This is a genomic window from Thioalbus denitrificans, from assembly GCF_003337735.1.
Lineage (GTDB): Bacteria > Pseudomonadota > Gammaproteobacteria > DSM-26407 > DSM-26407 > Thioalbus > Thioalbus denitrificans.
Genome location: NZ_QPJY01000001.1, coordinates 829332 through 940534 on the forward strand (window position 1 = coordinate 829332; position 111203 = coordinate 940534).

General features: G+C 68.7%; 103 protein-coding genes, 1 tRNA gene and 2 riboswitches (2 of these 106 cut by a window edge). Of the genes, 61 read left to right on the plus strand and 43 right to left on the minus strand.

Translation table 11 applies throughout. The features are described 5' to 3' along the window. Window positions 1-599, plus strand: the 3' portion of a protein-coding gene (gene cobD, locus DFQ59_RS03930) for a threonine-phosphate decarboxylase CobD (RefSeq protein ID WP_114278324.1). Its footprint begins 379 nt before the window's first position; 599 of the gene's 978 nt are visible here — the last part of the coding sequence; its start codon lies beyond the left edge, outside the window; its stop codon occupies window positions 597-599. 226 nt (window positions 600-825) lie between these two features. Here cobD and DFQ59_RS03935 read toward each other — a convergent pair whose 3' ends face one another. Continuing rightward, a complete protein-coding gene (locus tag DFQ59_RS03935) occupies window positions 826-2310 on the minus strand; it encodes a cobyric acid synthase (protein ID WP_114278325.1) in 1485 nt (494 codons plus the stop codon). Window positions 2311-2312: 2 nt separating this feature from the next. Between DFQ59_RS03935 and DFQ59_RS03940 the strand changes: the two genes are divergently transcribed. Beyond that, the gene (locus DFQ59_RS03940) at window positions 2313-3203 is read left to right on the plus strand and encodes a cobalamin-binding protein (RefSeq protein WP_114278326.1); all 891 of its coding nucleotides are present in this window, start codon (window positions 2313-2315) and stop codon (window positions 3201-3203) included. 152 nt (window positions 3204-3355) lie between these two features. Here DFQ59_RS03940 and DFQ59_RS19745 read toward each other — a convergent pair whose 3' ends face one another. Both DFQ59_RS19745 and btuB read right to left on the minus strand, forming a co-directional pair. Continuing rightward, the gene (locus DFQ59_RS19745; protein WP_170142023.1) at window positions 3356-4177 is read right to left on the minus strand and encodes an energy transducer TonB; all 822 of its coding nucleotides are present in this window, start codon (window positions 4175-4177) and stop codon (window positions 3356-3358) included. Then, window positions 4177-6003 (minus strand): TonB-dependent vitamin B12 receptor, encoded by a 1827-nt coding sequence (btuB, locus tag DFQ59_RS03950; protein WP_114278328.1) that lies wholly within the window; start codon window positions 6001-6003, stop codon window positions 4177-4179. The genes DFQ59_RS19745 and btuB overlap by 1 nt, the downstream gene beginning before the upstream one ends. A 109-nt stretch (window positions 6004-6112) precedes the next feature. Then, window positions 6113-6337: riboswitch (cobalamin riboswitch) on the minus strand. 415 nt (window positions 6338-6752) lie between these two features. Between btuB and DFQ59_RS03955 the strand changes: the two genes are divergently transcribed. The 8 genes from DFQ59_RS03955 to DFQ59_RS03985 all read left to right on the plus strand — a co-directional run bounded on the left by DFQ59_RS03955 (window position 6753) and on the right by DFQ59_RS03985 (window position 13830). After that, window positions 6753-7094 (plus strand): rhodanese-like domain-containing protein, encoded by a 342-nt coding sequence (locus DFQ59_RS03955; protein ID WP_114278329.1) that lies wholly within the window; start codon window positions 6753-6755, stop codon window positions 7092-7094. 98 nt (window positions 7095-7192) lie between these two features. Continuing rightward, window positions 7193-7816 carry a DsbA family oxidoreductase gene (locus DFQ59_RS03960; RefSeq protein ID WP_114278330.1) on the plus strand — a complete coding sequence of 208 codons (624 nt, stop codon included), beginning with the start codon at window positions 7193-7195 and terminating at the stop codon, window positions 7814-7816. Between the two features lie 448 nt (window positions 7817-8264). After that, window positions 8265-8390, plus strand: coding sequence for a hypothetical protein (locus DFQ59_RS20450; RefSeq protein WP_281268230.1), 126 nt, complete (start codon window positions 8265-8267; stop codon window positions 8388-8390). A gap of 390 nt (window positions 8391-8780) precedes the next feature. Beyond that, on the plus strand, window positions 8781-10151 hold the full coding sequence (locus DFQ59_RS03965) for a TolC family protein (RefSeq protein ID WP_114278331.1): 1371 nt from the start codon (window positions 8781-8783) through the stop codon (window positions 10149-10151). Beyond that, window positions 10148-11347 (plus strand): efflux RND transporter periplasmic adaptor subunit, encoded by a 1200-nt coding sequence (locus tag DFQ59_RS03970; protein WP_170142024.1) that lies wholly within the window; start codon window positions 10148-10150, stop codon window positions 11345-11347. Before DFQ59_RS03965 ends, DFQ59_RS03970 begins: the two co-directional genes overlap by 4 nt. Window positions 11348-11388: 41 nt before the next feature. After that, entirely contained in the window at window positions 11389-12084 is a 696-nt protein-coding gene (locus tag DFQ59_RS03975; RefSeq protein WP_342768415.1) for an ABC transporter ATP-binding protein, read from the plus strand. Further along, entirely contained in the window at window positions 12081-13313 is a 1233-nt protein-coding gene (locus DFQ59_RS03980; protein ID WP_114278334.1) for an ABC transporter permease, read from the plus strand. Before DFQ59_RS03975 ends, DFQ59_RS03980 begins: the two co-directional genes overlap by 4 nt. Next, window positions 13306-13830, plus strand: coding sequence for a hypothetical protein (locus DFQ59_RS03985; RefSeq protein ID WP_147275162.1), 525 nt, complete (start codon window positions 13306-13308; stop codon window positions 13828-13830). Before DFQ59_RS03980 ends, DFQ59_RS03985 begins: the two co-directional genes overlap by 8 nt. A 392-nt stretch (window positions 13831-14222) precedes the next feature. Here the strand turns inward: DFQ59_RS03985 and DFQ59_RS03990 are convergent, their stop codons facing one another. Then, window positions 14223-14777: a hypothetical protein gene (locus tag DFQ59_RS03990; RefSeq protein ID WP_114278336.1), complete on the minus strand. Its 555-nt coding sequence runs from the start codon at window positions 14775-14777 to the stop codon at window positions 14223-14225. A 182-nt stretch (window positions 14778-14959) separates the two neighbouring features. On the opposite strand from DFQ59_RS03990, the gene DFQ59_RS03995 reads away from it, so the two are divergent. The 3 genes from DFQ59_RS03995 (at window position 14960) to DFQ59_RS04005 (ending at window position 18896) form a co-directional block, all read left to right on the plus strand. Continuing rightward, a complete protein-coding gene (locus tag DFQ59_RS03995) occupies window positions 14960-15199 on the plus strand; it encodes a glutaredoxin family protein (RefSeq protein ID WP_114278337.1) in 240 nt (79 codons plus the stop codon). 118 nt (window positions 15200-15317) lie between these two features. Continuing rightward, window positions 15318-16754 carry a sensor histidine kinase gene (locus DFQ59_RS04000; RefSeq protein ID WP_114278338.1) on the plus strand — a complete coding sequence of 479 codons (1437 nt, stop codon included), beginning with the start codon at window positions 15318-15320 and terminating at the stop codon, window positions 16752-16754. Between the two features lie 18 nt (window positions 16755-16772). Beyond that, window positions 16773-18896 carry a putative bifunctional diguanylate cyclase/phosphodiesterase gene (locus tag DFQ59_RS04005; protein ID WP_114278339.1) on the plus strand — a complete coding sequence of 708 codons (2124 nt, stop codon included), beginning with the start codon at window positions 16773-16775 and terminating at the stop codon, window positions 18894-18896. A 40-nt stretch (window positions 18897-18936) separates the two neighbouring features. Here the strand turns inward: DFQ59_RS04005 and argF are convergent, their stop codons facing one another. From argF to sodB, 3 genes are all read right to left on the minus strand, one after another. Then, on the minus strand, window positions 18937-19842 hold the full coding sequence (gene argF / locus DFQ59_RS04010) for an ornithine carbamoyltransferase (RefSeq protein ID WP_114278340.1): 906 nt from the start codon (window positions 19840-19842) through the stop codon (window positions 18937-18939). A gap of 30 nt (window positions 19843-19872) precedes the next feature. Beyond that, the gene (locus tag DFQ59_RS04015) at window positions 19873-21048 is read right to left on the minus strand and encodes an acetylornithine transaminase (RefSeq protein WP_245937173.1); all 1176 of its coding nucleotides are present in this window, start codon (window positions 21046-21048) and stop codon (window positions 19873-19875) included. Window positions 21049-21255: 207 nt separating this feature from the next. After that, the gene (gene sodB, locus DFQ59_RS04020; RefSeq protein WP_114278342.1) at window positions 21256-21837 is read right to left on the minus strand and encodes a superoxide dismutase [Fe]; all 582 of its coding nucleotides are present in this window, start codon (window positions 21835-21837) and stop codon (window positions 21256-21258) included. Between the two features lie 302 nt (window positions 21838-22139). On the opposite strand from sodB, the gene DFQ59_RS04025 reads away from it, so the two are divergent. The 16 genes from DFQ59_RS04025 to DFQ59_RS04100 all read left to right on the plus strand — a co-directional run bounded on the left by DFQ59_RS04025 (window position 22140) and on the right by DFQ59_RS04100 (window position 34999). Continuing rightward, the gene (locus DFQ59_RS04025; protein WP_114278343.1) at window positions 22140-23918 is read left to right on the plus strand and encodes an N-acetylglutaminylglutamine amidotransferase; all 1779 of its coding nucleotides are present in this window, start codon (window positions 22140-22142) and stop codon (window positions 23916-23918) included. Between the two features lie 228 nt (window positions 23919-24146). Continuing rightward, window positions 24147-24485, plus strand: a complete 339-nt coding sequence (gene grxD, locus DFQ59_RS04030) for a Grx4 family monothiol glutaredoxin (RefSeq protein ID WP_114278344.1) — start codon at window positions 24147-24149, stop codon at window positions 24483-24485. Between the two features lie 585 nt (window positions 24486-25070). After that, complete coding sequence (locus DFQ59_RS04035; RefSeq protein ID WP_170142025.1) at window positions 25071-25877, plus strand: phosphate/phosphite/phosphonate ABC transporter substrate-binding protein; 807 nt, start codon at window positions 25071-25073, stop codon at window positions 25875-25877. Next, window positions 25867-27339 carry a sensor histidine kinase gene (locus tag DFQ59_RS04040; protein WP_114278346.1) on the plus strand — a complete coding sequence of 491 codons (1473 nt, stop codon included), beginning with the start codon at window positions 25867-25869 and terminating at the stop codon, window positions 27337-27339. The genes DFQ59_RS04035 and DFQ59_RS04040 overlap by 11 nt, the downstream gene beginning before the upstream one ends. Further along, the gene (locus tag DFQ59_RS04045; protein ID WP_245937174.1) at window positions 27339-28691 is read left to right on the plus strand and encodes a sigma-54-dependent transcriptional regulator; all 1353 of its coding nucleotides are present in this window, start codon (window positions 27339-27341) and stop codon (window positions 28689-28691) included. Before DFQ59_RS04040 ends, DFQ59_RS04045 begins: the two co-directional genes overlap by 1 nt. 292 nt (window positions 28692-28983) lie before the next feature. Then, complete coding sequence (locus tag DFQ59_RS04050) at window positions 28984-29475, plus strand: YeeE/YedE thiosulfate transporter family protein (protein ID WP_114278348.1); 492 nt, start codon at window positions 28984-28986, stop codon at window positions 29473-29475. A gap of 2 nt (window positions 29476-29477) precedes the next feature. Next, window positions 29478-30128 carry a YeeE/YedE thiosulfate transporter family protein gene (locus DFQ59_RS04055; RefSeq protein ID WP_114278349.1) on the plus strand — a complete coding sequence of 217 codons (651 nt, stop codon included), beginning with the start codon at window positions 29478-29480 and terminating at the stop codon, window positions 30126-30128. A gap of 37 nt (window positions 30129-30165) precedes the next feature. After that, entirely contained in the window at window positions 30166-30477 is a 312-nt protein-coding gene (locus DFQ59_RS04060; RefSeq protein ID WP_114278350.1) for a sulfurtransferase TusA family protein, read from the plus strand. Between the two features lie 206 nt (window positions 30478-30683). After that, complete coding sequence (locus tag DFQ59_RS04065; RefSeq protein ID WP_147275163.1) at window positions 30684-30899, plus strand: hypothetical protein; 216 nt, start codon at window positions 30684-30686, stop codon at window positions 30897-30899. A gap of 102 nt (window positions 30900-31001) precedes the next feature. Continuing rightward, window positions 31002-31280 carry a hypothetical protein gene (locus tag DFQ59_RS04070; protein ID WP_114278352.1) on the plus strand — a complete coding sequence of 93 codons (279 nt, stop codon included), beginning with the start codon at window positions 31002-31004 and terminating at the stop codon, window positions 31278-31280. After that, entirely contained in the window at window positions 31280-32233 is a 954-nt protein-coding gene (locus DFQ59_RS04075) for a rhodanese-like domain-containing protein (protein WP_147275164.1), read from the plus strand. Before DFQ59_RS04070 ends, DFQ59_RS04075 begins: the two co-directional genes overlap by 1 nt. Then, window positions 32233-32523 carry a hypothetical protein gene (locus DFQ59_RS04080; RefSeq protein ID WP_114278354.1) on the plus strand — a complete coding sequence of 97 codons (291 nt, stop codon included), beginning with the start codon at window positions 32233-32235 and terminating at the stop codon, window positions 32521-32523. The genes DFQ59_RS04075 and DFQ59_RS04080 overlap by 1 nt, the downstream gene beginning before the upstream one ends. A gap of 133 nt (window positions 32524-32656) precedes the next feature. After that, complete coding sequence (locus DFQ59_RS04085; RefSeq protein ID WP_114278355.1) at window positions 32657-32932, plus strand: hypothetical protein; 276 nt, start codon at window positions 32657-32659, stop codon at window positions 32930-32932. A 212-nt stretch (window positions 32933-33144) separates the two neighbouring features. Beyond that, window positions 33145-33330 (plus strand): hypothetical protein, encoded by a 186-nt coding sequence (locus DFQ59_RS04090; protein WP_114278356.1) that lies wholly within the window; start codon window positions 33145-33147, stop codon window positions 33328-33330. 54 nt (window positions 33331-33384) lie between these two features. Continuing rightward, the gene (locus DFQ59_RS04095; RefSeq protein WP_114278357.1) at window positions 33385-34323 is read left to right on the plus strand and encodes a sulfurtransferase; all 939 of its coding nucleotides are present in this window, start codon (window positions 33385-33387) and stop codon (window positions 34321-34323) included. Window positions 34324-34351: 28 nt separating this feature from the next. After that, window positions 34352-34999 carry a c-type cytochrome gene (locus DFQ59_RS04100; protein WP_170142026.1) on the plus strand — a complete coding sequence of 216 codons (648 nt, stop codon included), beginning with the start codon at window positions 34352-34354 and terminating at the stop codon, window positions 34997-34999. Here DFQ59_RS04100 and DFQ59_RS04105 read toward each other — a convergent pair. Beyond that, window positions 34941-35432: an Rrf2 family transcriptional regulator gene (locus DFQ59_RS04105; RefSeq protein ID WP_114278359.1), complete on the minus strand. Its 492-nt coding sequence runs from the start codon at window positions 35430-35432 to the stop codon at window positions 34941-34943. The two genes, DFQ59_RS04100 and DFQ59_RS04105, sit on opposite strands and share 59 nt — an antisense overlap. A 100-nt stretch (window positions 35433-35532) precedes the next feature. Here DFQ59_RS04105 and DFQ59_RS04110 point away from each other — a divergent pair, with 100 nt between their 5' ends. Genes DFQ59_RS04110 through DFQ59_RS04120 form a run of 3 tightly spaced genes read left to right on the plus strand, consistent with a single transcriptional unit; the run spans window position 35533 to window position 37252 of the window. Beyond that, window positions 35533-35850, plus strand: a complete 318-nt coding sequence (locus DFQ59_RS04110) for a metal-sulfur cluster assembly factor (RefSeq protein ID WP_114278360.1) — start codon at window positions 35533-35535, stop codon at window positions 35848-35850. Window positions 35851-35877: 27 nt separating this feature from the next. Next, window positions 35878-36120, plus strand: a complete 243-nt coding sequence (locus DFQ59_RS04115) for a DUF2249 domain-containing protein (protein ID WP_114278361.1) — start codon at window positions 35878-35880, stop codon at window positions 36118-36120. Window positions 36121-36127: 7 nt separating this feature from the next. Continuing rightward, window positions 36128-37252 (plus strand): hypothetical protein, encoded by a 1125-nt coding sequence (locus DFQ59_RS04120; RefSeq protein ID WP_211314770.1) that lies wholly within the window; start codon window positions 36128-36130, stop codon window positions 37250-37252. A gap of 48 nt (window positions 37253-37300) precedes the next feature. On the opposite strand, the gene DFQ59_RS04125 is transcribed toward DFQ59_RS04120, so the two are convergent. The 5 genes from DFQ59_RS04125 to ubiG all read right to left on the minus strand — a co-directional run bounded on the left by DFQ59_RS04125 (window position 37301) and on the right by ubiG (window position 41734). Continuing rightward, complete coding sequence (locus DFQ59_RS04125) at window positions 37301-38074, minus strand: DUF2189 domain-containing protein (protein WP_114278362.1); 774 nt, start codon at window positions 38072-38074, stop codon at window positions 37301-37303. A 143-nt stretch (window positions 38075-38217) separates the two neighbouring features. Then, window positions 38218-38832: a hypothetical protein gene (locus tag DFQ59_RS04130; RefSeq protein ID WP_114278363.1), complete on the minus strand. Its 615-nt coding sequence runs from the start codon at window positions 38830-38832 to the stop codon at window positions 38218-38220. 172 nt (window positions 38833-39004) lie between these two features. Continuing rightward, window positions 39005-40309, minus strand: a complete 1305-nt coding sequence (locus DFQ59_RS04135) for a DNA recombination protein RmuC (protein ID WP_245937175.1) — start codon at window positions 40307-40309, stop codon at window positions 39005-39007. Further along, a complete protein-coding gene (locus DFQ59_RS04140) occupies window positions 40293-41003 on the minus strand; it encodes an HAD family hydrolase (RefSeq protein WP_114278365.1) in 711 nt (236 codons plus the stop codon). The genes DFQ59_RS04135 and DFQ59_RS04140 overlap by 17 nt, the downstream gene beginning before the upstream one ends. Continuing rightward, window positions 41000-41734: a bifunctional 2-polyprenyl-6-hydroxyphenol methylase/3-demethylubiquinol 3-O-methyltransferase UbiG gene (ubiG, locus tag DFQ59_RS04145; protein WP_114278366.1), complete on the minus strand. Its 735-nt coding sequence runs from the start codon at window positions 41732-41734 to the stop codon at window positions 41000-41002. The genes DFQ59_RS04140 and ubiG overlap by 4 nt, the downstream gene beginning before the upstream one ends. A 166-nt stretch (window positions 41735-41900) precedes the next feature. Here ubiG and DFQ59_RS04150 point away from each other — a divergent pair, with 166 nt between their 5' ends. Further along, complete coding sequence (locus DFQ59_RS04150; RefSeq protein WP_147275165.1) at window positions 41901-43742, plus strand: lytic transglycosylase domain-containing protein; 1842 nt, start codon at window positions 41901-41903, stop codon at window positions 43740-43742. A 155-nt stretch (window positions 43743-43897) separates the two neighbouring features. On the opposite strand, the gene DFQ59_RS04155 is transcribed toward DFQ59_RS04150, so the two are convergent. From DFQ59_RS04155 to DFQ59_RS04165, 3 genes are all read right to left on the minus strand, one after another. Continuing rightward, entirely contained in the window at window positions 43898-45226 is a 1329-nt protein-coding gene (locus tag DFQ59_RS04155; protein WP_114278368.1) for a TRZ/ATZ family hydrolase, read from the minus strand. 175 nt (window positions 45227-45401) lie between these two features. After that, window positions 45402-46091 (minus strand): potassium channel family protein, encoded by a 690-nt coding sequence (locus tag DFQ59_RS04160; protein ID WP_114278369.1) that lies wholly within the window; start codon window positions 46089-46091, stop codon window positions 45402-45404. Between the two features lie 49 nt (window positions 46092-46140). Continuing rightward, the gene (locus tag DFQ59_RS04165) at window positions 46141-47601 is read right to left on the minus strand and encodes a TrkH family potassium uptake protein (RefSeq protein WP_114278370.1); all 1461 of its coding nucleotides are present in this window, start codon (window positions 47599-47601) and stop codon (window positions 46141-46143) included. Window positions 47602-47831: 230 nt separating this feature from the next. Between DFQ59_RS04165 and DFQ59_RS04170 the strand changes: the two genes are divergently transcribed. The 6 genes from DFQ59_RS04170 (at window position 47832) to minE (ending at window position 52428) form a co-directional block, all read left to right on the plus strand. After that, complete coding sequence (locus DFQ59_RS04170) at window positions 47832-48746, plus strand: AEC family transporter (RefSeq protein ID WP_114278371.1); 915 nt, start codon at window positions 47832-47834, stop codon at window positions 48744-48746. A 324-nt stretch (window positions 48747-49070) separates the two neighbouring features. After that, window positions 49071-50129, plus strand: a complete 1059-nt coding sequence (hisC, locus tag DFQ59_RS04175; RefSeq protein ID WP_114278372.1) for a histidinol-phosphate transaminase — start codon at window positions 49071-49073, stop codon at window positions 50127-50129. A gap of 62 nt (window positions 50130-50191) precedes the next feature. Then, a complete protein-coding gene (locus DFQ59_RS04180) occupies window positions 50192-50527 on the plus strand; it encodes an enoyl-CoA hydratase/isomerase family protein (protein ID WP_114278373.1) in 336 nt (111 codons plus the stop codon). Between the two features lie 82 nt (window positions 50528-50609). Continuing rightward, a complete protein-coding gene (gene minC / locus DFQ59_RS04185) occupies window positions 50610-51314 on the plus strand; it encodes a septum site-determining protein MinC (RefSeq protein WP_114278374.1) in 705 nt (234 codons plus the stop codon). Window positions 51315-51356: 42 nt separating this feature from the next. After that, window positions 51357-52166 carry a septum site-determining protein MinD gene (minD, locus tag DFQ59_RS04190; protein ID WP_114278375.1) on the plus strand — a complete coding sequence of 270 codons (810 nt, stop codon included), beginning with the start codon at window positions 51357-51359 and terminating at the stop codon, window positions 52164-52166. A gap of 4 nt (window positions 52167-52170) precedes the next feature. After that, window positions 52171-52428, plus strand: coding sequence for a cell division topological specificity factor MinE (minE, locus tag DFQ59_RS04195; RefSeq protein ID WP_114278376.1), 258 nt, complete (start codon window positions 52171-52173; stop codon window positions 52426-52428). A 72-nt stretch (window positions 52429-52500) separates the two neighbouring features. Here minE and DFQ59_RS04200 read toward each other — a convergent pair whose 3' ends face one another. The 3 genes from DFQ59_RS04200 to DFQ59_RS04210 form a co-directional block, all read right to left on the minus strand. Further along, complete coding sequence (locus DFQ59_RS04200; RefSeq protein ID WP_114278377.1) at window positions 52501-52941, minus strand: phosphate-starvation-inducible protein PsiE; 441 nt, start codon at window positions 52939-52941, stop codon at window positions 52501-52503. A 689-nt stretch (window positions 52942-53630) separates the two neighbouring features. Next, window positions 53631-54482 (minus strand): metal ABC transporter substrate-binding protein, encoded by an 852-nt coding sequence (locus tag DFQ59_RS04205; protein ID WP_114278378.1) that lies wholly within the window; start codon window positions 54480-54482, stop codon window positions 53631-53633. Between the two features lie 269 nt (window positions 54483-54751). Beyond that, window positions 54752-56935: a YgiQ family radical SAM protein gene (locus DFQ59_RS04210; protein WP_114278379.1), complete on the minus strand. Its 2184-nt coding sequence runs from the start codon at window positions 56933-56935 to the stop codon at window positions 54752-54754. A 175-nt stretch (window positions 56936-57110) separates the two neighbouring features. Between DFQ59_RS04210 and DFQ59_RS04215 the strand changes: the two genes are divergently transcribed. Further along, window positions 57111-57878: a TerC family protein gene (locus tag DFQ59_RS04215; protein ID WP_114278380.1), complete on the plus strand. Its 768-nt coding sequence runs from the start codon at window positions 57111-57113 to the stop codon at window positions 57876-57878. 270 nt (window positions 57879-58148) lie between these two features. Then, complete coding sequence (locus DFQ59_RS04220) at window positions 58149-58535, plus strand: gamma-glutamylcyclotransferase family protein (RefSeq protein ID WP_170142027.1); 387 nt, start codon at window positions 58149-58151, stop codon at window positions 58533-58535. A 36-nt stretch (window positions 58536-58571) separates the two neighbouring features. Here the strand turns inward: DFQ59_RS04220 and DFQ59_RS04225 are convergent, their stop codons facing one another. Both DFQ59_RS04225 and DFQ59_RS04230 read right to left on the minus strand, forming a co-directional pair. After that, on the minus strand, window positions 58572-59039 hold the full coding sequence (locus DFQ59_RS04225) for an Rsd/AlgQ family anti-sigma factor (protein WP_114278382.1): 468 nt from the start codon (window positions 59037-59039) through the stop codon (window positions 58572-58574). A gap of 74 nt (window positions 59040-59113) precedes the next feature. Next, window positions 59114-59980: a peptidoglycan DD-metalloendopeptidase family protein gene (locus tag DFQ59_RS04230; RefSeq protein WP_114278383.1), complete on the minus strand. Its 867-nt coding sequence runs from the start codon at window positions 59978-59980 to the stop codon at window positions 59114-59116. 580 nt (window positions 59981-60560) lie between these two features. On the opposite strand from DFQ59_RS04230, the gene DFQ59_RS04240 reads away from it, so the two are divergent. Continuing rightward, the gene (locus DFQ59_RS04240; protein ID WP_245937176.1) at window positions 60561-62096 is read left to right on the plus strand and encodes a dynamin family protein; all 1536 of its coding nucleotides are present in this window, start codon (window positions 60561-60563) and stop codon (window positions 62094-62096) included. A gap of 1 nt (window position 62097) precedes the next feature. Here DFQ59_RS04240 and DFQ59_RS04245 read toward each other — a convergent pair whose 3' ends face one another. Beyond that, window positions 62098-63468 carry a GTP-binding protein gene (locus DFQ59_RS04245; RefSeq protein WP_245937177.1) on the minus strand — a complete coding sequence of 457 codons (1371 nt, stop codon included), beginning with the start codon at window positions 63466-63468 and terminating at the stop codon, window positions 62098-62100. Continuing rightward, window positions 63392-64885 (minus strand): GTPase, encoded by a 1494-nt coding sequence (locus DFQ59_RS20180; protein WP_114278387.1) that lies wholly within the window; start codon window positions 64883-64885, stop codon window positions 63392-63394. Before DFQ59_RS20180 ends, DFQ59_RS04245 begins: the two co-directional genes overlap by 77 nt. 439 nt (window positions 64886-65324) lie before the next feature. Here DFQ59_RS20180 and DFQ59_RS04260 point away from each other — a divergent pair, with 439 nt between their 5' ends. Continuing rightward, window positions 65325-65561, plus strand: coding sequence for a hypothetical protein (locus tag DFQ59_RS04260; protein ID WP_114278389.1), 237 nt, complete (start codon window positions 65325-65327; stop codon window positions 65559-65561). A gap of 109 nt (window positions 65562-65670) precedes the next feature. Here the strand turns inward: DFQ59_RS04260 and DFQ59_RS04265 are convergent, their stop codons facing one another. Then, a complete protein-coding gene (locus DFQ59_RS04265) occupies window positions 65671-66459 on the minus strand; it encodes an enoyl-ACP reductase FabI (RefSeq protein WP_114278390.1) in 789 nt (262 codons plus the stop codon). A 591-nt stretch (window positions 66460-67050) separates the two neighbouring features. Between DFQ59_RS04265 and DFQ59_RS04270 the strand changes: the two genes are divergently transcribed. From DFQ59_RS04270 to DFQ59_RS04280, 3 genes are all read left to right on the plus strand, one after another. Beyond that, window positions 67051-68655: a ShlB/FhaC/HecB family protein gene (locus DFQ59_RS04270; RefSeq protein ID WP_147275166.1), complete on the plus strand. Its 1605-nt coding sequence runs from the start codon at window positions 67051-67053 to the stop codon at window positions 68653-68655. A 100-nt stretch (window positions 68656-68755) separates the two neighbouring features. Continuing rightward, window positions 68756-69844, plus strand: coding sequence for a hypothetical protein (locus DFQ59_RS20025; RefSeq protein WP_211314771.1), 1089 nt, complete (start codon window positions 68756-68758; stop codon window positions 69842-69844). Window positions 69845-69973: 129 nt separating this feature from the next. Beyond that, window positions 69974-70975: an OmpA family protein gene (locus DFQ59_RS04280; protein WP_245937191.1), complete on the plus strand. Its 1002-nt coding sequence runs from the start codon at window positions 69974-69976 to the stop codon at window positions 70973-70975. A gap of 359 nt (window positions 70976-71334) precedes the next feature. On the opposite strand, the gene acs is transcribed toward DFQ59_RS04280, so the two are convergent. After that, window positions 71335-73272 (minus strand): acetate--CoA ligase, encoded by a 1938-nt coding sequence (gene acs, locus DFQ59_RS04285; RefSeq protein WP_114278393.1) that lies wholly within the window; start codon window positions 73270-73272, stop codon window positions 71335-71337. 587 nt (window positions 73273-73859) lie between these two features. On the opposite strand from acs, the gene DFQ59_RS04290 reads away from it, so the two are divergent. After that, window positions 73860-76787 carry a DUF2339 domain-containing protein gene (locus tag DFQ59_RS04290; RefSeq protein WP_114278394.1) on the plus strand — a complete coding sequence of 976 codons (2928 nt, stop codon included), beginning with the start codon at window positions 73860-73862 and terminating at the stop codon, window positions 76785-76787. A gap of 182 nt (window positions 76788-76969) precedes the next feature. Here DFQ59_RS04290 and pgi read toward each other — a convergent pair whose 3' ends face one another. From pgi to gnd, 3 genes are all read right to left on the minus strand, one after another. Further along, a complete protein-coding gene (gene pgi / locus DFQ59_RS04295; RefSeq protein ID WP_114278395.1) occupies window positions 76970-78616 on the minus strand; it encodes a glucose-6-phosphate isomerase in 1647 nt (548 codons plus the stop codon). 122 nt (window positions 78617-78738) lie between these two features. Then, window positions 78739-80217, minus strand: coding sequence for a glucose-6-phosphate dehydrogenase (zwf, locus tag DFQ59_RS04300; RefSeq protein ID WP_114278396.1), 1479 nt, complete (start codon window positions 80215-80217; stop codon window positions 78739-78741). 213 nt (window positions 80218-80430) lie between these two features. After that, window positions 80431-81417, minus strand: a complete 987-nt coding sequence (gene gnd / locus DFQ59_RS04305; RefSeq protein ID WP_281268231.1) for a phosphogluconate dehydrogenase (NAD(+)-dependent, decarboxylating) — start codon at window positions 81415-81417, stop codon at window positions 80431-80433. Window positions 81418-81724: 307 nt separating this feature from the next. Between gnd and glgA the strand changes: the two genes are divergently transcribed. After that, entirely contained in the window at window positions 81725-83179 is a 1455-nt protein-coding gene (glgA, locus tag DFQ59_RS04310; protein ID WP_114278398.1) for a glycogen synthase GlgA, read from the plus strand. A 336-nt stretch (window positions 83180-83515) separates the two neighbouring features. Here the strand turns inward: glgA and panD are convergent, their stop codons facing one another. The 6 genes from panD to pcnB form a co-directional block, all read right to left on the minus strand. Then, on the minus strand, window positions 83516-83896 hold the full coding sequence (gene panD / locus DFQ59_RS04315; protein ID WP_114278399.1) for an aspartate 1-decarboxylase: 381 nt from the start codon (window positions 83894-83896) through the stop codon (window positions 83516-83518). A gap of 112 nt (window positions 83897-84008) precedes the next feature. After that, entirely contained in the window at window positions 84009-84866 is an 858-nt protein-coding gene (gene panC, locus DFQ59_RS04320) for a pantoate--beta-alanine ligase (protein ID WP_114278400.1), read from the minus strand. Between the two features lie 44 nt (window positions 84867-84910). Further along, window positions 84911-85705: a 3-methyl-2-oxobutanoate hydroxymethyltransferase gene (gene panB, locus DFQ59_RS04325; RefSeq protein ID WP_114278401.1), complete on the minus strand. Its 795-nt coding sequence runs from the start codon at window positions 85703-85705 to the stop codon at window positions 84911-84913. Further along, window positions 85702-86343: a deoxynucleoside kinase gene (locus DFQ59_RS04330; protein WP_425450993.1), complete on the minus strand. Its 642-nt coding sequence runs from the start codon at window positions 86341-86343 to the stop codon at window positions 85702-85704. Before DFQ59_RS04330 ends, panB begins: the two co-directional genes overlap by 4 nt. A gap of 2 nt (window positions 86344-86345) precedes the next feature. Further along, on the minus strand, window positions 86346-86864 hold the full coding sequence (gene folK, locus DFQ59_RS04335; RefSeq protein ID WP_114278403.1) for a 2-amino-4-hydroxy-6-hydroxymethyldihydropteridine diphosphokinase: 519 nt from the start codon (window positions 86862-86864) through the stop codon (window positions 86346-86348). After that, on the minus strand, window positions 86861-88261 hold the full coding sequence (gene pcnB, locus DFQ59_RS04340) for a polynucleotide adenylyltransferase PcnB (protein WP_114278404.1): 1401 nt from the start codon (window positions 88259-88261) through the stop codon (window positions 86861-86863). Before pcnB ends, folK begins: the two co-directional genes overlap by 4 nt. 83 nt (window positions 88262-88344) lie before the next feature. On the opposite strand from pcnB, the gene DFQ59_RS04345 reads away from it, so the two are divergent. Then, window positions 88345-88420: transfer RNA gene (locus DFQ59_RS04345), tRNA-Glu, on the plus strand. A 106-nt stretch (window positions 88421-88526) separates the two neighbouring features. Here the strand turns inward: DFQ59_RS04345 and DFQ59_RS04350 are convergent. Beyond that, window positions 88527-88877 carry a hypothetical protein gene (locus tag DFQ59_RS04350; RefSeq protein WP_114278405.1) on the minus strand — a complete coding sequence of 117 codons (351 nt, stop codon included), beginning with the start codon at window positions 88875-88877 and terminating at the stop codon, window positions 88527-88529. Between the two features lie 641 nt (window positions 88878-89518). Here DFQ59_RS04350 and DFQ59_RS04355 point away from each other — a divergent pair. The 5 genes from DFQ59_RS04355 to DFQ59_RS04375 all read left to right on the plus strand — a co-directional run bounded on the left by DFQ59_RS04355 (window position 89519) and on the right by DFQ59_RS04375 (window position 95796). Beyond that, window positions 89519-89782 carry a DUF4212 domain-containing protein gene (locus DFQ59_RS04355; RefSeq protein ID WP_114278406.1) on the plus strand — a complete coding sequence of 88 codons (264 nt, stop codon included), beginning with the start codon at window positions 89519-89521 and terminating at the stop codon, window positions 89780-89782. Between the two features lie 15 nt (window positions 89783-89797). Then, complete coding sequence (locus tag DFQ59_RS04360) at window positions 89798-91579, plus strand: sodium:solute symporter family protein (protein ID WP_114278407.1); 1782 nt, start codon at window positions 89798-89800, stop codon at window positions 91577-91579. A 242-nt stretch (window positions 91580-91821) separates the two neighbouring features. Next, window positions 91822-93693, plus strand: coding sequence for a putative nucleotidyltransferase substrate binding domain-containing protein (locus DFQ59_RS04365; RefSeq protein ID WP_114278408.1), 1872 nt, complete (start codon window positions 91822-91824; stop codon window positions 93691-93693). A gap of 22 nt (window positions 93694-93715) precedes the next feature. Then, window positions 93716-94420, plus strand: a complete 705-nt coding sequence (locus DFQ59_RS04370) for an exonuclease domain-containing protein (protein WP_114278409.1) — start codon at window positions 93716-93718, stop codon at window positions 94418-94420. A gap of 134 nt (window positions 94421-94554) precedes the next feature. After that, window positions 94555-95796, plus strand: a complete 1242-nt coding sequence (locus DFQ59_RS04375; protein ID WP_114278410.1) for an HD-GYP domain-containing protein — start codon at window positions 94555-94557, stop codon at window positions 95794-95796. 31 nt (window positions 95797-95827) lie between these two features. On the opposite strand, the gene gluQRS is transcribed toward DFQ59_RS04375, so the two are convergent. The 3 genes from gluQRS to dksA all read right to left on the minus strand — a co-directional run bounded on the left by gluQRS (window position 95828) and on the right by dksA (window position 97974). Then, on the minus strand, window positions 95828-96742 hold the full coding sequence (gluQRS, locus tag DFQ59_RS04380; RefSeq protein ID WP_114278411.1) for a tRNA glutamyl-Q(34) synthetase GluQRS: 915 nt from the start codon (window positions 96740-96742) through the stop codon (window positions 95828-95830). Further along, complete coding sequence (locus tag DFQ59_RS04385) at window positions 96735-97400, minus strand: nitroreductase (protein ID WP_114278412.1); 666 nt, start codon at window positions 97398-97400, stop codon at window positions 96735-96737. Before DFQ59_RS04385 ends, gluQRS begins: the two co-directional genes overlap by 8 nt. A 118-nt stretch (window positions 97401-97518) precedes the next feature. Beyond that, window positions 97519-97974: an RNA polymerase-binding protein DksA gene (gene dksA / locus DFQ59_RS04390; RefSeq protein ID WP_114278413.1), complete on the minus strand. Its 456-nt coding sequence runs from the start codon at window positions 97972-97974 to the stop codon at window positions 97519-97521. A 267-nt stretch (window positions 97975-98241) separates the two neighbouring features. Here dksA and DFQ59_RS04395 point away from each other — a divergent pair, with 267 nt between their 5' ends. Further along, window positions 98242-99516, plus strand: a complete 1275-nt coding sequence (locus tag DFQ59_RS04395; protein WP_114278414.1) for a bifunctional O-acetylhomoserine aminocarboxypropyltransferase/cysteine synthase — start codon at window positions 98242-98244, stop codon at window positions 99514-99516. 162 nt (window positions 99517-99678) lie between these two features. Beyond that, a riboswitch (FMN riboswitch) is annotated at window positions 99679-99833 on the plus strand. Window positions 99834-99935: 102 nt separating this feature from the next. Further along, on the plus strand, window positions 99936-100598 hold the full coding sequence (ribB, locus tag DFQ59_RS04400; protein WP_114278509.1) for a 3,4-dihydroxy-2-butanone-4-phosphate synthase: 663 nt from the start codon (window positions 99936-99938) through the stop codon (window positions 100596-100598). A 198-nt stretch (window positions 100599-100796) separates the two neighbouring features. Here the strand turns inward: ribB and DFQ59_RS04405 are convergent, their stop codons facing one another. Next, window positions 100797-102248, minus strand: coding sequence for a cryptochrome/photolyase family protein (locus DFQ59_RS04405; RefSeq protein ID WP_114278415.1), 1452 nt, complete (start codon window positions 102246-102248; stop codon window positions 100797-100799). Further along, window positions 102249-103175, minus strand: a complete 927-nt coding sequence (locus DFQ59_RS04410; RefSeq protein WP_170142028.1) for a MerR family transcriptional regulator — start codon at window positions 103173-103175, stop codon at window positions 102249-102251. A 438-nt stretch (window positions 103176-103613) separates the two neighbouring features. On the opposite strand from DFQ59_RS04410, the gene DFQ59_RS04415 reads away from it, so the two are divergent. Together DFQ59_RS04415 and DFQ59_RS04420 are read left to right on the plus strand one after the other, a co-directional pair. Next, window positions 103614-104120 carry a fasciclin domain-containing protein gene (locus tag DFQ59_RS04415; RefSeq protein ID WP_114278510.1) on the plus strand — a complete coding sequence of 169 codons (507 nt, stop codon included), beginning with the start codon at window positions 103614-103616 and terminating at the stop codon, window positions 104118-104120. A gap of 259 nt (window positions 104121-104379) precedes the next feature. Beyond that, window positions 104380-105264 (plus strand): DMT family transporter, encoded by an 885-nt coding sequence (locus DFQ59_RS04420; protein ID WP_114278417.1) that lies wholly within the window; start codon window positions 104380-104382, stop codon window positions 105262-105264. Window positions 105265-105277: 13 nt separating this feature from the next. Here DFQ59_RS04420 and mltF read toward each other — a convergent pair whose 3' ends face one another. The 3 genes from mltF to DFQ59_RS04435 all read right to left on the minus strand — a co-directional run bounded on the left by mltF (window position 105278) and on the right by DFQ59_RS04435 (window position 108053). Beyond that, entirely contained in the window at window positions 105278-106699 is a 1422-nt protein-coding gene (gene mltF, locus DFQ59_RS04425; protein ID WP_114278418.1) for a membrane-bound lytic murein transglycosylase MltF, read from the minus strand. A gap of 107 nt (window positions 106700-106806) precedes the next feature. After that, window positions 106807-107064 (minus strand): YcgL domain-containing protein, encoded by a 258-nt coding sequence (locus DFQ59_RS04430; protein ID WP_114278511.1) that lies wholly within the window; start codon window positions 107062-107064, stop codon window positions 106807-106809. 170 nt (window positions 107065-107234) lie between these two features. After that, on the minus strand, window positions 107235-108053 hold the full coding sequence (locus DFQ59_RS04435; protein ID WP_114278419.1) for an inositol monophosphatase family protein: 819 nt from the start codon (window positions 108051-108053) through the stop codon (window positions 107235-107237). 109 nt (window positions 108054-108162) lie between these two features. Here DFQ59_RS04435 and DFQ59_RS04440 point away from each other — a divergent pair, with 109 nt between their 5' ends. The 3 genes from DFQ59_RS04440 to DFQ59_RS04450 form a co-directional block, all read left to right on the plus strand. Next, window positions 108163-108756 carry a DNA-J related domain-containing protein gene (locus DFQ59_RS04440; protein WP_114278420.1) on the plus strand — a complete coding sequence of 198 codons (594 nt, stop codon included), beginning with the start codon at window positions 108163-108165 and terminating at the stop codon, window positions 108754-108756. A gap of 112 nt (window positions 108757-108868) precedes the next feature. Beyond that, window positions 108869-110764, plus strand: a complete 1896-nt coding sequence (locus DFQ59_RS04445; protein ID WP_114278421.1) for an ATP-binding cassette domain-containing protein — start codon at window positions 108869-108871, stop codon at window positions 110762-110764. Window positions 110765-111038: 274 nt separating this feature from the next. After that, window positions 111039-111203, plus strand: the 5' portion of a protein-coding gene (locus DFQ59_RS04450; protein WP_114278422.1) for a cytochrome-c peroxidase. 864 nt of this gene lie beyond the right edge of the window; only the first 165 of its 1029 coding nucleotides appear in the window; its start codon is at window positions 111039-111041; its stop codon lies off the right edge, out of view.

Consider the following 111203-nt stretch of genomic DNA (forward strand, 5'->3'; position numbering starts at 1 on the left):
CGGTCCTCTGCCGCCCCAACAACCCGGACGGGTTCCTGGCCGGGCGCGAGGCGCTGCTGGCGTGGGCCGGACGCCTGGCGCACCACGGCGGCTGGCTGGTGGTGGACGAGGCGTTCATGGATCTCCAGCCCGGGGAGAGCCTGATCCCGATGGGACCCCGGCCGGGGCTGGTGGTGCTGCGCTCGCCGGGCAAGTTCTTCGGCCTGGCCGGGGCGCGGCTCGGCTTCGTCCACGCCGAAGCGGAACTGCTGGCCCGGCTCGCCGAGAGCCTGGGGCCCTGGGCGGTGAGCGGCCCGGCCCGCTGGGCCGGGCGCCACGCGCTCGCCGATGCCGCCTGGCAGGAGCGGATGCGGGCCCGCCTGTCCGCCGCCGGTGCGCGGCTGGCGGCCCTGCTCGCGCGCCACGGCCTGGCGCCGGAGGGCGGCACGCCCCTGTTCCAGTGGCTGCGCCATCCCGAGGCCGCGGCCATCGCCGAGGCGCTCGCCCGCCGCGCCATCCTCGTGCGCCACTTCCCCGACCACCACGGCCTGCGCTTCGGCCTGCCCGGCGACGAACCCGGCTGGCAACGCCTCGAAGCGGCCCTGGGTGATGTAACCTGATGAATGGAAGAATATTTTATTATCCGCGGATTACGCAGATTACGCAGATTACGCAGATTACGCAGATTGAGCGAGTATTGCGTGGAGTCCTTTATGGATCTTGCGGCTTCTCCTTTCATGCAGGCCCCGAAAGGCTGGCTTGGGAGCCGCAAACAGAGCACCTGAATAAAAATCTGCGTAATCTGCGTAATCTGCGGACAAAACTTCTTTTCGTCTTTTATCCTGTCTAATCAGTTCTTCTGTACGGCATCCCGGTGAGGGCGAACAGGCGGTCGAGATCGAGGTGGGCCTCGGCGGTGTCGGCGAGGCGCTCGATGGCGGCTTCGCGCAGGGCGCGGTAGTCGGTCTCTTGCGGCGCATCGAGGCCGGCCCAGCGGAGCAGGGCGGCGCCGGCGGCGGGTTCCTCGAACAGGCCGTGGAGATAGGTGCCGAGGATCTGCCCGTCGGAGGAGAGGGCGCCGTCCGTGCCGCCGCCGTCGAGATGGACGGCCGGTCGCCCCAGCGCCTCCCCGCGGGTCACGCCCTGGTGGATCTCGTAGCCGCTCACCGGCGGGGCGCCCGGCAGGGCGAGCCGGCCGCGCACCCGGGCCAGGCGCTTTTCCGCCGCCAGGGTGGTCTGCAGGGCCAGCAGGCCTAGTCCCGGCTGGCTGCCGGGCTCGCCCTCCAGCCCCTGGGGGTCGTGCAGGACGGCGCCCAGCATCTGGAAGCCGCCGCAGATGCCGATGAGCCGGCCGCCGTAGCGCAGGTGGCGCTGCAGGGCGCGCTCCCAGCCCTGGGCCCGGAGCCAGCGGAGATCGGCCTGCACGCTCTTGGAGCCGGGGAGGACGACCAGGTCCGCCGGCGGCGGCGTCCGGCCCGGTCCCACCCATTCGAGCCGGACCCGGGGGTGCAGCCGCAGGGGATCGAGATCGGTGTGGTTGCTGATGCGCGGCAGCGCCGGCACCGCCACCCGCAGGGCGTCCGCCGCCGCATCCGTGGCGGCCGGACGGGCCAGGCTGTCCTCCGCCTCCAGGTGCAGCCCCTGCAGGTAGGGCAGGACGCCGAACACCGGTTTTCCGGTCTCCGCCTCCAGCCACCGGAGGCCCGGTTCCAGCAGGGCGGGATCGCCGCGGAAGCGGTTGATGACGAAACCGGCGATGCGCGCCCGTTCGCTCGCCGAGAGCAGCTGCAGGGTGCCGACGATCTGGGCGAAGACGCCGCCGCGGTCGATGTCCGCCACCAGCACCACCGGGCAGTCCACCGCCTCGGCGAAGCCCATGTTGGCGATGTCGCCCCGGCGCAGGTTGACCTCCGCCGGGCTGCCCGCGCCCTCTGCCACCAGCGCCTCGAACCCGGCGCCGAGACGGGCGTGGGATTCCAGCACCGCGCTGCGGGCAAGGCGCTTGTAGTCGTGGTAGGCGGCGGCCTCGAGGTTGGCATGAACCGCCCGGCCGTGGATGATCACCTGGCAGCCGCGCTCGGTGTTGGGTTTCAGCAGCACCGGGTTCATGTCCGTCAGCGGCGCCAGGCCCGCGGCCTGGGCCTGCACCGCCTGGGCCCGGCCGATTTCGCCGCCGTCGGCGGTCACCGCGCTGTTGAGCGCCATGTTCTGGGGTTTGAACGGACAGACCCGCACGCCGCGGCGGGCCAGCACCCGGCACAGCGCCGTCACCAGCAGGCTCTTGCCGGCGTCGGAACTGGTGCCCTGGACCATCAAGGTAGGAGTTTTCATCGATGTCTGAACTCTGGCGCCTGCTGGCGCTGCTGCTGATCCTGTGGTTGCAGTCGGCCGCCGCCGCGGCGGTGGCGGTGGTCGACGACAGCGGTGCGCGGGTGGCATTGCCGGAGCCGGCGCGGCGCATCGTCAGCCTTGCCCCCCATGCCACCGAACTCCTGCTCGCCGCCGGCGCCGGAGGGCGGGTGGTGGGCGTGGTGAGCCACAGCGACTACCCCGCCGCGGCCCGCGCCCTTCCGCAGGTGGGCGGCTACGAGCGCCTCGACCTGGAGGCGATTCTCGGCCTGGCGCCGGACCTCGTGGTGGCCTGGGAGAGCGGCAATCCCGGCGCGGAAGTGGAGCGGCTGCGCGCCCTCGGGATCCCCGTCTACGTGACCGAGCTGCGCCGGCTTGAGGACATTCCCGCCACGCTGGAGCGGATCGGCATCCTCGCCGGCACCCCCGGCGAGGCCGGCACCGCGGCCGCGGCGTTCCGTGACGGCGTGGAGGCGCTCCGCCGCCGCTATGCCGGCCGCTCGCCGGTGCGGGTGTTCTACCAGATCTGGGACAGCCCGCTGATGACCGTGGGTGGCGATCACCTCATCACCTCGGTCATCGCACTGTGCGGCGGCCGCAACATCTTCGCCGACCAGGCGGCGCTGGCGCCAGCGGTGGACGTGGAGTCGGTGCTGGTGCGCGATCCGGAGGCCATCGTGGCCAGCGGGATGGCCGCGGAGCGCCCGGAGTGGCTCGATGGCTGGCGGCGCTGGCCGGGGCTCGGCGCGGTGCGCGAAGAGGCGCTGTTCCTCATCCATCCCGATCTCATCCAGCGCCCCACGCCGCGCATCCTGGAGGGTGCCGAACAGCTGTGCGCGGACCTCGACCGGGTGCGTGCCCGCCGTGGCGAGTGATGCAATGAACTCTCAGCCGTAGGATGGGCAAGGCGCAGCGTGCCCATCTCCCATGCGGAACGGGTGATGGGCGCGTCGCTACGCTCCTTCGCCCATCCTGCGACTTGGCGTTCCTGGCGCCTTGGCGGTGAATCCCCTCGCGGCGGTGTGTCTCACCCCTCCGAGAGGCGGTAGATGACCGGGAGGGTGAGATCCAGGGGCGTGCCGGGACGCCGGCCATCCGCCAGCGCCACCGCCGCCACCCGCAGCAGGGCGTCGCGGGCGGCGCTGTCGAGCAGGCCGAAGCCGGAGCTGTTCGCCACCTTCACATTCCCGATGCGCCCGTCGGCGTCCACCCGGAATGCCAGCACCACCTCTCCCTCCCAGCCGCGGCGGCGCGCCAGCACCGGGTAGCGGAATTCGCCGGCCAGGCGCAGGCGGATGATCCGGCGCACCTCGGCGGCGAGACCGGGCGCCGGTCCGGGGCCGGCCGGGCCGGCGGCGGTGGGAAGGATCGGCGCCGGTGCCGTTGGGGCGCCGGGCGTGGCCTCTGCCGCCCGGGTCCCGGCCGGCGGGGGAGGCGCCTGCTGTCCGGCGGTGCGCGTCGATGCCGCTGACCGGGGGCGGGCGGGAGCCGTGGTGCTGCGGGCGGCTCCGGTTTCGGGGCGCGTTTCCGGTATCCGGGCGGTCCTTGGTTCCGGCATCCGTGGCGGCGTCTCCACACGGGAGGAGGGAGCGGGTCGGGGTGGTTCCGGAGTGGATATCCGTGGGGCCGGTTCCGGTTTCGCCACTACCGGCGTCGTGGCTGGTCGCGGCGCCGGACGGGTGAGCTCCACCCTGAGCACGGGGGTGGCGCTGCTTCCGGGAAGCGGTGCCGGCCCGGCGGGCAGCAGGGCGAGGACGGCGGCATGGAGCGCCAGGGACACGCCCACCGCCAGCGCCACGCCGGGGCGAGGCGCTGCGTCGAAGTGGGCGGATCCCATGGCGAAGGCCATCACTCGGTCCGGTAGGCCACGGAGAGGAACAACTCGCGCCCCGCCGTGTTGTAGTTGGCCGCGCTCTCGTAGCTCTGGTCGAACAGGTTCTTCACCTGGCCGCTGAGCCGCCAGTGCCGGGCCAGGGCGTAGTCCGCATGCAGGTCCACGCGCCCATAGCCGGCGATGCGCCGGGTGTTGGCCCGATCGTCCCAGCGGCCGGACTGGGCGATGAAGCTTCCCCCCAGGCGCCAGCGGGCCAGGTCGCGGTCCAGATCCAGGCGCAGGGTGCGCGGGGCGCGGCGCGGCAGTTCGTTGCCGGTGTCGGAATCCTCCGCGTCGAGGAGGGTCAACGCGGCCGCGGCATTCCAGTCTCCGAGGCGGGTGCGGGCGGTGGCTTCCAGGCCGTCGATGCGGGCGCGGCGCAGGTTGGACGGCTGCCAGATGTCGTTGAGCCAGTCCGTGTCGTCACAGTTCACCGCGCAGGCCCAGTCGATGAGGTTGTCCACCTCCGTGCGGTAGGCGCGCAGGCTCCAGGCGACGGCGCCGCTGCCGTGTGACAGGCCCAGTTCCCAGGTGGCCGACTCCTCCGGATCCAGGTCGGGGTTGCCGGAATAGGGGTAGTAGAGATCGTTGAAGGTGGGAGCGCGGAAGGCGGTGCCGTAGCCGGCGGTGGCGCGCAGCCCCCAGGGCAGGTCGAGACCGGCATCGAGGCTGCCGGTGGTGTGGCCGCCGAAGCCGTCGTAGCGGTCGTGGCGCAGGCCCAGCACGAAATCGTAACCCTCGCCCAGGTACTGGTACTCCACGAAGCCGGCGCGGTCGTCGCGGCGGTCCTCGGCGTAGTCGGTGCTGCCCTCCACGGCATCGCGCAGGAAGTCGAGCCCCAGGGTGAGCAGCGCACGCTCGGACAGTGTCAGGTCGTTCTGCCAGCCGAGCTGGGTGCGACGGGTCTCGTAACGGTCGCGGAAGGCGCCATCGAGATACTCCTTCGATTCGTCGCGGCTCTGGCCGGCGCTGAGCGACACCCGCCAGCGGTCCAGCGGGCTGAAGGCGAATTTCCCCCCGAGGCTCTGCTCAACGAAGTCGTTCTCGTTGGTCCAGCTGCCGTCGTAGTCGTTCTTTCCCCCGGCGCGCAGAAGGTGGGCCTCCACCTCGGCCCCGCCACTGAACCGGTGGCTGATGCGGGCGGAGAGGGAAGTGTTGCGATAGCCGTCGCGGTCCGGCTCCGCGCCTTTCAGGGCATCGAAACCCTCGGTCCGTTCGTGGGCGGCGGCAAGGCTCCAGCGGGTCCCGTCCGCTCCTCCCGAGATCCCGGCGCTGAGGTTGCGGGTGTCGTGACTGCCGGCCCCGGCCCGGGCCTCGGCCCGGAAGCCCTCGCTCCCGCGGCGGGTGAAGATCTGGACCACTCCGCCGATGGCGTCGGAGCCGTAGAGATGGGAGCGCGGACCGCGCACCACCTCGATGCGCTCGATCTGGTCCACCGGGATGAACTGCCAGGCCACCTGTCCGAGGGTGGCAGAACCCATGCGTACCCCGTCCACCAGCAGCAGTACATGGCCGGACTCGGTGCCGCGCAGGTAGAGGCTGGCGGTCTTGCCGGCGCCGCCAGCCACCGTGAAGTCGACTCCCGGCAGGCCGGAGAGCAGCTGCGGTAGATCCCGTGGCTGGCGCCGTTCGATCTCCTCGCGGGTGATGACGGTTACCGCGGCGAGGGTGTCGTCGGCGGTCTGGGCGGTGCGGGTGGCGGTGACGACCACGGCGTCCAGTGGTTGGGATTCGTTGGCGATCGCCGGCAGGCTCGCCAGCAGCAGGGCTCCGGCGAGGGGCCGGCTGAGGGGAAGAGGCATGATTCGCTCCAGTCAGTGCGCGCACCCGCGCAACTTGGTCGTTGCGGTGCGGCGGAGGAGCGACGGGATGGATGCTGCGGTCCCGCGACGGTCCGCCCCCCGCGGCACCAGCCAGGTTCACCTCCAGGCCGGTCTCCGGGCTGATGAGTGGCGGACTCCTGGAGTCCGCCCGGGCGGGCGCCTTCCCGTGCCGCGGCACAGTGGCATGATGCCCGCCCTCCACTCAAACACCGTTGCGGGGGCAGCGCTGGATTGACCGCCGGGGCGGGGTACCAGCTTCCCGTTTCATTCCTCGGACGAGCGTCCTCGGAACACCTGGTAGGAAGGGGTGAATTCTCGGCCCCGGCGGCGCCGGCGTCAAGCCGCACTTTCCGGTCACACGGGATTGTGTTCACCACGAAGGCACGAAGGACACGAAGAGAACAAGGACTAAAAGACTTGACCGCAGATTTCGCTGATTTACGTTGATTTTTCCGTCCATCACCGGATTGCACGCTGACAATCCTGGTTGCGGTGTTAACAATCGAAAGTGCCGTCGGCTGGAAACTGGCACTCATGGATTATTCGCGCAACCATCATCCGGGCACGAACAATCTGTGTTAATCAGCGAAATCTGCGGTTAACTGCCTTTTGTGTCGTCTTCGCGTCCTTCGTGCCTTCGTGGTGAATCCCATGTGGCGTACCCGGTTGTCATATTAGATAAATCTAATATACTATCCTGGCCTAAAGCCCAAGTGACGGAGTAGGACATGTTTGGACTGAACATCAAGGAGATCGACGCCCCCGAACTGGCGCAACGCCTCGAGAATGATCACGATCATGTCTGCGTGGTGGATGTGCGCGAGCCGGTCGAGGTCTCCGCCGGCACCATTCCCGGTGCCGTGCATATTCCCATGCGCTCCATTCCCTGGCATGCCGGGGAACTCGAGCGGGACAAGGACCTGGTCATCATCTGCCGCAGTGGCGCGCGCTCGGCGCAGGTGTGCGCTTTCCTGCAGCAGCAGGGTTTCGACAACGTCTACAATCTGCGCGGCGGCCTCATCGCCTGGGCCCGCGCCGGCCTCCCGGCAGCCCTGCCCAGGACGGCCTGACCCCTTCCCCGGGGCAGAGCCGTCACCGGGCCCCCACCGCGCCGCTTTCCCGCACTACACTAAACTCAACCTGGGCCGCCCCTGACGCGGGAGGAGCGATGGTTGAACGCCCGGAACTGAAGGTCACCGTCTTCTCCGACTACATCTGCCCCTTCTGCTATGTGGGACATGCGCGCCTGATGCGGCTCGGCGAGGAGTGGAACCTGCGGGTGAACTGGTGCTTCATCGAGTTGCACCCGGAGACGCCCGTCGCCGGACAGCCGGTGGCCGCCCTGGGCTATCCCGATGCCCAGTGGAACAGGATGCAAGAGAACCTCAAGCGGATGGCTGACGAGGACGGCCTGCCGTTCAGCGATCCCGGTTTCACCACCAACTCCCGGCGCGCCCTGTTGCTGGCCGAGGCGGCCAAGTCGCTGGGCCGGGAGCGCTTCTACCGCCTGCACGAGGCTCTCTACCACGCCTGCTTCGTTGCCGGCCGCAATATCGGCGACCCGGAAGTCCTGCGCGGGATCGCCGCGTCCGTCGGGGTGCCTGAGTCCCTGGTCGAGGCAGCCTGGCGCGAGCCCCGCTACCCGGAACACCTCAGCCACTACCGTGAACTGGCTGCCCGGGTCGCCCTCAGCGGTGTCCCCACCTACCTTTTCGGGCCACGCAGGATTACCGGCGCCGTGCCAGTGGCGCGGCTGCGCGAAGCCGCGCGCGCACTCGCCGATACCGCCTGATTCCCGCGCGGCGATTCACTTCCTGCCGCCATTGCGGTCCTTTGCCGGCGGTGCGGTTTGTGCGACGCAGTATCGGCTATTGATCGCCCCCTCCATGGATGTTGCTTGATCCAGATCAATCCTGAAATGAGAACTTCATCACAAAAACGTTGACCCTGCCGGGCCGGGATGATTAGTATCCGGGGCGTGGGGTTGTCGGCGTGCACCCCGATTCGACTCCACCAACTCAACGGAAAACTCAACGCAAGGAGGTGAACATGCTGGGTCTTGGTGATTTGCTCGGTGGTCTGCTTGATACGGTTCTGGGTCTGCTCGGCCCGGTCCTTGGGCTGGTTCAGGGTCTCCTGGGCAGCCTGCTTGGCGGTCTGCTCGGCTAAGTCCGGACAACCGCAGCTCAACTGCGCATCAGCGCAACATTAAAAACCATTGGATAGGGAGTGGCAAAATCATGATTAGCGCTAGCCTGAACCTCGAAGCAATCCTCGGTTCCGTCATCTCCACCGTGACCGGCCTGGTCGGACACGTGCTGGACCTCGTCGGCGGCCTGCTCGGCTCCGTGATGACCCTGGTGTAAGGGCTGCTTCGTGCCTTTGGCGCCGATCCTCCCTCCCCGGGGGATCGGCGCCATCTCGAAGGATGGCCGGGATCGACCTGGCACAGGGACGGGCATCTCAGTCATCCCCCTCCATCCCGAGTTTCCGCAGCAACGACCGAATTTCCTCACGGGTGCGGATGGCGACCCGCAGGTCGAGGGCAGGCCGGGTTCATCTCTCCGGAGTCGCCCTCGAGCATGGCGCCGGCGCGCTGCCGCACCTCGATGAACCTTACCGGTCCGCTTCAGGGCCCATGATGCCGAGGGTAGCCGCGCTTGTTGACGTTCCGGGAATTCTGCACCGCCGGTGATTCATCGAATGCCCTGTCCGTTGGAGGCACAAAGCGGTTCGCAGTCGCTTGCCTCCTGCTCGTGCCGTTTCTGCTGGCGACCGCCGCGGCCGCAGCCGGGGAGAAGCCCACGGCGCTGCGTCTCGAGCAGCTCATCGAGATGGCCCTGGCGGAAAACCCGCAGATGGGGGTGGCCCGGGGTGCGTTGAAGGCGGCGGATGCCCGCCTTGGACAGCAGCAGGCGGGTTACTACCCGAAGATCGCCGTCGAGGGCCGGATCGAGCAGGTCACCCTGAACGCCGCGACTCCGCGCGAATCCCGCTCCTACCTTGATTTCTCCTCCATCGACCCCAGCCTGGGCCGGGTCTACGTGGCGAATCCCGACGAGGACATGACCGGCTACACCCGCACCAGCGCGGCGGTCAGCGCCGAGTACATGCTGGTGGATTTCGGCCGCCGCAACGGGGGGGTGCGTTCCGCCGAGGAGCGTCTCGGCGCCGCCCGCGCCGCGCTGTCGGGCACCGAGAACGAAACGGTCCTGAACGTGGTCTCCGCCTACTTCAATATCCTCAAGGCGGAGGAACTGGTGGGGGTCGAACGGGAAAGCCGCTCGCGCAAGCGCGAGGCGGTGAAGCTTGCCCGCACCCTGCATGAAGCGGGGCGTGGCACGGTAGGGGACGTGGCCCGGGCCGAGGCCGATCTGGGCCAGGCGGAGGTGGAGCTGACCCGGGCCGAGAACGAGCTGCAGCTCTCGCGCCTGGCCCTGCGGCGGGCCGTGGGGGTGGCGCCCGGCGGGCCGCCGCTGGAGTTGTCGCGCAAGAGCCGCCTGGCCGATCCGGGGCGGCTGGTATCGGAGCTGGACGCCCTGGTGGAGCGGGCCATCGGCCGCCGGCCGGAGGTGGAGGCCCAGCAGCGCACCATCGCCGCCACCCAGGCCGCGGTGCAGAAGGAGCGGGCGGAGTACCGGCCCTCGGTCAACCTGTTCGCCAACTACAGCGTCCAGCGCTACGAGGACCAGGATGCCGCCGCCAATTACGGCCTCGGCGTACAGGTGCGCTGGTCGCTTTTCGACGGCGGGCTGCGCAGCAACCGCGTGGGCGAAACGCGGGCCCAGCTCATCCAGGAGCAGGAGCGTCTGCGCGACCTCCAGCTGGGCGTGGCCACCGACGTGCGCGATGCCCAGCAGCGCTACCGCGAGGCCAGTGAGCGTCTGCGCCTCACCGGCAAGGTGCTGACCGCCAGCGAACTCGATCTCAAGCTCGCCCGCAAGGGCTACAAGGAGGGCATCCGCACCTTCTACGACCTTTCCGTGGCGGAATCGAACTACCGCAATGCCATGGCCCAGCGGGTGGTCGCGCAGTACGACCTGCAGGGAGCCATCGCCCGCCTGTACTGGTCGCTCGGTTCCATGGACAGTCTCTACGGCGAGGATGCCGGGAGCGTGGCGCCGTGACGGCAGCCGGCTTCGGCAAGCAGCAGCTGCAACGGTTCGCGGTGTGGTTCCGCGGCCTCTCCTTCGCCGGCCGGGCGGGAACCAGTTTCGGGGTGCTGTTCGCCCTGCTGGTCATCATTTCCGGCCTTGACGGCGACAGGGGGCCGGGACCGGGCCTGGAGAGCGCGGCCGTGGAGCCGGGAAGCATCCATCTGGAAGTGCGCGCCACCGGACATCTGCGGGCCCGCGGACAGCTGCCCGTGTTCGCCCAGGTGAGCGGGATCATCCGCGAGGTGCCGGTTGGCTCCTCGGGCCGGGTCAAGAGCGGCGAGGTGCTGGCCGTGGTGGATGACCAGGACTACCGGCTGGCATTGCAGGAGGCCGAGTCCCAGCGGGTCGCCGCCCAGTCCGAGACGGCCGGGGTACGGGCGCGCCTGGTCCAAACCCAGCAGGAGCATGACCGGGCGGAGCGCCTCTATCGCGAGGATCTCATTCCCCGCCAGGAGCTGGAGAAGGCCGCCGCCGCCCGCCAGGAGCTGGAGGCGCAGCTGGAAATGGCCGAAGCCCGGGTGCAGCAGGCCATGCTGCGGGAGCAGCAGGCGCGGGAGAACCTGGAGCGCTGCATGGTGCGCAGTCCCATCGAGGGGGTGCTTCTCAGCGTCGGCGCGGAGCCCGGCGAGCCGGTGGCGGGCGTGGGCGGCAAGCCCCTGTTCCAGCTGGCGCCGAGCCTCGACGCGATCGAGATCCGCGTGGCGGTCACCGAGTCCGACATCGGCAAGGTGCAGATTGGGCAGCCGGTCCGGTTCAGCGTCGAGGCCTACGGCGGGGAGGAGTTCAGCGGCGAGGTATCGGCCATCCGCCGCGGCGGCGAGGATCGCGGCGGGGTGACCTATTACGAGGTGCTGGTGAGTACGGGCAATCCGGGGCACCGGCTCCTGCCGGGGATGACCGCCCAGGTCCGTGTCGATGCCGGGACCCGGGAAGTGGCGCGGCTGATTCCGCTGCGCGCCCTGCTCTACAACCCCGAGGCGGAGGTGCTGGAGCGCTGGCAGAGCGAGGTGGACCGTATCCGGCAGGCGGGTGACACCCTGGTCTGGGTGGATGGCGAGAGTGGTGTTCGCCCGGTCGGTGTGCAGCTGGGGGTTCAGGATCGCGAGCACGTGGAGGTGGTGGGCGAATGGTCGGATCCCGAAAGTCAGGTCGTGTATCGCCAATGAGCCGGGCCCGTGGCCCGGTTGCAGCGCTGGAGCTGTGTCAGGTGGCGAAGCGCTTCCGCGTGGGCGATCAGCTGATCGAACCGCTGCGCGGGGTGGATCTGGCCATTCATGACCGTGACTACGTCTCCATCATCGGACCCTCGGGCTCCGGAAAGTCGACCCTGCTGCATATCCTCGGCTGTCTCGATCAGCCCGATTCCGGGCAAGTGCTGATCGGGGGCGATGACGTGAGCCGGCTCGACGATGCCGCCCTGTCCGCCTTCCGCAGCCGCACCCTGGGGTTCGTGTTCCAGAAATTTCACCTGCTGGACCGGATGAGCGCCCTGCGCAACGTGGAACTGCCCCTGGACTACAACCCGGCACTGGACCGCGCCGCGCGCCGGGAGCGGGCCCTGGCCTGCCTGGCGCAGGTGGGGCTCGCCGATCGTGCCGAGCACCGCCCCCTGCAGCTCTCCGGCGGTCAGCAGCAGCGGGTGGCCATCGCCCGGGCGCTGGTGAACGAGCCCCGCATCCTCCTGCTCGACGAGCCGACCGGGAACCTGGACCCCGCCACCGGCGCCGAACTGATGGAGTTCATCGACCAGTTGCGCCGGGAGGCCGGGGTGGCCGTGGTGCTGGTGACCCACGACATGGAGATGGCGCGGCGGGCCGAGCGCGGCTTCCGGCTGGTGGAGGGGCGCCTGGAGCCGGTGGCGGAGACGGTCCATGCGCTGCCGGCGGGGAGGCTGGCGCTATGACCGCCGCACTCAACCGCTGGCTGCGGGGGCTGCTGGACCTGCTTCTGCTGCTGCAGGAGCACAAGGTCCGTTCCGGGCTCACCATCCTCGGCATCAGCGTCGGCATCTGGGCCCTGGTGACCCTGCTGGCCGTGGGTATGGGTGCCCGCGAGTACATCCAGGGACAGGTGGGCAAGCTGGGTACCGACCTGCTGATCGTGACCCCGGGCAACGCCAACGACGTCAGCAGCTATTTAAACCGGGGCGTGCTCGAGAGCCTGACGCTCGCCGACGTGCGGGCGCTCGAGACCCAGATTCCCGAGCTGGCGCTCGCGGCGCCGGTGGTGCAGGCGCGGGGTGAGCTGAGCTTCCGCGACCGGCGTGCGGCCGGTACCGTGGTGGGGGCGACACCCGCCTACTTCGCCGCCCGGGACGCGGTTCCGGCACTGGGCCGGGTGCTGACCCCCGCCGACGCCCAGGCCCAGGCGCCGGTGGCGGTGCTGGGGGAGGAGATGGCCCGCCGGCTGTTCTCCAACCGCAATCCGCTGGGCGAATCCATTCGCTTCAAGGGGTCGGTGCTGGAGGTGGTGGGGGTCCTGCGCGGAAAGGGCGACAGCAGTCTCGGGCAGGGCCGCGACAGCGAAGTGATCGTGCCGCTGTCCACCATGCAGCATCGCATCGCCGGTGTGCGGCACGTGCAGATGATCTTCCTCAAGCCGGTCAGTGAAGCGGTGAAGGAGCGGGTGCGGCTGCAGGCGGAACTGGTGCTGCTCACCCAGCACACCGCTCTGGCCCAGAACGGACTGCCCTACACGGTCACCGATCTCGGACAGCTCGCCGCCATCGCCGGCAACCTGGTGGGGGCGATGACCGCCCTGCTGGTGAGCATCGCCGGCGTCTCCCTGGTGGTGGGAGGCATCGGGGTGATGAACGTGATGCTCGCCTCTGTGAGCGAGCGCATCGGCGAGGTGGGCATCCGCCGCGCGGTGGGCGCAACCCAGCAGCACATCCGCTCCCAGTTCCTGCTCGAGGCCGGTGCACTGACCGTTCTCGGCGGCCTGGTGGGCATCGTTCTCGCCGCACTCACGGTGGCACTGCTCAGCGGCCTGCTGCCGTGGAATGCCGTCATCGACATCCCGGCCATCCTGGCCGTGCTGGTCGCATCGGGGGCCATCGGGGTCTTCTTCGGCTATTACCCGGCCCGCAAGGCGGCCAAGCTAACACCCATGGAGGCACTGCGCTATGAATGAGGCTGTCGTGGAGCCCGGTACCGCGACCGGGCGCGTTCTCGACACCCTGCGGGCCCTGGTGATGTCTCCCCGGTGCCTGTTCGGCGCCATCGACGGGAGCCAGGAGCGCTGGCGTGACTCCCTGCTGCTTGCCGGCGGGGCGATCATCTGCAACACGGTTCTCAAGTCGGCCATCAGCGGGGAGGTGGGGATGGCCTTGTGGATGGCCGTCTACCTGGTGGTGATGACCGGTTTCTATACCGGCGTGCTCCACGCCCTGGTGTACGGGCTGCTGGAGAAGGAGCCGGCGCTGCTGACGACCAGCACGGCCGTGAATTACGCCATGGTCACGGCCGCATTGCTGTCGGTGCCCTACCTGGGCCCGGTGATGCTGCTGGGCTTCTTCGCCCTCATCTATCTCGCCCTCGACGCCCTGTTCGGGGCCGCGCGCTGGCGTGCGCTGGTGGTGGTGGGATTGTTCGTCATGACCGGGCTGGTGTTCGAGTCGGCGGCCGCGTTGCTGGGATTCACCGCCTGAGGCGCCGCCCTGGTGGAGATTCCGCCGGTCTCCCGGGTTGACCGGCGGGGTAACAGCGATCCAGGGATGCGGATCGTGTGCGAGGTGCGTCCACGGGCGTACCAGCCGGGCGGGTGGGGGCACTCTGCCGGCCCGGTGTCCCGGGCGTTCAGGGATGGGCGCCCGGGGCGCTTCCTTCTCCGGTTATCCGGTGTGTGGGGTTTGGGAGGCTGAGGGTACGCCGGGCGCATGCGCGGCACACCCGAGGCCTTCGGCCGGACGGGCTCAGGGATGGGCTCCTCCGGCATTTTTTTGCCCCGGGGAAGTGCGGCGGACCTTCCTGTCCGCATGTGCGCGTCACGCTCAATGGGATAAGGGGAAACGGTAATCCGCGCCCGCTACTTCAGGTGGCATCAGTGGGTGCTGCGCCGCCCCAGCTCTTCCAGCAGTGCGGCCACGAACTGTTCTCCCCGCTGGCCCATGCCCCGGGCGAGTACGTCGGGATCCCGTTCGCCGTCCAGCAGCCGGCGCAGGATGCCGCCGAGGCGGGCCATGTCGCCGCCGGCCTTCAGCATCTGTTCGGCCATGTCGCCCAATACGCCCAACGCCTGCGTGCTTCCGGTCATCGCCTCGTGGATCATCTGGGCCATGCCCGCCGCGGCCACGGCCGGATCGGGGCGGGCGTCGGGATCGGGCAGCGTGCTCGGATCCTGCAGACCGCGCATGATGCTGGTAACGATGATGCTGTCCTCCTCGTCCAGTCCCACCAGCAGCTTGGGGTGGCGCTCGCCGGACAGGATGCGGCGTATCACACCCACCAGGCTGTTCCAGCCGTTGGCCTCCGAAGCCTGCAGTATCGGCTCGATCTGGGGCATCAGATCACGGTTCTGGCAGGCGCGTACCACATGCCAGATCAGGGCCGCGTGGGCCTGCAGGATCTGCTGGGTCTTGTCGGGCATGTCACTCATGGGCTGCTCCGGCGGGATGTAGGACGGACACGGGCGAACGTCGCGCGTCGGTTCCGGTGCGGGGACCGGGACGCCTGACGATTATACCGGCTGGAGTCCGGGAGCCCATGATAAATGTCTGCGGATACGGACCTTGTGCGCTACACTGCGCCCGTGTCATGTAAGGCGGGAGCGACCAGGCCATGACCCGTGTGCGGCTCTACACCACCGCCGGCTGCCACCTCTGTGAACAGGCCGCGTCGCTGCTTGCGGCTATGGTCGCGGAGGGCGGGATCGAGGTCACCGAGCAGGAGATAGCCGCCTCAGCAACACTGTTGGCGCGCTACGGTGACCGGATTCCGGTGGTGTCGCTGGAGGGGAGCGGGGCGGAGCTCGGCTGGCCGTTCGACGGCGAATCCCTGCGCCGGTTTCTGGGCCGCTAGGCAGTTTGGGGATGGAACAAGTTTGACTGCCTGATGTTTCGGCTTTAAATTTGGGGATAACCATCCGCCGTATAACGATAAATTAACGACGCAGCGGGACATCGCGCTGCCCCACGCCATGGCCATGCAGCCTCCGCGAATCCTGTTGGTGGACGACTCGGCGACCGATCGGGAGCTTGCGGGACTCGTGCTTGCGCGGGAGCTGCCGGGCGCCGAGATTCTCGCGGTCGGGGACGCCATGTCCTTCGCCGAGCGCCTGGCCCGGGGTGGATTCGATGCCGCCGTCACCGAGCGCCGCCTGGCCTGGAGCGACGGCCTGCAGGTGGCGGCGACCATTCGCCGGGTCTATCCCGGTTGCCCGATTCTCCTGTTCTCATCCGCCCAGGATGCGCTGCTGGAAGGTCAGCGCGCGGGTCTCGATGATGTCCTGCCGAAAGACAGCTCCGGCTACCTGCGCCTGCCGGGTGCCCTGCAGCGCTGCCTGGAGCGGCGCGGCGACACCGGTTCCGCCGAAGTCCTGCTCGGCAGCCTGCCGGTCGGCGTTGTGGCCCTCGATCATGATGGAAACATCCTGCGGACCAACCCGGAGGCGGTGCGCCTGCTGGGTGCCGACAACAGCGAAGCCCTGGTGGGCGACGACCTGGGGCTGCGCCTCGACCCGGCCGTACGCGACACGTTGTCCAGGGCGCTGGCGGGAGACGGTGTCCTGCGGGGCGAGGAGGTGCGACTGCAGCGCCTGGATGGTGGAATGGGGTGGGCACGCCTGGGTCTCAGCCCCCTGCCGGGCCAGCGCGGACAATACCAGGCAACGCTCGAGGACATCGGCAGCTACAAGCGCCGGGAGCAGGAACTGGCGCGGGAGACCTCCGAACTGGGGCGGGCGAACACCGAGCTCGAGCGCTTCGCCTACGTGGCCTCCCACGATCTCCAGCAACCCCTCGGGCTCATCACCCGCTATGCGAGACTGTTCCTGGAGCGTTTCGGAGCGGGGCTGGAGGAAGAGGGACAGCGCTACCTTGAGCACGTCCTGGACAGCGGTTCCCGGCTCCAGGAACTGGTGGACGACCTGTTGGCCTATGCCCGGATCGGCACCCAGGGACGACCCTTCGAGCCGGTGGATTTCGGCGCGGCCGTGGATGAGGCGGCGGCCAACCTGGAGGCGGAGATCACCGCCGATGATGCGGGTTTCAGCCGTGACGAGCTGCCCACGCTCAAGGCCGACCGGGGCCAGGTCGTGCAGCTGTTCCAGAATCTCATCGGCAATGCCTTGAAGTTCCGATCAAGCGAACCGCTCCGGATCCGGATCAGCGCCGATCGCCAGGGGGATGATTGGCGTTTCGCCATTCAGGACAACGGCATCGGTATCGAGGCGGAGCATGGCGAACGGATCTTCGGCATGTTCCAGCGCCTGCATACCGGCGAGGAGTACCCCGGCACCGGCATCGGGCTGGCCATCTGCAAGAGTATCGTGGAACGGCATGGAGGCCGCATCTGGGTGGAGTCGCGTCCGGGCGCGGGCTCCACGTTCTACTTCACCATCCCGGCGCAGGCGTGACCGTGGGGAGGCGATTGCATGGGTGAGTTCGAGGGCAAACGATTGCATCTGTTGCTCGTCGAGGACCAGCCGGCGGAGGTGGAGCTGATCGAGGCCATGCTCGCCGGCCACCGCGACCCCGAGTTCCACATCGAGCATCACGACAATCTGGCGGGGGGGCTGAAGCGGCTGCGCAGCGGCGGCATCGACCTGGTGCTGCTGGACCTCTGCCTGCCCGACAGTGCCGGGCTGGAGACCTTCCAGCGGCTGCATACCCAGGCGTCCTCGGTGCCGATCATCCTGATGACCAACCTGGACGACGAGGATCTGGCCGCCCGCGCCGTTCGCGAAGGCGCCCAGGACTACCTCATCAAGCGCCGGGTGGATACCGGTCTGCTGGTCCGCTCCATCCGCTATGCCCTGGAGCGCCAGCTCTCCGAGGAGGCGCTGCGGCAGAGCGAGGAGCGCTACGCGCTGGCGGTGCGCGGCGCCAACGACGGTGTCTGGGACTGGAACATGATCACCGACGAGGTCTACTACTCGCCGCGCTGGAAGGCCATCCTCGGCCATGCCGAGACCGATATCGGCAGCCGCCCGGACGAATGGCTCACCCGCATCCACCACGACGATTTCCAGGATTTCAACCATGCCCTCCAGGCCCACCTGACCGGAGAGACCGAGCAGTTCGCCCACGAATACCGGCTGCGGCACCAGGCCGGGCACTTCATCTGGGTTCTCAGCCGGGGCCTCGCGGTCCGCAACATCCACGGCGAGCTGCAGCGCATGGCCGGGTCGCTGACCGACATCACCGCGCGCAAGGCGGCGGAGGAACAGCTGATCCACGATGCGCTGCATGACGCACTGACCGGCCTGCCCAACCGGGCCCTGCTGCTCGATCGCCTGGATCAGGCGCTGAAACAGCTGCGCAGCCGCGGCAACAGCGGTTTCGCCGTCCTGTTCCTGGACCTGGATCGGTTCAAGAACGTCAACGACAGCCTGGGGCACAACGTCGGCGACCAGCTGCTGGTGGAGTTCGCGCAGCGACTCAGCGCCCTGCTGCGGCCGGGCGACACGGTGGCACGGCTCGGGGGCGACGAATTCGCCCTGCTCATCTCCGACATCGAACATATCGGACAGGTCACCGCGGTGGCGAAACGCATCCTGGAGCTGTCCCGTGACCGGTTCCAGATCGCCGGCCACGAGGTCTTCACCACGGCCAGCGTCGGCATCGCCATGGGTTCCCGTGTCTACCAGGGGCCGGAGGAGATCCTGCGCGATGCCGATATCGCCATGTACCGGGCCAAGGGCGCGGGCAAGGCCCGCTACGAGGTCTTCGATCGCCAGATGCACCAGCGGGTGGTGGAGCTGCTGCGCCTGGAGACCGACCTGCGCCGGGCGGTGGAGCGGGGCGAGTTCGCCATGCACTACCAGCCCATCGTCTCGCTGGACGAGGGCAAACTGGTGGGTTTCGAGGGGCTGATCCGCTGGCACCACCCCCTCCGGGGCATGGTGGGCCCGGAGTCATTCATCCCCGCCGCCGAGGAGACCGGGCTGATAGTTCCCATGGGCTGGTGGACCATCCGGGAGACCTGCCGCCAGACCCGGCAGTGGCAGCGCGAGTTTCCCAACCGCGCGCCGCTGAGCATCAGCGTCAACGTCTCCGGACGCCTGTTCAAGCAACCGGACATGGTGACGCGACTGGAGCGGATCCTGGACGAAACCGGGCTCTCCCCCGACTCGCTGCGGATCGAGATCACCGAGAGCGTGCTGCTGGATCATGCCGAGGAGGCGATGGAGAAGCTCTCGGGCCTGCGCAACCTGGGCGTGGGTCTGCACGTGGACGATTTCGGCACCGGCTACTCCTCCCTGAGCTACCTGCAGAAGTTCGCCTACGACTCGCTGAAGATCGACCGCAGCTTTGTCAGCGATATCGAGCAGACCAAGGGTTCCGGCGCCATCGTGCAGACCATCATCGCCCTGGGGCAGATGCTGGGCATGAATATCATCGCCGAGGGTGTGGAAACGCCGGTGCAGCTCAGGCGGCTGCAGGAGCTGCAGTGTCCCCAGGTGCAGGGCTTCTGGTTCTCACGCCCCCTGGATGCCGCCGGTGCGCGGCGCCTGCTCTCCAATCCGCCCACCTGGCAGGTGGACAAGATCGCCTGACGCTGTCATGCCGGGGCCCGGCGCGGGTCCCGTACCCGGTTCAACCGCAGTAGAGGAACTCGATGAGCGCCTTCTGCGCGTGAAGCCGGTTCTCCGCCTCGTCCCACACCACGCTCTGCGGTCCGTCGATCACCTCCGCGCTCACCTCTTCACCCCGGTGGGCCGGCAGGCAGTGCATGAACAGTGCGTCGGGGCGGGCGCGCGCCATCAGCTCCCCGTTCACCTGGTAGCCGGCGAAGGCCGCCTCGCGCAGCTTCTGCTCCTCCTCCTGTCCCATGCTCGCCCATACATCGGTGACCACCAGGTCGGCGGCGGTGGCGGCGGTGGCGGGATCGCGGGTGAGGGTCACGCGGTCGCCGGCCGCGGCCAGCAGGGCGGGATCGGGATCGTAGCCCTCCGGGCAGGCGATGTTGAGGCGGAAATCGAACTGGCGCGCGGCATTGATGTAGGAGTTGCACATGTTGTTGCCATCGCCGATCCAGGCCACCGTGCGCCCGGCGATGGCGCCGCGGTGCTCCACGTAGGTCTGCACGTCCGCCAGCAGCTGGCAGGGGTGGTAGTGATCGGTGAGGCCGTTGATCACCGGCACCCGGGAGTGGGCCGCGAAGCGCTCGATCTTGTCGTGTTCGAAGGTGCGGATCATGACCAGGTCCACCATCCGCGACAGCACCCGGGCGGTATCCTCGATGGGCTCGCCGCGGCCGAGCTGGGTGTCCCGGGGCGAGAGGAAGATGGCGTGTCCGCCGAACTGCGCCATGGCCGCCTCGAAGCTGACCCGGGTCCGGGTGGATGATTTCTCGAACACCATCCCCAGGACCCGGTTGCGCAGCGGTTCATGGATCTCGCCGGCGCGGCTGCTCCCCTTGAGCTCGATGGCGCGCGCGATGAGCCCGTTCAGCTCCGCGGTCGTGAGATCCATCAGGGTGAGAAAGTGGCGTACTGCCATGTCCTGTCCTCCCGGCCTTGCCTGTGGGCGTCAGCCGCGGGTGAAAGCCTGCACCAGGGCGATGACGCCGTCGGCCAGCTGGTCGGCCTCCGCGTCGGTCAATACCAGCGGCGGGAGCAGCCGGATGACGCGTTCGGCGGTCACGTTGATGATGAAGCCCTGCTCGAGGCCGCGGGTCACGAGCTCGCCGCAGGGGCGGTCGAGCTCCACGCCGATCATCAGGCCGCGGCCGCGGATTTCGGCCACGTGGGGATTTTCGGCCAGCGCCTCGGCGAGGCGCCGGGTGATGCGCTCACCGAGCGCGCCGGCACGCTGCACGAGCCCCTCGCTCTCCATGATCTCGATCACCGCCAGGGCGGCCCTGCAGGCCAGCGGGTTGCCGCCGAAGGTGGTGCCGTGGTTGCCGGGCCGGAACACCTCGGCCGCCTCGCCGCGGGCCAGGCAGGCGCCGATGGGCATGCCGTTGCCCAGTCCCTTCGCCAGGGCCATCACGTCCGGCGCGATGCCGCTGTGCTGGAAGGCGAACCAGTGGCCGGTACGGCCGATGCCGCTCTGCACCTCGTCGAGCATGAGCAGCCAGCCGTGCTCGTCGCACAGGGCGCGCACGCCGCGGAGGTAGTCGTCGTCGGCCAGGTTGACGCCGCCCTCGCCCTGCACCGGCTCCATCAGTACCGCCACCACGTTGGGGCTGTTGTGGGCGATGTTGGCCAGGGCCTCGAGATCGCCGTAGGGGGCGCGGATGAAGCCCTGCACCAGCGGCTCGAAGCCGGCCTGCACCTTGCGGTTGCCGGTGGCGGTCAGGGTGGCCAGGGTGCGGCCGTGGAAGCTGTTCTCCATCACCACCACGGCGGGCTGGGCAATCTCGCGCCGGTGTCCCCACAGGCGCGCGAGCTTGATGGCCGCCTCGTTGGCCTCCGCGCCCGAGTTGCAGAAGAAGGCGCGATCCATCCCGGCGAGCCGGGTCAGGGCCTCGCCCAGGCGCTCCTGCAGCGGGATGCGGAACAGGTTGGAGGTATGCACCAGCGTTCCGGCCTGGTCGCACAGGGCATCCCGCACGGCGGGATGGGCGTGCCCCAGGCCGCACACGGCGATCCCGGACAGCCCGTCCAGATACTTCCGGCCCTCGGTATCCCACAGCCATGCGCCCTCGCCCCGCTCGAAGGCGATGGGCTGGCGGGCGTAGGTGGTCATCAGGGAGTCAGACATGACCTGCATCCACCCCTCGGTCGATAAATCGGTTGTCCAAAACTAAAAAAGGCAGTGCCGAAGAGCAGCTGCCGTCGCTCGAAAACCTTCGATTCTATCCATGTCAAGGCCGCATGGCAAATTCCTGTTGACTGCCTCGGGCCTTGATTCACAAGGGGAAAAAGAAAAGACGGGCCCAGGGGCCCGTCTTTCCCCGCGCCGGGTGAATCAGCCGGCGAAATTCCCTGCCACGAACTCCCAGTTCACCAGGTTCCAGAATGCCTCCAGGTACTTGGGGCGGGCGTTGCGGTAGTCGATGTAGTAGGCATGTTCCCACACGTCCACGGTGAGCAGGGGTTTCTGGTCGGTGGTGAGCGGGGTGCCGGCGTTGCTGGTGTTGACGATGGCAACGCTGCCGTCGGCATTCTTCACCAGCCAGGTCCAGCCGGAGCCGAAGTTGGTGGCCGCGGAGGTGGACATCTTCTCCCTGAACTCGGCGAAGGAGCCGAAGGCGGCGTTGATGGCATCGGCCAGGGCGCCGGTGGGTTCGCCGCCGCCGTTGGGGCTCAGGCAGTTCCAGTAGAAGCTGTGGTTCCAGACCTGGGCGGAGTTGTTGAAGACACCGCCGGAGGATTTCCGGATGACGTCCTCGAGAGCCATGTTCTCGAACTCGGTGCCCTTGGTCAGGTTGTTCAGATTGGTGACATAGGTCTGGTGGTGCTTGCCGTAGTGGTACTCCAGCGTCTCGGCGGAGATGTGCGGCTCGAGGGCGTTCTTCTCGTAGGGCAGGGCGGGGAGCTCAAATGCCATGGGGTTCTCCTATCGCGTTTCGGTTGTCGGGTTTGTTTCCTTGGACGGCACGAAAGGGCAGTGTAGTCCACGCCCGTGACAGGGGTTCGATCACGGGGCATGGAAAATAACCCAGTAGCGCAGTTTGGAATTAGTCTAAACAGGCCCCGGTCCCGATGCAAGGGTGTGGCGGACGCCGGTGGCGGATTCCCGGTGCGGGTTTGTCGTGTAACATGGATTGAGACCGGCCGGGCCGGTACCGGCGGGTGCCAGGACCCGGGGCGTGCAGGGCGATTCGAACGGGCAAGGAGTCAGACCGAGCGATGTGCGGAATCTGTGGTGAGCTGCGCTTTGACGGGGCATCCCCCGACCTGGGGGCCCTGGGGCGGATGCTGGAGGTGCTGGTGCCGCGGGGGCCGGATCATGGCGGCAGCTATACCGACGGCGCGCTCGCCTTCGGTCACCGGCGCCTGTCCATCATCGACCTGTCCGAACGGGGCAACCAGCCCATGGTGGACCCCGAGCTGGGGCTGGCGCTGGTCTTCAACGGCACCATCTACAACCATCCGGAGCTGCGGCGCGAGCTCGAGGGCCGCGGCTACCGGTTCTTCTCCGGCAGCGACACGGAGGTCATTCTCAAGGCCTTCCATGCCTGGGGCGAGCGCTGCCCGGAGCGGCTCCACGGCATGTTCGCCTTCGCGGTCTGGGATCTGCGCAACCGGCGCCTGTTCCTGGCCCGCGATCGCCTCGGTATCAAGCCGCTCTACTACAGCCAGGACGGCGCGCGGCTGCGCTTCGCCTCCGGCAGCCAGGCCCTGCTCGAGGGCGGCGGCATCGACACCGCCCTCGACCCGGTGGGCCTCCACCACCAGTTCACCCTCCACGGCGTCGTGCCGGCGCCCACCACCGTGCTGCGCGGCATCCGCAAGCTCGCCCCCGGCACCACTCTCTGCGTCGACCTGGAGGGGCGCGTCGAACACCGGCGCTACTGGGAGCTGCACGCCCGGCGCCCCGCCGAGGCGCTGAGCGAGAACGAGTGGATTGGACGCATCCACGACGGCCTGCGGCGGGCGGTGGAGCGGCGGCTGCAGATTGCCGACGTGCCCGTGGGGGTCCTGCTCTCCGGCGGGCTCGACTCGAGCCTGCTGGTGGGGCTGCTGGCGGAAGCCGGGGTGGAGGAGCTGCTGACCTTCTCGGTGGGGTTCGAGGATCAGCCCGAGGAGCGCGGCAGCGAGTTCGAGTTCTCCGACGCGGTGGCCGAGCGGTTCCGCACCCGCCACCACCGCTACAGCATTCCCAACGACGAGGTGCTGACGCGCCTGCCCGATGCCATCCGCCACATGGCCGAACCCATGTTCGGCCGTGACTCGGTGGCCTTCTACCTGCTCGCCGAGCGGGTTTCGCAGGAGGTGAAGGTGGTCCAGAGCGGGCAGGGAGCCGACGAGGTCTTCGGGGGCTATTTCTGGTATCCGCAGATGGAGGCGGAGGAGGGCGGCGACCTGGAGCGCTTCGCCCGCCACTACTTCGACCGGGATCACCCGGAGATGGCGCGGCTGCTGGCGCCCGAGTACACCGGTGCGGACCACACCTCCGAGCTGGTCGCCCGGCTGCTGGCCGAGCCCGGGGCCGATACCTTCATGGATCGGGTCCTGCGCATGGACGTGACCACCCTCATCGTGGACGATCCCGTGAAGCGCGTGGACAACATGACCATGGCCTGGGGGCTGGAGGCGCGGGTGCCGTTTCTCGACCACGAACTGGTGGAACTGGCCATGCAGATGCCGCCCGAACTGAAGCTCATGTCCGGCGGCAAGCACCCGCTCAAGGCCATCGCCCGCGGCCTGCTGCCCGACAGCGTCATCGATCGGCCCAAGGGCTACTTCCCCGTCCCGGCGCTGCGCTATGTGCGCGGCGCCTTCCTGGAGTTCATGCGCGAGGTGCTCGACTCCCGCGCCTGCCGCGAGCGCGGCCTGTTCCGGCGCGAGTACATCGACTGGCTGCTCGAGGCGCCCGACCAGCGCCTTACCCGCATCCGCGGGAGCAAGCTCTGGCAGCTGGCGCTGCTGGAGTACTGGCTGCAGATCAACGTGGACGGGCGGTAGAGACGCCGGTTTCCAGTCGCCGGTTGCCCGTCGCCAGTCGCCAGAGCGGGTAGCGCCATGGCCTTGCAGCGAGTCTCCAGAGGCGCGGCTCGCGCGGGCGGCAGGAAACCGGCGATCGGCGTCTATTTCCTATTGTTTTGCTCAGGAATGGGCGCTAGACTAGTCCCGAATCTTCATCATCATATTAGGCAGCGCTTCTACAGCGCCCTGTCAGAGCGAGGTGGCAGTATGGATATCCTGGAAGTTATCAAGCAGCAGGTGGAGAGCAACCCGGTCATCATCTATATGAAGGGCACCCCGCAGATGCCCATGTGCGGCTTCTCCTCCCGCGCCGCCCAGGCACTGCAGGCCAGCGGCGAACCCTTCGCCTACGTCAACGTGCTGGAGAATCCCGAGATCTTCCAGAACCTGCCGCGGTTCGCCAACTTTCCCACCTTCCCCCAGATCTACATCGACGGCGAGCTGATCGGGGGCTCCGACATTGCCCTCGAAATGCTTCAGAGCGGTGAGCTGCAGGAGGCGATGAAGGCGGCCAACGGGAAGTCGGGCCAGGAGCAGAGCGCCTGAGCCGGACGGCGGCTGGGTATCCGTGGCCGGTCTGTCGGAATTCGACATATTGACCCGGATCAAGGTAATTCCGGTTCCATGAACTACAGTTAAATCGTCACCGTCAAGGTGACGAGGGCCGGCGGCACCGGCCCGCCCGCGCCGCGAATACGCGACCGTTGCGGGGAGTTCCCCGCCGACCATCTGGGGCCTCATCCGGGTCCCGGGCGCACGGTGCCGCCGGCCCAGCCATGTCTGGCGTCGTCCACCAACCCGTTCTTCCGGTTCCTCCCGCATCGCATCCCGGCTTCCCCCTTCGATCTTCACCCCCGGATTCGCAGCAAAGCCGTTGTTCGTTCAGCATTCCCCGGTCCTGGCGCTGGAACCTGGGACGCTACAGGCAACGGGAGCACACGGCGGAGGCCGCCGCCCGCCACCCCGGTGCGGACCGGCTACGGGCCGCGGGAGTGGCCTTGCCCGGGGCAGGGGCGGTACCATCATCCCAAACCGCTGCGCCAGACGGCGGTTACGGGGACTGTACAGAGAGCCATGTTTCAGCAATCGTCACGCCCGCGCGGCGCTTCGGCGTTTGGTCTGCCGGTCCGGGTGGCGGGCCTTCTGCTCCTGTTGCTGTGGACGACCGCGGCGTCGGCCGCGGGGGCGGAGTACTATCGTCTCGGCGTTCTGCCCCTGCAGAGCCCCACCAAGCTGGCGGGCATGTTCTCGCCCCTGGTGGGACTGATGGAGCAGGAACTGGATCATCCCGTGCAGTTCGTCACCGCGCCGAGCTTTTCCGCCTTCATGGACCGGGTGGCGCGGCGCGAGTACCACGTCATCTACCTCAATCCCCTTCTGTACACCGAGGCCCGGGCGGCCGGTTACCGGGCCGTGGCCAAGGTGGCGGGGGAGCCCTTCACCGGCATCCTGGTGGTGCGCGGGGACAGCCCCGTCCGGACGCTGGACCCTGAGCGGCTGCCCCGCGGTCTGCGCATCGGATTCCCCGATCCTGGCGCCTATGCCGCCACGGTCATGACCCGCCAGTACATGGAATCGCTCGGCATTCATGTGGACGAGTGGTTCCAGGTGGAGTACTTCGGCTCCCAGGACTCGGCGCTGCTGGCGCTCCATGCGGGCCTGGTGGACATCATCGGCACTTGGCGCCCCTCCTTCCGCTCCATGCCCGAGGCCGTGCGCTCGGATCTGCGCATCATCGCCGAGACGCCGCCCCAGCCGCAGATGCCCGTGGCAGTGCGTGACGATGTCCCGGATGCCGAGGTGCAACAACTGGTGGCGCTGCTCACCGGGCTGGGGGAGCGGACCGAGGGGCGCGTGGCGCTCGAGCGCCTGGGGTTCCTGCAGGGCTTCGACCCGGCGACGGACAGCGAGTACCGGGAGGTGCGCCATGAGCGCTGAGACGGCGGCGCGCGGGCTGGAGACCCCGGGCGGGCTCGCGCGGCCCGCGCCGCGGATATCGCTGTTCCGGACCCTGCGCTTCCGGCTGATTCTCTCGGTGGCCCTCGTGCACGTGTGCCTGATGGGGGCCTTCACCTGGGAGTCGGTCCAGGAACAGTCCCAGAGCGTGCGGGAGCAGCTCTACAACCGGGGCGTGTCGCTGTCCAACCTGATGGTCGTGGCGAGCACCAATGCGGTACTGGCCGAGGACCTGGCGGCGCTGGCGGAAGTCACCGAGCGGGTCCACCGGCAGCCCGACGTGCGTTACGGCGAGATCGTGGACGCCCGCGGGCAGGTGCTGGCGAGTACCGAGCCGCGCAGCATCGGCCGTCCGGTCGGGGCGATGGTCGCGGCAAGCGAGCGTTTCCCGCTGCCTGGCGACGACCAGCTGCTGGACCTGCGGGAAGAGGTGACGGTGGCCGGCCGTCGGGTGGGTACGGTGCTGCTGGGCCTGTCCACGGAGAGCCTCGATGCGGCCCTGCGCAGTACCCGCAACGAGGGGCTGCTGTTCATCCTGTTAGCGCTGTTCATCGGCAGCGTGGCCGCCTGGGGGCTGTCGCTGGCGCTGACCCGCCATCTCCACGAGCTCACCCGGGCGGCGGGCCAGATCAGCGCCGGGGATTTCAGCGTCCGGGTGGCGCCGGGGGCACGTGACGAGTCGGGGGTGCTGGCCCGCGCCTTCAACGCCATGGCCGTGTCCCTGGAGCGGACCGCCCGCCGTGCCCGGCAGGAGCACGAGAAGCGCACCGAGGCCGAGCGCCTGGCCTGCGTGGGCGAGCTCTCCGCCAGCATCGCCCACGAGATCCGCAATCCGCTGGCTGCCATCATCAACTCCGTAAGCCTGCTCGACCGGGAGGACCTGGAGCGCGAGGACCGTGGCGAGGTGGTCGACATCATCAACAGCGAGACCCGGCGCCTGCAGCGGACCCTGAACGATTTTCTCGATTTTGCCCGCATCCGCGAACCGCAGCTGGCGGTGGTGGACCTCTGTCCGCTGGTGGAGGAGGTGGCGCGGCTGGTGGAGCGCGATCCCCAGTCCCAGGGACGGGTGCGGTTCCGCCTGCGCTTTCTCGACGGTTCCTGCCGGGCGCACATCGATGCCGACCAGATGCGCCAGGTGCTCTGGAACCTGATGCTCAACGCCGTCCAGGCCATGTCCGGGGGCGGCGAGGTGACGGTGCGGGTGGAGTGCGGCGACGGCCGGGTGCAGGTGAGCGTCGTGGACGCCGGCTGCGGCATGGAGGAGGCATTCGTGGGGAAGGTCACCAAGCCCTTCGTCACCGGCCGCCGGAGCGGCACCGGCCTGGGGCTCGCCATCGCCCAGCGGGTGCTGATGCAGCACGGCAGCGGGTTGAGCATCGTCAGCCAGCCCGGGGTGGGCACCGAGGTGGGGTTCGAGCTGGGCGCGGTGGGAGCGGAGTGATGGCGGTCATCCTCATCGTCGACGACGAATTCTCCATCCGCAAGACCCTGGGGCTGCTGCTCAAGGCCGAGGGCCACACGGTGCACGAGGCCGGAAGCCTGGCCGAGGCGAAGGAGCGGCTGGAGCAGGCACCGGCGGATCTCGTCATGACCGATCTGCGCCTGGGCGAGGATGACGGCATCGCGGTGCTGGAGCATCTGCGCGCCAGCGGCAGCGACGCGGAGAGCATCGTCATGACCGCCTACGGCACCATCGAGTCGGCGGTGGAGGCCATGCGGCTGGGCGCCTATGACTATCTGACCAAGCCCATCAATCCCGCCGAGCTGGTGATACGGGTCACCAAGGTGCTGGAGCGCAAGAGTCTGCGCGAGGAGGTCACCCGCCTGCGCGGCGCCCTCGACGGGCGGCATGTCCTCGCCCACGTGGTGGCCGAGAGCCCCCAGATGCAGCGGGTCCTGCAGGTCATCGAGCGCATCCGCGATCGGGATCTGCCGGTGCTCATCACCGGCGAAACCGGCACCGGCAAGGAGGTGGTGGCGCGCGCCGTCCACGCCACCAGTACCCGGGCCGCCGCGCCGTTCCTGGCCATCAACTGTGCCACCCTGCCGGAAGACCTGCTCGACTCGGAACTGTTCGGCAGCCTGAAGGGCGCCTTCACCGGGGCGGTCGCCAACCGCAAGGGGCTGTTCCGGGAGGCCCATGGCGGCACCCTGTTCCTGGACGAGATCGGCGACATCAGCCCGCGCCTGCAGGCCAAGCTGCTGCGCGTGCTGCAGGAGGGCGAGGTGCGGCCGGTGGGGGGCGATACCCCGACCCGGGTGGACGTGCGCATCGTCGCGGCCACCAACCGCGACCTCGATCGCATGGTGGAGGCGGGCGAGTTCCGCAGCGACCTGCTGTTCCGCCTCAACGTCCTGCCCATCGCCCTGCCGCCGTTGCGCGAGCGGCGCGAGGACATCCTGCCCTTGGTGCGGCGGGTGCTCGAGCGGTTGCGGCGGGAGCCGGGACGGGACAACCTGGGCCTCACCCCCCCCGCCCAGGAGAAGCTGCTGCGCTACGACTGGCCCGGCAACGTGCGGCAGCTGGAGAACATCATCGAGCGCAGCTTCGCCCTTCATCCCGGGCCGGTGCTCGATGCCCACGAAATCCTCATCACCCCCGCCGGTGTCACCCAGCCGACAGCCGGGCCCGAGGCGGGTCCGGAGTTGCCGGCCGATATCCCCCTCGCCGAGGTGGAGTCGCTGCACATCCGCCGGGTGCTGGAGCGCCAGGGAGGCAACCAGGTGGCGGCCGCCCGGGTGCTCGGCATCAGCCGTTCCACCCTGCGCCGCAAACTGGGCCAGAACGGCTGACTCATTCTGCGACACCCTTGTCTTATCCTGAGGCATTTCCCTGCAGTGAAAACAGGGGAAAAGAGCCAACCTCGAAGGCACGAAGGTCACGAAGCGGTTTTTTCTCTATCTGGATGCCCCTCAGAAGCCTGGCGATGTTAAGCCAAGGTGCTCATTTTCTTATCGATAACCCCATGTTTCTTCGTGTTCTTCGTGCCTTCGTGGTGGATTATAATTATGTATTAATATTGTATTTGGCACTGGCCTTGCAACTGCCTGGGGAAAAGAAATCAACATCCAGGTGGAGGCCTGCATGGAGCTGTTCAAGAAGACCCTCGATCCGGTCGTGGCGCTGGTGATTATCGCCGTGCTCGACATTTTCATGTTCCTCACCATCGGGGCATGGACGGTGGGGGGCGGCGAAACCATGATGACCGGGCTCATTGCCCAGTTGTTCCTCGGCGACGAGCTCTCCCGCATTCCCTTCTGGGAACTGGTGTTCCCGCCCGATCCCGGCTACTGGAAGATCTACATCAGCCTGGGGATGCTGTTCGGCGCCCTGGTGGGCGCGATCATGAGCAAGGAGTTCTACTGGCGCTTCCCGCGCCACCTCTCCGAGTGGGTCATGATCACCGTGGGCGGACTGCTCATGGGCATCGGCATCCGGCTCGCCTTCGTCTGCAACGTGAGCACCTTCTTCGGGCTGACCCCGGAGATGAACCTCGGCGGCTACCTCGCGGTGAGCGGCATCCTCGCCGGTGCCTGGGTGGGTTCGCTCGTCTACAAGAAAGTGCTGGAGGGTTGACCATGTCCCCCGTCGGAGAGTGCATCACCGCCTTCATCTTCGGTTCCGTGGTGGGCCTGCTGGTGCAGCGCTCGCGCTTCTGCAACACCGCCGCGCTGCGCGACGCCATGCTGTTCAAGACCTACCGCAACACCAAGGCGCTGCTGGTGGCCATGATGATCCTGACCCTCGGCTTCACCACCTTCCTCACCTTCGGCGACGGCAAGCCGCTGCATTTCGACGTGGGGCTGAACCAGGTGATGGGGCTGTTTCTGTTCGGCATCGGCATGGTGCTCGCCGGGGCCTGCACCGTCTCCACCTGGGTCAAGGCGGGAGAGGGCAACATCGGCGCCGTGTGGGCGCTGCTGTTCACCTTCATCGGCATGTTCCTGTTCTCACTACTCTGGTCCTTCTCCTACTGGCCGCCGGCGCCGGGGACCATGAGCGGCGAGCCCAACCTGGCCGGCCTGCAGCTGGGCTACGCCAACGCCGCCACCCTGCAGGAGAAGACCGGCATCCCGGCGGTGGTGTTCGGACTGGTGCAGTTCGCGGTGCTGCTGGCCATCTACCGCGCCATCCGCCGCAAGGAAACCGCCGCGGAGCACGCCAAGGCTCCGGCCGGTCAGGGCGCGGGCGCCGCCTCGGCGGGCGCCGTGGCCAGCCGCAACGACTGATTCACTGACAATGAACTGACAAAGAGGAGCACGGACGATGGGACTGTTCGGACGCAAGAAGAGCAATGACGGCGGTGATGTCCAGCCCCAGGGCAGCATCACCCTGGAGGATGGCAGCAGCGTGAGCATCGCGCAGGTGGTGGACTGTATCGGCGACTCCTGCCCGCGCCCGCAGCTGATGACCAAGAAGGCGGTGGGCAACGCCGCCTCCGGCGATGTCATCGAGGTGCGCATCGACAACCCCACCTCCATGGAGGCCATTCCGCCCATGATGCCCGACCTCGGCGCCCGCCACCTCGGCACGGTGAAGTCGGGGCGCTACTGGAGCGTGGTGGTGGCGAAGAACTAGCGCGGGTCCTTTCGTGTTTACCACGGAGGCACGGAGAACACGGAGAAGACGGGGAAAACTCTCCCTGCGCCAGGCTGACGCCGTAGCGCCCGGTTCCAGGGCCAGCCCTGCATTCTCCATGTGGAACAGCGCCTCCGTGACCTCCGTGTCTCCGTGGTGAAAGCATCGGATCGCAACACCCGTTGGAGCCAACAAGGAACAGCAATATGGGAACTGGCCATCTGCAGATGTGGATCTTCTCGGCGCTGGTGACGCTGCTCACCATCGGCGGCATCGCCTACATCTTCATCGCCCAGCCGGAGTACCTGCGCGCCGATCGCGACGGGGTTCCGTACTTCAGTCCCAAGGTGGAGAACCCGATCACCGGGGAAGCCATCGACATGGGCACCCTGGTGCGCCACTACCGCGGAGAGACGCCATGAGCCTCGATCTGGAAACCCTGGTCCAGCTGGTGGCGTTCGGGGTGGCGTTCTACGCCATGTACATCAACTTCACCAAGGATCCCTTCTGAGCCGGAGGTCGTCATGAACACCCGTCAGATGCTGATGTTCTGTGCCGGCAGCCTGGCCCTGAGTCTCGGCGCCGCCGCCGTCCTCTTTCCCTTCGCCTCGGTGAGCAGGGAGACCCTGCAGGCGTCGCGCAGCGCCCAGCCGGTGGAGGCCCTGGGCGAGGTGGACCTGGGGCCCGATTTCGGCACGGTGCCGGTGACCGAGCTGGTGGGGTACTACATCGAGAACCCGCCGGCGGCGCCCGAGCCGGGCGTGGCGGCCGCGCCGAAGCGGCAGCAGTTCGGCGGCTGCTAGTGGGGAGAAGCCTCCACCACGGCCTGCTGCCGGCACTGTTGCTGGCCGTCTCCGGCCCAGTCGGCGCGGAGCTGGTGTACGTGGACGCGGTGCCCGACCCGGCCGCTGTCGTCGTGGTGGATACCCGGCCCGAACCGGCCTGCCTCGAACGCAGCCTGGATCAGGCCCGCTGCCTGCCGACCGAGACGTTCCTGGGTCCGCAACGGCGGCTGGCGAGTTTCCGCGACATCGTCTGGGTCCTGGGTACGGCCGGCCTGCGCGGCGATGAAACGGTGCTGGTGGCGGGAGCCGACCCGGTGCGCCGTGATGCCGTCGCGGCGCTGCTGCACCTGGCCGGTCAGCACCGCGTCGAGGTCCTGATCCCGCCCCTGCCGCAATATCTCGGGACGCCCGGGACGGCTGCGGGTACCGGACGGCCCCGGGGTGTCCTGCGGGACCCGATCTATACCGGGCAGCTGCGCGAGGAGCTCATGGTGCTGCGCGACGAGCTGGCACGGCGCCTCACCGCACCGGGCGCCCCCCGGCTGCTGGACGGACGGCCCGTGGGCGAGTACTGGGGCGAGCGGCTGCGGGCCCGGCGCGGCGGTCACCTGCCCGGTGCCGAGCTGGCGCCGGCCGCCGAGTTGCGGGCCGCGCTGGCACGGGGGGAGAAGCCCCTGGCGGCCGCGGGCGAGGTGGTGGCCTACGGCCATGAGCCGCTCACCGGGCTCGCCTACCTGACCCTGCTGCGGGCCGGATACGGCATCGACGCCCGACTCTACCCGGGCGGCTGGCGCGAGTGGGCCGATGACGGCCGCCTGCCCGCCGATGCGGTGGCCTACCGTGAGCCGGAACCGGTGGAGACATCCGGCGCCCCGGGCGCCGGACCCTGGGCCCAGGCCCTGCTGACCCTCGCTGCGGCGCTGGCCGCCGCCCTGTTCGGATACCTGCTCGGAAGAAGGAGGATTACCTGATGGACCTGCTTTTCATCGTCTCCACGCCGGATGCGTCACGGGTGCTGCTGCCCCTGGCCGCCGCCTGCAAGCGGCGCGGCGCCCGCTGGGGGTGTTTCTTCACCAACGACGGTGTGGAGGCCCTGCGTGACGAACAGGTGGTGCGGGCCATGTCCTGCGCCGATACCGCGGTGGCCTGCGAGCACTCCTGGGAGCGTTTCATGGGCGAGGCCGCCTGCCCGGTGAACCTGGGCAGCCAGACCAACAACAGCGCCCTGGTGGGCGAGGCGCGCAAGGTCATCAGCCTATAGGGCGCTGCTCCACACCTGAAGGCCCGTCCCGAGCTCTCCGGACACGCCGGGGCAAGGCGCTGCGCGCTGGCGACCGCTCGCCGAATGTGTCTCCAGGGGTGGAACAGCACGCGAACACAAGGGAGAAGCCTACGTGAGCGAGAAGAAGAACATCCTGGTGCTGGCGCGCCGCGACCACACCGAGGCCATGCGGGTGGCCGCCGGTCTCACCATCTTCGGCCACACCGTGCGCCTGGTGTTCATGGGCGGCCCGGTTGCGGACACGCCGGAGAACGCCGAGCAGGCGGAGACGCTGGAGCTGTGCGACATCGAGCCGGAGACCACCGTGCCGGGACAGGAGCTGCCCATGCTGGATCCGCGGGCCCTGTCACTGGCCATGGTCCGCTCCGACTGCGTGCTGAGCATCTAGCAGCCTGTCGGACTTGAGGCTGATCCACTGCGCCACCGGGGACACAGGGCGCACCGGGCGCTGCGATCCGGAGGCACAGGCCGGCCGAAGCGGGTAGGCGCGGTGTCCACACCCATGCGGGGGATCGTGGACGCGGCCACTCCAACTTCCCCTGTGCGCCCTGTGTCCCCGGTGGCTGACATTGAAGTTTTCGGACAGGAGATTTCGAGCGAATGAACATTGCCGTGCTGAAAACCGGGCTGTTCCCGGACCGTGAGACGGTGGAGGAGGGGTTGTCCCACTTCGAGACCACCTACTTCGTCTACACCTACGATGCCACGCGTCCGGGGCTGACCGACGCCGACTGGGACCAGGCGCTCGACGAGCTGCTGGCCGCCGAGCGGGTGGTGGTCGTCTGACCCCCGCATGCACCTGTGCCCAAACCATAATAGAAAGCCAGAGGAGGTAGCACTATGAGCAAACTGCAGCGTTTCATCACCACCGGCGTGGCCGTGGCCGCCATCGGTCTCAGCGGTACGGCCTGGGCCGCGGCCCAGCCGCTGGTGGACGTGGCGTGGATCAAGGCCAACTCCTGCAACGACGGCGTCCGTGTCCTCGATATCCGCAACGCCCTGGACGGCGGTTCCCAGACCGACTACCTGCGCGGCCATATCCCCTGCGCGGTGCACACCGACTACCTGAAGGACGGCTGGCGCGTGGCGGACAAGAACAAGACCCCGGGCCAGCTGCCGCCCGCCGATCAGCTGGAGAAGCTCATCGGCGGCCTGGGCATCGGCAACGATACCCAGGTGGTGATCGTCCCGGCGGGCAAGGATGCGCTCGACATGGGCAGCGCCACGCGGATGTTCTGGACCTTCAAGGTGCTGGGGCACGACAACGTCTCCATCCTCAACGGCGGCCTGGCGGCCTACACGAAGGATGAGAAGAACCCGCTGGAAAAGGGCAACAACAAGCCCGAGGCCGTTGCCTTCAAGGCCAACCTGCGCCAGGAGATGCTGGTGGGCAAGGAGGAGATGAAGGCGGCCATGGAGAAGGGCGTGACCCTGGTGGACAACCGCCCCAACGACCAGTACATCGGCATCAACCGTCACCCGAAGGCCAAGCGCAACGGCACCATCCCCGGCGCCAGGAACCTGCCGGAGAACTGGATGACCGAGAACAACGGCGGCACGTTCCGCGACGCCGAGACGCTGAAGAAGCTCTACGCGGTGGCCGAGGTTCCCACCGAGGGCGAGGTGATCACCTTCTGCAACACCGGTCACTGGGCGTCGCTGGGCTGGTTCGCGGAGCACGAGCTGCTGGGCAACCAGCAGGCGAAGCTCTATGACGGTTCCATGGTGGAGTGGAGCGCCGACGAGTCCCTGCCCATGGAGCAGAAGGTCAACTACTGATGGGCTCCGCCCGCTCCGTTCGAAGGCCGTGAACGGAATACGCCGGATCGCCGCGGCGCTGGTGCTGCTCCTCTTGAGCGGTGCCGGCGCCGCGGTTTTTGCCCAGGGCGAGCACGGCCGGCGCTTTGCCGTGGAACTGGCCATCCTGGCCGGCGATGTGCGGCTGCTGACCGTGACGACGCCGTCTGACCTCCACCGGCGCGGGCTGCGGGACCGGGTGGCCAGTGCACTGGGTTACCTGGGGCTGCTGGCCCGGGAGGCGGCGCAGGAAACCGGCGTTGCCGACCCGGGACTGGACGCCGACATCGATGCCCTGCGCGCGGCGTTCCGGGGCGGCCGGCCGCAGGTGCTGGCCGATGGTCTGGCCGCGCTGCAGCGGCGCTACCCGGTCGATGCGCCGGGCTTCATGCCCGTCGAAGCGACCCCGGCGCGGCTGCGGACCGGGCGCGAGCTCTACGAACGGCTCTGCATCGCCTGCCACGCCGTGCCGGACACCAATCGTTCCAATCCGGCCCGGGATCTGTTCCGGGATGCCAGGGAGATGCCGCCGGAGGAGTTCGTGGCGCGGCTGCTGGGCGGGGTGCGCGGCGTGACGCAGAGCGGTCTCGAAAACCCGCTCACCGACGAGGAGTTGCGCGGCCTGCTGGCCTGGTTCCGGCACGGGCCGTCCCGGTGAGATCCGGCATCAGGATCGCGCGCAGGCGCGTCCGCTTCCTGAGCAGGTCCGCCAGGGTATAGCCATCCAGCACCTTGTAGAACGCCTGCAGCGCTTCGCCCAGGAACCGCTGCAGGTTGCAGGCTCCCTCGATGCGGCACTCCGAGGTGGCCGGGTCGAAGCACTCCACCAGCGCCGTGGAGGCCTCCGTGCGGCGCACCACCTTCCCCAGGACGACGGCGTCGGCCGCCTGCGCCAGGCGCATTCCGCCGCCCTTGCCGCGCACCGTCTCCACGAGGCCTTCCGTGGCCAGGTGATGGACCACCTTCATCAGGTGGTTGCGGGAGATGCCGTAGGCCTCCGCGATCTCGCCCACCGTGGCCAGCTCCCCGCCCTTGATGCCGAGGTAGATGAGAACGCGCAGGGTGTAGTCGGAGAACAGGGTCAGGCGCATGGCCGGGGCTCCTTCGGGTAATTAACATGCATGTCAGATATTGATTATCCCGCGACGGGATGATATACAAAACATGTATCTCACATACATGTAAAAGACCATGGGTACGACACCAATCAACCGTGACGATATCGAGGCGGCGCTGCGCGAGGTCATCGATCCCGAGGTGGGGGTGAACGTCCTCGACCTGGGGCTCATCTATGCAGTGCGGGCCAGCGACGCCGGCGACCTGCAGGTGGACATGACAATGACCACCCCGGCCTGTCCCGTGGGGGTGATGCTCTGCGACCAGGTTGAGGCCGCCCTGCGCCGCGGGGTGCCCGGTGTCGGAACGGTGGAGGTGGGCCTGGTATGGGAGCCGCCCTGGAGTCCGGAGCGGATGAGCGAAGCGGCCCGGCGCCAGCTCGGCTGGATTTGACTGCCACTGAAAGGATGGAGAATTGCCATGAACGACAAAGCGAGCGACCGGATCATCGACGTGCGGACCATCATACCGCGGGAGCGACATCCCCTCATCTTCGATACATTTGCGGCCCTCGAATCGGGCGAACACTTCGAGCTGGTCAACGATCATGATCCGAAGCCCCTCTACTACCAGTTCCAGGCCGAGCAGGCGGGCCGTTTCAACTGGGATTACCTGGAAGCGGGTCCCGATGTGTGGCGGGTGAAGATCGCGCGCCGCTGGTGACCCGGCCGTGAGCGCCACTTCCGTCCGTCCAAGGGAGCGCGAAACCGCGTGGCGCAGGGACCTGCCGCCGCCGCTGCGCCTGCCCCTGCTGGCGCTGGGTTTCGCCAGTCTGCTGCTGGGGGTGTGGGCCGGACTGGTGCGGCTCGGCTGGGCCTTCCCCCTGCCGCGCGCCGAACTGCTCCTGCTGCACGGGCCGCTGATGGCGTCGGGCTTCTTCGGCACCGTGATCGGGCTGGAGCGGGCGGTGGCGGCGGGCAGGCGGCCGGCCTACCTGGGGCCGACCGCCACGGCGCTGGGAGCGGTGCTCCTGGTGGCGGGAGCGCCCGCGCCGGCGGGCATCGGCGCGCTGGCGCTCGGCTCGGGGGTGCTGGCGCTGACGACGGCGGACGTCTGGCGCCGGCAGCGGACCCTGTTCAACGCCACCCTGCTGGCGGGCGCCCTGTGCTGGCTCACCGGCAACGTCCTGTGGCTGGCGGGCGCGGCGGTGGCCGGGGTGGTGCCCTGGTGGGCGGCGTTCCTGGTTCTCACCATTGCCGGCGAACGCCTGGAGCTGAGCCGGCTGCTGCCGCCGGCACCCGCCGCGCAGCGGCTGTTCGGGGCCGGCCTGCTCCTGTTCCTGGCCCTGCTGGTCCTGGGGGCGTGGTTCCCGGAGGCCGCCGCCCGGCTGCAGGCGCTGGTGCTGCTGGCGCTGACCGCCTGGCTGGTGCGCTACGACATCGCCCGGCGCACCGTGCGCCAGGCCGGCCTGACCCGCTTCATCGCCGTGGCCCTGCTCTCGGCCTACGGCTGGCTGGCGGTCTCCGCCCTGCTGGGGTTGCTGCCCCCGGGCCTGGCGGGCGGCTCCCTGCGCGACGCCGTCCTGCACACCCTGTTCCTCGGCTTCGTCTTCTCCATGGTGTTCGGACACGCGCCGGTGATCCTGCCGGCGGTGACCCGCTTCGCCGTGGACTACCATCCCGTCTTCTATCTCCACCTGCTCCTGCTGCATGCCTCGCTGGCGTTGCGGGTGGCGGCGGACCTGGGCGGCTGGACGGGGACGGCCCGCCTGGCGGGGCTGCTCAACGGTCTCGCCCTCCTGCTCTTCATGGCCAATACCATCGCCGGTGTCCGGCGCGGGCGGCGGCTGGCGTGAATCCGCCCCCGGGCGGAGCGGAGCCGCCCGGGTGATGCCCCGGCGCGCTCAGCCGGGCCGGGGATCCGTCCCGAAGACCTCCCGGTAGGCGGCGTCGCTGGCGTAGGCGAGCACCGGCAGGGCGACGGGGAACAGCGGCCAGGCCACGGTCAGGGCGAGAAACATGAGACCGGCGATGACCGCGCCCCACAGCGCCATGGTCGGTATGTTGCCGAACACGGCCCGCACGCTGGCGACGATGGCGTTCACGAAGTATGTCCCCCGGTGGAAGGCCAGCGGCACCGAGAAGGCGGTGACGGCGAAGATCGCCGCCGCCAGGACGAATCCCATCAGCGTGCCGAAGCCCAGGTAGAGGAGAGTGTGCCGGCGCAGGACGTCACCGAAGTAGTCCAGCAGGCCGAGGGGGTCGGTGCCGAACAGGAAGCTGTAGAGCACGAGGGCGTCGGTGACCCAGACCAGGAAGATCAGCGTGCTGACGAAGGCGATGAACCAGAGGGCCGGGGGCGCCTCGATGAAGGCGCGGAGCAGGTCGGCGAATCGCGGCCGGCCACCGTCGCGCCGGATGGCGGCGGCCCGGTAGAAGCCGGTCACCAGGACCGGGGCCACCAGCATGAACCCGCTCACGAAGGGATAGAAGGCCAGCGCCATGCCGAGGTACAGGCTGAGCCAGGCGCCGGCCAGACCGACCGCGCCGAAGATCGCGGCGAACAGCAGGCTCGGGGGCCAGTTGGCGCGGAACTGCCCCCAGCCCTGGACGAGCCAGCGGGGGATGGCTGCCGGTGTGACCCGCCGGTGAACGGGCTGCTGTTCGATGCCTGCCATCCGTACTCCCCCCCGCCGGCCCACCGGTTTCCCGTCAGGCCGAGTATAGGGGAGTTCGCCCGGTTCCGCGTGGGGCGCGCCGGCGGCGGGTGCGGGGCAGGCCCCGGGCGTCGGGCGCCCGGGGGTGGGATCGGGGGAGGGGCTCAGTCGTCGTCGTGACCGCGACCTTCATGACGGTCGTCGTCATGATCACGTCCACGGTCGGTGAAGCGCTGCTGGCGCACGTTGCCGGGCAGGCCGCGGTCGTCCAGGGCTGCCTGGCGGAAGCCCGGCGCGGCGTAGTAGGGACCGAGGCCCACGGCCCGGCTGCTGCCCCGGCTCACCACCACGGCGCCGGTGACGTCGAAGGGCGTGGCCCTGCCGTCGGCGTTGAAGCGGCTGTTCACCGCGCCGCCGCCGTGGCTGTAGATCATGAACTCCGGCGCCAGCTCGGCCTGCAGGTTGTAGTAGGCGCCGTCGGCCCGGATCTTCCGGGCATCGACCATGGCGCCCAGGCGGCCCACCTGGTCGAGGGGAAGCAGGACCCCTTCGGGCCTTTCGAACAGCACGTGGCGGCCCCCGTCGGGTCCGGTGCCGGTCAGCCGCTGCACCCGTACCAGCATCGCCGGCGCGGCGGGATCGAAGGTCGGCGCGGTCGCGGTCCGGCCGGCCCGGTAGTCGCGGTCATCGTAACGGTCGTGGCTGCCTGCCGCGGCATAGGGGGTGGCGAGGGTGGCGGCAAGGGCGCCGGCCAGGGCGATTCTGTGCATCGTCTGCATGGTGGTCTCCTCCCGGAGGTTGTAGCGAATGACGAGCACAGGCTAGCGCGGGGGCCTGAATTGAACGTGAAGCGGGACTGAAACGGACCTTAATCGCGGGCATTCCGGACCTTGCCGAGGCCGGACGGGCCCGGTGGGCGGGCCGCGCGGGGGGGGGCGGTGGGGGATTCGATTACGGCGCGGGGTCCGGCGCCGGAGCCGGTGAGGACTCCGCCGGTTCCCTGGGGCTCTGTTCGAGGGGCTCCAGCCCGGCCAGCTCCTTGGGGGTGCTGATGCCCATCTCCGCCAGCCGGCGGGCGGCGCTCAGCACCTGCCGCTCCAGCGAGCCCACCGCACGGTTGTAGCTCTCCACGCTGCCGCCGAGGTTCCGGCCCAGGCGGGCGAGATGCTCGGTGAAGGTGGCGAGCCGCTTGTAGAACTCCTCGCCGAGGTCGCGGATGGCGTCGGCGTGGCGGATGATGGCCATCTGCCGCCAGCTGAAGGCCACCGCCCGCAGCAGAGCCACGAGGCTGGTGGGGGTGGCGAGGATCACCCGGGCGCGCAGGGCGTCCTCCAGCAGGGCGTGGTCGTCGTCCAGCGCGGCGGTGAGAAACTGGTCACCGGGGATGAACAGGATGACGAAGTCCAGGCTGTCCCGGAACTGGGCCCAGTACTGCTTGGAGGAGAGTTCGCGCACCCGTTGGCGCACATTGCGGGCATGGCGCGCCAGCGCCTCCCGGCGGATGCCGTCGTCGGTCGCCTCCACCGCGCTCAGGTAGGCGTCCAGCGGGGTCTTCACGTCCACCACGATCTCGCGCTCGTCGGGCAGCCGGATCACCATGTCTGGACGCAGGGCGCCGTCCTCGGTGGCGCGGTGGGCCTGCTCGGTGAAATCACAGTGCTCCACCATGCCCGCCAGCTCCACCAGCCGGCGCAGGGTGAGCTCGCCCCAGCGTCCGCGCACCTCGGGCCGGCGCAGGGCCTGCACCAGGTTGCGGGTCTCCGCCTGCAGCGCCTGCTGGGTCTGGGCCATGCCCTCCAGATACTGGGTCAGCGCGCCCTGGGCGGTCTGGCGCGCCTGCTCCATCTCCCGCACCTGCTGCTCGGTCTTCTCCAGCGCGGTGCGGATGGGCAGCAGCATGTTGTCGATGGCCTTCTGGCGCTGGGTGAGGTCGGACTGGGCCTGCTGCTGGAACTGGCCCAGGCTCTCCCGGGCCAGGCGCAGGAAATCCTCCTGGTTGCTGCGCAGCGCGTGGGCGGCAAGCACTTCGAAGGTCTCGCCGAGCCGCTCGCGGGCATCCTCGAGAGCCTCGATGCGGGCTTCGGCGTTGGCCCGCTCGGCTTCCAGCTGGCCGGCGAGGGTGGCCCGCGCGGTTTCCAGCGCACCCAGGCGCCGCTGGCAGCGGAGCTGGGTCAGGAGCACCCCGAACAGGGCGCCGAGCATGACGGCCCCGGCCAGCGCCAGGGCCAGCATCCGGGGATCAGAGAGCGACGGCATCCGTCTCCCGCTGGATCCAGTGGAGGATTCCGGCGGGGGTCTCCACCAGGCCGTGGGCGCCCCACGCGCCGGGATCGTCCCCCGTCCCCAGGTAGCCGAACAGGGCCACGAGGGTGCGCATTCCCGCCGCCAGCCCCGCCTCGATGTCACGGGCCGCGTCACCCACGTAGAGGGAGGCGGAGCAGGGCCGGCCGGTGAGGCGGCAGGCGTGCAGAAGCGGCTCCGGGTGGGGCTTGGAGTGGGGGGTGGTGTCGCCGCTCACCACGCAGGCCGCGCGGCGATCCAGCCCCAGCGCCCCCATGAGGGGATCGGTGAGGTAGGCGGGCTTGTTGGTGACCACCCCCCAGGCGATGTCCGCCGCCTCCAGGGCCGCCAGCAGCGCCTCCATGCCGGGAAACAGCCGGGTTTCCACCGCCAGGTGCGCCTGGTAGGCGTCGAGCAGGTGCCCGCGGTAGCGGGGAAAGTCCGGGTGCGCGTCGTCGATGCCGAAGCCGTGGGTGATGAGCGAGCGGGCGCCGTGGGAGACCCAGGGGCGGATGGTGGCGAAGGGCAGGGGAGCGCGGCCGGCCCATTCCAGGGTCCGGTTCAGGGCCCAGGCGAGGTCCGGCGCGGTGTCGAGCAGGGTGCCGTCGAGATCGAACAGCACCGCGCGCACCGGCTGGCGGCGTCCGGCGGCGGCCGCGGCGACGCTCATGTCTCCGCCGGGCGCCGGGCGTGCGCCAGGTAGTTCACGTCGAGTGTCCGTGACAGGCTGTAACGGCGGCTCAGGGGGTTGTAGGTCATGCCGGTCAGGTCCACCAGCTCCAGCCCCGCGGCGCGGGTCCAGGCCTCCATCTCTGAGGGGCGGATGAACTTGGCGTAGTCGTGGGTCCCCTTGGGCAGCATGCCGAGCAGGTACTCGGCGCCGACGATGGCGAGCAGGTAGGACTTGGGATTGCGGTTCAGGGTGGAGAGGAAGATGTGGCCGCCGGGTCGCACCAGCCGGGCGCAGGCGGCGATGACCGAGGCGGGATCGGGCACGTGCTCGAGCATCTCCATGCAGGTGACCACGTCGAAGGCGGCCGGCATCTCTTCGGCCAGCGCCTCGACGGTGACGCGCCGGTACTCCACCCGGATGCCGCTCTCGAGCTGGTGCAGCTTCGCCACGCCGAGCGGCGCCTCGCCCATGTCGATGCCCATGACCTCGGCGTCCCGGGCCGCGAGCGCCTCGGCCAGGATGCCGCCGCCGCAGCCCACGTCCAGCGCCCGCTTGCCGGACAGTCCGCCGCAGCCCTCGTCCACGTAGGCCAGGCGCAGCGGGTTGATGTCGTGGAGCGGCTTGAACTCGCTGTCGGGATCCCACCAGCGGTGGGCCAGTTCCTCGAACTTGGCGATCTCGGCGTAGTCGACGTTCTCGCCCTGGGGAGTGCTGTCGGTGACGGGCATCGTGGTCTGAAGTTCCTGTTTCGCGGATGTCGGAAGATTACCAGATAACCGCCCAGACCCTCCACGGCGGGCTCTGTGCGGGCTCTGTCCCCGATGTTATGATCGGCACGCCTGTACCCCGCCATGGAGCGCTACGGGCCCCCTTCCCCCATCCGCGGTGCGCGCCATGAGCGTTTCCGATCCGCGCCGTCTCCCGGTGCGATTCCTGTGGCTGTTGCTTCTGCTGCTGTCCGCCACTGCCGAGGCGGCGACCCTGCGCGTGCCTCTCACCATCCCCTATGCCCTGCTCGAGAGCGCATTCGGCGCCTGGTCGGGCGGCGCGGACGAAGCCGGCTGCAGGCACCTGCAGACCGGCGCGCCCCAGCTGGAGGCCCGCGGCGGCGAGCTGCACTTCGTCGCCACGGTGGAGGCGGTTCTCGGCGCGGAGGTGCTCGGCAAGTGCGTTCAGCCGCTGGCCTGGATCGGCATGGCGGACGTGGTGCTGGAGCCCTACGTGGACGAGGCCTGGCAGCTGCGCTTCCGCCTCGGCGCGACGGAGCTGAGCAACGCCGACGGGACGCGGGCCCCGGTGTTGAGCGCCATCTGGGAGCTGGTGCGGCACCTGCTCGTGCCGCGGCTGGAGTCGTTCAGCTTCGATCTCGACGCTCCGCGGGCCGAGATCCGTGCCCTGGTGCGCTCCGCGGCTCCCGCCCTGGAGGCGGTCCTGGCGAGCCTGCGCCTCGGCGAGCCGGTGGCCGGGGAGCGCGGCGTGGCGGTGCCGCTGCTGCTGGAGCTGCCGGCGGACCTGCCTGCGCCGCCGCCGCCGGTGGCGACGGAGGTGGAGGATGCCGCCGCCCTGGCCGCCCGCCGGCAGGCCGGGGAACGCATCGACGCCTTCCTGGTATTCGTGGTGAAGCAGGCGGGCCTCGACCTGGAGGACCCCGAGCTGCGGGCCGCGCTGTTCAGCCTGCTGCTGCAGAGCCGCTACCGGCTGCTGGCGATTCTCGACGGCAGTGCGCCGGAGACGGAGGGTGACCCGGTGCGGGCGCTGCTGCGGGATGACTGGGAACGGTTGCGCGGGATCCTGCTGGAGGCGGAGCGGCGCGGGCTGGGTGGCGGCGCACTGCTGCGCTACGTGAGTTTCCTCAACGCCGGCGACGTGCTCCTGGCCCTGGATGCCGCGGCCCCGGAGCTGGGGGTGTGGATCTCGGCCGAGGGGCTGCGCCGGCTCGCGCTGGGGTTGCGGCCGGGCTACCCGGGCGATCCGCTGGAGTATGGCTACGACGTGGACTTCGAACTGCGCCGGCTGTTCGGTTTTCCCGACGAACCACCGCTCCCGCCGCCCCTGCCGGAGCAGGAGCCGGACCGGAGCGGCGGGTTGATGGACTGGCTGGTGCGGCCGGCGCGGGCCGCGGCGTCCGCACCCGATCCGGTGACCCTGCTCGGCCGCCACCTGGAACGGCGCGTGCCCGGGACCGACGAGTTGCCGGTCTACCGGGCGGAGATGGCCGGCCTGCTGCGGCTGGTGGGGGAGCGGGAGCTGCAGGGCTCCGGGCTGGAACCCGCGGCGGCGGTGGTCTATCGGGCGCTGCTGCCGGCCACCGCGCTCATCGAGAGCTGCTGGCGCCAGTACGTGCGCGAGGACGGCAAGGTGACCTTCATCGCCTCACCGGTGGGCAGTGTCGGGCTGATGCAGGTCAATACCCGGGTCTGGCGTGGCCTCTACGACGTGGAGCGGCTGCGGTGGGAGGTGGCCTACAACGCCCGCGCCGGGGCCCAGATCCTGCTGCGCTACCTGCAGGACCCGGGCCTGAAGGTGGCGCAGCGCAGCGGTGATGCGGCCCACCTGCCGCGGGCCGCCTACGCCGCCTACAATGCCGGTCCCGGTGGCGCCACCCGCTTCCTGGCCCGGGATGGCAGCGTGAAGGCGGGCGCAGTGGACCGGCGCCTGTGGCGGCTCTACCAGGGCTTCAGTGCCGGCGCCGCGCCCGATCTCCAGCGCTGCGATGTGGGTGATGATGAATCGTGAATGCGTGAATGCGTGAATGCGTGAATGCGTGAATGCGTGAATGCGTGAATGCGTGAATGCGTGAATGCGTCGATATGCTCTGACTGAAAACTGAAAACTGAAAACTGAAAACTGAAAACTGAAAACTGAAAACTGAAAACTGAAAACCGGTCACGTCACCGCCCGCTGTTGGCCGCGCCGATGCGGCGGCCCCACTCCCGCGCCCTGGCCACCAGCGCCGGCGCATCCAGGGTGGTGAGCACGCCCTCCTTGAGCACGTGGCGGCCGGCCACCCAGACGTCGCTGACCCGATCACGGACATTGGCGTAGACCAGCTGGGACAGCGGATGGTAGACCGGCTCGGTCTCCAGGTCCGAGAGCCGCACCGCCACCGCGTCGGCGGCCTTGCCCGGCACCAGGGAGCCGATCTCCTCCTCCAGCCCCAGGGCGCGGGCGCCGTTGAGGGTGGCCATGCGCAGGGCATCGGCGGCGGACACGGCGGTGGCGTCGCCCGCCACGCCCTTGGCCAGCAGCGCCGCGGTGCGCATCTCCCCGAGCAGGTCCAGGTCGTTGTTGGAGGCCGCCCCGTCGGTTCCCAGGGCCACGTTGATGCCCGCGTCCGCCAGCCGCTGCACGGGACAGAAGCCGCTGGCGAGCTTGAGGTTCGACTCCGGGCAGTGGGCCACGCTGGCGCCGGCCTCGGCCAGCAGCCGCAGGTCCTCCTCCTCCACCTGGGTCATGTGCACCGCCAGCAGTCGCGGCGAGACCAGGCCCAGCCGGTGCAGGCGCGCCAGCGGCCGCTCGCCCCGCTCCGCCAGCGACTGCTGCACCTCGTGGGCGGTTTCGTGCACGTGCATGTGCACGGGGATGTCCAGCTCCTCGGCCAGCACGCTGACCCGTTCCAGCGGCGCGTCGGAGACAGTGTAGGGCGCGTGGGGGGCGAAGGCGGTGTGCAGCAGGGGGTTGTGGCGCAGCTGGTCGTGCACCTCCAGTCCCTTGTGCAGGTAGTCCTCCGCGTTCCCGGCCCAGGCGGTGGGAAAGTCGATGAGAATGAGCCCGACCACGGCCCGGATGTGGGCCTGGGTAGCGGCGAAGGCGGCCTCGTCGGGAAAGAAGTACATGTCGTTGAAGCAGGTGGTGCCGCCGCGCAGCATCTCCGCCACCGCCAGCAGGGTCCCGTCGCGGACGAACTCCGCGCGGACCCAGCGCGACTCCGCCGGCCAGATGTGCTTGCCGAGCCACTCCATCAGGGGCAGATCGTCGGCCAGGCCCCGGAACAGGCTCATGGCCGCGTGGGTATGTGCATTCACCAGCCCGGGGATGAGGGCGTGTTCGGGCAATTCCACCACCGTCGCCGCCTGGTAGCGGGCGCGGGCGGCCGCGGCGGGCAGCAGGTCGACGATGCGACCGTCACGCACGGCGAGGGAGAAATCCTCCAGCACGGTGCCCGCGGGTTCCACCGGGATGACCCAGCGGGCGTGGATGAGGGTGTCGATGGCTTCCATGGCGGCTCCGGGAAACGGCGTTCGCGCCAGTATAGCGATAAATTCCGCGGGACAGAGGGGCGGGCGGGCCGGATCCCGGGCGGTTGCGCACCGGGGCGTTCATTGAACCAGGGGACAAGGAATAAGGACGATTCCGCCGGTCGCCTGCGTCCGGTCGCAGGCGCGGTGGGATCCATCAGGCGCCGGCCGGCGAAGAGCCTCCCTCGTCGTTCTCCGGCGGCGGGATGCGGAAGCGCTCCACCAGGTTGTTCACCTCCGTCCGGCGGGTGAGGAGGATCAGTTCGTCATCCTTTGCCAGCTTCGTGCCGCCGTCGGGCAGGATCAGCTTCTCCTCCCGGTAGAGGCAGACGGCGCGGGCAGTGGCGGGCAGATCCAGCTCGGCGACGGTTACGGCATCCTTCTCGTGCACGACGACCGATACCACCCGGGCGTCGTACCTGATCATCGCCGAGAGTTCGAGGATGTCCTGGCCCTCGGCCATGTCGGCCAGGTAGCGGCCGATGGTGCGCGCCGGGATGATGGTGTCCTCCAGACCCAGCTCGATGCAGATGTGCTCGTACGCCTCGTCCTCGATCTTGGTCACCACCCGCTCGAAACCCAGCGAGCGTCCCACCAGGCTGGCGATGATGTTGGACTGGTCGCGGCCGGTGAGGCAGTAGAGGATGTCGGTCTGGGAGGGGCCCACTTCCCGCAGGATGGCCGGCTTGCTGCCGTCGCCGTGCACGAAGGCGCAGTCGAGCTGGCCGGAGAGATCGTCGATGACCTCCTTGTCGCGCTCCACGATCACCACCTCGTGGCCACGCCGGATGAGCAGCTGCGCCGTCTTGACCGCCAGCGAGCTGGCGCCGATGAATACCACCCGCATGGGATCCTCCCCTGTCCGTTGCTGTCTGAAAGTGTAGTCGGCGCGTTGCTCAGTCGTTGCGGCGCCCGAACCAGGTCCGCGGGTAGAGCACCACCAGCAGCGCCAGGACCTCCAGCCGGCCCAGCAGCATGTCCAGGCACAGGACACCCTTGAGCCAGGGATCCAGTTCCAGGGCGGTGATACCGGTGGAGAGTCCCACCGTGGCGGTGGCGGAAACCACCTCGAACAGGGCGTTCAGGGGGTCGTAGCCCGCCGCCGCGAAGGGCAGCCAGGAGAGTGCGACCACCCCGATGTAGAGCACCACGACGAGCAGCGCCCGCAGCCCCTCCTCGGGCTCGATCCGGGTCTCTCCCAGCCGGTATTCCACCACCGCGTGCTCCACCAGCCGGGTGCGGTTGAGCAGGATCTGCAGCAGCCGCAGCAGGATCAGCAACCGCAGGATCTTGAACCCGCCGGCGGTGGAACCCACGCCGCCGCCCACCAGCATCGAGCCGGCGAGGGTAAGCCTGGCGGCCGGATCGAGCGCGCCCACGTCCAGGCTCGCGAAGCCGGTGGTGGTCTGGGCCGAGAGGGCGAGCAGCGGGGCGTGCCGCACCACCTCGCTCCAGGACTGGCCCGAGCGCAGCATGAACAGTGCCAGCACCACGGTCACGGCCAGCGCGGCGAGCAGCAGGGCGCGGAGCTGGAGATCGTCCGCCAGTGCCGCCGGTCCCCCGCGCGCGGCCCGGTACCAGGTGGAGAGGGCCACGGCGCCGGCCAGGGACAGCAGGGTGACCGCCCACTGCGTGGACACTCCCAGACCGGCGAGGCTGCCGTCGAAGCTGGAGTAGCCGCCGGTGGAGACGGCCGCGAGGGTATGCACCACCGCGGCGAAGGGCGCAAGCCCCAGCGCCCAGAGCAGGGCGATGCCCGCTACGGTGAAGGCCAGGTAGACGGTCAGCACCCGCCGGGCGTGGCCGCGGGTGTTGCCGATGAGATCCTCGCCCTCGCCGGAGATGTTCGCCAGCCGCCGGGCCGCCACCCCCGGACCAATCAACAGCGCCAGTGACAGGACGACGAAGCCCAGTCCGCCGTACCACTGCATCCAGGCGCGGGTGAACAGGAACGCCGGCGGGCGCTCGGCCACCGAGGCCAGCGTGGTGAGCCCGGTGGTGGTCACCCCGGAAACCGCCTCGAACAGCGCGTCCAGGTAAGGGATGCCGGTCGCCGCCATGGGCCAGCTCATGGCCAGCGGGGCGACGAGAAACACCAGTGCCGTCACCACCAGCGCCTCGTTGGTCTGGATGGTGCGGGGGCTGCGCAGCCGCCCCAGCGGCACTCCGGCAACAGTCAGCAGCGTCACCACCAGCGCCAGCCGCCAGGCCATGGGCCAGTCTTCGTAGCCCGCCGCCACCCCCAGCGGGACGAGAGTCAGCGCGGCCAGGGCCAGTCCCAGCTGACCGGTGTATTTCAGCACCACGCGCGGTCGGACCGCGAAGCTGAGCGGTTCCAGGCGATCTTCGTAGGCCATGGCGCCCCGGTGGCTCCTCCCCACACAGTTCCCCTGGGAATAAGCATAGCGGGTGGCCGCGGGTGAAGAATGGACCAGGGATGATGGATAAGGGAGAAAGGATAAGGGTTAAAGGCGTGTGGCCAGACCTCTCCAGTCATTCCGATGGATAAAGGTCGTTAACTGATCTTCATCCATTATCCGTTATCCTTTCTCCCTTATCCCTTGCCTGCAACCTCTGCCCCCCGCCCATGATCGCCACCCTGCTGCCCCTCTCCGCTCTCATCGGTCTCGGCCTGTTCTGGGTCTGGTGGCGGCCGGGGCCCGATGGCGACGGTGGCAGGCGGCCCGTCACCGACATCATCTACCACCTGTTCCTGCCGGCGCTGGTGCTGGACGTGCTGTGGCGCGCACCGCTGGGACTGGACTCGGCGCGCATCTCCGCCAGTGCGGTGACCGGGGTGCTGTTCGGGCTGGGGCTGAGCGTGCTGGTCTACCGGGTCCTGCGGGTGGACCGGCCCACCACCGGCGCGCTGGTGCTGGCGGCGGGATTTCCCAACGCCACCTACCTGGGCCTGCCCGTGCTGGAGCGGGTGCTGGGCGAGACCGGCCGCGGCATCGCCATCCAGTATGATGTGTTCGCGTGCACGCCGCTGCTGTTCACCGTCGGCGTACTGGTTGCCACCCACTTCGGCCCTGAGTCGACGGGAGGGGGCGTGCTCCGGCGCCTGGCGCGGGTGCCGCCCCTGTGGGCGGCGCTGGCCGCCATCGCGCTCAACGTCTCCGGCGTTCCCCTGCCCGGGGCCGTGGACGGGTTCCTGCGCCTGCTCGGCACGGCCATGGTTCCCATCATGCTGCTGGCCGTGGGCATGGCCCTGCGGGCCGGCTTCAGCGAGTGGCGTCGCTTTTCGCTGGTGCTCCCGGTCCTGCTCATCCAGCTGCTGCTGATGCCGCTGCTGGTCTGGAGCATCGCCCACGCCCTCGGCCTGCGCGGGGATCTGCTCACCGGCACCGTGCTCGAGGCGGCCATGCCCACCATGGCGCTGGGGGTGGTCTTCTGCGACCGCTACCGGCTCAACGCCGGCCTGTTCGCCACCGCCATGACCCTCAGCACCCTGCTGAGCCTGGCCACCCTGCCGCTGTGGTTCGGCCTGCTGGGGTCATGACGGGACGTTGAAAATCCACCACGAAGGCACGAAGGACACGAACACAGAAAAGACTGAATGGACAGGATTCACAGGATTAACCGGATTTCAGTACGGAATCTTCGGCATGAATGTGGCCGATCAAGATTGCCGGTCCGTCGGTAGCCATTGAACACCGTTCATGCAGGGGCTTGGGAACACGATCGGGAATCCATGCCCTCACTGAAACGACCACTCCATCCTGTCAATCCTGTCAATCCTGTCTATTTCTTCCTTTGCCATTCTTCGTGTCCTTCGTGCCTTCGTGGTTAAATTATGGTTTTTCATCACCTGCCGAGCCGAGTCATGAACCGTTTCTGGAGCCCCGTCGTCCGTTCCCTGACCCCCTATGTCCCCGGCGAGCAGCCGAAGGTCGAGAACCTGGTCAAGCTGAACACCAACGAGAATCCCTACCCGCCCTCGCCGCGGGCGCTGGAGGCCATCCGCGCGGCCGCGGGCGAGGCCCTGCGTCTCTATCCCGACCCCGGCGCCGATGACCTCAGGCAGGCCATCGCCGGCTTCAACGGCGTGGCGGCGGAAAACGTCTTCGTGGGCAACGGCTCCGACGAAGTGCTGGCGTTCGTGTTCCAGGGGCTGCTGCACCATGAGCTCCCGGTGCTGTTCCCGGATATCACCTACAGCTTCTACCCGGTCTACTGCGGGCTCTACGGCATCGACTACCGGACGCTGCCGCTGGCTGCGGACTTCACCCTGCGGGTGGAGGACTACCTGGTGCCCAACGGCGGCATCATCTTCCCCAATCCCAACGCGCCCACCGGGCGGCTGTTGCCGCTGGAGGCCGTCGAGCGGCTGCTGGAGGCAAATACCGCCTCGGTGGTGGTGGTGGACGAGGCCTACGTGGATTTCGGCGGTGAGTCGGCCATCGCCCTGGTGGGGCGCTTCCCCAACCTGCTGGTGGTCCAGACCTTCTCCAAGTCGCGTTCACTGGCGGGGCTGCGGGTGGGCTTCGCCGTGGGCGACGCGGGGCTCATCGAGGCGCTGGAGCGGATCAAGAACAGCTTCAACTCCTATCCCCTGGACCGGCCGGCCCAGGTGGGGGCGGCGGCGGCCATGGCCGACCGCGAGCATTTCGACCGGACCCGCAATGCGGTCATCCTGAGCCGGGAACGCCTGGCCGGCCGGCTGACGGAGCTGGGCTTCGAGGTGCTGCCCTCGGCGGCCAATTTCCTCTTCGCCCGCCACCCGGGCCGCGACGCGGCGGAGCTGGCCGCGGCGCTGCGGGAGCGGAAGATCATCGTGCGCCACTTCCGCCAGCCGCGCATCGAGCAGTACCTGCGCATCACCATCGGTACCGATGCCCAGTGCGATGCCCTGGCGGCGGCGCTGGAGGCGATTCTCGACTGAAGCCATCCGGGTGCGTCCCCGCGGACGGGGATCGTGGCACCGCGAGGCATGGAGGAGGGACCATGGAGCCGGTGATTCTCGAGAAACGCGATCCCATCGCCTGGGTGACCCTGAACCGGCCGGAGGCGCTGAACGCGCTGGACGACGGGCTCAACGACGCCCTCTGGGCCGTGTGGGAGGAGTTCGCCGCCGACGCGGCGGTGGACGTGGCAATTCTCACCGGGGCCGGCAAGTCCTTCTGCGCGGCTGGAGGCCTTCTTCGGCAAGCGCGGCGGCGGGGAGTGAAAGGCGGGCTCGCCAAGGATGCGGCCGTGGTTTCAGTGGGTTGGCGTGTTCTGCCGGCGCGTGGGGTGCCGCCCCCCTGTTCTGCCGCTCCGGCAGGGCGCGGAATTCCGTGACCGGCACCCCTGTGAGCCGGCGCCGTGATGCGGTAAAGTCTGCGCTCATCATCACTCCGGGAAGGAATCCGCGCATCCGGCCATGGATCGACCCCAGTCCGACGTCCTGACGGCAACCCCATTCGAGATCAAGGGCAGCATGCTGACGCTGCTGGAGCTGCGCCTGCACTCCACCGGCCTGGATGCCATCGCCCAGCACCTGGCCGAGAAGGTCGCCAAGGCGCCCGGGATGTTCCGCAGCGCCCCGATCGTTGTCGACCTGCAGGCGCTCGGCCAGGTCGACGGCCTCGACCTGGCGGGCCTCGCCGCCGTCATGCGCGGCCACGGGCTGGTGCCGGTGGGGGTCCGTGGCGGCAGTCCGGCCCTGCAGGCGGCGGCGGTGGAGGCGGGCCTGGGCCTGCTGGCGGCCGAGCGTCGGAGCGAGACCCGCCCGGTGCCGGCGAAGGCCGCGGCGGCGGGTGGCAAGACCCGGGTCGTCACCCAGCCGGTGCGCTCCGGGCAGCAGATCTACGCCGACGGGGGTGATCTTGTCGTGCTGGCGGCGGTGAGCCCCGGTGCCGAGGTGCTGGCCGACGGCAACATCCATGTCTACGGACCCCTGCGGGGGCGTGCGCTCGCCGGCGCCCACGGGGATCGCACGGCGCGGATCTTCTGCCAGTGCCTGGAGGCGGAGCTGGTCTCCATCGCCGGGCACTATCGCCTGTTCGAGGAACTGGACCCGGCCCTGCGGGGGCATGCGGTGCAGGTGTTCGAGGACGGCGACAACCTGATGCTGCAGCCGCTTTAGGGCACTGGCCGGCATGCCGGCATTTACAGGAGGAGTACTGTTGTGGCCAAAGTGATCGTCGTCACCTCCGGCAAGGGCGGGGTGGGCAAGACCACCACCAGCGCCGCGTTTGCCACCGGTCTGGCCCGGAAGGGGCACAAGACCGCGGTCATCGACTTCGACGTGGGGCTGCGCAACCTGGACCTCATCATGGGGTGCGAGCGGCGCGTGGTCTACGATTTCGTCAACGTCATCAACAACGAGGCGAACCTGAACCAGGCCCTGATCCGCGACAAGCGGGTGGAGAACCTGCACATCCTGCCCGCCTCCCAGACCCGCGACAAGGAGGCCCTGACCCTGGAGGGCGTGGGCCGGGTGCTGGAGGATCTGGGCCGGGAGTTCGACTACATCGTCTGCGACTCCCCGGCGGGGATCGAGCACGGGGCCTTTGCCGCCATGTACTATGCCGACGAGGCGCTGGTGGTGACCAACCCCGAGGTCTCCTCGGTGCGGGACTCCGACCGCATTCTCGGCATCATGGCCAGCAAGTCGCGCCGCGCCGTGCAGGGCGACGCGCCCATCCGGGAACACCTGGTGCTCACCCGCTACTCCCACCAGCGGGTCGCCCGGGGCGAGATGCTGGGGGTGGACGACGTGCTGGAGATTCTTGGCATCCCCCTGCTCGGCGTGATTCCGGAGTCCCAGAGCGTGCTCCAGGCCTCCAACGCCGGGGTGCCGGTGATTCTGGAGGAGTCCAGTGACGCGGGCCGGTCCTACGAGGACGTGGTGGCCCGGTTCCTCGGCGAGGAGCGGCCCCACCGCCACATGAACGGGGAGAAGAAGGGACTGCTCCGCCGGCTGTTCGGGACCTGACGCCATGGGTTGGCTCGACTACTTCCGTACCTCCCGCAAGAACTCCGCCTCCATCGCCAAGGAGCGGCTGCAGATCGTGGTGGCCCACGAGCGCCTGCAGCGCAGCGGTCCCGATTACCTGCCCCTGCTGCAGAAGGACATCCTGGAGGTTATCCGCAAGTACGTGCCCATCGATCCGGGCGATGTCAGGGTGAACCTGGAGAAGGACGGGGACTACTCGGTGCTGGAGCTCAACATTTCCCTGCCGGAAAAGAGCCCGTGACGGACAGCGGCTGAACCCGCGCCGCCCGGTCATGCCGTGCCGGGCGTCGCCCGGGGTGATCGGAGGTGCGCCTCAGCGCTCCGGGGCTTCGCCGTCCGTGCTGTCGCCGCGGCTCAGATAGGGGAAGCGCAGGTGGCCGTAGCGGATGACCAGCACGGCGACACCGATGATGAGGATCGCCAGTGCGGCGGCAATGATGTCCCACTGCGACATCGACTTCATGTCCAGGATCAGGTGCCGGGCCAGCGCCACGATGGCGATATACAGCGGCATGCGGATGGGCAGGGCGCCCGACTCGAGGTAGACCCCCACCATGGTGAGCACCTCGAGGTAGATGAACAGCAGGAGCAGATCCGCCAGGGTGACGTGGCGGGCCGCGACCATGGTGTGGACTTCCTGGAATCCGGCCACCAGGGTGGCCACGGCAATCACCAGCAGCCCGCCGATCTCCAGCCCGTGCAGGGCCCGACGGCCCAGGTCGACGATGCGGGTTGGGGTGGCGACATCCTTCATGGGATGGAGTCTACCCCAAAGACCGGGGGGCGACGAGATCGCCATCCCGTTCCGCGGTGGGTGGCCATGCTCTCCTCCCGGCCGGCGCTGCCCATGGTGGCGTAGTTCTTGCCTCTGTATTCGTGATTCATCCGTCGGTCAGAGTCCTCCGGCAGACTGGCAGCAACGGGAGCCGGCCCGGTCAGTACACCACACGTCGCCACAGGGAGGTCTTCATGGGAACCGCACACCTCGTCTACATTCTCTTTCCGGCCGTTGTCGTGGTGATTCTCGGCGCGCTCCTGGTCTGCCCCATGAATCCCTGGTGTTGCCTGCGTTGCAAGTGAGTCGGTGAACCAGCGGTCGCCCAGCTGCCCTGTTGCGGTGCAATAACTCCCGGCGGGCCTCTCCCTGGTGCGGCTGAACGGTACGCCGGAGTGGAGCGAGGGCCAGCCGTTTGCCCCGGATCGCCGGCTCCGGGGAACGGTCAGGCACAGTGGTCGCCCTCGGCGGAGCCGGAGGGCTGGAAGGGGGGCTGTGTGTCACTGCCCGGCCGGGCATCACGGAGGTGCTGGCCGAACCGCGGGCGGAGGCCGGGGCGGCGCAGGACGATCTGGATCGGCCGGCGCGCTCAGAGTCTCGAGTGGAAGGAGCGCTGGGGCGGGACCGTCCCCGGGGCATTCCCGGGGGCGTCCCGCCTCAGCCCGATCTTAAAGTGCGGGGGCGGTTTTCATCCGGGAGGCCGTGCGCACCAGGGGGGTGGCTTCCGGCTCCAGGGTGGCGAGCAGGGTGTTCAGGTTGCGCTCCATCAGGGTGAAGTAGCTCCCGCCGTCACGGACGGCGCCGTAACCCAGCGCATCCAGTTCGAGAACCGCCACGTCGGCGTTGGCCGCGGTGCTGTCAAGACGGGCATCGACCAGGCCGAAGCGCCAGGCCAGGTAGCGGGGCGCATCCGGCGCCAGCGCCACCGCCCGTCCCTGCAGGGGGGCGAGCCGTGTCTGGAGGTCCTGTTCCAGTTTCCGCAGTTGGCCGACCAGGCGAATCTCGTTGTCCAGGTAGGTATCGCAGTTGTCCGGGTCCATCTTCACCAGTTGCGGGGTGATGTGGCGGACCGCCATCACGGCCAGGCGCGGATCGAGCCAGAATTGGGGGTCATGGGCGGCTCCGGTTTCGTCGACGACGCTCATCCAGCGGCTGCCGGGGACGGCGTGCAGCAGCGGCAGGTGATGGCCCACCGTGACCGCGTTGGCACGGACGTGGGGCATATCGGCGAGAGCCGTGGCCAGGGATCGTTCCAGTTCCGGCCCGACCCAGACCACCATGTCGGCGGTGACGAGTTCCAGCGTTTGCGTGGCGCCGAGGAGATCGGACTCCAGGTCTTCGGGGCGGTCGTAGAGCAGTTCGGGTTTCCCCACCCCTTCCATCAGGCTTTCCACCAGGCTGTACAGCGGTGGCACGGTGACCACCACCTGCGGTGCGGCGGCGGCCGGGGCGGCCCAGGCCGTGAGTGACAGCAGGGTGGCCAGGGCGCCCAGCCAGCCGGGGATTCTGTGTGCGATCATCTCTCTTCCTCCCTGATCCGGGTCGGCGGGTCGATCCCTTTGCCCGGGGTGATTGACGGATGTCAATTCGGTAAGCAGGGGGCGTGCCAGTTCTTAAATCAATATAAAACAGCGTGTTGTGGTTGTGCAGGTGCGGGACAAGCGTGGGATGTGCCGCAGCGGTGTGGGATATGGCGACCAGGCGCCGGCCTGTCGGCGTGGTCTTCGCGAGGGGCGAAGCGGGTGTCTTGGGGCGGGGGGTGTCCCGGCTCCGCCCCGGCTTGTGCCGGTCAGCCCCGTGGCGTCCCGCGGACCGCCGGCTTGCCGCGGCGCGCAGGCTTGCGCTCCTTTCCGGCGCGGGGGGCGGCCGGCGTCCGCGGCAGGCCGGTATGCTGGGTCCGGAAGGGTTTGTCCCCCGGCCTGGCGTGCGCCGTGCGCTGGCCCTCGCCGCGACCGCCGGTGCCGGCCGGCTGCCAGGCGGGCACCAGGTGGCGCTTGCCGTTGCCGATGAGATCGGCGCGGCCCATGCGCTTCAGCGCCTCGCGCAGGAGCGGCCAGTTCTCCGGGTCGTGGTAGCGGAGAAAGGCCTTGTGCAGGCGGCGCTGGCGCAGCCCCTTCGGCGTGGTGACCCGTTCGCTGCCGCGGCCCACCTTCCGCAGCGGGTTCATGCCGCTGTGATACATGGCGGTGGCCAGCGCCATGGGCGAGGGCAGGAAAGCCTGCACCTGGTCGGCGCGGTAGCCGTTGCGCTTCAGCCACAGGGCCAGTTCCAGCATGTCCTCGTCCGTGGTGCCGGGGTGGGCGGCGATGAAGTAGGGGATGAGGTACTGCTCCTTGCCCGCCGCCCTGGAGAACCGGTCGAACATCTCCTTGAAGCGGTCGTAGGTGCCGATGCCGGGCTTCATCATCTTCGCCAGCGGGCCGGTTTCCGTGTGCTCGGGAGCGATTTTCAGGTACCCCCCCACGTGGTGGGTCACCAGCTCCCGCACGTATTCCGGTGACTGCACCGCCAGGTCGTAGCGCAGCCCCGAGGCGATGAAGACCCGCTTCACACCCGACAGGCTGCGCGCCCTGCGGTAGAGGCGCACCAGGGGGCCGTGATCGGTGCCCAGGTTTTCGCAGATCTCCGGGTAGACGCAGGAGAGGCGCCGGCAGGCGGCCTCGATCGCCTCGCTGCGGCAGGCCATCCGGTACATGTTGGCGGTGGGACCGCCGAGGTCGGAGATGACGCCGGTGAAGCCGGGGGTCTTGTCCCGGATCTCCTCGATCTCGTGCAGGATCGACTTCTCCGAACGGCTCTGGATGATGCGCCCCTCGTGCTCGGTGATGGAGCAGAAGGTACAGCCGCCGAAACAGCCGCGCATGATGTTCACCGAGAACCGGATCATCTCGTAGGCGGGAATCCGCGCCTGGCCGTAGTCCCGGTGGGGCACCCGCGTGTAGGGGAGATCGAAGACCGCGTCCAGTTCCCGGGTGGTCAGGGGGATGGGCGGCGGGTTGATCCAGACATCCCGGTCGCCGTGGCGCTGGACCAGGGCACGGGCGTTGCCCGGATTGGTCTCGAGGTGCAGCAGGCGGGAGGCGTGGGCGTAGAGCACCGGGTCGCGGCGGACCTGCTCGAAGGCCGGCAGGCGGATCACTTCATGGGCCCGATCGCGGGAGCGCTGGATGCGGACCGGGTGCGAGCCGCCGGCGGCGGGCTGCGCGGCGCAGCCGGGTGCGGCGGCGTAGGGGTCCGGATGGGGCTCCACCCGGCCGGGACGGTCCACCTCGGTGGAGTCGATCTCGGTCCATTCCGGAGGAATGCCGCGGGTGAGATGGGCGGTGCCGCGGATGTCGGTGAGCGTCGCCAGCGGCTCGCCGCGGGCCAGCCGGTGGGCAATCTCCACCACCTGGCGCTCGCCGTTGCCGTAGACCAGCAGATCCGCCTTGGCGTCCAGCAGCACCGAGCGGCGCACCTTGTCGGACCAGTAGTCGTAGTGGGCGATGCGGCGCAGGCTGGCCTCGATGCCGCCGATGACGATGGGCGCGTCGTTGAAGGCCTCCCGGGCGCGCTGGGCGTAGACCAGCACCGAGCGGTCGGGGCGGCGGCCACCCTCGCCATCGGGGGTGTAGGCGTCGTCGGAGCGCAGGCGGCGGTCGGCGGTGTAGCGGTTCACCATCGAGTCCATGTTGCCGCCGGTGACCCCGAAGAAGAGGTTGGGCCGCCCCAGGCGGCGGAACGCCTCCGCCGAGGTCCAGTCGGGCTGGGCGATGATGCCCACGCGGAAGCCCTGCGCCTCCAGCACCCGGCCGATGACCGCCATGCCGAAGCTCGGGTGGTCCACGTAGGCGTCCCCGGTAACGATGATGACATCGCAGCTGTCCCAGCCGAGCGCATCCATCTCCGCCCGCGTCATGGGCAGCTGGGGGGCGGGCGTCAGGCGCTGGGCCCAGTACTTGCGGTAGCCGAACAGGTTGGGGGCGGACAGCATGGCGAGGCTCGGGAGGCAATGACAACGGGAGCGGATTATATCAGAAAGGGGAAAATCCGATCATTGCGCTGGGTATTGTCGGGCCGGCTGCTGCTCCCGCGCGGGATGGTGTATTCTGCGCCCTCACCAGGCCGCGCCCGCGGCCGATTCCACCACGGCAGGAAATGGCAACGGCATGGAATGGTTGACCGATCCGCAGGCCTGGATGGCGCTGGCCACCCTGACCCTGCTCGAAATCGTCCTCGGCATCGACAACATCATCTTTCTCACCATCCTGGTGGGGCGCCTGCCGGCGCACCAGCGCAACCGTGCCCGGGTGCTGGGGCTGGGCCTGGCCATGGGCACGCGCATCCTGCTGCTGTTGTCCCTGGCATGGGTGATGCGCCTGACCGAGCCGCTGTTCTCGGTCCTGGGCGAGGCCGTCTCCGGGCGGGACCTCATCCTGGTCGGCGGCGGGCTGTTCCTGCTGGCCAAGGCCACCATCGAAATCCACAACAGTCTCGAGGGCGTGGAGGACGGACAGACGGAAGGCCGGGGCGGCGCCGGCTTTCTCTCCATCCTGGCGCAGATCGCGGTGCTCGATATCGTCTTCTCCCTGGATTCGGTCATCACCGCCATCGGGCTCGCCGACCAGGTCCAGGTGATGGTGATCGCCATCATGGCGGCGGTGGGTGTGATGATGTTCGCCGCGAAGCCCATCGGGGAGTTCGTGGATGCCCACCCGACGGTAAAGATGCTGGCGCTGAGCTTCCTGGTGCTGGTGGGGGTGACCCTCATCGTGGAGGGATTCGATGTCCACGTGCCGAAGGGCTATATCTATTTCGCCATGGCTTTCTCGGTGGCCGTGGAGATGCTCAATCTGCGGCTGCGCCGGCGGGCGGAGGAGCCCGTCAGGCTCCATTCCCAGTACCGGGAAGAGCCGGAGCCATCCCGGGGAGAGTGAATCCGGACGGGGTGGCATAAAATTTATGGGCCTATAACCAGATTCACTTGCATCTGGTGGGTGATATTTCCGATGATTGCCTACTTGCCGTCGGCGACGCCGTTGTCCGGTGGCCGGCGCAGTCCTGAAGCCTCGCCGGTCCGCAGGGAGCACCCGGGGCCGGAGAGATGGTTCCAGCAGGCAGCAGGGCGCTCGCCCGTGTTCCGCAACCGGCCGGCGCGGCCGTATCAGCCAGTCCGAGGGGTTATGGAAATCGAGCCCGAACTTCCGTTGTTCGCTTACGGTACACTGGAGATCGCCGAGGTCATCCAGGCCATTACCGGTCGCGTGTTTGACGGGACGCCCGCCATCCTGGACGACTACGCACGCTATCAGCTGCGCGACGCCAACTACCCGGGAGTCATGCCGGTGAAGGGCGCGCGGACCACCGGCCTGCTCTATGGCGATGTGGACAACACGAGCCTCATGCTGCTGGATCACTACGAGGGTGATCTCTACGAGCGGCAGCGGCTGACCGTGGTGAGTGAATCGGGTGAGCGGGTGCTGGCCTGGGTCTACGTGATCCGCCCCGAGCGCCGCGACGAGCTGACCCACAACGAGTGGGACCCCGAGGAGTTCGCCCGGGTCCACCTCAAGACCTACCTGTCGGAGATCTGACCGGCGGCGCCCGCGCCGCGAGGGCGTGCGGGGCCGCTATCCGAGCAGCAGGACCCGCGCCAGCTGATCCTCCAGCCCCACCCGGGCCGACAGTGCCTCGCCCAGGTGGGCCATCTCCTCATCGAGCTGTTCGGACAGGGGCGTATGCTCCGCTCCGGCGTATTTCTCGCAGAAGGCCTCCATGATGTGCGAGGTGGCCTTGATCTGCGGCTGCAGCTCGAGGCCGAGCAGGCCGAAGGCCTCGGGTGTGCGCTCCGGGGGCAAGTCGAAGAAGCAGGTTTCGCTGTAGACGAGGTAGGCGAGCAGGGCCTTGCAGAAGGCCTGCAGGACCTCGTCCGGATCATCGGCCTCCGCCGGCATGCCGCAGCGGTCCAGGCCCGCCGCATGGCAGAACAGCACCATCATGCGCCGGCGCTGGTTGACCAGGTCCTCGATGATCTCGCGGGCATGCGCGTCTTCATACCGCCGGCTGGTGCCGATCTTGTGTACTGAACCCGTCTCCATGGCGCACTCCCCAACTGTCTGTCCCGGCGGTCGAATATACGGTGGGGATGGCCATAAGTCTTTGATCTGGATCCTTATTCAGGTTTTTTTGCCGTGGTTTCCGGCAGGAACAGCTCCGGGTTCACGCGGGCATCGTTGAGGCTGACGCCCCAGTGGAGATGGGGGCCCGTGGCCCGGCCGGTGCTGCCCACCAGCCCGAGCATGTCCCCCTGGCGGACGCGCTCGCCCGGTCTGACGCGGATCTCCTGCATGTGGGCGTACATGGTCACCAGGCCCTGGCCATGGTCCAGGAACACGCTGTTGCCGTTGAAGAAGAAGTCACCCGTCTCGACGACCGTGCCGGCGGCGGGCGCCTGCACCGGGGTTCCCGCCGGGGCGGCGATGTCCAGTCCGCTGTGGGGACTGCGGGGCTGGTCGTTGTAGAAGCGGCGCAGTCCGAAGTTGCCACTGACCACCCCTTCCACCGGCAGGATGAAGCCGGTCTGCACAAGGTCCGAGTCACTCCAGTGCCGCAGCGCCGCCTTGATGCGCGGGGTCTCGTCGCGGATGCGGGCCAGATCCTCGGGCGGCGGGGTGACCTTGCGGGTGTCCTTGAGGGTGATGTGCTGGCTGGCGTACTCCTTGGAGACGACCAGGAACTCCAGGGTCTCGCGCCGGCCGTCGGCAAGCTCCGACTCCACCCGGTGGGTGCCGGGCTCCGCGTCCAGGGCGATGCCCACCACGGCGAACCAGCGGCCGGAGGAAGTCCCGTCCGGCAGCACCATGATCCGCCGCTCCCGGTACCACGCCTTCGGGGCGGTGGCGCCGGGTGCCTCGATGGCCACCAGGGCGACGCCGCCGGGCACGGGGTTGGCACGGGGCAGGGCGGAGGCGGCCGCGGGCGCCAGCAGCAGGATCAGCAGGGCGGCGCACAGCAGGCGGGGCAGGGGCGGGCGGTACATGGCGGTCTCCGTTCGCAGCGGTTCTCATAGTGTACTGCTTCACTCCTGGAGGCACATTCAGCGAGTCGCCGGCCGGTCAGATGCAAGGCGCGCTTGCGCAGGAAGGGCAGGCCCCCTTTCAAGCGAGCGCAACACCGCAGATGGCCGGCCGGCGGCTCGCCCGCAGGGAGCCCCCCGAAAGCACCATGACGGCGTTGCAGCGCTTGACAAGGGAACAACCATTGCCTGCGCACTGCGCCTTGTCCTGGCGCTTTCGGGGGGCTCTGAAAGTACCTCCAGGAGTGAAGCAGCACACTAGTGTACTGCTTACACCACGAAGGCACGAAGGCACGAAGGGCACGAAGGGCACGAAGGGCACGAAGAATGGACGCATATCAAACTGCAGATTACTTCGTATTCTTCGGGCCTTCGTGGTGAACAAAACGCTGGGCGCACCGCCTTGACTCGCTCCGCCCGGTCACTCATATTCGGAACAAAACCCGGGCTCCCGGCCCGGATATCCCGGTGCAGCGGCGTATGGATGCCGCCGCGACCGGACAACACGATATACAAGGAGAGCGCTATGTTCGGCGAAGGCCAGATGAACGAACGTCTGCGCCAACTGGAGCGGCACCTGAAGCAGGAGAATCCGGTGCTGCTGGAGGTGGTGGGCAGCTTCAGGGAACTGGACAGGATCAGCCGCAGTCTCGGCTTTCTCGGCAAGAACGAGTCGCTGGCGGCGCGCGTGCCCTGGTGGCCGCTCATCGCCGTGCTCGGAACCTACTCCTCGGGCAAGTCCACCTTCATCAACTCCTACCTCGACTATCCGCTGCAGTCGACCGGGAACCAGGCGGTGGACGACAAGTTCACCGTCATGTGCTTCAGCGGCGAGGGCATGGTGCGCACCCTGCCCGGGTTGTCCCTGGATGCCGATCCGCGCTTTCCCTTCTATCAGATCGGCGAGTCCATCGACGAGGTGGCCACCGGTGAGGGCGGGCGCATCGACGCCTACCTGCAGCTCAAGACCTGTCCCAGCGAGAAGCTGCGCGGCAAGATACTCATCGACTCTCCCGGATTCGACGCCGATGCGCAGCGCACCTCCACCTTGCGCATCACCGACCACATCATTCACCTCTCGGACCTGGTGCTCGTGTTCTTCGATGCCCGTCATCCGGAGGCGGGTTCCATGCACGATACCCTCGAACACCTGGTGGGCAGCACCATCAGCCGCCATGATTCGAGCAAGTTCCTCTATGTGCTCAACCAGATCGACACCACCGCACGGGAAGACAATCCCGAACAGGTCTTCGCCGCCTGGCAACGGGCCCTGGCCCAGCACGGCCTTACCGCGGGGCGCTGCTACAGCATCTATGACACCGGGGCCGCGGTACCCATCGACGACCCCCAGAAACGGAGCCGCTTCGAAGGCAAGCGCGATGCCGACCTGGCGGCCATCTACCAGCGCATCGACGAGGTGGGGGTGGAGCGGGCCTATCGCATCGTCGGGATGCTGGAGCACACCGCGCGGATGCTGGAGGACGACCTGGTGCCGCGGGTGCAGGGTTTCATGCAGCGCTGGCGCCAGCGGGTGCTGTGGCTCGACGGGCTGATGCTCGCGCTCCTGGCCGCCGTGGTGCTGGGTCTGGGCGTGGGGACCGATCTGCTGGCCGGCGTCTCCCTGAGCGCCATGCAGAGCGATCCCGTCACTACCGGCATCGTGGCCGCGGTGGTGCTGGTCCTGCTGGGCTACGGCCACTTCCGCATCCGCAACTGGGCGGCCGGACAGGTGATTCGCAAGACGCTGGCCGAAATCCCGGAGACCTCCCGGCATGCGGGCTATGCCCGGGCCTTCCGGCGCAACACCCAGTGGTGGCGCACCATCTTCGCCAAGAATCCGCTGGGCTGGAGCGGTCGTACCGCCAGGAAGCTGGAGCGACTGGTGGGCGTGGCCGACATCTACGTGCAGAAGCTGAATGACCGTTACGCCAACCCTTCCGGGAAGGGCGCGGCGGTGGAGACGACGGCTCCGGAGCCGGGCGACACCTCGGCCTTCGCCCCGGCGCAGACGGCAGGGACGGGTGAGTCCGTGGCCGCCGGGGACGCGCCGGAACCGGCCCGGGAGAAGGAAGCCGGCTGAATCAGCCGGCGCGCAGACGCGCCAGGATGTCGCTGCGGGCCTGGGCCAGCAGGGAATCGCGGTCCAGGTTCGCCAGGATGTCCCGCACCACCCGCTTCGGGCCGCCGGCGCCCCAGGAGAGTCCCTGGGCCAGGTAGCGCTCCGCGACCTGGCCCACCACGTAGGTGCTGTAGTAGGCGACCGCGCCCTGGGCGGCGGCGGTGATGACCGTGGACAGCCCGCCCGTGCCGAGCTTCAGGGCGGAGGAGACCAGGTGCACCGCCCAGGTGGTGCCCATGAGCAAAGCCATCTGTCCGATCACGGTGCGCACCAGCGCGCCAGCCTGGCTCCGGCTCATGGGCAGCCGATGCAGGCGCGAGAGATGCACCACCATGCCGATGTCGATTGCCGCCGCGGCGACGAGGTCGGCCACCGGCAGCGGGTTCAGCGCCACCGCCACCCCCTTGCTGACGCAGTAGGTGCGCACCAGGGAGTCGGCCAGGGTCCTGCGGGTGGCGAGTATCCGTTCGGCCACCTGGTCGCTCAGGCGACCGGCGAAAAGCGTGGCGTTGAGCGCCGCCAGGCTCTTGCCCTCCTGCTCCAGCACCAGCCACAACCGCTCGCGGAGCTTCTCCACCTCCGTGGGCGGTCGCCGGACCACCTCGGTCTCCTGTCCCGTGGCATCCACCTGCAGGTAGACCCGTTCGCCCGGTTCGGCGGCGATGGCGAGGATGTTGCCCGGCGCCACCAGCCCGGCGCTGCGGCGCTCCAGGGTCTGCAACAGCAGCGCCCGCTCCTCCCGCGTGTAGCGGTCGGCCTTGTTGAGCAGCAGCAGGAGCGGACGGCGATAGCGGGCCAGCACCCGCAGCGCGTCCAGCTCGCTGCGGGTCAGGTCGCCGTCCACCACGAACAGGACCAGGTCGCTGCGTTCCGCCACCTCGTGCGCGAGCCGTTCCCGGGCCTCGCCGTCCACCTCGTTGATGCCGGGGGTGTCCACCAGGTAGACGCCGCCGGCATCGTACTGGCGCCAGTGGGCGAGATCGGCGCTGCGGGTCTCGCCATGGAGGGGGCTGGTGCGGAACCGGGGCTCGCCGAGCAGGGCGTTGAGGGTGGCGGACTTGCCGACGCTGACCCGGCCGAAGACGGCGATGTGGATATGGCCGTGCTCCAGCTTCTCCAGCATCGCCTGCACCTGGCGGTAGTCCTCGGCCAGGGATTCGCGCACCGAGGCGGGCACCCGGTCGTCCTGCAGCAGCTCGCGCAGGCTCTCGCGCGCCAGGGCCAGGTGGTCCTCGCCCGCGGCGGGAGCGGAGGGCTCATCCGTCGCGGGGCGCTCGACGTGTCTCGAGGACCATTTGCGCCAGTTGTCGCGCACGCGTGTCCAGATCTTCACCGAGCCTCTCCTCGAAGGTCTCCGCCGCCGCCTCGGGAAGCAGCCGGCCGTGGGTCTCCAGGGTCTGGGCCAACGCCCGCCCCAGGGTGTCAAACAGCAGGCCATAGGCGACTGCGTGAATCAAGCCGCCGGCGATGGTGCCGAGGCCGGGAAAGGCCTTGCAGGCGTTGCCCGCCACGGCCATCAGCAGCGGGGTGGTGCGTCCCTTGAGGCTGCGCTGCACCAGTTCCAGGAAAGTGTCGAGATCCAGTTTCCGCGCCGGAACCCCGAACAGGCCGCACTGCGCCTTCACCAGCCCGACGCCCAGGACACCCTGGACCAGCAGATCGGTGCCCGGGCTCACGGCGGCCAGGGCGCCCACCACGGCGCGGCGGGCATAGCGGCGGGTGAGCGCCTGCGCCTTTTCGCGGCGGTAGTCGCTGACTGCCGCCTGGAGGCGGTCGGTGGCCAGCTTCACGGTGCTGCGCTCGCGCAGGGCTTCGAGCGCCTGCGGGTCCCGCTGCAGCTGGAAGCGCAGCGCGGTGCGGAGATCCTCCACCCGGGGCGGCGCCTCACGTGTCACCCGCTCCTCGCGGCCGTCGGGCAGTACCCGCACCAGCTCCCGGCGGCCGCCGGCACTGATGGCCACCACCTCCACATCGGGGGCGCCCTCCAGCCGTTCGCGCACGCGGTCCCGGATGGTCCCGATCTCCCCGGTGCTGTAGCGATCGGCCTTGTTGATGGCCACCACCAGCGGCTTGTCCAGCTGCACCAGGGAGCGGAGGGCCCGGTACTGGTCGCGGGTCAGGTCGCCATCGCAGACGAACACGACCACGTGGGCGCGCAGGGCCTCGGCGCGGGCCTGCCCGTCCAGCTCGCCGTCGGCCTCGTTCAGGCCCGGGACATCCGCCACCTCGATCCGCCTGTCGCCCTCCCCCCAGCGGTAGTGGGTGACTGCCCGGGTGGTGCCGCCGTCCACGCTCACCGCCGGCTCGGCACCCGGCACCAGGGTACGCACCAGGCTGCTTTTCCCGGTGCTGATTTCGCCGAACAGGGCCACGTAAAGTGCGCCGCTGGCGGTGCGCAGGTCGAGCTCGGCAAGCTCCCGCTCAACGCCCTGGGTGTCCATCCCCTCGTGCTCCCGGCGGAGACGTTCCAGTTCCGCCTCGAGGCCGGCGCGATCGGCCGGCGCCGGCTGTGCACGCCCCGGCCGGGAACGGCGCGGCAGCAGCAGGCGCCAGGCCAGCCAGCCACCGGCAACCGCCAGCGCCAGCAGCGCCGCGCCCCAGGCCAGGCCCACCCAGGGAGGCGTCTCCTTGAGGCGATCGAGGACGTTCAGGAGCGACTCGGTGGCGATCAGCAGGAACAGCAGCGCCAGCAGCAGGCCGAGCACCAGGGCCAGCGCGAGCAGGGCGCGGAGGGGCAGGGTGGCCTTCACGGGCGGTTCCTGCCGGCGCTCGAGACCGGGCGTTTCGGGGCGATTGACGGTACCATGGCCCGGAAAGTATATCAGTCGCCGTCCGGCTGCGGCCCGGCTGGCGACGCGCTCCGCGGCTCCATTGCCGGTCCGGGGCAGGGGTTGATGCGGGTGTCCGGTGCGGGAAGGGAGGCACGAATCGTGGTCAGTGTACTGCTGCACTCCTGGTGGCCCATTCAGCGAGTCGCCGTCCGATCAGATGCAAGGCGCGCTTGCGCCCGAAGGGCAGGCCCCCCTTCAGGCAAGCGCAACGCCGCCGATGGCCGGCCGGCGGCCCGCCCGCAGGGGGCTCCCCGAAAGCGCCATGACCGCATTGTCGCACTGGACAAGGGACCAACCATGGCCTGCGCGCTGCGCCTTGTCCTGACGTTTTCGGGCGGCGCTGGAAGCACCTCCAGGAATGAAGCAGTACACTAGGTTCGGCCGGTGGCTGGCCCTGCTGCTGGCGCTGCTGGCCGGAGTCGGGGCGGCGGGATCGCTGCTGCTGTCAGGGCTGGTCGCCCTGCGCCGGGAGGGGATCGATGGGCTGGTGCTGACGCTGCTGGCCGCGGCCCTGCTCTTCGCCGGCAGTGCCGCGCTGTTCGCCTGGCTCGGTCGCCGGTCCGCACCGGAGCAGGGCGGGAAGGCCCCGGATTGAGGCCGGGGTGCACGGTGGGCCAGTCCGTGGCGCGGGGTGGCCGGAGCCGAGAACGAGGGGGGTGGCCCGGCAGCCCGGGCCACCCCCCTCTCTTCGTCTGCCTGGTGCCTCAGGCGTCCTGTTCCGCCATCGCCACCACGTGGTAGCCGCCGTCCACGTACAGAATCTCGCCGCTGATGCCGGCGGCCAGGTCCGAGGCCAGGAAGGCGGCGGTATTGCCCACCTCCTCGATGGTGGTCGCGCGGCGCATGGGCGCATTGCGCTCGTGGTAGTCCAGCAGCTTGCGGAAATCACGGATTCCGGCCGCCGCCAGGGTCCGGATCGGGCCCGCCGAAATGGCGTTCACCCGGATTCCGCGCGGCCCGAGGCTGCGGGTCATGTAGCGGACATTGGCCTCGAGGCTCGCCTTGGCCAGGCCCATCACGTTGTAGTGGGGTATCGCCCGCACCGCGCCCAGGTAGCTCATGGCCAGCAGTGAGCCGCCGCGTCCCTCCATGAGGGGCAGTGCCGCCTTGGCCACCGCCGCGAAGCTGTAGGAGCTGATGTCGTGGGCGATGCGGAACCCCTCGCGGGTCACGTCCTCGAGGTAGTCCCCCTCCAGTTGCCCGGGCGGGGCGTAGGCGATGGAGTGCACCACCCCGTCCAGCCCGTCCCAGTGGCCGCCGAGCTCCGCGAAGGCCGACGCGATCTGCTCGTCGTTCGCCACGTCACAGGGAAAGGCCAGCTCCGACCCCCACTGGGCCGCGAGCTTCAGTACCCGATCCCGGAGCTTGTCGTTCTGGTAGGTGAAGGCGAGCTCGGCCCCTTCGCGATGCATGGCCTCGGCGATGCCCGAGGCGATGGAACGGTTGCTCGCGAGCCCGAGGATGAGGACGCGTTTCCCGGTCAGAAAACCCATGTGTGCTCCCTGGTCGTAGGTGTTGTTCAGCCTGGATGATCTTTGGCCCGGTAGCCGCCAGTCCTGTGCGGCCCGTAGACCCTTGTCGGCAAGGTGGAGATTCCGGCAACCCCAAAACTCCGGCATTTTAGCCCAAGCGGCGTGCGCTGCACCAATCATCTTCCGTGGCCGCTTATCCACCGGCCCATGCCGCAGCGGCCGTTCCCGCCATCCTGCCATCCCGCCACCAGGGCGCCGCCCGAGGGAAGCGCGCCCGATTGCCGCTTGCCGCACCAACTCGGTGCGGGATTATCCGTTGACAAATCAGAAACCTTATTTATGCTGTGAACCAGTTCACAGTTTGCAGTTTTTAACAATTGCCGGCATGTCCGCGAGGGAGGGATCGCCCGGCAGCGTGAGGAACGAATTCCGCGTCAATGGCCCGCGCACCAGGGAATGGTGCCCGGCCTGACCGGAGCGACGGGTCGGATTGCCCGGTGATGATTCGTCCCGCTCACGTCGTTCTCGGCACAGCCCCGGTCAAGGGAATGGTGGGCCGTGGAATCCCTCGCCGTGGCCAGTCAGTCACCTGAACCGGAGTCTGGAGCAAAGATGCCTGTAGTCGTTGCCGACGTGCCGCCAGAAGCGCCGTCGACCGTTGCCGTCCAGGAAGCGGCGGCCGGCGCCCGTGGCGATGTGCGCCAGGTGGTGGAGACGCACGGGTATCGCTACTCCCTGAGCGGTCCCCGGCTGTTGCCCCCGTCCCGGCTGCAGACGGTGCTGGAGCAGGCACCGGGGCCAGCCGAGGCCGTTCTGGCCATCGCCCAGGCGCGCCGCGATGGGGGATTCCTGTTCGGCGGGGCCGTGGTGGAGCGCATCGAGGGCAACAGCGTCAGCCTGCGCATGGTACCCCAGCGGATCGTCACTGTCAGCGCGCCGGGGCCCCTCATGGGCTTCTATGCGGGTCTGGCTGATCGCCCCGACCTGAAGCGCGGCACGCTCCTGCGCCGGACCGCGGTGGCACAGCAGTACTGCCGGCGTAACGGCACCCGCCCCAAGGTCAGCTTCGAACCGCTGGAGGATGCCACCGAGCTCAGGCTCGTGGTCAGCGAGGAGCCGCTGCCCGATGCCCGCAGGATCACCTTCAGTGCCAGTTTGGGCAATCACGGAAACCGTTACTCCTCCCGCTGGCTGGCCAGTGCCGGTGTGTCCCTGCGCCCGGGTGACGGCGTCGAACTGTCCCTGTCGGGTACGAAGGGGCTCGGGGGCCTCGAGGATGACCCGGGTCCCGGGAGCAAGCTGGAGAAGGGCGTGGCCCAGTTGTCCGCCTACACCCCCTTCGGCCTGCTCGGCGTGCGTCTGAGTGAAGTCCGTTTCCGCTCCAACAACGCCGCCTACCTGGGCGACCTGGAGGGGAGCCCGATGTTCGGCTACGAGGATGGAACCGTGCGCCGGGTGGGCCTGTTCGCCGAGCAGATCGTGTATGCCACCGATTCGGCGCGCCTCACCCTGGTGGAGCGGTTGACGCGGGTCTCCGACCTGGCCGACCGCCGGGTCTATGTGGATGGCGCCTACCAGGGCGATATTCCGCTGCGGGATGAGCGCTACAACCATGCCTCTTTCGGTCTGCGCTACAGCAGGAACGGGCAGGCTCTGGGCTTCCGCAACCGGACGGGTCTCGACTTGACGCTCGACCATGGCCTGTCGGAGCCGTCCGGCAGCCTGGCCGATGAGGGCCCCGGCGTTCCCGATCCCCGGTTCACGCAAGGCTCCCTCTACTTCTCCCACGAGCAGGGCCTGCCGGCGGGACTGCGTCTAGGGCTCTACCTCAAGGGGCAGTGGACCGATTCGGTCGTGCCGAACAGCAGGGAGTTCGTCCTTGGCGGTTTTGGAAATCTCATGGCCTGGCTGCCGGGTGTGGCATCCGGCGACAGGGGGGGGCTGGCGCGGGTGAGCCTGGCGACGCCCGAAACCCGCCTTGGACCCCTGAGCGCCACGGCAGGGCTCTACTACGAGGCGGGTTACGTGGAATCGGCCCGCGATGGCGGCCGCGACGGTCAGACCCTCAGCGATGTTGGGCTGAACCTGATGTTGCGGCATGAGGCGGTGAGCCTGAGCGTGGGATACGCCGAGCCACTGGCGGTGGAGGGGGTTTCCGATGAAGACCGGTCCGACTACCGCGCCGGTTGGCTGATGAATCTGGGGATTAGTTGGTAAGGGGCACTAGGGCGTGGCCAGGAACCGGGCCGGGTCGGCACCGGGCAGGCCACGATGCAGAAATTGATGAGGCGCAAGCGCACTCGTGGAGGTCCGGACTATGAGCTCGACCAAGTACATTCGGCGGACGCTGGCCGCCGCCATCGCCATCGGCCTCGGGGCCGTCAGCAACGACATTGCGGCCCTGGACCTGGGGCTGCCCACGCTGCCTGTATTGAGCCAGGCGGTCGGTAATGCGGGGAGTGGAGCCGCCGATGCGGTGGCCACCGCGCCCACCCTGCCCACCCTGCCGACGCTGCCCTCGGTGAGTGTCGATGCGGGAGGCGACGGCCAGGGGAGCATCTACGCGACCGTGGAGGCGAGTGGCGGTGCCGGCGGTCTGCCGACGCTCGACATCGGTGGCGTACCGACGGTGGGTGGACTCACCCAGCCGGTGGGGGATCTCGTGGGCGGGGTCGCCGGGGCGGGTGACACCCTGGCCGGAACCGTGGCCGGTGCGGCGGACAGTCTCGGTGGCTCGGCACTCGGCTCCGCCGGCGGCACTATCGATGTCAACCTGCTCTCCAGCAATACCGGTGACGCGGCCAGCCTGATCAACGCCAATGTCATCACCGACAACGCGCAGGCACCGGACCAGCAGCTGCCCGTCATCGGCGCCAACGTCCTGGCCCACAACTACGGTCCCACGGCCTCGCTGCTCAACGCCAACGTGCTGTCGCTCAATGATACGGCAGCCACGGCGGCCACGCCGCTCATCGGTGCCAATGTGATTTCCGGCAACAACGGCCCGGCCGCATCACTGCTGGATCTGAATGTCCTGGCGGACAACGAGACGCAGCCGGAGAACGATCCCGCCATCGGAGTGCAGATCCTCTCCCACAACACCGGCACCGGCACGCTCCTGAACATCAGCATCCTCTCCACCAATGACGCCGGTGACGGCGGTGACGGCGGTGACGGCGGTGACGGCGGTGACGGCGGTGACGGCGGTGACGGCGGCGATGGCGGTGACGGTGGTGACGGCGGTGACGGCGGTGATGGCGGTGACGGCGGTGACGGCGGTGACGGCGGTGACGGCGGTGACGGCGGTGACGGCGGCGATGGCGGCGATGGCGGCGATGGCGGCGACGGCGGCGATGGCAACGATGGCGGCGATGGGAATGGCTGGGGTACCGGCGCAACGTTCTGAGCTGCCGTGGACATGAGAACACGTTCCCCTGCCGCCGTGGCATAGGCCTCCGGGCGGGGGAATCGGCAACGAATTTCCTGAAAACTGACGAGGTGCCTGGATATGAAGGGTCGGAAGAGGTTGTTGACAGTGCTGCTCGCCGCGGCATGCGTCCCGGCGATGGGAGTGGCGGCGGAGTCCGGGGAGGAGACGTTCCCCATGGGCTTTCACATGGGGGTCAAGGGCGGGGTGAACAGCTCCCATCTCGACGGGGAGCATGCGACTGAATCGGAAACCGCCCGCAGCCTTGGCCTGGAAGCCGGTTACGACTGGCGCGTCGGCGAATCAGGGCGAGTGGGCGTGGAGGGCTTCTTCGAGAACAACGGCAGCGCCTGCCGCGATTACAAGGATAGTCCCAATGCCCATTGCTACGGCACGAACGTCGTGGGTGCGGGGGTGAAGCTGGGCCTGGATGCTGGCAGGTTCCTGCCCTATGCGAAGCTCGGCGTCGCCCAGGTGATGGGCACCGATGACGCCGACGGCCACGATGCCGCGGGGTTCCGGGCGGGCGTCGGGATGGAATACCTGTTCCATCCCCAGGCCAGTGTGGGCGTGGAGTGGAACTACACCAAGGCGAAAGATGAGGGTACCGATCTGGTCAACCGCAACCTGCTCCTGGGCCTCAACTACTACCTCGACGCGAAGAAGCCGGAGCCGAAGCCCGAACCGATCGTCCAGCCGGCGGTGCAGGAAGCCTCGCCGGTGGTCCAGGCCCTGATGCAGAACAAGCCGGTGACCCTGCAGGGGACGGTGTTCGACTTCGATTCCGCCCGTCTGCGTCCCTCGTCATTCCAGGTCCTGGACGAGGTGGTGAAGTTCGCCCGGGACTTCCCGAAGGCCAAGCTCGACATCTCCGGCCATACAGACAATATCGGATCGGACGCCTACAACCAGCGCCTCTCCGAGGCCCGGGCCGAGGCGGTGAAACGCTACCTCGAATCCAAGGGTGTGGAACCCGACCGCATCATGGCCAAGGGCTACTCCTTCCACAAGCCCATCGCCAGCAACGCCAGCGCCGCCGGGCGTGCCGAGAACCGGCGCGTGGAGATTCGCGCGGTGGTGACGGTGACGGAGCTCAAGCGGGAGGGCTGACGCAAGGATGAGGCGGGGCGATGCCTGCCCCGTTCCCTTTCCATCACCGCTGGCCCGGGCATCGGGTCGGCGGTTTTTTTTGCCCGCGCCAGTACGGAGTTCCGGACCCGGAAGGCCGTGAAATGAACCGGCAGACCTTTCAAGCCACCAGGCAGGCATGGAGGTTGGTGAGAGTTGAGAGGGTTCAACCATAGGGTTCAACCATAAGGGCTGTCCCGTGTCGGGTGCACCAGGCTGTGACCTTCATTCCGCCGGTTATCTTCGTGTGCTCCGTGTCTCCGTGGTGAATGGTCGCTGGTCCAACCCGCAGAGACAGACAAGGGGCCCCGGGGCCCCTTGTCATCGTGGTTGGCAGAGGCTCAGCGCGAGCCGCGGTTGTCGATGAGGTCGTTGACCACGGCGGGATCCGCCAGGGTGCTGGTGTCGCCGATGGTGTCCAGCTCGTTGGCGGCGATCTTGCGCAGGATGCGGCGCATGATCTTGCCCGAGCGGGTCTTCGGCAGGCTCGGCGCCCACTGGATGATGTCCGGAGTGGCGATGGGACCGATTTCGCTGCGCACCAGGGTGACGAGCTCGTGCTTGAGCTCGTTGGTCGGCTCCACGCCCGCCATCAGGGTGACGTAGGCGTAGATGCCCTGGCCCTTGATGTCGTGGGGGAAGCCCACCACCGCGGCCTCGGCGACATCCTCGTGCAGCACCAGGGCGCTCTCCACCTCGGCGGTGCCCATGCGGTGGCCGGAGACGTTGATCACGTCGTCCACGCGGCCGGTGATCCAGTAGAAGCCGTCCTCGTCGCGACGGGCGCCGTCACCGGTGAAGTAGTTGCCGGGATAGGTCTTGAAATAGGTGTCGATGAAGCGCTGGTGGTCGCCGTAGACGGTGCGCATCTGGCCCGGCCAGGGACGGGTAATCACCAGGTTGCCCTCGGTGGCGCCTTCCAGCACGTTGCCCTCGGCGTCCATCAGCGCCGGCACCACGCCGAAGAAGGGGAGTGTCGCGGAGCCGGGTTTGAGGGGGATGGCGCCGGGCAGCGGGGTGATGAGGATGCCGCCGGTCTCGGTCTGCCACCAGGTGTCCACGATGGGGCAGTTGTCCTTGCCCACCTTGTGGTAGTACCACTCCCAGGCCTCCGGGTTGATGGGCTCGCCCACCGAGCCGAGCAGGCGCAGGCTGTCGCGGCTGGTCTTCTCCAGCGGCTCGTCGCCCAGGCGCATCAGCGCGCGGATGGCGGTGGGGGCGGTATAGAAGATGTTCACCTTGTGCTTGTCGACCACCTGCCAGAAGCGGCTGCCGTCGGGGTAGTTGGGCACCCCCTCGAACATCAGGGTGGTGGCGCCGTTGGCCAGCGGTCCGTAGAGGATGTAGGAGTGGCCGGTGACCCAGCCCACGTCGGCGGTGCACCAGTAGATGTCGCCGTCGTGGTAGTCGAAGACGTACTTGTGGGTCATGGCGGCGTAGAGCAGGTAGCCGCCGGAGGTGTGCAGCACGCCCTTCGGCTTGCCGGTGGAGCCGGAGGTGTAGAGGACGAAGAGCGGGTCCTCGGCATCGACCTGCTCGGGCTCGCAGACGGCATCGGCGCCCGCCATGGCCTCGTGGTACCAGACATCCCGGTTGTCATGCCAGGGAATATTGCCGCCGGTGCGCTTCACCACCAGCACCGAGTGGACGTTGGGGCACTCCAGCAGGGCCTTGTCCACGTTGTTCTTTAGCGGCACCTTCTTGCCGCCGCGCAGGCCCTCGTCCGAGGTCACCACCACGCGGCAGTCGGAGTCGAGGATGCGGTCCTTGAGCGCCTCGGGGGAGAAGCCGCCGAAGACCACCGAGTGGATGGCGCCGATGCGGGCGCAGGCGAGCATGGCCACCGCCACCTCGGGGATCATGGGCATGTAGATGGAGACCCGGTCGCCCTTGTTCACGCCGCGCGACTTGAGGACATTGGCGAACCGGCTCACCTCCTCGTGCAGCTCACGATAGGTGATCCTGCGGTCGTCGCTGGGGTCGTCGCCCTCGAAGATGATGGCCACCTGGTCACCGCGGGTCTCCAGGTGACGATCCAGGCAGTTGTAGCTGACGTTGAGCTTCGCGCCGTCGAACCAGCGGATGTGGGCCTTGTGGTAGTCCCAGTCCAGCACCTTGTCCCAGGGCTTGTCCCAGGTGAGGAACTGCTCGGCCTGTTCCGCCCAGAAGCCCTCGGGATCGTCCACGGAACGCTGGTACATCGCCCGGTACTGCTCTTCGTTGATGTGGGCGTTGGCTGCGAACCCAGCCGGAACATCGTAGGTCTTGACCTCGGACATGGAACGCTCTCCTTTGGTTGTGGGGCCCGGCTCGTCGGCCGGTGGGAGCCCCGATTCATTCTCTGTCTTGTTGTCTGTCCGGGTGCCGGGCGACTGCCGTGGCACCTTCAATAGCCGGCCGCGTACAGGCTCAAGGCGGCAACCGGCAGGTGTGGGCCGCGGTGCCCGTGCGCACCTGTCGCGGCACGCTGCAGTGCCGGAAGACAGTCACGCGGGGACGGGTGGGCCGGGCCGGGCCGTTCTCCGGACCCGTACGGAGCCCCGTGCGCGCTGTCCGGACTGTGCCCGAATAACGGGGCGTTGGAGAAGAGACGGCGGAAGGGGCGGCGCGCTGCGGCCCGGTCCCCCTCCATTCCCGCGCCCGGCGCCGTTGTCGGCCGACTCCTGTCGGCGCGCAGGGTCAGTTCCCCCATCCTGCGTGGCGGAGGTCGGACGGGAAGTCGAATTCCCGCCCATTCCGTCAGTAAAACCGCATTTTTGTGTTGCAGAGCGACATTGTCAATGCCCGCCCGTTTCCGACGGCCGGGCCGACCCGGCCGGGCCTCTGCTATTGTGGTAGGAATTCGGACGGGACGGTGGAGAACGGCATGGATCTGTCGTTGTGGGTGATGGCGCTGCTCGGGGCGGCTGTCGGCGGTGTGCTGGCGGGGTTGGAGGGTGCGCTGGTGGGCGGGGTCCTGCTCGGCCTGGTAACCGCCGTCAGCCGGCAGGGCGAGCGGCTGCGGCGGCTGGAGGCGGCGCTGGCGGCGTGGCGCCGGGAGGCCGCCGCCGGAACGGAAGCGGGCCGGCAGCCGGCAGTCTGGGCCGAGACCGAGACCGAGACCGAGGCCGGGGACAGGGTGGCCCCCGGTGAGGCCTGGGCCGCGGTCGAGCCCCCCGGGCCGGACGTCGCACCGGCGGAGGCGGCGCCGGAAACCGTACCCGGGAAGCCTGCCGTCCCGACGGCCCTGGCCGCGCCGGAGCCAGAACCGGAACCGGAACCCTGGAGCGGCTCGGCGCTCGACGCCGCGGACCGCGCAGGCGCCCCCGCCGGGGATGGCCTGCTCGGCCGCCTAGTGGCCTCCGGGCGCCTGGCCGTGTGGGTCGGCATCACCGTGCTGTTCATCGGCGTCGCCTTTCTGCTCAAGTATGCCGCCGACAGCGGCTGGCTCAGCGTGGAGGTGCGCCTGGCCGCGGCCGCGGTCGGCGGTGTGGCGCTGTGGGGCCTGGGGTGGAGACTGCGGCGGCGCCGGATCGAGTATGCCCTGGTGCTGCAGGGCGGCGGCCTGGGCACCCTCTACCTGACGGTGTTCGCCGCCCTGCGCCTGTATGCGCTGATCGGCGAGGGCACGGCCTTCGTCCTGCTGGCCCTGCTGGCCATTGCCGCGGCGATACTGGCGGTGGTCCAGGACGCCCGCTCGCTGATGCTGGCCTCCGCCACCGGCGGTTTTCTCGCCCCCCTGCTGGCCTCCACCGGCGCCGGCAGCCACGTGGCCCTGTTCGGCTACTATGCGGTCCTCGATGTGGGCATCCTGGCGGTGGCCTGGTTCAAGGCCTGGCGGTCCCTCAACCTGGTGGGGTTCGCCTTCACCTTCGTCATCGGCACCCTCTGGGGCTGGCGCTACTACCGTCCCGAGCACTTCGCCACGGTGGAGCCGTTCCTGGTCCTGTTCTTCCTGCTCTTCAACGCCCTGGCGGTGCTCTACGCCCTGCGGCGGAGCTTCGACCCGCGGCGCTACCTGGACGGCACCCTGGTCTTCGGCACCCCCATCATCGCCTTTGCCCACCAGGCCTGGCTGGTGGCCGACACCCGCTACGGGCTGGCGTGGAGTGCCGGCGCCCTGGCGTTGTACTACCTGGCGCTGGTGCTGGCGCTGCGCGGACGGGACAGCGTCCGCATGCTGCAGGAGTCCTGCCTGGCCCTGGCGCTGGTGTTCGCCAGCGTGACCCTGCCGCTGGCGGTGGATGCCCGCTGGACGGTGGTGGGCTGGGCGCTGGAGGGCGCCGCGCTGGTCTGGGTGGGCCTGCGCCAGGAGCGCCTGCCGGCGCGGCACTTCGGGCTGCTGCTGTTCCTGGGCGCCGGTGGCTACTACCTGGTGGGGATGCCGGGCGAATCCGCCACGGTGCCCCTGCTCAATGGCCCGTTCCTGGGCGGAGCGGCACTGGCCCTGGCGGGCCTGTTCTCGGCCTGGCAGCTCTATCGCCGGCGTGGGGTGCTGCGGGAGTGGGAGGAACCCGTCGAGGCGCTGGTGCTGGTGTGGGGCGCGTTGTGGTGGCTGTGGACCGGCAGCGCCGAGATCGGTGATTTCGTGCCCTATGCCGAGCGCTCCCCCGCCTTCGCCCTGTTCCTGGCCGGCGGCGCCTGGCTGTTCACGGTGGCGCAGCGGCGGCTCGACTGGCCGCGCCTGCGCAGCCTGGTCGTGGTCAGCCTGGCGCTGGTGGCGGCGGTGTCGGTGGTGCGCTACCTCGAGGTGGGGAGCGTGGGTCCGCTGCGGGGGTGGGGCAGCGTGTGCTGGCCGCTGACGGTGGCGGCGTTCTACGCGGCGTTGCACGGCCAGGAGCCTGGGCTCTCCGCCCCCCTGCGGCGGGGGCTGCACGCGCTGGCGCTGGCGGTGCTCGGCTTCCTGCTGGCGTGGGAACTGGCCGGTTGGCTGGCGTCCCTGCCCGGGGAGGGGCCGCCCTGGCCGCTGCTGGCCTGGGGGTTGGTGCCGGCGCTGCTGCTGTTCTGGGTCCGCCACGGTGGCGGCCGGCCGGCCTGGCCGCTCGGGCGCTGGCAGATGGAGTACCGGACCTGGGGGGTGCTGCCGGTGGCGGTGGCTGCCGCAGTCTGGGTCGTGGATGCCGGGCTGGGCAGCGCCGGCGCTTCCGCGCCGCTGCCCTGGCAGCCGGTGCTGAATCCCCTCGATCTCGCTGTTCTGGTGGTGTTGGGGACGTTGTGGGACTGGTGGCGCAGTGATGACGCCAGGGGGGCGCCGTGGCGGCGCCGGGCCGCCCGGAGCGAGGCGCTCCTGCCGTTGCTGCTGCTGGCATGGGTGACCGGCGCGGTGGCACGCACCGTGCACCACTGGCTCGGAATTCCCTACACCCTGGGGGCGCTCGGCGCCTCGGTGGAGCTCCAGGCCTCGCTGTCCGTGACCTGGGCGGCCCTGGCCATGGCCACCATGGTGCAGGCCACGCGCCGGGGCCGGCGCGTGGTCTGGTTCGCCGGCGCCGGCCTGATGGCCGTGGTGGTGATCAAGCTGTTCCTGGTGGATCTGGCCGGCAGCGGCACCCTGGCCCGGATCTTCTCCTTTATCGGCGCGGGCCTGCTGTTGCTGCTGGTGGGCTACTTCTCACCCGTGCCCCCGCGCGAGCCGGTCGCGCCGGCGCCCGATGAGGGGCAGCCAGACGAAGCCGCCGATGAACAGGGCGAGGCCGGCGAGGCTCTCGCCGGCGAAGCTCATGCTGCTGACGAACATGATGACGACGCCGGCGTGGATGAACAGCAGGGCAAGGAACTTCTGCAGACCGCTCGACATGAAGGGGATTCCTCCTGAGGCCGTGATCCACCGGGTGGTGGATCCTCATGCCCGGATGGGCGCGGCGTCCGGTCTTCGCTCCTCGATGGTTCTGGAACGTCACCGTTCTCACGGTGACGTCCGGAGCCGCCGGACCATGCCCGCCTATCCGGTACGACGGGAAGTCTAGCGGGGCGCTGTCCCCGGGGAGATGAGATCCGTCAATTTCCGCCGCGGCAGCGGCGGATGAGGGCGGCGGTGGAACTGTCGTGGCCGCCCACGGCTGCGCCCGGCTCGAGCTCCGGCAGGATGGCCCGGGCCAGCTGCTTGCCGAGCTCCACCCCCCACTGATCGAAGGAGTTGACGTTCCAGATCACGCCCTGGACGAAGATCTTGTGTTCGTAGAGGGCGATCAGGGCGCCGAGGCGCTCCGGGGTGAGGCGGTCCACCAGCAGCGTGTTGCTGGGCCGGTTGCCGGGGAACACCCGGTGCGGCACGGCGCTCTCCAGCGCCGCGCCCGACAGGCCGCCGGCTGAAAGTTCCGCACGCACCTCGGCCGCGGTCTTGCCGCGCATCAGCGCCTCGCCCTGGGCCAGGCAGTTGGCCAGCAGGATGCGGTGGTGGTCCCCCACCGGATGGTGGCTCTCGACGGGAGCGATGAAGTCCACCGGCACCAGCTGGGTACCCTGGTGGATGAGCTGGTAGAAGGCGTGCTGGCCGTTGGTGCCGGGTTCGCCCCAGAGCACCGGCCCGGTGTCCCAGGCCACGGGCTCGCCGGCGCGGGTCACGCCCTTGCCGTTGCTCTCCATGTCCGCCTGCTGCAGATAGGCGGGCAGGCGCTGCAGGGACTGGTCGTAGGGCAGCACGGCGTGGCTGGCCGCGCCGAGGAAGTTGCGGTACCAGATCCCGAGCAGGGCCAGGATCACCGGCATGTTCGCCGCCGGGGGCGAGTCGCGGAAGTGGCGGTCCATGGCGTGGGCGCCGTCGAGCAGGCGCTCGAAGTTCTCCATGCCCACCGCCACGGCGATGGGCAGGCCGATGGCCGACCACAGCGAATAGCGCCCCCCCACCCAGTCCCAGAACCCGAACATGTTGCGGGTGTCGATGCCGAAGGCGGCCACCTCCCCGGCATTGGTGGACACCGCCACGAAGTGGCGCGCCACCGCCGCCTCGCTGCCCAGGCGCTGAACCAGCCAGTCCCGCGCGGTGTGGGCGTTGGTGAGGGTCTCCTGGGTGGTGAAGGTCTTGGAGGCGACGATGAACAGCGTGGTCTCGGCGTCCAGGCGCCGGAGCACCGCGCCGATGTCGGCGCCGTCCACGTTGGAGACGAAGTGCAACCGCAGGTCGTCGCGGGTGTAGGGCGCGAGCGCCCGGGTCGCCATCTCCGGGCCCAGGTGGGAGCCGCCGATGCCGATGTTGACCACGTCGGTGATGGGGCGGCCGGTGTGGCCGCGCCAGGTGTGGGAGCGCACCGACTTGGAGAACTCGTGCATCTGCGCCAGCACCGCGTTCACCGCCGGCATCACGTCCTCGCCGTCCACCCGCACCGGGGTGTTGGAGCGGTTGCGCAGCGCGGTATGCAGCACCGCGCGCCCCTCGGTGAGGTTGATGGCCTCGCCGCTGAACATGCGCCCGATCCAGCCGCCCACGTCCGCGGTCCGGGCCAACTCGAGCAGCAGGCCCAGGGTGGTGGCGTCGATGCGGTTCTTGGAGTAGTCGAGGAAGATTCCCGCCGCCTCCAGGGAGAAGCGTCCGGCGCGGCCGGGATCCTGCTCGAAGAGCTCCCGCAGATGGGTGTGGCGGATGGCGGTGCAGTGTGCTTCGAGGGCTTTCCAGGCGGGGGTTTCAGTCGGTCGGTAGCTGGGCATCGGTCTTGGGCAACGTGTTATGGGTGATGGGTGATGGTTGATGGTGATTATGCCCCATTACCCGGTGCCCATCACGACAGCCCCGTTCATGGGCCGTCCCCGGGCGGTGGCTCGCGCCGTACTCACTCGTCCGGCTCGATGGTGCTGCGCCAGTACTGGTCGTCGCGATCGAACAGTCGGTTGGCTTCCGGCGGCCCCCAGGATCCGGAGGGGTAGGTGTGGATGTAGTCCCGCTCCACCGACCAGACCTTGAGCACGGGATCCACCACGTTCCAGGCCCAGCGCACCTCGTCGTAGCGCAGGAACAGCGAGCGGTCGCCCTCGATCACGTCCAGCAGCAGCGCCTCGTAGGCGTCCAGGTCGGCGCTGCCCGCCTGGCAGTAGCTGGCGTCGAGGGTGGTGGTATGGGTGCGCAGTTCCAGCCCCGGTTCCTTGACCTGCAACTCCATGCGCAGGCACTCGTGGGGCTGGATGGACATCAGGATCCAGTTGGGCTTGAGCCGGTCGATGGGCGTCTCCCGGAACAGCTGCTGGGGCGGGTGCTTGAAGCGGATGGAGACCACCGAGCTGTCGCGGGCCATGCGCTTGCCGGTGCGCAGGAAGAAGGGGACGTTGCGCCAGCGCCAGTTGTCGATGTAGAGCTTCAGCGCGGCGAAGGTCTCGGTGGTGCTGCCCGCCGGCACGCTCTCCTCCTCCAGGTAGCCGGGCAGCCGGTCCCCGTTCAGCTGGCCGGCGGCGTACTGGGCGCGGAAGGCCTGTGCATGGACCGCGCCCGGGGCGATGGGGCGGATCGACTTCAGCACCTTCACCTTCTCGTCGCGCAGGCTCTCGGCATCGAGGCACGCCGGCGGCTCCATGGCCACCAGGGTCAGCATCTGCAGCAGGTGGCTCTGAATCATGTCGCGCAGGGCGCCGGCGCCGTCGTAGTAGTCGGCGCGGCCGCCCACTCCCACGCTCTCCGAGTGGGTGATCTGGACGTGGTCGATGTAGTTGCGGTTCCAGAGCGGCTCGAGCATCAGGTTGGCGAAGCGGAACACCAGGATGTTCTGCACCGTGCCCTTGCCGAGGTAGTGGTCGATGCGGTAGATCTGCTCCTCGTCGAAATCCCGGTGCAGGTGGCGCTCCAGTGACTGGGCGCTCTCCAGGTCGTAGCCGAAGGGCTTTTCCACCACCAACCGGCGCCAGCCCTCCCCGTCCCGGGACAGGCCCGCGGTCCCCAGGGCGTGGCTCACCGGGGCGAAGTCCGCCGGCCGGATGGCCATGTAGAAGACCACGTTGCGGGGCAGGTCCGGGTCATGCTCAAGGGTTTCGCGCAGGCGGGTGAAGGTGTCGGGCTGGTCGAGATCGCCGCGGAAAAAGCGCACCCGGCGCAGCAGCGCCTCCAGGGCCACGGGGTCGGGCTCCCCGCGCAGCCGCTCCCGCAGTCCCGCGGTCACCTCCTCGCGCCACTGTTCATCGCTCCACTCGCGCCGCCCCACGCCCACCAGCGCCGTCCCGCCCGGCAGCCGTCCGGCCTGCTCCAGGTGGTAGAGCGCCGGCAGCAGCTTGTTGCGCGCCAGGTTGCCGGTGGCGCCGAAGATTACGAACGTGCAGGGTTCCATGGTTTATTGTCCGCAGATTACGCAGATTACACCGATATTCCGGTGGTTCGGGACCGACAATCGTTCATGCCTGTCCGTTGTCCGGCCAGGCCGTCATTGTCTGCTGTGTGTGGGCGCCGGGGGATTGTCGGGCATTCCTCTCAGATTTCCTGTATCCGCAATCCAGTCTGCGCAATCGGCGTAATCTGCGGATAACAACAGTCTACACGCCCCCTATCGGGCCGCGTCGTCCGTCTTCTGTACGGTGTGGCCGCCGAAGGCGTTGCGCATGACCGCGAGCAGGCGGTTGGCGTAGTCGGCGCCGCCCTGGCTGGCAAAGCGGCTGTGCAGCGCCAGGGTCATGACCGGCGCCGGGACGCCCTGTTCGATGGCCTCGATGGCGGTCCAGCGCCCTTCGCCGGAGTCGGAGACCACCGGGGCGATGGACTGCAGGCCGGTATCCTGCGCCAGGGCGCCCGCGGTCAGGTCCAGCAGCCAGCTCCGCACCACCGAGCTGTGGCGCCAGAGCTCGGTCACCTGGGCCAGGTCGAGGCCGAACTCGGACTTGTTGTCCAGCAGCGCCAGTCCCTCGGCCAGGGCCTGCATCATGCCGTACTCGATGCCGTTGTGGACCATCTTGGTGAAGTGACCGGCGCCCACGGGGCCGACATGGGCCCAGCCGCGGTCGGGGGCCGGGGCCAGTACCCGCAGCGCCGGCTTCACCTGGTCCACCGCCGCGGGGGTCCCGCCCACCATCAGGCAGTAGCCGTTCTCCAGACCCCAGACGCCGCCGGAGGTGCCGGCATCGACGAACTCGAGATCGTGGCCGCGCAGGAGGGCGGCGCGGCGCAGGGTGTCGTGGTAGTTGGCGTTGCCGCCGTCCACCACCACGTCGCCGGCCTCCAGCAGGGCGAGCAGGTCCTGCAGGGTCTGCTCGGTCGCCTCGCCCGCGGGAATCATCAGCCAGACCACCCGCGGGGGCTGCAGGGCCGCCACCGCCTCGGCCAGTGAGGCTGCCGGGAGGAGCCCGATCTCCTCGGCCAGGGCGGCGGTGATCGCGGGCGTGCGGTTGTAGCCCACCACTTCGATACCGCCCCGGCGCAGCCGGCGGGCCATGTTGCCGCCCATCTTGCCCAGTCCCACGAGTGCCATCCGCATGTCGGTTGCTCCGGTTGCGCTGTTATTGGTGTCCGACCCGCCCGGGCCGGAGGTGTTCCCCACGGCATGCTTCGAATCCGGGGTGCCCCGCCTGCCCCTTCCCGGTCGCCGCGGGATGCCGCGCCGAGTGCGGTATTGCGACGCAGTGCACGGGGATCCGCGCGCCAGAGGAACAGTATAGACCGGTCATCTTGACACTCCGGGTACGGGGTGGGAGATTCACCCACGAAGCCTCCTCAACACCGGGACGGCCCATTCAGAGCCGCGGGGGAGATGGCCGGCCAGGCGCGCCCGCTGCTCCAGGGGCATGCCGCCAGGTGTCGAAGCGTACATCTCTGCCAACGGATCAGTACACCCAAGGACTCCTTTCATGCCCAGCATCCTCTTTGTTACCAGCGAGGCCGTGCCGTTCGTCAAGACCGGCGGGCTGGCCGACGTGAGCGGCAGTCTCCCGCCGGCGCTGCAGGCCGCGGGCGCCGATGTGCGGCTGCTGCTGCCGGCGTACCGGAGCGTACTGGCCCATGCGGGGTCGCTGGAGCGGGTGGCGGAACTGGATCTGCCAGGCCTGACGGTGCCGGCCGGGATCCTGGCCACGGAGATTCCCGGCAGCGGCGTGCCGGTATGGCTGCTGGACTGCCCGGAGCTCTACGATCGCGCGGGCGGACCCTACGGGGACGGGGCGGGGGTGGACTGGCCCGACAACGCCTTGCGCTTCGCCACCCTGGCGCGGGCCGCGGTGGCGCTCAGCGACGGGCTCGTGGCGGGCTGGCGCCCGCAGCTGGTGCATTGCCATGACTGGCAGAGCGGCCTGGTGCCGGTGCTGCTGGCCGACCTTCCCGAGCGTCCGGCCACGGTGTTCACCATTCACAACCTCGCCTACCGCGGGCTGTTCAGCCGCCTCGATTTCGACCGGCTGGAGCTGCCTGAGGCGCTCTGGTCCATGGAGGGGCTCGAGTTCTACGGCGATTTCTCCTTCCTCAAGGGTGGGCTGCTGGCCAGCGACTGGATCACCACCGTCAGCCCCACCTACGCCCGCGAGATTCTGACCCCCGAGTTCGGCTGGGGGCTCGAGGGCGTGCTTGGCAGCCGCATGGAGAACCTGCTCGGCATCCTCAACGGCATCGATACCGGGATGTGGGATCCCGCCACCGATCCCCTCATCGCCGAGAACTACGACGCGGGGGACCTGGGGGGCAAGCGGGTGAACAAGCATGCCCTGCAGCAGCGCTACGGCCTGCCGGCGGACGCCGAGGTTCCCGTGGTGGGCTTCATCGGCCGGCTGGTGGATCAGAAGGGGGTGGACCTCATCCTCGATGCGCTGCCGGCGCTGGAGGGCGAGGCGCTGCAGCTGGTGGTGCTCGGCAGCGGCGATCGGAAGCTGGAGCAGCGGCTGCTGGATGCGGCCGCGGAGTCGCCGCACCGCATCGGCGTGGAGATCGGCTACGACGAGTCGCTGGCCCACCTGATCGAGGCCGGCGCGGACCTGTTCCTGATGCCCTCCCGGTTCGAGCCCTGCGGGCTCAACCAGATGTACAGCCAGCGCTATGGCACCGTGCCGGTGGTCCACCGGGCGGGGGGCTTGGCGGATACGGTGGTGCCGGTGGAGCGGGCCGCGCTGGAGCGGGCAGAGGCCACCGGCTTCGTCTTCACCCCGGCCACCGCCCAGGCGCTGGCGGTCACCCTGCGCTGGGCGCTGCTGTGCTACCGCCAGCCGCGGATCTGGGAGCGGCTGGTGCAGGCCGGCATGGCGCGGGACTTCAGCTGGGCCCGCAGCGCCGAGGACTACCTCGCCCTCTACGAGCGCGCCATCGCCGCGCGGGGGTGACCTGCCGCAGCGAAAGGAAGCAGAAAGAAAGGTCTCACCACGAAGGCACGAAGGGCACGAAGAAAAGCAAAAAGATAAAGTTAACCGCAGATTTACGTTGATTTGTAAACAAGAGGGTCCGGCGACTGTGGGGGCTTCGGTGTGTCCGCCGGAGCGGGCGGTTGACCGCATCGCGTGGGAAATGTGGAGTCATTGCAGTGCCGGCCAATTCCTCCGCGGACCCGCCTGTTATCGTTCAACTCCATGAAAATCAACGTCAATCAACGTTAATCTGCGGTTTATTCGTCTTTCTTCGTGTCCTTCGTGCCTTCGTGGTGAAAGGTTTTTTCAGTTTTTTCAGGCGGCCTGGACGGGGATGCTGTCGCCGGTGCGCTTGATGTGGTTGCGCTCGTCCAGGTAGACCAGCGAGGGCTTGTGGCTCGTCAGCTCGGCGGCGTCCAGGACGGCGTAGGCGCAGATGATGACCCGGTCGCCCGGGTTGGCCTTGTGGGCGGCCGCACCGTTCACCGAGATGACGCCGGAGCCGTCCTCGGCGCGGATGGCGTAGGTGGTGAACCGCTCGCCGTTGGCGAGGTTGTAGATGTGAATCTGTTCGTACTCCCGGATACCGGCGCGGTCCAGCAGCTGCCCGTCGATGGCGCAGGAACCCTCGTATTCCAGCTCCGAGTGGGTCACCCGGGCCTGGTGCAGCTTGCACTTGAGCATGGTGCACTGCATGTCTTGTTCCCTCCTTCTCATGTACCGCGCTCCCGGGCTCACGGCGCCGGGCGGCATCCAATCAGACAAATGTCGCGCAAGTCTTTGCCGCGGCGCAACATTGTAGCCGATTTCAGGCTGTCTGCAACGTCACCTGCAGGTTGTCGATGAGGCGTGCGCCGCCGAGGTGGGCGGCGGCGAGTATCACCAGCGCTCCGTCGCCGCCGGCGGGAGGCTGAAGATCGGCGCTGCGGCGGATGCTGAGATAGTCGGGGCGGAAGCCTGCGTTCTCCAGTGTCCGCAGGGCCTCGCCTTCCAGCACGGCGTAGTCACGCCGGCCCGCGTGCAGCCGCTCCGCGACCTCGCCCAGGGTGCGGTAGAGGGCCGGTGCCCGGGCGCGGGCATCGGCATCGAGGTAGCGGTTGCGCGAGCTCATGGCCAGGCCGTCGGGTTCGCGGGTGGTGGGCGCGCCCACGATCTCCACCGGCATGCAGAGATCCGCCACCATGCGCCGGATCACCATCAGCTGCTGGAAGTCCTTCTCGCCGAAGACGGCCGTGTGGGGCTGGACGATATTGAACAGCTTGGAGACCACCGTGGCCACCCCGCGGAAATGGCCCGGGCGGCTTGCGCCGCAGAGGATATCGGACAGCCCCGGCACCTCCACCTGGGTCTGGCCGGTGGCGCCGGCGGGGTACATCTCCTCGACCGGAGGGGCGAAGAGCAGGCAGACGCCGGCCTCGGCCAGCTTCAGGCTGTCCTCCTCCAGGGTCCGCGGGTAGCTGAGAAAATCCTCGCCGGGTCCGAACTGGATGGGGTTGACGAAGATGCTCACCACCACGCAGTCGGCGTAGTGGGCGGCCCGGTCCACCAGTGCCAGGTGACCCTCGTGGAGGTTGCCCATGGTGGGCACCAGGGCGATGCGTTTGCCCGGTTCGCGCCAGGGCGCGAGGGCGCTGCGCAGTGCGGTGATGGTGGAGTGGGTCTGCATGGCGGCGCGGATGAAGGGAAGCGGATAAAGGATAACGGATGGGTTCAGAAGCAGTGTTCGGGCGCCGGGAAGCTGCCGTCCTTCACCGCTCCGACATAGGCCGAGATGGCGCCCTGCACGCCCTCCGGGTTGCCGGCGAGGAAATTGCGGGAGAACTTGGGCGCGCGCCCCGGCGTGATGCCCAGCATGTCCTGCAGAACCAGGACCTGCCCGTCGGTATCCGGACCGGCGCCGATGCCGATGACCGGGATGTCCAGCGCCCGTGACAGCTCCTCGCCCAGTGTTGCCGGCACGCATTCCACCACCAGCATCAGGGCGCCGGCCTGCTGCAGGGCAAAGGCGCTGTTGAGCATCTCGTGGGCCTGTTCCGCGCTCCGGCCCTGGACCCGGTAGCCACCCACCAGGTTGACCGACTGGGGCAGCAGGCCGACGTGACCGCAGACGGGGATGCCATTGTGGGCCAGCCGGCGTACCGTGTCGGCGAGCCAGGCGCCGCCCTCGAGCTTCACCGCGTGGGCGCCGGCGCGCATCAGCGCGGCGGCGCTCTCCAGGGCGTGGGCCGGGTCGGGGTAGGTCATGAACGGCAGATCGGCCACCACCAGGGCCTCCTTCGCGCCGGCGCGCACGCAGCGGGTGTGGTAGATCATCTCCTCCAGGGTAACCGGCAGGGTGCTGTCGCGGCCCTGCATCACCATCCCGAGGGAGTCGCCCACCAGCAGGACCTCCACGCCGGCGCTGTCCGCGGCGACGGCGAAGCTGGCGTCATAGGCGGTGAGGACGGCGATCTTCTCGCCGGCCTGTTTCTTGTCCTGCAGGGTCTTCAGCGTGATTTTGCTCATGGGAAACAGGGCATTGGATTGAAGTAGTGGCGTCCGCTGCGGATCTCCCGCAGGCGCGCGGTCAGCTCATTATAGTCGTCATCCTGATCCACGAGATTGATGCTCGCGGCATTGACGATGAGCAGCGGTGCCGCCTCATAGTAATGAAAAAACTGGGCGTAGGCATCCGTGAGCCGCCCCAGGTAGGCGGCGTCCAGGCCCCGCTCGTAACCGCGACCACGGCGGCTGATGCGGGACAGGAGCACCTCGACCGGCGCCTGCAGGTAGATCACCAGGTCCGGTTGCGGTGTCTCCACGGCGAGCCGTTCATAGACCTGTTCGTAAAGCCGGAACTCCTCGTTGTCCAGGGTCAGGCCGGCGAACAGCCGGTCCTTGTCCATCAGGAAATCGGCCACCAGCCGCGGCCGGAACAGGTCGCCCTGGCGCAACTCGGACATCTGCCGGGCGCGCTGGAACAGGAAGTAGAGCTGGGTGGGCAGGGCGCCGGCGCGGGGATCCTGGTAGAAGCGCTCGAGAAAGGGGTTCTCCTCGGCCCCCTCCAGCAGCAGGTCGGCGCCGAAGGTCTCGGCCAGCCGTCGCGCCAGGCTGGTCTTGCCCACGCCGATGGGGCCTTCCACCACGATGTGGCGCGGCGCCATGTTCATGCCTCCAGCCGGACGAGGCCGCCCGGGGGGCAGCGGCGCAGGTGGGCTTCGACCGCGCTGCCGTCGGGAAGGCGCAGGCCGGGGGCGATGTCCGCCAGCGGACGCAGGACGAAGGCGCGCTCGGTCAGGCGGGGATGGGGCAGGGTGAGCGCGGGTGTGGAGAGCACCTGTTCGCCATAGAGCAGCAGGTCCAGATCCAGGGTTCTCGGTCCCCAGCGCACGCCCTCGCGGCGGCGGCCGTGGGCCCCCTCGATGGCCTGCAGGCCGGCGAGCAGCGCCTCCGGCGTGAGCCTGGTGGCGAGGGCCGCGACGGCGTTGATGTAGTCCGGCTGCCCTGGCGGCCCCACGGGGGCGCTGCGGTAGAGCGGCGAGTGCGCGGTCAGCCGGGTTTCCGGCAAGCCCTCCAGTTCGCGGAGCGCTGCCCGCAACTGTCCCGGCGGATCCTCGAGGTTGCTGCCCAGCCCGATGAACGCGGTCACCGGCGCCGGGGTGGCGGGGCGGCCCGCAGGGCTCATTGGGCGTCCGGCTTGCGCGGGCGCCGGCGGCGGCGCCGGCGGCGCTTGTCGTTGCCGCCGGGCGTCACCAGGCTCGGGCGCTGTTCCTCGTCCGTTTCCTGGAACCGGGTCCACCACTCGGCCAGCTCGGCCAGCTCCGGGTTGGCGGCGGCGCGCAGCAGCAGGAAGTCGTAGGCGGCGCGGAAGCGGGGGTGGGTCAGCAGCCGCATGGGGCGGTTGCCGCTGGTACGGGTCAGACGTGGCTGCAGGTGCCAGATCTCGCGCATGGGCAGGGCGATGCGCTTCGGTATCGCGACCCGGGTAATCTGCTGCGCCACCACCGCGTCGGCGGCCTGCTGCAGGGCGGCGATCTCGTTCTCGCCTTCCTCCATCAGGGCCGCGGCGGCCTGGTGCACGGGATCCCAGAGCAGGGCGGCGAGCAGGAACGCCGGGGTCACCGGCTTCCCGGCGCGTACCCGCTCGTCGGTATTGTCCAGGGCATGGGTGAGCAGGGTGCGGGGGAAGTGATCCTCCTCCCGCGACAGGCTGGCCTCGGTCTGGGGAAACAGGTAGCGGAACAGGCCGTAGTGGCGCAGCAGCTCGAAGGTCTGCAGTCCGTAGCCGCCGAAGAAGAGCTTCTGCACCTCCTCGAACAGGCGCGCCGGCGGGATGTCCTCGAGCAGGCTTCCCAGCTCCAGCAGGGGGGCCTCGCTCTCGGGGTGGATGCGGAAGCCCAGCTTGGTGGCGAAGCGCACGGCGCGCAGCATGCGCACCGGATCCTCGCGGTAGCGGCGGTCGGGGTCGCCGATGAGCCGCAGGATGCCCTCGCGCAGGTCCTCCATGCCGCCGGTGTAATCCACCACCGAGAAGTCGGCGATATTGTAGTAGAGGGCGTTGACGGTGAAATCGCGCCGCCAGGCATCCTCTTCCAGCGTGCCGTAGACGTTGTCGCGCACGATGCGTCCGGCCTCGTCCAGGGAGAAATCGTCCTCCGTGTCCGTGTCCGTGTCCGTGTCCGTGTCCGTGTCCGTGTCCGTGTCTGTATCCACGTCCTCGCCTTCGCCCTCGCCGCCGGTGTCCGGGGCGGTGATGGCGCGGAAGGTGGCCACCTCGACGATCTCCCGGCCGAAATGGACCAGGGCGAGCCGGAAGCGCCGCCCCACCAGGCGGCAGTTGCGGAACTGGGCGCGCACCTCGTCGGGCAGCGCATCGGTGGCGATGTCGAAGTCCTTCGGTTCGCGGCCGAGGAGCAGATCACGGACACCGCCGCCCACCAGGTAGGCCGCGTAGCCGGCGTTCTTGAGCCGATACAGGACCTTGACCGCATTCGGGCTGATGCCGGCCCGGGAGATGGTGTGATCGGGCCTGGGGACGATGCGCGGGGCAGCGTGATTTTCTGTGGGTTCGACGGAGCTCAAAGGGTTCGAATGGCTTGTATCGTGATTGGAGCTGCGTATAATACCACCGCACCCGCACTTGTGCAGGTGCAAACAGTGTAATTGCTCCCTTCGTCTAGTGGTCCAGGATACCGCCCTCTCACGGCGTAGACAGGGGTTCGAGTCCCCTAGGGAGCGCCAGATTCAAGCCAACGCCCGGCCTTGTGCCGGGCGTTGTGCGTTCTGGAGCCGTGCCGCCCCACCGCTTCGGGATGCGGCCCATGCCGCCGAACCGTCCCCGGGCGGCTCAATCACCCTCGTACTCCATCCACCGCTCCGGTCGGCCGTCGCGCAATGCCGCCAGCAGCTTGAAGCGGTAGCGCAGGCGTGTGCGCTGGACCCCGTGCATCGGCGCCGGCGCCGCCGACATGCGGGCGGCCAGCGCCTGGACGTCGGTGAGCAGCCGTTGCTTGCTGGGCGGGTGCCGATAGCCGGGGAGCCCCGGCTCGCCGTACACGGTTCCTTCCCGGCCGGCTTCCGGTGCAGGCCGGCGCGCAGGAAGCGGCGACGATTCGGTGGAGGGGTTGGGGCGGGTGGCGTGGAGCCAGAGTTCCAGGATTCCATATCCCAGCGGCAGGAGCAGCAGCAGCAGCTTCATCGGTTCGGACTCCCTGTCCATGGCGTGGTGTCATTGGTGCCTATTGTAGTAGGTGGCGGGCGTCGCTGTGTGACGCAGATCTCATCATGGGCGCTTCCGCCCATGCCGGTCCGGCACCCGCCATGGCGGGGCCAGTGGCGGGAATGCGCCGCGGCTGCGGCCCCTGGCGGTTGCAATCGCCGTCCCGAGCCGGTCGCTGCGGCCACGACCCGTCATTCCGGAATCCGGCACCGTCGGCATGGCGGCGGATGGGCGGACAAAAGATGTGGGCTAAGCCGCTCCGGAGGGGCGCCGTTCGTGGTTGAAAGTTGGATTTATGACTCAATCAAGGCGATTTGAGCCTATCGGCCCTGAAATGCGGTATATCAATGGCCGGTCAGGGATCGATCAGGTGAGCGGCGTTATCAGTGTTGATGGTGCTCTTATAAGTTGATTATATGGCCATATTCCGAATAAAAAATTTACGTTAACGTTTACGTCAACAGGTTTACAGCGTCTGCAGCATGGGTCATGATTGCCCGGGCATGTGTGCGCCGGTCCCGGCTGAATTGAGGTTGGGGTGCCCGGAACCGGGGCGCCATCCAGGTCCGGCACACGAGAACTCCATAACAATTAACCCGAGCAATCGAGAGAGGACGCGCATGAGTGCACCTACACACGATGCAATTGGCTACTGGAAAGCCAATCTCAGACTGATGACGATCTGTCTGGTGATTTGGTTCGTCGTTTCCTATGGTTTCGGCATCCTTCTGGTGGAACCCCTCAACGCGATTTCGCTGGGCGGCTACAAGCTCGGCTTCTGGTTCGCCCAGCAGGGCTCCATCTACACCTTCGTGGTGCTGATTTTCTTCTATGCCTGGCGAATGAACAGACTCGATCGCGAGTTTGACGTCCACGAAGACTGATAGGGGGCGAACCCAATGGATCTGCAGACACTTACATATATTGTCGTCGGCGCTACGTTTGCGCTCTACATCGGCATCGCCATCTGGGCGCGCGCAGCCACCACCGGCGAGTTCTACGTGGCGGGCAAGGGTGTGAACCCGATCGCCAACGGCATGGCCACCGGGGCGGACTGGATGTCGGCCGCCTCCTTCATCTCCATGGCCGGCCTCATCGCCTTCATGGGCTACGACGCCTCCGTCTACCTGATGGGCTGGACCGGCGGCTACGTGCTGCTGGCCATGCTGCTGGCGCCCTACCTGCGCAAGTTCGGCAAGTTCACGGTGCCGGAGTTCATCGGCGAGCGGTTCTACTCCCAGACCGCGCGTATCGTGGCGGTCATCTGCCTCATCGTGGCCTCCATCACCTACGTGATCGGCCAGATGAAGGGCGTGGGCGTGGCCTTCGGCCGCTTCCTCGAGGTGCCCTTCGAGATGGGCGTCTACGTGGGCATGGCCATCGTGTTCATCTACGCCGTGCTCGGCGGTATGAAGGGCATCACCTACACCCAGATCGCCCAGTACGTGGTGCTCATCTTCGCCTACACCGTGCCGGCCATCTTCATCTCCCTGAACCTGACCGACAACCCCATCCCGCAGCTGGGGCTGGGCAGCGCCATGGCCGATGGCAGCGGCGTGCACCTGCTGGACAAGCTCGACCAGGTGCTGGTGGAGCTGGGCTTCAACCAGTACACGGCGCAGAAGGGCGAGACCCTGAACATCTTCCTGCTCACCCTGTCGCTGATGATCGGCACCGCGGGCCTGCCGCACGTGATTATCCGCTTCTTCACCGTGCCGAAGGTCCGTGACGCCCGCGCCTCCGCCGGCTGGGCCCTGGTCTTCATCGCCCTGCTCTACACCACCGCTCCCGCGGTGGGCGCCATGGCCATCCTGAACTTCGTCCACACCGTGCAGACCGGCGAGGTGGGCTCGGCCGAGGGCAACGTGGTGGCGGAACAGCGTCCCCAGTGGATGCGCAACTGGGAGAAGACCGGCCTGCTGGCCTTTGAAGACAAGAACGGCGACGGTCGCATCCAGTACTACAACGACAAGAACCCCGATTTCGCCGCCAAGGCGGAGTCGTTCGGCTGGAAGGGCAACGAGATGACCAAGGTGGATCGCGACATCATGGTGCTCGCGAACCCCGAGATCGCCAAGCTGCCCAACTGGGTCATCGCCCTGGTGGCGGCCGGCGGCCTCGCCGCGGCGCTCTCCACCGCGGCGGGCCTGTTGCTGGCCATCTCCTCGGCCATCTCCCATGACCTGCTGAAAGGCGTGTTCATGCCCAACATCTCGGAGAAGAACGAGCTGATGGCGGGGCGTATCGCCATGGCCGGTGCCATCCTGGTGGCCGGCTATCTCGGTATCCATCCGCCCGGCTTCGCGGCCCAGGTGGTGGCGCTGGCCTTCGGTCTGGCCGCATCCTCCATCTTCCCGGCCCTGATGATGGGTATCTTCAACAAGAAGATTAACAACAGCGGCGCGGTGCTGGGCATGCTCTCCGGCCTGCTCTCCACGCTGATCTACATCTTCTGGTTCAAGGGCTGGTTCTTCATCCCGGGTACCGAGATGATGGCCAACACCAAGGAGAACTGGTTCCTCGGCATCCAGCCGGAGTCCTTCGGCGCGGTGGGTGCGCTCATCAACTTCGCGGTGGCCATCGCCGTGTCCAAGGTGACCGCTCCCCCGCCGGATCACATCCAGCACCTGGTGGAGGATATCCGCATCCCCAAGGGCGCCGGCCAGGCCAGCTCCCACTAAGCCCCAAGCGCCCGTTTACGGGCAGTGAGGGAAAAACCCCGCACCGCAAGGTGCGGGGTTTTTTTTTGACGACTTTTCACACCCCGGCCGGCTTTTGCTCCGGGTGCTGTCTGGCGCGCCCGGAATGGGGGCGGTAAGCTGCCCGCATGGATACCGGCAGCGGCCACCGGCGGCCGGGCGGATACCGCGACCACGGAATAACACCAACAACCGGCGCGCACGATTACAGGGGACCCCGCACGATGGACATCGAGCTTATCGAGATACGCGATTTCCTTGCCGCGCACCACCCCTTCGACCAGCTGTCCGGGGATACCCTGGAGACGCTGCCGAAGAAGCTAGAGCTGCGTTACATGCGCCGGGGGACCCGGATTTTCGAGCCCGATTCCGAGAATCGCTACATGTACCTGGTTCGCTCGGGCGCGGTGGAGATCCGCGACCCCGAGGATCACCTGCTGTCGCGACTGGGGGAGGGCGATACCTTCGGCGCGCGCTCCCTGCTGCGCGATGGGCGTACCACGAACGGCGCGGTGGCCATCGAGGACACCCTGCTCTATCTCCTGCCCGGGGATGAATTCTTCCAGCTCCGCGAGCAGAACCAGGCCTTTGCCTACTACTTCGCCCCGGTGGGAGCCCAGCGCCTGCGCGAAGCGCTCCATGTCCAGAGCGCGGGCCAGGAGGAGGGCGCCGCCTACAATCTCACCACCATCCCCATCTCCGACATGATCTCCCGGGAGCCGGTGAGTCTGCCCTCCACGGAGACCATCTGCGCGGCGGCCCAGAAGATGACCGAGGACCGGGTCTCCTCCATCCTGGTGGTGGACGACGGGAAGCTGGTGGGGATCGTCACCGATCGCGACATGCGCAGCCGCTGCGTGGCCGCCCGGGTCCACTGTGACAGTCCGCTGAGCGTCATCATGACGCCCGACCCGCTCACGGTGCGCACCCGCGACTATGCCTACGAGGCGTTGCTGGCCATGGTCCGGCACAACATCCGTCATCTGCCGGTGGTGGACGGCGAGCGGGTGTCGGGCATGATCACGGTCACCGACCTCATCCAGCGCCGCTCCGCCTCGCCGGTCTACGTGGTGGGCGACATCTACAAGCAGAAGAACGTGGAGCAGCTTGCCGAGGCCAGTCGCCAGCTGCCGCGGGTGCTGCTGAACCTGGTGGAGGCGGATGCCACCGCCCACAGCGCCGGTCGCATCATCTCCTCGGTGGGAGAGGCCATCACCGTACGCCTCCTGCAGCTGGCCGAGGAGCAGCTGGGTCCGCCGCCGGTGCCCTATGCCTGGCTCGCGGCCGGCTCACTGGCGCGCATGGAGCAGACCGCCCACTCCGACCAGGACAACGGCCTGCTGCTCTCCGACGACTACGATCCGGAGGCGCATGGCGCCTACTTCGAGCGGCTGGCGCGGTTCGTCAACGACGGCCTCGATGCCTGCGGCTACATCTACTGTCCCGGTGACATCATGGCGGTGAACCCCCAGTGGCGGCAGCCGCTCGCCGCCTGGAAGCGCTATTTCGCCGGTTGGATCCAGAGCCCGGAGCCGAAGGCGCTGATGCACTCCAGCATCTTCTTCGACCTGCGGGCGCTGCACGGCGACCAGTCACTGTTTTCCGAGCTGCAGCGGCACATCCTCGACCTTTCCAGCAAGAACCGGATATTCCTCGCCTACATGGCGGCCAACGTCCTGCAGTTCCAGCCACCGCTGGGTTTTTTCCGCAACTTCGTCCTCATCCGCGGCGGCGAGCACGACCACACCCTGGACCTCAAGCACAACGGGGTCGTACCCATCATCGACCTGGCCCGGGTCTATGCCCTGGCGGCCGGTGTCGACGCGGTGAACACCCAGGAGCGCCTGGACGCGGTGGCCGGCCGCGGCGAGGTGAGCGTCCAGGGGGCCCGGGATCTCGTGGATGCGCTGGAATTCATCAGCTACATCCGCCTGCGCCACCAGGCCCGCCTGGTGAAGCAGGGCAAGCAGGCGGACAACTTCCTCTCCCCGGAAGAGCTCTCCAATTTCGACCGCAACCATCTGAAGGACGCCTTTGCCGTGGTGCGGACCCTGCAGTCCTCCCTGGGGCAGCGCTACCAGGTGGGCCGGTTCTGATGCCAGCGGCGGGAACACGGGCATGAAGCTCCTCGACTGGCTGCGGGGCGCGGACTACCAGCGGCAGCGGCTGCTGAAACGGGCGCCGCCGGGGCCGTTGGCCGACTATCTGGCGCGCCCCTTTCCCTCCCGGGAGCTGTTCTGCCACGAGGCGGAGTACCTCGCCATCGACCTGGAGGCGACCGGCCTCGACCTCGAGCAGGACGAGATCCTGAGCGTCGGCTACGTGCCGCTGCGGCACCTCAGCGTGATGCTGTCGGAGAGCGCGCATTGCCTGGTGCGGCCCACCCGCGCCATTCCCGAGGAGAGCGCGGTGGTGCACCGCATCTTCGATGACCGCTCCGCCACCGGAGAGGCCCTGGAGGCGGTCCTGCCCCGGGTGCTGGAGGCTCTGTGCGGGCGTGTGCTGCTGGCCCATTACGCTCGCATCGAGATGGGTTTCCTGGATGCCGCCTGCCGCAGGATCTACGGCTGTGGCTTCATCGCGCCGGTGGTGGATACCCTGGCGCTGGAGCAGCGCTGGCTCAACCAGCGCGGGCAGGCGGTCAGCACCGGCGGCCTGCGCCTGGCCACGCTGCGCCAGTATTACAACCTGCCCCGTTATCCCGCCCACAACGCCCTCAGCGATGCGGTCGCCGCCGGCGAGCTGTTCCTGGCCCAGGTGGCGCACCGCTCCGGCGGCCACCCACTGAAGCTGGGCCGAGTCCTCTACCGCGGCGTTTATTGACATAAGGCACATAAAGCTTGCCGTTTCGTGATCTGGAGCAAGGAACCGGAGGCGCTTCCGTTTCACAATTTTTTACAAATCAGGGTCCCGCCAGGGAGCGGGGGCGGCCCAATGTTCCACCAGCACCCCGCATCGTGAACGTGGACACGCGCACAAAAACCTTTCCCATCAATCTCGGTCAGGTCACCGAGGCCCTCACCGAAACCCTCGATCTGGTCGGCGTGGACGATGTCGGACACGGCCGGCGGGTGGCGTACATGGCGCTGGTATGCGGGCGCCGGGCCGGTCTCGACGCGGACTCGCTCGACCGGCTCTTCAATGCCGCCATGCTGCACGATTGCGGGGTCTCCTCCACGGTTCAGCATGTGGAGCTGGTCCAGAACCTGGAGACCGCACGGATCCAGGATCACTGCGACCGGGGGGCGGCGCTGCTCGACGGCTTCTCGCCCTACCGCTCCCTGGCCCCGCTGGTGCGCCACCACCATGCCCATTGGGAGACGCTGGGTGATTCGCCGCTGGATGAGGAAGCCGCGCTGCTGGCCAACTGCATCTTCCTCGTCGACCGGGTGGACGCGCTCACCGGGCAGCTCGGCGGCCACAGCGAGCAAGCCCAGCGGGAAGCGATCCGGGACCGCATCACCGGTCTTGAAGGGAGTTATTTCGCGCCCAGGCTGGTGGATGCCTTCCTCGAGGCCTCCGAGGCGGCGGAATTCTGGCCCGATCTGGCCGCGAACAGGGTGTACCACCTGTTCGGGAGGCAGCGTCAGCGGGCCCGCCATTGCTGGATCTCTTTCCCCGAGCTGCGCAACCTCGCGGCGATCTTCTCCAACATCGTCGACGCCAAGAGCCGGTTCACCGTGGAGCACTCCTTCGGGGTGGCGCGGCTGGCCCGGCTGCTGGGTGAATACACGGCGCTGCCGGCCGCCGTGTGTGACCAGCTGGAACTGGGCGGCCTGTTGCACGACGTGGGGAAGCTGCGGGTTCCGGACGCCATCCTGGAGAAGCCCGGCCCGCTGGACGAGGAGGAGCGGGCGATCATCGAGCGCCACAGCTACGACAGCTACCGGATCCTGAGCCGGGTGGATGGCCTGCAGACCATCGCCGAATGGGCCGGGATGCACCACGAATCTCTCAGCGGCAATGGCTATCCCTTCCGCCGCCAGGCGGAGGAAATCGGTATCGAGGCGCGCATCATCGCCGTCGCCGACGTGTTCCAGGCCCTGTGCCAGAATCGCCCCTACCGCGCGGCCCTGGCGCCCGGGGAAGTAATCCGCATCATGCGCGGCATGGCTGCCGCGGACCGCATCGATGCCGGGCTGGTGGAGATCCTGGCGGGGAACCTGGACGAGGCGATGCAGGCGGCGGTGAGCCGGTAAGCGGCGGATGCCGCATCCGCTCCGGTGATCGTCAGGGCTGCCTGGAGCCGGTGTCCCGCGGGCGGTCCGCCGCCGGCTGTGTCAGGCGGCGGGGGACCCGGTCCAGGCGCCAGTGCCGGACCGCCCAGGCGACGACTTCCCCGGGGGTGCCGTCGGCGAGCTCCGCCGGGGGCTCCTGGCCCAGGAACGCGAGCGCCGCGATCAGGTCCGGCAGGGGGCGCGCAGGATCCAGCGCCCGTGCCCGGGTCTGCTTGCTCAGCTTGTCTCCGGCGGCGTTGACCGCGACCGGGAGGTGTACATAGCCGGGAGTCGCGAATCCCAGCAGGCGCTGGAGATGGATCTGGCGTGCCGTGGAGTCGAGCAGGTCCGAACCCCGCACCACCTCGGTGATGCCCTGGTGGGCATCGTCGATCACCACCGCCAGCTGGTAGGCGAAGTAGCCGTCCCGCCGCAGCAGGATGAAATCGCCCGTCTCGGCGAGCGACTGGGTGCATGGTCCCTGGATGGCGTCGGTGAACCGGATCGGTTCCGCATCGGTGAGCACGCGCCAGGCCTGCCGGCCCCGGGGCGATGGCCGGCGGCCGCGGCAGAATCCCGGGTAGCGTCCGCCGTAGGGGGCGAGCTCACGCCGCGAGCAGCGGCAGGCGTAGAGCATCCCGTCCCGCTCCAGGTCGGCGAGTGCGGCCCGGTAGGCCTCGCCGCGCCGGCTCTGGTAGAGCACCTCGCCGTCCCAGGCCAGCCCGAAGGCCTCGAGGGTGCGCAGGATGCCGTCCGCCGCCCCGGCCACCTCCCGGGGCGGATCGATATCCTCCATGCGCACCCGCCAGGTCCCCTCCCGTGCTCGGGCCTGCAGGAAGCTGCCCAGCGCCGCCACCAGCGAGCCGAAATGGAGCGGACCGGTGGGGGAGGGGGCGAAGCGGCCATGGTGGACGCCGGCATCAGTCATACCAGCGGGTGAAGCCCTCCACCGGTTCGCGGGTGGTCCGGTAGCCGTTGACCGGGTGCTCCCGGTCCGGGTAGCCGAGGGCGATGCCGCACACCACCAGCCACTCGGGCGGCATCTGCAGCTGCTCCCGCACCAGGTCGGGGAACTCCGCCATGGAGGCCTCGGGGCAGGTCTCCAGTCCGAACTCCCGTGCCGCCAGCATCACGTTCTGGAGGAACATGCCGTAGTCCAGCCAGGAACCGGTGGCGAGATCGCGGCGGATGAAGAACATCAGGCCGACGGGCGCGTCGAAGAAGCGGTAGTTGCGATACCAGGCCTGCCTGCGGCGGACACTGTCGCCGCGCTCGATCCCCAGCGCCGAGTAGAGCGCCATGCCGCAGGCGAAGCGGCGCGACCTGTAGGGCTCGCTCCACTGCCCGGGATAGTAGCCGTAGTCGAGATGTTCCTTCTCGCCCCGCTCACGCGCGGCGATGAAGGCGTCGCCGAGACGGCGGAGTGACTCTCCGCCGAGCACCGCCACCTGCCAGGGCTGCATGTTGACCCCCGAGGGTGCCCAGCGCGCGGCCTCGAGTATCGCCTCCACGGTGTCCCGGGGTACGGGGCGGTCGAGATAGGCGCGCACCGAGGCGCGTCCCTTGATGGCGTCGATCACATTCACAGCAACTGCCTCGTGAAGTGGCGGACGTGGCTTCCGCAGCGGTAACGGCGGAGGGTGGGGCGTGGGGCCGTCAGCCCCGGCGGCCCCGCCATGGGCGGGGCCGTGAGGTCGGGCGGATTCAGCCGGCCATCTGCTTTTCGCGCATCTCCGCCAGGGTCTTGCAGTCGATGCACAGGGTGGCGGTGGGGCGGGCCTCCAGGCGGCGGATGCCGATCTCCACGCCGCAGGACTCGCAGAAACCGTAGTCACCGTCCTCGATGTGCTTCAGCGTCTCGTCGATCTTCTTCAGCAGCTTGCGCTCGCGGTCACGGGTGCGCAGCTCCAGGCTGAACTCCTCCTCCTGGGTGGCGCGATCGTTCGGATCCGGGAAGTTCGCCGCTTCGTCCTGCATGTGGTGGACGGTCCGATCCACCTCCTCCATCAGCTCGCGACGCCAGGACTCGAGGATGGCCCGGAAATGGGCGAGCTGCTTGTCGTTCATGTACTCCTCGCCCTTCTTTTCCTTGTAGGGCGTGAATCCCATGAAGCCGCTCAGGGCGGACTTCTTCTGACCTTTCTTGGCTTGTGCCGGCATCTGGCAGGTTCTCCTGACGGCCAATCGTAAAATTCAAGCCCGCTTCTATATCAGAATTGATCCGGGGGCGCAACCGGACTGTCGTGTCTCCTTGACGCAACTCGCAGTAATATAAGGTCTTCCTTATTAGACAGCTCTTCCGGGGCGGGGTTATGCTCAGGCACCCGCAGCCCCGCTGCCTGGGTATCACAACAATCCAATCCCCGCGGCTGTGCGCCGGGTCCCGGCCGGCTTCAGGGGGCACAATATCCGGAGGAGCCGACTGTCATGAAGCTGGAGACCCTCGCCGTCCATGGTGGCTATACGCCAGAGCCTACCACCAAGGCCGTGGCCGTGCCTCTCTATCAGACCACGTCCTACGCCTTCGACAGCACCCAGCACGGCGCGGACCTGTTCGACCTGAAGGTCCCCGGCAACATCTACACCCGCATCATGAATCCCACCTCGGACGTGCTGGAGAAGCGGGTGGCGGCGATGGAGGGCGGCGTGGGCGCGCTGGCGCTGGCCTCCGGCATGGCGGCCATCACCGACGCGATCCTCACCATTGCCGAGAACGGGGACAACATCGTCACCACCTCCCAGCTCTACGGCGGCACCTACAACCTCTTCGCCCATACCCTGCCGCAGCTGGGCATCGAGGCGCGCTTCGCCGACTACCGCGACCATGCCGGCATCGAGAAGCTGATCGACGGGAAAACCAAGGCGGTTTTCTGCGAGTCCATCGGCAATCCCTCCGGCAACGTGGTGGATTTCGGCCGCCTGGCCGAGATTGCCCATGCCCACGGGGTGCCGCTCATCGTGGACAACACGGTGCCTTCGCCCTACCTGTGCCGTCCCTTCGAGCACGGCGCCGACATCGTGGTGCATGCGCTCACCAAGTACATGGGCGGTCACGGCAACTCCATCGGCGGGATCATCGTCGACTCGGGCAACTTCCCCTGGGCCGATCACAAGGATCGCTTCCGGCGCCTGAACGAGCCCGATGTCTCCTACCACGGCGTGGTCTACACCGAGGCGCTCGGCCCCGCGGCCTTCATCGGCCGGGCCCGGGTGGTGCCGTTGCGCAACATGGGCGCGGCCATGTCGCCCTTCAACAGCTTCCTGATTCTGCAGGGGATCGAGACCCTGCACGTGCGCATGGACCGCATCTGCGAGAACAGCCTGGCGGTGGCCCGCTACCTGCAGGAGCACCCGAAGGTGGCGTGGGTCAACTACGCCGGACTGCCGGAGCATCCCGACCACGCCCTGGTGCAGAAATACATGGGCGGGCGGGCATCCAGCATCATCAATTTCGGCATCAAGGGCGGCCGCGACGCGGGCGCGGACTTCATCGACGCCCTCAACCTGGTGGTGCGGCTGGTGAACATCGGCGACGCGAAGTCGCTGGCCTGCCACCCGGCCACCACCACCCATCGCCAGCTCAATCCGGAGGAACTGGCCCGTGCCGGGGTGACCGAGGACATGGTGCGCCTGTCCATCGGCATCGAGCACATCGACGACATCATCAGGGATCTCGACCAGGCCCTGGCCGCGGCGGGTTGAGCGTCTGAATAGACAGGATTCACAGGATTGACCGGATGTTGGCCCCGGGGTTCTGGCAGCCTGCCGGACTTGAGGCTGATCCAGTGCGCCGGATGACCCCGCTTTTCCGGCGCATCGCCCGCTGTGGTAGGATCTCCGGGCCGTGCCCGCCGGGCGCGGTGACTACGTCTTCAGGGCGGGGTGGAAGTCCCCACCGGCGGTAGGGCCGCAATCCGCGGCCGAGCCCGCGAGCGCCCGTGTCAGCCATGACGCGGGGTCCAGCAGATCCGGTGAGATGCCGGAGCCGACGGTTACAGTCCGGATGGAAGAAGACGCTGAACCCGGTGGCGGCCCGTCCGCTGCCGGACGGGCCGTTGCGCCCGTTTGTCCTGCGTGCCCTGAAACGTTTCTCGCAAACAGTCGACTGCAAGGAGCGTTTCATGATCCCCATGTCACATGCCGCGGCGCAGCCGCGGTCCCCGGATGCAACCCCTTTCGCGGCGGTGGAGTCCGCCCTGCAGGCCCTGCGCGAAGGCCGCGCGGTGGTGCTGCTGGACGATCACGACCGCGAGAACGAAGCGGATCTGATTTTCGCCGCGGAAATGCTGACCGAGTCGGCCATGGCCCTGCTCATCCGGGAGTGCAGCGGCATCGTCTGCCTCTGCCTGGAGGAGCGACAGGTCCGCCGGCTGGGCCTGCCGCCCATGGTGGAGAGCAACCAGAGCCGCTATGGAACCGCCTTCACCGTCTCCATCGAGGCGCGGGAAGGGGTGACCACGGGCGTCTCCGCCCGCGATCGCCTCGCCACCATCCGCGCGGCCATCCACGAGGCCAGCGGGCCGGAGGATCTGGCCAAGCCGGGCCACGTCTTCCCGCTGCGCGCCCACCCGCGGGGTGTGCTGGGGCGGCGCGGCCACACCGAAGGCGCGGTGGACCTGGCGCGACTGGCCGGCCTCCGGCCCGCCGGCGTGCTCTGCGAGCTCATGAATGCCGACGGCACCATGATGCGCGGTCCGGCCATCGAGCGCTTCGCCGGCGAGCATGGATTCCCCCTGCTCACCATCCAGGAACTGGTGGCGTACCGGCAGGAGACGGGGTTGTAGCGGAGTCCGTCAATCAATCGCTGCGTGGAGAGCGAGCGGCGGGGGATCTCCCCCGCCGCTCCTTCCGGGAGAGAGCTCGGGCAGCAGGGGTGCCGCAGTCCAGGCGGGCCTGGAACCGCCTTCAACGGGCAATCGCCATCCTGCCAATCCTGAAAAATCCTGTAAATCCTGTCTATTAATCTTCTTCTCTGTCGTTATCTATCTCCCCGCGTTCTGCACCGTGGCGCGCCAGGCGGCGAGGGCCTCCTCGCGGCTGGCGCGTAAATCGACGATGGGGGCGGGGTAGTCGCGGCCGATGACCACCCCATGCTCCCGCAGCACCGCCCCGGGGGCGGTCCAGGGGGCGTGCAGCCAGCGATTGGGCAGGGCCGCTAGCTCCGGCACCCAGTGGCGGATGTAGGCGCCCTCGGGGTCGAAACGCTCCGACTGCCGCACCGGATTGATGACCCTGAAGAAGGGGGCGGCGTCGGCGCCGCAGCCGGCGGTCCACTGCCAGCCCAGGGTGTTGTTGGCCAGGTCCGCGTCCACCAGGGTGTCCCAGAACCAGCGCGCCCCTTCCAGCCAGTGGATGCGCAGGTTCTTGGTCAGCAGCGAGGCGGCCACCATCCGCACCCGGTTGTGCATCCAGCCGCTGGTCCACAGTTCGCGCATCCCCGCGTCCACCAGCGGGAAGCCGGTCCGCCCGCGTTGCCAGGCGTCCAGCGCCGGACCGGTCTCCCGCCAGGGGAACCGGTCATAGCGACGATCCAGCGGACTGTCGCCGGTCTCGGGGAAGTGGTGCAGCAGGTGCAGGGCGAATTCCCGCCAGCCGAGCTGGCGGAGCAGGGCCTGCGCGCCGGGGGCGGCCGCCGGCGCCTCCGCCCGGAGCGCCTCCAGTCCCGCGGCGACCTGGCGCGGACTCACTTCGCCGAAGTGCAGGTGGGGCGAGAGGCGCGAGGTGCCGTTCCGGTCGGGCCGGTCGCGCAGCCTGGCATAGGCGGGTGCCACCTCCGCCAGGGTTTCCCCCAGGCATGTCCGGGCGCCGGCCTCGCCGGGCCGCCAGGCGGCCCGCAGGCCGCTGTCCCAGGCGGTGGCAGGCCGCAGCGCCAGGGCCTCCAGCGGCAGGGTCGCGGGATTGCCGGGGAGGGGCGGGAGGATCGGCGGGGCCGGCAGGGGCTCCAGGTCCGGGCCGCTGGTCAGGGCGGCCTTCCAGAAGGGAGTGAAGACACGGAACGGGGCCCCCGCGCGGGTACGCACGGCATCGGGTGCGAACAGGCGGTCGGCCGGGTACTCGCGTACCTCGATGCCCTCGCCCTGCAGGGCGTGCCGTACCCGGCTGTCGCGCACGCCGAGGGCGGGCTCCAGGGCGCGGTTCCAGTACACGGCCCGGGCGCCGCTTCCACGGGCCAGCGCCAGGAGCGCTTCCAGGCTCTCGCCGCTGCGCAGGATGAGTCCGGAACCGCATTCCTGCAGTGCGCCGGCGAGCGCGCCAAGGCTGTGGTGGAGCCACCAGCGGCCGGCGGCGCCCGTAGTCCAGTCCCCTTCCTCTTCCGGGGCGTGGATGTAGACCGGCAGCACGGGGGCCCCGGTGGCCGCGGCGTGGAACAGCGCCGGGTTGTCCGCCAGGCGCAGGTCCCGTCGCAACCAGACGATGACGGCGTCCGTGGGCATTCAGCCGTCCTGGCGCAGATCGCTGTCCAGGCGGGCCAGCGCCGGCCCGATATCGATGCCCAGCGGCGTCACGCCGGCGCGGGTGAGGGCGTCCCGATGGCGAATGGAGGCCCGTCCGCCCATGTAGACGGGCAGGGCGGCGCTGCGGGCCATGCGTTGCAGCTCCCGGGACAGGGTCTCGGCGGCGGGCTGGTAGGAACTCGACAGGATGATGGCGTCGGCATTGGCCCGGCGGGCCGCGAGGGGCAGTTCATCGAGGGGCATGTTCGCCCCCAGGAGAACCGGCTGGTAGCCGTGGTTCGCCGCCGCCAGGCAGAACAGCAGCAGCCCCACCTCGTGCTGTTCGCCGGGCAGGCAGGCGGCAATGAGTCGCGGGCCCTCGCCCCGGCGGAACTGGTGGTGGAAGCGCGCCCCGATCTTGTTGCGCAGGTAGCTGCCGAAGAAGTGTTCCTCGGCGACGGTGCCGCTGCGGTTGGCCCAGCGTTCGCCCAGGGTTTCCAGCAGCGGCAGCAGCAGCCGCCGGGTCACCATCTCCTCGGGGTAGAGGGAAAGCGCCTCGCTGTAGGCCTGTTCGAGGGCCTGTTCGTCGAAGCGAACGACCGCCTGCAGTATCCGTTGCCGATACTTCTCCCACGGGTCGCCCGCCTCTGCCTGCGGCGCCGGCTCCGGCCGCTCCACCAGCTGCCGTGCCTGGCTGATGGATATGCCCTGGTCCAGCAATTCCAGCACCCGCTGGATGCGCTGGATGTCCTCCTGGCTGTAGAGGCGGTGGCCCTTGGGTGTGCGGTGCGGCCGGATCAGGCCATAGCGCCGTTCCCAGGCGCGGAGGGTGACGGGATTCACCCCCGTGATGCTGGAGACGGTCCGGATCGGGAACAGTCCCTCGGTGGATTCCTCGGTGTCCTGGGGCGCGGGTGCGTTGCTCATGGCTCTCTGTCTCTGACCACTCATGGTTTCAAATTGTACATATATTGTACATCAATGCCAGAAGTATCATGACGCGCTCCTGGCCGGGTCTGGTGAGGTCTGTATTGTATCGTAAATGCATAGATATTAATCGTTTTTGACCGTTGGCACCCACTGGGGGCGTGCGGTGTCGACTGAGTCTGTCATCAGGCTCATTGATTATGAAAAATCATATATAACAATTAATTGTAAATTTCACCTGTCTTTCGGATGGCGTGGGTATGCAGCAGTTTGTGCGGCCATCAAAGGGCGTTGACATTTTGTCGTACAAGTATTGACAAGAAATGTATCGATGTTGTACAAGATTCCTCAACGAGGTGGACATGCCCGTGGCCGTCTCGCCCGGACCGTACGGGAGTACGGTTGGATTGCCGTAATACCGACCTGGAGGATGACATCATGAAACGTCTTGCAGAAAAGATCGCCCTGCTCGCTGCCGCCTTCACCTGCGTCGTGGTGCTCACCGCGACAACCGCAAACGCCGGTGGATACCGTGCTGAGACGCGGGACATCGTGGATGTGGCCGCCGGCGCCGGCAGTTTCAACACCCTGATAGCGGCGGTACAGGCCGCCGGGCTGGAGGAGACGCTGCGCGGCGAGGGGCCGTTCACCGTGTTCGCGCCTACCGATGAGGCCTTTGCCGCCATTCCCGAAGCGGACCTGCAGGCGCTGCTCGCTGATAGGGAAAAACTGCGGGCCGTCCTCACCTACCACGTGGTCCCCGGCCGGATGATGGCCGCAGAGGTGATGGGGAGCCGCGAACTCGGCACCGCCCAGGGGCAGGCGCTGGGCGTGATGGCGGGCGATGACGGGGTCATGATCGACGACGCCCGGGTGGTCCAGGCCGACATCTTGGCCAGCAACGGCGTCATCCACGTCATCGACAAGGTGGTGCTGCCCGACTGAAAGCGCGCCGGCCGGGTAGCCGGCGTATCTCCACAGACCGTCCACCCCCTCGCCCGCATCGTCAAGTTTGATGCGGGCTTTTTTTTGTATTCTGTGGCGGATTCGGACAGGCTGGTGCCCGGCGGAGTGGCGGTCATTCGGCATTGGCACATTCCGCGCGCACTGAACATATGACGCACCGGACAAGTGGAATGGCTCAAATGGGATTGATCGGCATGGCCGCAGTGGCCAGGGGACGGTGCGGAACGGGGAACGGAGCATGGAAACTGCGGTGGACAGTCATGCCCTGCACCGGCGCGGACTGCTGGTGGTCGGGGTGGGGGTGCTGGTGATCAGCTTCGACGCCCTGCTCATCCGCCTGGCCGCGGCCGGGGCCTGGGAGGTGGCGTTCTGGCGCGGGGCCCTGATGGCGCTGTCCCTGGGACTGATCTGGGGATTGCTCGGCAAGCGGCGCAGGGGCGCGGGGCGGTTGCTGCGCGGCCCGGCGCTGGCCGCGGTGATGCTTCTGGGCATCAATGGCTGCCTGTTCGTGCTGGCCATCATGCATACCACGGTGGCCAATACGGTGGTGATCCTCTCCACCGCGCCCCTGTTCGCGGCGCTGTTCACCCGCCTGTTCCTGGGTGAGCCGGTGGTGGGGCGGACCTGGGGCGCCATCGTGATCTGCATGACCGGCACCGTGGCGGTCTTTGCCGGTTCGCTGCGGGGGGGAGGGCTGGAGGGCGACCTGGCCGCCCTGGCGGCGGCGCTCAATTTCGGCGCCATCCTGGTCCTGCTGCGGCGTCATCCGGGGCTGCCGCGCATTCCCCTGGTGGGGGCGAGCGGACTGGTCATGGCCGTTGTGTCCCTGCCGTTCGCGGCCCCCCTGGAGCTGGGGGCGGGGAGCTATGCCGTGCTGGCGCTGATGGGGTTGGTGCAGATGCCGCTGGCCCTGGTGCTGATCACCCGGGGAACCGACTACCTTCCGGCTCCGGAAGTGGGCCTGATGATACTGGTGGAGACGCTGCTGGGACCGCTCTGGGTCTGGCTGGGTGTCGGAGAGCGGCCGGCGCTGATCACCCTCGTCGGTGGCCTGCTCATCGTCTCGACCCTGGCGGTCCACGGATGGCTGGGTCTGCGGGCGGATCATGCCGGAAACCGCTGAGGCGCGGTTCCGGTCAGGACCCCAGCAGTGCCACCAGCCAGCTGTCCCTGCCGGTCTCCTCGGTTGCCGGGCGCTGTTCGCGCCAGACCAGCAGGTCGTAGTAGCCGCGGATGTTCTCCACGTACCGCACCGGCTCCTGTCCGCGGGCAAAGCCGTAGCGGGTCTGCTTGTACCAGCTCTCCTTCGACAACAGCGGCAGGTTGCTCTTGACGTCCATCCAGCGGTCGGGGTCGCCGCCCCGTTTCTGGGTCAGCCGGCGGGCGTCCTCGAGGTGGCCGTAGCCGATGTTGTAGGCCGCCAGCGCCATCCAGGTCCGGTCGGGCTCCGGTATGCGCTCGGGAATCTTCTCGCGCACCATGCGGATATAGAGCGCGCCGCCGCGGATGCTGCTCTCCGGATCGGTGCGATCATCGATGCCCAGCTGCTTTGCCGTCCCCCGGGTCAGCATCATGATGCCGCGCACGCCGGTCGGGGAGACGGCATCCGGATCCCAATGGGATTCCTGGTAGCCCATGGCCGCCAGCAGGCGCCAGTCGATACCGGTCTCCTCGGCGGCCTGTTCGAACAGGCCGCGGTAGGCATCGAGACGCTCCTCCAGGCGGCTGACGAAAACCTGGGTCTCGAACGGGTCGAGTTGCTCCAGGTGGCCGTAGTAGCGATCCTCGAGCTGGGCCAGCCGGCCGTTGTCCCGCACTCCGCCGAAGTAGGCTTCGGCCGCTTCCAGGAGGCTGTCTTCCTCGCCTGGCGCGAAGGCCCAGGCCTTGTTTCTCGGCTGGTCGAGGACCGGACCCGCGCGCAGCTCGGGATAGAAGCGCAGGGCCTGGGCCAGCAGCCGTGAATCGATGACGGCATAGTCGAGATTGCCGTTGCCGACCTGATCCAGCAGCGCCAGGTGATCGGTTCCCGGGTAGGCGACCCAGCTGATCTGCGGGTTGACCAGCCTCAGGCTCTCCAGCAGCTCTTCATGGCTGCTGCCGCTGAGCACGCCGATGCGGGCGCCGTCCCGGAGACCTTCGAGTTTCGGGGTGGGTTCCGTGGCGCCGTTGCGGTAAACGACCTGCGAGGAGAGCTCCTGGTAGACCGGGCCGAAGCGCAACTGCTCCTTGCGGTTGGGCGTCTCGATGAGGCCGGCCACCAGGTCGGCCTCGCCCCGGCGCAGCAGGGGCAGGATCTCCTCGTAGCTGGCGGGGGTGATGAAGCGCACCTCGACACCCAGCGCCTCGGCAAAGCCGCGCACCAGGTCCAGGTCCATGCCGGAGGGGCCGTCGTCACCGGTCTGGAAAGCGACGGGCGCGTTCTGCAGGGTGATGACCCGCAGCTCGCCACGGGCCGCCACGCGATCCAGCGCCGGCTGCGCATGGCTGCAATCAGCCAGCAGCAGCGGCAGCAGGACCATGGCGGTCAGCAGTCGTGCAATCCGTCGTGCGATGCCCATATTCGGAAGTGTCTGTTTTTGTTCACTATAAGATTAAACAGCCCGAATATTAGCATATACTTATCGATAAGATCCAGCCTAAAAAAGTCAATTACTCGACCCGGCCATCACTCGCCGTGGTAGAGATCCGGTGTCAGTCGTGGCGGCATCTGCAGGTGGAAGCCCTGGCCACGGAGATTGGCGAGGACCTGGTTCACGTCCTCGCGGGCCAGGCTCCGCTCCGGCGTAAGAGTGAGCTCCAGCACCAGCTCGAGCCGCCCCATGGCCTTGAGCAAGGCCTCCGGAACCGGGTCGAAAACGTCCTTGTCGGCGAGGTAGAGATACATCTCGTCCTTGCGGCTGGAACGGTATACCCAGCAGGTCAGTTCGTCGGTCATGTTGGTTGAATGCGTGAATGCGTGAATGCGTGAATGCGTGAATGCGTGAATGCGTGAATGCGTGAATGCGTGAATGCGTGAGTGCGTGAGTGCGTGAACCGTCGATATACTGGCAACTGGCAACTGGCAACTAGCCCAGGCGACAATCCCCTTACCCCTTACCCCTTACCCCCTATCCCTTCCCGGTTCTCCGCCAGCCACGCCTGCCATTGGGCGAACAGGGCGGGGGAGCAGGCGGAGACCACGGAGCGGGGCTCGAGCGCGGGCCGGAACAGGGGTTCGCCGGCGAGGGTGGCGCATTGGCCCCCAGCCTCGATGAGAATCAGGCTGCCGGCGGCGTAGTCCCACAGCTTCTGGCCGCCGTGGAGGTGGACATGGCCGCGGCCGGTGGCCAGCCAGGCCCACTCCAGGGCGCAGGATCCGAAGTTGCGCTGGGAGGCGTAGGGCGGACGGGCGGCCAGGACTGCCGCGAGTTCCGGCCGCAGGCGCTTGAAGTCCACCACGCCGATGGAGCCCTTCAGCGGGCGTCCATCATCGCTGTTGCGGCAGGGCCGGCCGTCGTGGCGGGCACCGGCGCCGCGGACGGCGCTGAAGCACTCGTCCCGCACCGGGTCGAAGATGATACCCAATACGGGAGCGCCGTCCACCAGCAGGGCCAGGGATACGGCGAAGCAGGGAATTCCGGCGGCGAAGTTGCTCGTCCCGTCCAGCGGGTCCAGGCACCAGAGCGGTTGTTCCGGGCGGGAGAGCAGCGCCTGCTGCCGGGCGGCGGTCATCTCCTCGCTGAGAAAGGCGATATCCGGCCAGCGTGCCTGCAGTTCCCGCTGCAGGCGCTGGTCCATGGCCAGGTCCGCCTCGGTGAGGAGGCTGCCGTCGGCCTTGCGATCGGCGCTCACGCGCCGGAACCGGGGCATGATCTCCCCGGCGGCGGCCTGGCGCACCAGCGTTTCCAGTTCTCCGATGTCCGGCAGTGTCATGGCGGCTCCCGTGACGCATTCCAGGGGACAGGCATTCTAGCAGCCTCGAGGCCGGCCGGCTGCCGGCCGGAACCGCACACCGGGCGGCTCCCTGTGCCAGAATCGGTCCATGTCCGTCACGATGTCCCTGTCCCGCGCCCTGGATGAACGGCTGCCGGAGTTGCTCCGGGCGCATCCGCACGGGCTGTCCGAACACGCCCTGCTGCGGGCGTTGCGTGCGTCCGGATGCGGCCATCTGCCGCCGGGACCGCTGGCTGATCCCCTGGCGCTGTTCCGGGTGCACTTCCTGCTCTTCAACGCCCTCTACCGGCTGCGCGCGCGGCTGTGGCGGGCGGGTTCGGCTCACCTGTCCATCGAACCGCTGTGCATCCGCCTGGAGGACTACCGGCCCGGCGCGCCCGCGCTGACGGCCGCCGACAGCCTGGCGGAGTTCTACCTGGAGCCGGACAACCTCGAGCGCGCCACCCGCGCGGGCGTGGCGCAACTGCTGGCCCGGAGCCGCCGGCGGCTGCTCGCCGGCGGTGAGCGGACCGCGGCCCTGGCGGTGCTCGGCCTGGCCGAGCCGACGGACTGGCCGGCCATCCGGCGCCGCTACCGGGAACTGGCCGGGCGGCACCACCCCGATCGGGGCGGGGAGGCCGGACGTCTGCAGGAGATCCATGCCGCCCTGCGCATCCTCGGGCGCTGCTACGGCGGGAGATGAAGGCCATGCCGCTACCCGGCCACGCTTGCGGAGAGCCGGCCGGCGGCACTCTGAGGCATAATGCGCTCCCCATCACGGGAACTGGACGAATGGAACGAGGAACGGTGGAACCATGGCGCTGATTCAGTTGCGCGGCGTGACCCTGGGCTACGGCGGCCCGCCCCTGCTGGAGGGCGTCGAGCTGGCCATCGACCCGGGCGAGCGGGTCTGCCTGGTGGGCCGCAACGGCAGCGGCAAGACCACGCTGCTGCGGGTGCTGGCGGGGGAGCTGGAGCCGGACGCCGGCGAGATGGTGCGGCGCCAGGGGCTGCGCGTCGCGCGGCTGGGCCAGGATGTGCCGGAGGCGGTCGAGGGCACGGTCTTCGACGTGGTGGCGGCGGGTCTCGGGGGGCTGGGAGAGCTGGTGCAGCGCTACCACCGCCTCAGCCATCGCCTGGCCGAGGAGGGCGGCGAGGCGCTGCTCGAAACCCTCGCCCGCGTCCAGCACGACCTCGAGGCCGCCGGCGGCTGGACTCTCACCCAGCGGGTGGAGACAGTCCTGTCGCGGCTGGCGCTGGACGCGGAGGCCGACTTCCCCGGCCTCTCCGGCGGGCTGAAGCGCCGGGTGATGCTGGCCCGCGCGCTGGTCTCGGAGCCCGATCTGCTGCTGCTCGACGAGCCCACCAACCACCTGGATATCGACGCCATCGCCTGGCTGGAGGAGTTCCTGCTCGGCTTCTCCGGCACCCTGCTGTTCATCACCCACGATCGGGCCTTCCTGGGGCGGCTCGCGACCCGCATCGTGGAACTGGACCGCGGCCGGATCACCAGCTGGCCGGGCAGCTTCGATGCCTATCAGCGCGGCAAGCAGGCGGCGCTGGATGCCGAGGCCCAGGAGCAGGCCCGGTTCGACAAGCGGCTGGCCCAGGAGGAGGCCTGGATCCGGCAGGGCATCAAGGCCCGCCGCACCCGCAACGAGGGGCGGGTGCGGGCCCTGGAGCAGATGCGGCGCGAGCGTCTCGCCCGGCGCGAGCAGCAGGGCCGGGTCCGGCTGCAGGTCCAGGATGGGGAGCGCTCCGGGCGGCTGGTAGTGGAGGCCGAGGCGGTGGAGTTCGGCTACGACGAGCGCCCGATCATCCGCGAGCTGACCACCACCATCCTGCGCGGCGACAAGGTGGGCATCATCGGCCCCAACGGCGCCGGCAAGACCACGCTGCTGCGGCTGCTGCTGGGGGACCTGGCGCCGCGCGGCGGCCGCATCCGCCATGGCACCAGGCTGGAGGTGGCCTACTTCGACCAGCTCCGGGCGCGGCTCGACGGCGAGCGCACGGTGATGGACAACCTCGAGCACGGCAGCGACCAGGTGACCGTCAACGGCCAGGCCCGCCACGTGCTCAGCTACCTGCAGGAGTTCCTGTTCACGCCCGATCGGGCCCGCACGCCGGTCAAGGCGCTCTCCGGCGGGGAGCGCAGCCGGCTGCTGCTGGCGCGGCTGTTCCTGCGCCCCGCCAACCTGCTGGTGCTGGACGAGCCCACCAACGATCTCGACATGGAGACCCTGGAGCTGCTGGAGTCCCGGCTGGTGGAGTATCCCGGTACCGTGCTGCTGGTGAGCCATGACCGGGCCTTTCTCGACCACGTGGTGACCAGCACCCTGGTGCTGGAGGGGCAGGGTCGCGTGGGCGAGTACGTCGGCGGCTACAGCGACTGGCTGCGCCAGCGTCCGGCCCCGGCGGTGGCCGCGCCGGTCCCGGCCCCAGCGCCGGCCCCGGCGCGCGAGAAACCCCGCGGCCGTCCGGCCAAGCTCAGCTACCGGGACCAGCGGGAGCTGGAGGCCCTGCCCGGGCATATCGAGGCGCTGGAGCGCGAGCAGGCGGAGCTGCTGGAGCGGCTCTCCGATCCCGGCTTCTACCAGGGGCCCGCGGAGGATATCGCCGCCGCCACCGCCCGCCTGGAGGTCCTGGAGGCGGAGCTGACCGACGCCTACGGCCGCTGGGAGGCGCTCGAGGCCGCCACCGGCGCCGGCTGATTCCCCCGCGGGGCCGGGTCGGGTCACGGGGCTGTCATCGGCCGTTAAGGTTCGTTTCAGCTGGGTCGCGCTAAGGTCGTGCCACCGGTCGTACCGGGGCGATGCCGCGCTGTTGGGCGGGCCCCGACCGGTTCCACAAGGATGCAGCCGCCGGACAGGAGGTCCACTCCCGCCGTTTGCCCGTTGCCGGTCATCTCCGGCATCCACCTGACTGAATCCCTGCCGGGCGTCTGCACTGGATGGCATGACACGATATGACCAAGGAGCAAGGAAGATGAAGGTTACCCTCACAACCCTGGCCGTGGCGCTCGCCCTGGCCGGCGGCCCCGCCATGGCCGCCCAGTGGCAGGCGCTGCCGGACACCGCGCCGGCCCCCGCCGACAATCCCACCACCGCCGAGAAGGTGGAACTCGGGAAGATGCTCTACTTCGACCCCCGC

Excerpts from the sequence above, each read along its gene's own strand:
- ribB (WP_114278509.1), top strand. The coding sequence starts at position 99,936 with ATGATCCCCATGTCACATGCCGCGGCGCAGCCGCGGTCCCCGGATGCA.
- DFQ59_RS04260 (WP_114278389.1), top strand. The coding sequence starts at position 65,325 with ATGAAGCAGTACACTAGGTTCGGCCGGTGGCTGGCCCTGCTGCTGGCG.
- DFQ59_RS04355 (WP_114278406.1), top strand. The coding sequence starts at position 89,519 with ATGAGTGCACCTACACACGATGCAATTGGCTACTGGAAAGCCAATCTC.
- DFQ59_RS04405 (WP_114278415.1), bottom strand. The coding sequence starts at position 102,248 with ATGCCCACGGACGCCGTCATCGTCTGGTTGCGACGGGACCTGCGCCTG.
- DFQ59_RS04200 (WP_114278377.1), bottom strand. The coding sequence starts at position 52,941 with ATGAAGGATGTCGCCACCCCAACCCGCATCGTCGACCTGGGCCGTCGG.
- minC (WP_114278374.1), top strand. The coding sequence starts at position 50,610 with ATGGATCGACCCCAGTCCGACGTCCTGACGGCAACCCCATTCGAGATC.
- DFQ59_RS04415 (WP_114278510.1), top strand. The coding sequence starts at position 103,614 with ATGAAACGTCTTGCAGAAAAGATCGCCCTGCTCGCTGCCGCCTTCACC.
- DFQ59_RS04135 (WP_245937175.1), bottom strand. The coding sequence starts at position 40,309 with ATGCCGTCGCTCTCTGATCCCCGGATGCTGGCCCTGGCGCTGGCCGGG.
- btuB (WP_114278328.1), bottom strand. The coding sequence starts at position 6,003 with ATGCCTCTTCCCCTCAGCCGGCCCCTCGCCGGAGCCCTGCTGCTGGCG.
- DFQ59_RS04050 (WP_114278348.1), top strand. The coding sequence starts at position 28,984 with ATGGAGCTGTTCAAGAAGACCCTCGATCCGGTCGTGGCGCTGGTGATT.
- DFQ59_RS04210 (WP_114278379.1), bottom strand. The coding sequence starts at position 56,935 with ATGCTGTCCGCCCCCAACCTGTTCGGCTACCGCAAGTACTGGGCCCAG.
- DFQ59_RS04420 (WP_114278417.1), top strand. The coding sequence starts at position 104,380 with ATGGAAACTGCGGTGGACAGTCATGCCCTGCACCGGCGCGGACTGCTG.
- DFQ59_RS04000 (WP_114278338.1), top strand. The coding sequence starts at position 15,318 with ATGGCCATGCAGCCTCCGCGAATCCTGTTGGTGGACGACTCGGCGACC.
- DFQ59_RS04265 (WP_114278390.1), bottom strand. The coding sequence starts at position 66,459 with ATGGGTTTTCTGACCGGGAAACGCGTCCTCATCCTCGGGCTCGCGAGC.
- DFQ59_RS04370 (WP_114278409.1), top strand. The coding sequence starts at position 93,716 with ATGAAGCTCCTCGACTGGCTGCGGGGCGCGGACTACCAGCGGCAGCGG.
- DFQ59_RS04140 (WP_114278365.1), bottom strand. The coding sequence starts at position 41,003 with ATGAGCGTCGCCGCGGCCGCCGCCGGACGCCGCCAGCCGGTGCGCGCG.
- DFQ59_RS04225 (WP_114278382.1), bottom strand. The coding sequence starts at position 59,039 with ATGGAGACGGGTTCAGTACACAAGATCGGCACCAGCCGGCGGTATGAA.
- DFQ59_RS19745 (WP_170142023.1), bottom strand. The coding sequence starts at position 4,177 with ATGGCCTTCGCCATGGGATCCGCCCACTTCGACGCAGCGCCTCGCCCC.
- DFQ59_RS04045 (WP_245937174.1), top strand. The coding sequence starts at position 27,339 with ATGGCGGTCATCCTCATCGTCGACGACGAATTCTCCATCCGCAAGACC.
- DFQ59_RS04395 (WP_114278414.1), top strand. The coding sequence starts at position 98,242 with ATGAAGCTGGAGACCCTCGCCGTCCATGGTGGCTATACGCCAGAGCCT.
- DFQ59_RS04115 (WP_114278361.1), top strand. The coding sequence starts at position 35,878 with ATGAACGACAAAGCGAGCGACCGGATCATCGACGTGCGGACCATCATA.
- DFQ59_RS04160 (WP_114278369.1), bottom strand. The coding sequence starts at position 46,091 with ATGCGGGTGGTATTCATCGGCGCCAGCTCGCTGGCGGTCAAGACGGCG.
- DFQ59_RS04330 (WP_425450993.1), bottom strand. The coding sequence starts at position 86,343 with ATGGCGCCGCGCCACATCGTGGTGGAAGGCCCCATCGGCGTGGGCAAG.
- mltF (WP_114278418.1), bottom strand. The coding sequence starts at position 106,699 with ATGGGCATCGCACGACGGATTGCACGACTGCTGACCGCCATGGTCCTG.
- DFQ59_RS04410 (WP_170142028.1), bottom strand. The coding sequence starts at position 103,175 with ATGAGCAACGCACCCGCGCCCCAGGACACCGAGGAATCCACCGAGGGA.
- DFQ59_RS04435 (WP_114278419.1), bottom strand. The coding sequence starts at position 108,053 with ATGACACTGCCGGACATCGGAGAACTGGAAACGCTGGTGCGCCAGGCC.
- DFQ59_RS03985 (WP_147275162.1), top strand. The coding sequence starts at position 13,306 with ATGAATGAGGCTGTCGTGGAGCCCGGTACCGCGACCGGGCGCGTTCTC.
- DFQ59_RS04230 (WP_114278383.1), bottom strand. The coding sequence starts at position 59,980 with ATGTACCGCCCGCCCCTGCCCCGCCTGCTGTGCGCCGCCCTGCTGATC.
- DFQ59_RS04360 (WP_114278407.1), top strand. The coding sequence starts at position 89,798 with ATGGATCTGCAGACACTTACATATATTGTCGTCGGCGCTACGTTTGCG.
- DFQ59_RS04150 (WP_147275165.1), top strand. The coding sequence starts at position 41,901 with ATGAGCGTTTCCGATCCGCGCCGTCTCCCGGTGCGATTCCTGTGGCTG.
- DFQ59_RS04015 (WP_245937173.1), bottom strand. The coding sequence starts at position 21,048 with ATGTCTGACTCCCTGATGACCACCTACGCCCGCCAGCCCATCGCCTTC.
- DFQ59_RS04170 (WP_114278371.1), top strand. The coding sequence starts at position 47,832 with ATGATCGCCACCCTGCTGCCCCTCTCCGCTCTCATCGGTCTCGGCCTG.
- DFQ59_RS04445 (WP_114278421.1), top strand. The coding sequence starts at position 108,869 with ATGGCGCTGATTCAGTTGCGCGGCGTGACCCTGGGCTACGGCGGCCCG.
- zwf (WP_114278396.1), bottom strand. The coding sequence starts at position 80,217 with ATGGAACCCTGCACGTTCGTAATCTTCGGCGCCACCGGCAACCTGGCG.
- DFQ59_RS03980 (WP_114278334.1), top strand. The coding sequence starts at position 12,081 with ATGACCGCCGCACTCAACCGCTGGCTGCGGGGGCTGCTGGACCTGCTT.
- argF (WP_114278340.1), bottom strand. The coding sequence starts at position 19,842 with ATGGCAGTACGCCACTTTCTCACCCTGATGGATCTCACGACCGCGGAG.
- glgA (WP_114278398.1), top strand. The coding sequence starts at position 81,725 with ATGCCCAGCATCCTCTTTGTTACCAGCGAGGCCGTGCCGTTCGTCAAG.
- grxD (WP_114278344.1), top strand. The coding sequence starts at position 24,147 with ATGGATATCCTGGAAGTTATCAAGCAGCAGGTGGAGAGCAACCCGGTC.
- DFQ59_RS04105 (WP_114278359.1), bottom strand. The coding sequence starts at position 35,432 with ATGCGCCTGACCCTGTTCTCCGACTACACCCTGCGCGTTCTCATCTAC.
- ubiG (WP_114278366.1), bottom strand. The coding sequence starts at position 41,734 with ATGCCCGTCACCGACAGCACTCCCCAGGGCGAGAACGTCGACTACGCC.
- DFQ59_RS04155 (WP_114278368.1), bottom strand. The coding sequence starts at position 45,226 with ATGGAAGCCATCGACACCCTCATCCACGCCCGCTGGGTCATCCCGGTG.
- dksA (WP_114278413.1), bottom strand. The coding sequence starts at position 97,974 with ATGCCGGCACAAGCCAAGAAAGGTCAGAAGAAGTCCGCCCTGAGCGGC.
- DFQ59_RS20025 (WP_211314771.1), top strand. The coding sequence starts at position 68,756 with ATGAGCTCGACCAAGTACATTCGGCGGACGCTGGCCGCCGCCATCGCC.
- DFQ59_RS03990 (WP_114278336.1), bottom strand. The coding sequence starts at position 14,777 with ATGAGTGACATGCCCGACAAGACCCAGCAGATCCTGCAGGCCCACGCG.
- acs (WP_114278393.1), bottom strand. The coding sequence starts at position 73,272 with ATGTCCGAGGTCAAGACCTACGATGTTCCGGCTGGGTTCGCAGCCAAC.
- DFQ59_RS20450 (WP_281268230.1), top strand. The coding sequence starts at position 8,265 with ATGATTAGCGCTAGCCTGAACCTCGAAGCAATCCTCGGTTCCGTCATC.
- DFQ59_RS03995 (WP_114278337.1), top strand. The coding sequence starts at position 14,960 with ATGACCCGTGTGCGGCTCTACACCACCGCCGGCTGCCACCTCTGTGAA.
- DFQ59_RS04040 (WP_114278346.1), top strand. The coding sequence starts at position 25,867 with ATGAGCGCTGAGACGGCGGCGCGCGGGCTGGAGACCCCGGGCGGGCTC.
- panD (WP_114278399.1), bottom strand. The coding sequence starts at position 83,896 with ATGCAGTGCACCATGCTCAAGTGCAAGCTGCACCAGGCCCGGGTGACC.
- panC (WP_114278400.1), bottom strand. The coding sequence starts at position 84,866 with ATGCAGACCCACTCCACCATCACCGCACTGCGCAGCGCCCTCGCGCCC.
- DFQ59_RS04065 (WP_147275163.1), top strand. The coding sequence starts at position 30,684 with ATGGGAACTGGCCATCTGCAGATGTGGATCTTCTCGGCGCTGGTGACG.
- DFQ59_RS04165 (WP_114278370.1), bottom strand. The coding sequence starts at position 47,601 with ATGGCCTACGAAGATCGCCTGGAACCGCTCAGCTTCGCGGTCCGACCG.
- DFQ59_RS04270 (WP_147275166.1), top strand. The coding sequence starts at position 67,051 with ATGCCTGTAGTCGTTGCCGACGTGCCGCCAGAAGCGCCGTCGACCGTT.
- folK (WP_114278403.1), bottom strand. The coding sequence starts at position 86,864 with ATGAGCCCTGCGGGCCGCCCCGCCACCCCGGCGCCGGTGACCGCGTTC.
- DFQ59_RS04215 (WP_114278380.1), top strand. The coding sequence starts at position 57,111 with ATGGAATGGTTGACCGATCCGCAGGCCTGGATGGCGCTGGCCACCCTG.
- DFQ59_RS03935 (WP_114278325.1), bottom strand. The coding sequence starts at position 2,310 with ATGAAAACTCCTACCTTGATGGTCCAGGGCACCAGTTCCGACGCCGGC.
- DFQ59_RS04025 (WP_114278343.1), top strand. The coding sequence starts at position 22,140 with ATGTGCGGAATCTGTGGTGAGCTGCGCTTTGACGGGGCATCCCCCGAC.
- DFQ59_RS04125 (WP_114278362.1), bottom strand. The coding sequence starts at position 38,074 with ATGGCAGGCATCGAACAGCAGCCCGTTCACCGGCGGGTCACACCGGCA.
- DFQ59_RS04110 (WP_114278360.1), top strand. The coding sequence starts at position 35,533 with ATGGGTACGACACCAATCAACCGTGACGATATCGAGGCGGCGCTGCGC.
- gluQRS (WP_114278411.1), bottom strand. The coding sequence starts at position 96,742 with ATGACTGATGCCGGCGTCCACCATGGCCGCTTCGCCCCCTCCCCCACC.
- DFQ59_RS04095 (WP_114278357.1), top strand. The coding sequence starts at position 33,385 with ATGAGCAAACTGCAGCGTTTCATCACCACCGGCGTGGCCGTGGCCGCC.
- DFQ59_RS04440 (WP_114278420.1), top strand. The coding sequence starts at position 108,163 with ATGTCCGTCACGATGTCCCTGTCCCGCGCCCTGGATGAACGGCTGCCG.
- DFQ59_RS04055 (WP_114278349.1), top strand. The coding sequence starts at position 29,478 with ATGTCCCCCGTCGGAGAGTGCATCACCGCCTTCATCTTCGGTTCCGTG.
- DFQ59_RS04060 (WP_114278350.1), top strand. The coding sequence starts at position 30,166 with ATGGGACTGTTCGGACGCAAGAAGAGCAATGACGGCGGTGATGTCCAG.
- DFQ59_RS04090 (WP_114278356.1), top strand. The coding sequence starts at position 33,145 with ATGAACATTGCCGTGCTGAAAACCGGGCTGTTCCCGGACCGTGAGACG.
- DFQ59_RS04005 (WP_114278339.1), top strand. The coding sequence starts at position 16,773 with ATGGGTGAGTTCGAGGGCAAACGATTGCATCTGTTGCTCGTCGAGGAC.
- hisC (WP_114278372.1), top strand. The coding sequence starts at position 49,071 with ATGAACCGTTTCTGGAGCCCCGTCGTCCGTTCCCTGACCCCCTATGTC.
- DFQ59_RS04240 (WP_245937176.1), top strand. The coding sequence starts at position 60,561 with ATGAACGAACGTCTGCGCCAACTGGAGCGGCACCTGAAGCAGGAGAAT.
- DFQ59_RS04350 (WP_114278405.1), bottom strand. The coding sequence starts at position 88,877 with ATGAAGCTGCTGCTGCTGCTCCTGCCGCTGGGATATGGAATCCTGGAA.
- DFQ59_RS03960 (WP_114278330.1), top strand. The coding sequence starts at position 7,193 with ATGGTTGAACGCCCGGAACTGAAGGTCACCGTCTTCTCCGACTACATC.
- DFQ59_RS04070 (WP_114278352.1), top strand. The coding sequence starts at position 31,002 with ATGAACACCCGTCAGATGCTGATGTTCTGTGCCGGCAGCCTGGCCCTG.
- DFQ59_RS03940 (WP_114278326.1), top strand. The coding sequence starts at position 2,313 with ATGTCTGAACTCTGGCGCCTGCTGGCGCTGCTGCTGATCCTGTGGTTG.
- DFQ59_RS04080 (WP_114278354.1), top strand. The coding sequence starts at position 32,233 with ATGGACCTGCTTTTCATCGTCTCCACGCCGGATGCGTCACGGGTGCTG.
- minE (WP_114278376.1), top strand. The coding sequence starts at position 52,171 with ATGGGTTGGCTCGACTACTTCCGTACCTCCCGCAAGAACTCCGCCTCC.
- DFQ59_RS04365 (WP_114278408.1), top strand. The coding sequence starts at position 91,822 with ATGGACATCGAGCTTATCGAGATACGCGATTTCCTTGCCGCGCACCAC.
- DFQ59_RS04290 (WP_114278394.1), top strand. The coding sequence starts at position 73,860 with ATGGATCTGTCGTTGTGGGTGATGGCGCTGCTCGGGGCGGCTGTCGGC.
- sodB (WP_114278342.1), bottom strand. The coding sequence starts at position 21,837 with ATGGCATTTGAGCTCCCCGCCCTGCCCTACGAGAAGAACGCCCTCGAG.
- pgi (WP_114278395.1), bottom strand. The coding sequence starts at position 78,616 with ATGCCCAGCTACCGACCGACTGAAACCCCCGCCTGGAAAGCCCTCGAA.
- DFQ59_RS04130 (WP_114278363.1), bottom strand. The coding sequence starts at position 38,832 with ATGCAGACGATGCACAGAATCGCCCTGGCCGGCGCCCTTGCCGCCACC.
- DFQ59_RS04180 (WP_114278373.1), top strand. The coding sequence starts at position 50,192 with ATGGAGCCGGTGATTCTCGAGAAACGCGATCCCATCGCCTGGGTGACC.
- DFQ59_RS03955 (WP_114278329.1), top strand. The coding sequence starts at position 6,753 with ATGTTTGGACTGAACATCAAGGAGATCGACGCCCCCGAACTGGCGCAA.
- panB (WP_114278401.1), bottom strand. The coding sequence starts at position 85,705 with ATGAGCAAAATCACGCTGAAGACCCTGCAGGACAAGAAACAGGCCGGC.
- DFQ59_RS04205 (WP_114278378.1), bottom strand. The coding sequence starts at position 54,482 with ATGATCGCACACAGAATCCCCGGCTGGCTGGGCGCCCTGGCCACCCTG.